Below are 115,343 nucleotides of genomic sequence, written 5' to 3'. Positions count from 1 at the left end.
AAGACTAGCGAAGGCAAGTACATCCGTCTGAACGCCAAGAAGGGCGTCATTCTGGCGGCGGGCGACTACTCGAACAACGATGACATGGTGAAGAAGTACAACCCCGACTGCGTGAAGTTCAGCAGAAAGCAGGTAGGCGCCACAGGCGACGGTATCCTCATGGGGATGTGGGCGGATGCGGTACTCGAGCCGATTCCTCACTCCAAGATGATCCACGACATGGACAGCGGTCCAATGTGGGACGAGCCCTTCCTGCGCGTGAACGACAACGCCGAGCGCTTCGCCAACGAAGAGATCAAGATGGGCTACGTGAACAACACTCTTCGTAACCAGCCTCACACGAAGGAGGACACAGGCTGGTACTGCCAGATCTTCGATGGCAACTACACAGCACAGGTCACTGCTTGGGGCGGTCGACCGACAGCCGTCGCCTCCCTCAACAACTACATGCCTGAGTACACCGGCGAAAAGACCGGTGTATACAAGGAGCTGACCGCGACCTACTCGGCGAACACTCTTGCTGACCTTGCCAAGAAGCTCGGGCTTCCGGCGGACGCTCTTCAGAAGACCGTCGATGAGTACAACAAGGTCTGTGCGCTGGGGTACGACGCGAAGTACGGCAAGACGGCCAAGTACCTGCAGCCGATAACCACAGCGCCGTTCTATGGCATCAGGAAGCACTACAGGGTCTCGGCGATCGTGGCCGGCCTCATCATCAATGAGAACTGCCAGTGCCTTGATCCGTCCGGCAAGGTCATCCCCGGTCTGTATGCCGCGGGCATGAATGCAGGCGGAATTGCAGGCGGAATCGACTGGGCCATGACGGTCGGCGGAATGCACTTGGGTCGTTGTCACACCCAGGGACGCATCGCCGGTCAGCACGCAGCCAAGTCGTAGACTGCGACTTCAACGCGCGACACTGGGGCGGCCGGGGCATCATGCTCCGGCCGCTTCTGCGTGACGACGTGATCAGATGTGATCGGATCTACCGCCCGAGTGTCTCGGCGCTCACGCCGAGCATCTCAAAGAGCTCGTTTCGCGTATGTATGTTTAGCTTGCCGTACACATGCCCGAGGTGCGCCTTGGCGGTGCCTCTCGCAATCACGAGTTCGCGTTCGATGTCGCCGATGCTCTTTCCGAGCGCCAGTAGCTGCAGCACCTCGGCCTCTCTGGGGGAGAGGTTGTGCTGGGCGGCCAACTTCACGCACAGGTTTGCCACGCGGTTCTTTTCCTCGAGTTGATCGTCACGCTTCTCTCCGCCGAGCAGCGTGATTCCCCAGCGTGACGAGAGCTCCTTCTCCGAGAGGAAGATCATCGTGCATGCGACGATGAGCAGAACGACCGCCACTGAGATGACGGCCGACTGGGTGTTCGCAGACAGACCGATCGCGTCGAACAGGTTGTTGGTCATCCGGCCGAACCACATCACAAGAGCCCGGAAGCCCCGCTCGATGCCGAAAAGCCATACGGCGCCGACCCCATAGCGGTACGTGATGTTGCTCAGGATGAGCATGATCAGGATTGAGAACGAAGTGTAGCTCGCGGCGACGCAGAAGTTGGAGACGTGTGTGCCCACGCCCGAGAACAACGGCACAAGCAGCAAGCCTCCCACCATGAGCGGAAGCCCGACTCGGTAGATGATGGCGAAGTCGAAACTCTCGTGCCGCGACAGGACACCGACTACGACGATGGCAGCAGCTACGACGACCCCCCATGATGAATGGGGCCCCGACTCCGAGTACAGAGCGCTTTCTCTCAGGCCGTGTGCGAACGCATACACCGCCATAAGAGCCACAGGCTTCCATGGAAATGAGAACTTGCCCCACGTGCGTTTGGGCCGATCCGCCGCCGGAATCGCTCCGAAACTCATTGCCACGCATATGAGCGAGAGGATCGGCAGCGCGGTGGTGAAGATGGCGAGGTAGCTAAACACGAGCCCCTTCATCACCAGTACGACAAACGCACCCCACAGAAGCGAGAGCGAGTAGTAGAGAGCTACGCGGGTCGGGTTGAGGCAACCGAAGAATTCGGACCACAGAAGGATCATGCCGGCGGTGCCCACTCCAGCGGCTATAGCTCCCGGGAAGGCCGCCCATGTGGCGATCGCCGGGTCGTATATCGACCAGAAGCTCAAGATCGTGCCTGCCACCATGAGGGCGCCGGTTGACCACAGCACCCAACGCTTCTCGGAAATGGGGACCAGCCTTCGCGATAGAGCCGCGCAGAGCAGCAGCACGACCACCATCGCGAGATCGAACACGTCATGACCGGCGACATCCCAAGTAGGGAAGTTCACCAGAGGGCGCACGTAGACGAGTTCGATCCAGGCCCGGTAAATGCCGATTCCGAGGAAGAACAGCGGCACCTTGGGTATTTGTGCGAACCAGCCCGACCCTCGTGCCGCGGACTCCTCAAGAGCCTCGCCGTGCGAGGAAAGCTTGTCTGGCGGGTAATCGGGCATTGCAGCCACTCCGATTCACGACTGCCGTCGACAACGCGGTGAACCCAAGGATCGAGATACCCGAGCATTGTAGCCCTTGTCGCAGATCGCGTGCTCTCGGAGGGGTTTATGTGGAGAGTTTATGAAGATAGACCATGCGATCGGGGAAAGGGCTGATGTCTGAAGCCTGAGAGGGTGGGACGCTATCGCTGCGCGCTGCACAGCTGCAACCGGAGGGAGAAACCGGGGAGTGACTCTGCAAAGGGTGCGCAGCTCTTGCCATCGGATCGGGAGATCCGATTACCGAAAGGGGAACTGCATTGGATAGTTACACCAAGCACGCGCTCGAGACAGGGATTTCGCGCCGCAGCTTCATCACCGGCGCAGCGGCAGTCGCCGCGACAGCCGGCGTGGTCGGCCTCGCCGGCTGCAGTTCGAAGTCGGGTACCGCCGCGACTACGCTCGCTACCAGCACCGACGGCGGCGCGACGCTGAAATTCCTTGCCAAGCCCGCAGCCATTGCTGACAGTCAGATCAAGGCCACCAAGGAGTTCGACGTCGTTGTCGTTGGCGCTGGGGCATCCGGCGTTCCTGCCGCTCTGTCGGCCCTCGAGGCTGGAGCCAAGGTTGCGGTTCTTCAGAAAGAGAGCAAAGTAATCAGCCAGGGCAACTCTGGTACCGGCATCGATCTTGCCAAGAGCGACCCGGCAGGCGTTGAGGCCCTTGTCGCGAGGTGCATCAAAGACAACGATCACCGCGCAAGCCGCAAGCTTCTCGAGGTCTGGGCGAAGAACTCCGGTGAGGCTGTCAAGTGGGTCATCGCCAAGTCTCTTGAGGGTGGCGCCACCGTCATCGATCAGGCCAACCTGCAGCAGGGCGCGATTCTCAAGGTCAACGGTTATTCAATGAACTACGTCACCTCGTTCTTCGGCCCCAAGCCGTACACTGCCGGCGACGGTATGCAGGCTCTTGCCAAGACGGCAGCCAAAGCGGGGGTTGAGTTCTTCTACTCGACCAAGGGTGTTCAGCTTGTCCTCGACGGCTCAGGGGCGGTTACGGGCGTAATCGGTCAAGCAAGCGACGGCACCTACACCAAGTTCAGTGCCAAGAAGGGCGTCATTCTCGCCTGCGGCGACTACGAGAATAACGAGGAGATGTCGAACTACTTCTTGCCTGACATCAAGAACTACGAGCGCAAGCAACTCAACAAGACCGGTGACGGCCACATCATGGGCTACTGGGCTGGCGCCGTGATCGAGAACATCGGCCACACCAAGATGCTCCATGACTTCGATGCCGGTCCCTCAACCATGTGCGATATGCCCTTCTTGGCTGTCGACCAGAACGGCGAGCGCTTCGTCAACGAGACTGCCGAGATGTCGATCCTGAACAACTATCTCAAGCAGAAGGAAAACGCAGGCTGGTACTCGCAGATCTTTGACTCGACCTACATGACCCAGGCTGCCACGTGGCCGGGCAGGCTGGTCGATCCCGAGGGCATGAAGGTCTACATGCCGGAGGAGAAGGTCGAGCGCAAAGGCGTCTTCGAAGGCTTCATCGGCACGTACAAGGCTGATACGCTAGAGGCCTTGGCCACGAAGCTCAAGATCGATCCAACGAAGTTCGCGGCTTCGGTCAAGCGCTACAACGATCTCGTTGCGGGCGGGAAGGATCTCGACTTCGGCAAGCAGGCCGAGTATCTCAAGCCGATCAAGACCCCTCCGTTCTACGGAATCCATCGTCACCTGCGCGTCTCGGCGATTTGCTCGGGCCTCGTGGTCGATGAGCACAGCCAGTGCCTCAACGCCGATGGCAAGCCGATTAAGGGCCTGTTCTCGGTGGGCAACCAGGGCGGCGGCTTCTACGGCGGCGTCGACTATCCGCTGACTGTGTTCGGCCTCTCGCTGGGCCGCTGCTACACCTTCGGCTATGTCACGGGCAAGTACGTCGCGAAACTCTAAGTTCGCGGCATTCACTGACGCAAAGAGCCCCGATCCGGTCATTCCGGGTCGGGGCTCTTCCTTACAGCCTGAGGAGCCGCGCTGCGTTCCCGCCGAGAATCCCCTCGATCTCCTCGGGTGCGAGCGGGAGGCGTCGCAGGTGAGCGATCTCGGCGGCGGGGTCGGTCCACGGGCCGTCGGAGCCGAAGAGCACCTTCTCGGCGCCGTGCTTGCGGATGAGCGCGACGAAGTCGTCGTCGGGGAGATAACCCGGCGTGTATGCGGTGTCGATCCAGACGTTGCGGCCCGCGAGTACATGTGAGACGCCATCCCACACGCGGTAGCCGCCCATGTGCGCTAGAACGACGCGCATGTTGGGATGGCGGTCGAGCATCGTCGCGAACGCCTCGGGCGTGCCGTGGATGCCGGGATGGATCTCGTCGGCACCGGCGTGGAAGAACACGACGAGGTCGTGCTCGGTGGCAGCGCGGTAGATGGGGTCCAGGCGCGGTTCGTCCGGCGTAAACGACTGGTGCTCGGGATGCAGCTTGATGCCCTTCAGGCCGAGGGTCGCGATGCGGGCGATCTCGGCGGAGGGATCCTCGAAGTCGGGGTGCATGGCGCCGAACATCACGAGGCGGGGGTTGTCGATCTCGGCTGCCCACGTGTTGATCGAGCACACCTGACCGGGCTTCGTGGCCACCGGCTGCACCACTGAGATGTCGACGCCGGTGCGGTCCATCTCCGCGATGAGGCCGGCGAGCGTGCCGTTGTAGCGTGCGCGCAGCTGGCCCGCCGCTTCGATGGAGGGCACGGCGCTGCCGGCGATCTTGTCGGGCCAGACATGAACATGAACATCGATGATGGACAACGAAAACCGCTCCTTGTTGACGTCAAAAGGGAATCCTTAAGTGAAGCGTAACGCTTTGGGGCCGCCCATGGGTGGGAAGGGATCTCACATGTCGCAAGTACGGCAATTTTCTCCGACCATTCTCGTTGTATTCGGGCCGACGGGTGACCTGATGGCCCGCAAGGTAGTGCCGTCGCTGTTCCACCTGCGCAACCGGGGGCTTCTGCCCGAGCGCCTGTGCGTGGTGGGCTTCGGGCGCCGAGAGTGGGGCGATGCCGAACTGCAGTCCCACGTCCGCGCGATCCTGGCCGAGCGCGCGCCCGACGCGCAGAGCACCGACGTCGATGATTTCCTCGCGCTCTTCCGCTATCAGCGCGGTGCATTCGACGATGAGGCGTCGTACCGCGCGACCAAGGAACGCATCGGGAGCATCCAGGACGAGTGGGGCGTGTGCGCGAACAAGCTCTTCTACCTCGCCGTGCCGCCGGGCAACTACGAGACGATCTTTCGCCGCATCGCGGGAAGCGGGTTGGCAGACGAATGCAGCGATCTTCTCGGCTGGTCGAGGGTGCTGGTGGAAAAGCCGTTCGGGGACGACCTGGCTACGGCGCGGGAGCTCGACACGCTGCTTGGCAGCCTGTTTCGCGAGGAGCAGATCTACCGGATCGACCACTACCTCGCCAAGGAGATGCTGCAGGGCATCATGAACTTCCGCTTCGGCAACAACCTCTTCGAGAGCGAATGGAGCCGGCAGGCAATCGAGGCGATCGACATCACGCTGCTCGAAGCGATCGGCGCCGAGAAGCGCGGGGCGTTCTACGACACGGTGGGTGCCTTGCGCGATGTGGGGCAGAACCACCTGTTGCAGATGCTCGCGCTGGTGACGATGGAGCAGCCCGGGTCGGGCGATGCCGAGGCGATCCGTCAGGCGCGGGCGACGCTCATCGAAAGCCTGCGTCCGATGACGCCGGGCGAGGTCGCCGAGCACACGTTCCGCGCGCAGCACGGCGGCTTCCGCGAGATCACGGGCGTGGCGCCGTGCTCGGACACCGAGACGTACTTTCAGGTTCGCACGCACCTCGCCGGGCCGAGATGGGCCGGTGTGCCGGTGGCCATAGAGTCCGGCAAGAGCATGGGCGAGGCCTGCAAGCGCATCGTCGTGACGTTCAAGCACCCCGCCGAGTGCATGTGCGACCCGGATCAGCCGCGCACCAACCGCGTGACCTTCACACTCGAGCCGGAGGATCGCATCGAGATCACGTTCTTCGCGAAGAAGCCGGGATTCGAAGACGAAGTCGAGGAGCGGACGTTCTCGTTCTTCCTCTACGAGAAGGAGGAGAAGGCCCAGTACGTCGAGGAGTACGCGAAGCTTCTGTTCGACGCCATGCGCGGCGACCAGACACTGTTCGTCTCGACGCGCGAAGTCGACGCGGGCTGGAGATTCATCGACCCGATCATCGAAGGCTGGAAGGCTGGGCTGGTGCCGCTCGAGCATTACGAGGCCGGCACCGCCGACATCGTAATGCGGGCGGACGCGAAGCTGTCCCTGCATACTCGGCGAGGGCAGGCGGGAGTGGTGGGACTGGGCAAGATGGGCTCGGCGCTCGCGCTGAACCTGATCGGGCACGGCTGGGAGGTCGTGGGTTGGAACCGCCACCATGATGTCGCCGAGGAGCTCGCAGCCGACGGGCTGCTGCCGGCAGCGTCGTTACGCGACCTTGTGACCGCACTGGCGCCGCCGAGGACGGTGTGGATCATGCTGCCGGACGGCGCGCCGGTCGATGCGGTGCTGTTTGGCGAGGCCGCCCTCGCGGGCTTGCTCGCTCCGGGCGACACCGTGATCGACGGCGGCAACAGCCGCTACAGCGACGCCGCGCTTCGGGCGGAGCGTCTCGCCGAGACGGGCGTCCACTTTCTCGACTGCGGCACGAGCGGTGGACCCGACGGGGCCCGGCGGGGGGCGTCGCTCATGATCGGCGGCGACCGCGAGGTCTTCGAGGCGCACGAGGCGATGTTCGCCGACGTCTCCGTCGTGGGCGGCTACCTGTTCTTCCCGGGCCATGGCGCGGGACACTTCGTGAAGATGGTCCACAACGGCATCGAATACGGCATGATGCAGTCGATCGCCGAGGGCTTCCAGGTGCTGCATGCCTCGCCGTTCGGCCTCGATCTCGAAGACGTCGCCGACATCTACCAGCACGGCAGCGTTGTGGAGTCTCGGCTGGTCGGCTGGCTGAAGGAGGCGTACTCGGAGCTGGGTGACGAGCTGGAGGGCGTGAGCGGGGTCGTGGGCCACACCGGCGAGGGTGCATGGACGGTGGAGGCCGCCGAGGAGCTGGGAGTGCCGGTTCCCGCGATCGCCGACGCGCTCAAGTTCCGCGAGACTTCAGCCGAGGCTCCGAGCTACGCCGGACGAGTGCTGACCGCGCTCAGAAACGCCTTCGGCGGACACGGGCTGGGGCCGGGGGGCGGGCCGAGGCGGTAGGCGACGCAACGAAGACCCTCGAGCGTCAGGTCGGAAGTCTCGAATCTCGTGCCGGGTCGGTCCGATGCGGTCCCTCTGTGCTGCTGTACTTCCTGACGAGATCCAGCAGCTCCTCCTGCTTGTGGATACCGAGTTTCTGATGGATGTGGTTGATATGCGTTCTCGCTGTGCCGCTGGAGATCATGAGGGTTCGTTCGATATAGGGTCTAGTGCGGCCGCTGGCCAGGAGAACGAGCACTTCTTCTTCTCGCCGTGTGAGGCGGAACTGCGCGGCGATTCTCTGGGCGGCGAGAGAGATGAGCGTATGAAGGTCCTCAGCTGTCGAAGTCGTCAACAGAGGCGCGTTTTCTATGAAGTACTTGCCTAGAACGAAGGTCGCGACGAGTACGACGGCGTAGGCGAAGATGATGGAGGTCGTGCTGTGCAACACGGCATAGTCAAGATCTGGCGCAAGCCATCGACCGGCGGTCGAACTGGCGAAGAATCCCAAGAGCCACGAAACCACGACTGTCGATTTTTCGGAGAACGAGAGTGTCGTTACGGGCATGCCAAGTTTGAGCTTGAGGCCCGACAGTTGTATTGAAGACAAGATTATCCATGAAAGCCAAGCTGTCGCAGCGGCCACCCGAGATACCAAGTTGAAATTGGTCCCTGCAAAGGTAATCAGCAGTAGCCCCGCAGTCAGCAAAGGCAGGGCAGGAAGATATCGGTTGTCGAGTCGAAAGCGACTTGGAAAGGAGATCAGACCGACAAGGGTCAGGAGAAGAAGACACCCTATGCCAAGCGCCAGAGGCCGCAGTGATGTCTGATCCAGAGTCTCATATCCGCGCAAGGAATTGAGACCGGCCACCAGTCCGATAACCGAGCCGAACAGGGCTCGCGTACCGTAGAAGCTTAGGCGAGGTGCGTACCGCAGAGGTCGGGGCTGCTGCGCGGCAAGTACCGGGCGAACTGAGAGATAGAACACGGCCGACAAGAGGGGTAGGCCTGCGAATAAGACAGACGCCATGTAGGGCAAGCCGCTGACTCCTAAGGCGAAGATGGCTACCGCTAGCAGGCTCGACAATGAGACGGCACGAATGACCCGGTCGGTGTCCATCAGGGCAAACTGAAGTCCCCATAACACTAATAGGCCACTCCCTCCGACAGTCCTTGCTAGGTTGGCCGTCACGAGTAGTGCCTGGGCGGACCAGCCGAGTCCTTGAGCAAGTATCGGCATGAGGGCCCCGACCAAGCACAGGGCGATCACTGCCAATGCCAAACGTCTCCTAGCGGGAGTTCTTTGAAACAAGCCTGATATCAACGAGAGGGCGACGACTGTGGCAGCACTTGCCCCTATATAAGAGCCCACTCCAAGAGAGCCCTCTGTGGCGAGATGTAGCGAACCGCCCTGTCCTATGAGATTCCAAGCCCAATAACAGCTGGCTCCAAGAACCAAGGCCGTATCCGCCGGGAGCTGCGCCAAAACGTTAGGTCTTGCGTCATCGGGCATGTGGTCTCCTGGCAGGACGTACACCACGGTGTGTTCCGGTTCTTGAGACTCGCAGTCTTGTAGCGGTTCCGAGCGGGTCATCTGATGCCTCAGCTCCTACGAATATGACAGAGTCCGTCGATCTGTCAACGACGCCGTATGTCGGGCTCAGAGCTTTTCCAGACTCTCCTGAAGCTCTCGCTGGCCGACATGCGCCTCATTCCCTCGGCCGGCTCATCACATTGTGATTACTCGGAATATCGTTGCGAACCGAAAGATCAAATCCTTTGTTCGATGTTCTCTGATGCTCTTCGCCCTAGCCTCATGCCAGAGGCCGAGACTGCCGTCGGGGTTGGCAAGACGGTTCAGACTCCGGTTCGGAGGAGTTCAGAGGAGAGGAGGCTGTTCTGCGGAAAAGTAACGCAACGCTAGGGGGGCGACCGAGTGAGGGAGACCCCCAAGGAAGCACAAGGAGGTGAACAACTGAAGATGAACAACACAACTAAGTGGGCCATTCGTTTGTTGCCAGTACTGATCTTCGCGTTGATGCTCGGCCTCTTGGTTGGCTGCGGGAGCAGCAAGAGCTCGACAGACCAAGGATCTGATCAGACTGTCGTTTGGAGTCCGGATTCGGATTGTGGATTCTGCCATGCAGCTGAATTGAAGTCGTCCAAGGACGCCATCATGCTCGGCGCAACGCACGCGACTGCGGGTGTGAAATGCATGAGTTGTCACGTCGACGCCGAGGGACTCAAGAGCGCGCATGCTGGTGTGACATCAGAGAGCGTGATGCCGACGAAGCTCACCAAGACGGTGGTGGACCAGACGACCTGCCTATCCTCCGCCTGTCACAACACTACTCTTGCCGAGTTGGCAAAGAAGACCGCAGGCGTCACCGTACTGACGGATTCGAAGGGGACAACGGTCAACCCGCACTTGGCTCCCACACTGACCAAGGCGCACGTAGACGCAGAAATGACATGCACAAGTTGTCACACGATGCACAAGGCCACGAATCAGAAGATGTACTGCTTGTCTTGCCACCACGCCGAGGTCTTCGAGTGTGGGACATGCCACAACTAAGTACTTGCCGATCTACCGAGAAGAGGATGAAGAAGTGAAGGACTCAGAGAATCTGAACGAGAAGAGCACGATGCTTTCGAGGAGGAGCTTTCTCACGGGCGCCGCAGCCGTAACGGCGGTCGCTGCAACTGCGGGCCTCGTTGGATGCTCTACGAAGAATCCATCATGGATCCCGGCGAAGTGGGATGCCGAGGCCGATTTCGTCGTGGTTGGCTACGGAGCCGCAGGTGCGGCGGCGGCAATTACTGCAAAGAAGGAGAACCTAGGTTCAGTCATCGTGCTTGATGCTGCGCCTGAGGGTCAGGAAGGCGGAAACACTCGCGTCTGCGCCCAATTGATGTTCATTCCGGATAACGCCAAGGACGCGGCCACGTATCAGACAGCCTTGAATGGCCGGTATGTCGTCGAACCGGAACTCGTCACGGCATGGTCCGAGGCAATCGTGGAGAACCTGCCTTGGATGAAGGGTCTTGGGGCGGACATGAAGACCATTGCCGCATTCAGCCCGGAGTTCCAAAATATAGCCGGAGGCACCTCGGTGAAGGTCTACGATGTCGGCGGCGTGATGGGGATGTCGTCCCTCTGGAATTTCCTCAAGTCCCAGGAGAAGACGCTCGGCTTCCAAGTCATGTACTCCACTCGCGGCACGGACCTCGTGCGAGATCCCGACACAAATGAAGCACTCGGCGTCATAGCGGACCAGAATGGCACGAAGGTGTATATCAAGGCCAAGAAGGGCGTCGTGCTTTCGTGCGGCGGCTTTGAGAACAATCCCAAGATGTTGGCGGACAACATCATGTCGGGTTATCCCGAAATACATCCGTTCGGCACTCCGTACAACAAGGGTGACGGATTCCAGATGGTCGGGCCATTTGGGGCCAAGCTATGGCATATGAACAATATCTCCGGCAACGGTCTCGGTGGACTTGCGGCCGGCAAGGACAACAACAGTATCTCATTTCAGTCGTTTGGCCAGGTTCCTCTGAAGGACAACATCTTCGTGGGCCCCAACGGGAAGCGCTTCATGTACGAAGAGGCCTACACCGTGAACCGGCACGGCAAGATCGACTTCGGCGGAACGTACATCAACTTGCCTCTCCCAACCCCGGCCTATGTCATTTTCGGGTCGATGTCATTCGCCAACATACCGGTTCTTCCGCCAGTTGCGACTGGCATTGGCTGGATGTCGACCATTGGCGGATTCCTCGCTGATACGAAGGCAACAGCTGCGGTCGCGAACAAGACGTATCTGGATGCAGGCGTCTTCCAGACAGCCGCCACGGTTGAGGAGCTCGCGAAGAAGATCGGAATCGATCCGACGGCCCTTGCTGCTACGGTCAAGACCTACAACGGGTATGTCGCAAACCAGAAGGACCCCGATTTCCACCGGGGCGAGGCTGTCTACGACACGTTCAGCGGCATGAATGCGACTGGATCGGTGGCTACGACGACTCCGACCGCTGTCATCAAGCCGTTCGCCCTTCAGCCGATCACCGGTCCGTTCTATGCCATGGAGCTGAAGTACGGCATCCTGAACACCCAAGGTGGCCCCAAGCGGAGTGCGAAAGGTGAGATTGTCGACACCAGTGGCAATCCCATCAAGCGTCTCTACGGAGCCGGTGAATTTGGGTGCATCTATCCCTTCCTGTACAACGGCGGAGGAAACGTCAGCGAGGCCCTTGCGTCAGGTCGTCTCGCGGTCCGGAGCGCTTCTGCACTGGCCGCGTGGGATGCCAAGAAGTAGACCTCGGTGACGACAACATGTCGTCAAGATTCAAGCGATTCGAAAGCAGGGCCCCGGCATCTGAGGGGCCCTGCTCTGCGGGATGGACGGGCGACAGCGTCTATCGCGCCAGCTTCCCGGTCATCCCCCAGTACGCCATCTTCGCGCCGCCCGTGATCATCTGCCTCGCCGAGAGCATCGTGAAGATCCTGCCGGTCGCGGCCCCCGGTTCCTCGGCGATGAGTGCGACCGCTCGGCGGCCGACCTCGGCCACTGGCGTGCCGAAGGCGTCGAGCGCGAGTCGGATGTTGCCGACAGTGCTTGCCAGGCGCGGACTCGTCTTCACGTCGGCGTAGAAGTCCGTGTCCACCATCCCCGGGACCAGCGCATTGACGGAGACGCGGGGGCAGTCCTTGTTCTCGGCGGCAAGGGAGCGTGTGATCGAAGCGATCGCAGCCTTGGAGGCGGCGTAGCCTGCGGTGAACGGGGTCGCCTCGCCCTTCCGGCCGCGCCCGCACAGGTTCATGAGGTAGCCGCCGTGCGCGCGGAAGTAGGGGATCATCGCCCGCGCGCCGTAGAGCGTGCCGGTCACGTTCGTGGCGATGAGGTTGCGGATTTCCTCCGGGCTCTCTTCGTCGAGCGGCCGGTAGCCATTCGAGACGCCCGCGTTGCTGATCCAGACGTCGATGCGGCCGTGGGCCGCGAGCGCGCTGTCTCTGAGAGCCTCGACGTCTTCCCAGCGAGAAACGTCGGCGGGAAAGCCTGAGACGGTTGCGCCGGAGCCGGCAGCCGCCGAGATCTCGGCAACGGCTCTCGCCACAGCTTCCGACGTTCTCGAAGAGACGACTACCGTCGCACCGCCGCGCACGGCCTCCTCGGCGATTGCGCGGCCGATTCCCCGAGTCGAGCCGGTGATCACGACGACTTTGCCCTGCAGGCCCATGGCGCCTCTTCTCGCTTCAGATGCGATCCCAAAGTGCTGCGACTATCGTACTCCACGGGTCAGGGCACGGCGTTCCGGCTGGAGAGGGATTGTCTCTGGAAATGAAAAACCGGAGGGGTTCGCCCTCCGGTCCGCGATCTTTGTGGTGCGCCGTGCAGGATTCGAACCTGCGACCTTATGATTCGTAGTCATACGCTCTATCCAGCTGAGCTAACGGCGCAAACGCCCCTCGGGGCTAAAGTATCCTGCCATCAGTGAACCGCTCTGTCAATGGCGGTCCGCAGGACGCAACATGTCAATGGCGGAGAGCGAGGGATTCGAACCCTCGAAGGGGGCTTTACCCCCTTACTCGCTTAGCAGGCGAGCGCCTTCGACCGACTCGGCCAGCTCTCCGAAAAACCGCAGCAGTAACCGCGCGAATGGTAATGGTACCTGCGTGCGGGCATGGCGTAAAGGCGTCAGATTCACTCGGGGCCGTGTTGTAGCCGGATCGCCATCAGGGCCATGTCGTCATTGAGTGCTCCGCCGCTGAAAGCCTGGGCGTCAGCGCATACGAGCCTGACAAGCCGAGCCAAGTCGCCGGACGCGGCATGGTTCGCGGTGAGGGCAGCCGCAACGCGTCTGATCCCGTACTGCTCGGCGCCGCAGCGCACCTCCGCGAGGCCATCGGTGTACAGAAGGAGGGTGTCGGCCCACCGGAGTGTGGCGGCGTGCTCCTCAAAGGCGATCCCCTCGAACGCACCAACTATGGGGGATCCCCCGGCGAGTTCGTCCACGTCACCGCTGCCGTGCATGACGAGCGGCGCCGGGTGCCCTGCGACAACGTAAGACAGGGCGCCGGTCCGTGTGTCGAGGATGCCAAAGAACAACGTCACAAATACCTCGATGGGAGTGAAACGGATCAGGAGATCGTTCGTCTTGCGAACCACGGTTGAGGGCGCGAGGCCTTCAAGCGCGTGCACGCGGAGCGTGTTGCGGACCGTTGCCGTCAACGACGCGGCGTCCAGTCCCTTTCCGGACACATCGCCGATAGCGACGCCGATACGCCCGCGATCGATCTCGAAGAGGTCGTAGAAGTCGCCGCCCACATGGGCAGTCTCGGTCGCCGACCGGTAGAGCTCTCCGTGCTCAAGGCCAAGGATGTGCTCGGGTACCTCAAGCAACGCATGTTGCAGTGTCTCGGCTATGTGGTGCTCGGTCTGGTACAGCAAGGCGTTCTGGATTGAGACGGCGGCCTGCGATGCGAAAGCCGATGCGATTTCGAGATCACGTTCGGAGAAGTCGTAGCGCTGCCCGGGTTCGTCTGTGACCACGAAACCCAGATGCTTGTCCGAGGTCCGGATCGGCACCCACGCGCCGCGGAGGATGCTGTCTTGCGGTGTGACGACGTGCTCGATCTCAGGCAGACACGCGTTCTCGCAGTCGATCAGGACGGGTGCCTTAGGCTCTCGTAGCGCAGAATCCCGAAGAGTCGCGGGGAGTTCGTCCCATCTGAGCGTTGGGGTGTCGATCGGATCTCCCGAAGAGCAGGAGGCTGCGACGCGGAACACACCGTGCTCGGCGTCGAACAGCAGAACACGGGCGCGGCCAATCCGAAGAGTCCTGCACGTTACGTCGCAGAGCGCCTCAGTGATTCTGCTCAGATCGATTGAGGACGACAGCGTATTTGTGGCCTGTAGGAGCAGGTTCGAGAGGTCGAGCTCCTCCTTGGCTATGAACTGAGCCCGGACTTCTGCCGAGAAGAGGCTCGCATTCTCGAGCGCCAGCGCGAGAGAGGATGCGACGTTGGTAACGAAATCGCATTCTGCCGACGTGAAGGAATGCGTCTTGGTACTGAAGCTGAAGTTGAGCAGAGCTGACCCCGCTGATTGCGTGATGAGCGGAGCCGAGATGATCGATCGTGGACAACGCTCTCGCGCTACGGCATCGCTGACGCGGGGGTCTCCGGCGACATCGTCGATCGCAACTGTCTTCTTGAGGCGCAACGCGAGTGAGTAGGAGTTGTTTGGAGTGTCGGCGACGAAGCTGCCCGCACTGGCTTGGGGATGGCCGTAGGCGTGAGAAAGCAGGAAGCCAGCCTCGCTGCGCATCGCGATTGTTGCATTCTCGGCGCCAAGGGTTCGGGCGCCCTCGGTCAACGCCCGGTCAGCGATTTCGTCGAAGTCGAGAGTCGAGTGCACCGCGCTGTTGATCTCCGCGAAGGCGGCCGCGAGCCGGGCGGCCTCGCGCTCGCGCTCGTGAAGCCGCGCGTTCTCAAGACCGACAGCGAATTCATTGGCCACGGAGCCGAGGAACGCGACTCTCTCATCGGGCCATGCGCGCGGCCCCCGCCAAGACATCGTAAGCATGCCGATCGTTTGCGATGGCCCCACGAGCGGCAGGACGGCGAACGCGCGGGTACCATCCCGGGGAGCGTCGGGGGTCTGCGATGCGTATCCGGAAACCACCTCGCTTCCGGTGCTCTGGATGATGGGTTCCCCGGTCCGGAATGCGTCGCATATCACGCAATCGCCGGAAAGGTCGATCGGCTCGGCAACCTCCTCTGGGGAGATTCCGTCGCACGCCAACAAGACCAGAGAGCCGCCCCCGGGGGAAAGCACTCGCACGGTCGCCGAGGAGAAGCCGATGCGCCCCTTGATCAACGGGAGGAGTTCTCCTGCGAGTTCCATGGAACTGAGAGACGTCAGACACGCGGCGGCGATAGCGTTGAGCGTGTCAAGGTGCGAGGCGCGAACCTCCTCGCGAGCGCGTGCTCTGCGCTCGGCCTCGAACAGCTGGGCGTTGGAGACTGCGCTTCCCAAGGTGGCGGCCACGCCTCGAAAGAGATCGATCTCCTGCTCCCGGAACGAACTCCTCTTCGGGAAGACGAGGCTGACCGCACCGAGCAGGTCGTTTCCGTGTTTGATAGGCAAGGCGATCCAGCGTGAGGCCTCAAGGCCGAGACGCCGGATCCTTTCAAGTGCGCCCGGGGGATCGGAGCCGTGCTCGTGGGTCAGGAACGCGAGTTGGTGGACGACCAGACGTCCGATGTTGGAGTCATCGGAGACGGGGAGTCGCCGAATCGACTGTTTGACTTCTTCCGGATAGCCGATGGAGGCCGTCAGAATGAGGTGCTCCGCTTGCGCATCGAGCAGGAAGATCGAAGCAAGCTGGAGATCGAGATGCTCGTGCAACTCCTCAAGCACTCGGTTACAGACGTCCCCAATCCTCAATGCTTCGGCTCCGGCAACTGCGACGTCTTGCAGCAGCCGTGTGTTCGCAAGCTCGTCGCGCTGGCGCTGAAAGAGCCCGGCGTTCGTGATTGCCGCCGCAGCCTGTGCGGCGATACCCTCGGCGATCTTGATTTCGCGTTCGGTGAACGGCCGATGCGTCCCGACGTTGTCGATGCCGATCATCCCCACGAGCCGGTCGACGAAGACCAGTGGAACCGCCAGAACGTCGCAATAACCCCAAGCTTCCCCTATGGGCCGCTGCTCCGGCGGAACCTTCGTGAGATCGACGAACGCCGTCCTTTGTGCCGAGAGGGCTGCACGCGTGCCGGGAGCGAAGTCGTCGAAGTCGACCTCCATGCCGAGAGGAAGGGGCGAGGAGCCCGCAACTGCGTCAACGCGCATCTTCAGGGTTTCCTCGTGCCATGTGTACACCGTCACGCGAGAGTGTCGAGTTGCCTTCAGCATGATGTCGGCGAGCGCTTGGAGCGTGCGAGCGGGTTCGGTCCACATCGCGAGAGCCCGGGATGCTTCAAGAAGCAGGGCGCTGGTTGCGAGCTCTGCTGCTCCGGGGTTCTCGGCGTCGGGAGTCCCGTTCTTCACGATCACGTCTCCACCGCCGTATCAGGGTGTTGGCTCACGCAGGGGGTGCAGTCTGATTGTGAACCAAATACGCCGAGAAGGCGACGGGAAAATGGCGGAGGGGGTGGGATTCGAACCCACGTTGGCTTGCGCCAAGACGGTTTTCAAGACCGTTGCATTCAACCACTCTGCCACCCCTCCACAAGGGCGTTTGAGCAGGAAACAGTCTAGCATGAGTGGCGAAGGCAAGAGTCGGTGGGAGGGCGCTGGACTGCGAAGTCGACTTCATTGTGCGACCGCTCAAGCAAGATGTGCCGCAGGCGGGGTGAGCGACACTCGCGTCTTCTCGGCCGAGCTGCGCTAGACTCTACGTTGACGCGCAGGCGTCGGGGTTCGGATGCGAGGAGCGGCATGCACGACGATGAGATGTTCATGGCGATGGCGCTCGATCAGGCGCGTCAGGCGGCGCAGTTCGGCGAAGTGCCGATTGGCGCGGTCGTCGTATGCGACGGCGCTGTGGTCTCGAGCGCCTCGAACCGCCGCGAACTCGACTTCGACCCGACCGCGCACGCCGAGCTCATTGCGATCCGCGAGGCCGCGCGAAGCCTGCAGCGCTGGCGGCTCTCGGACTGCACGGTCTACGTGACGCTCGAGCCCTGCCCGATGTGCGCGGGGGCTATGCACCAGGCGCGCATTGCCCGCTGCGTGTACGGTGCAACCGATCCCAAAGCCGGAGCGCTCGGCACGCTGTACGATCTCTCAGACGACGAGCGGCTCAACCACCGGTTCGACGTGACTTCGGGAATACTAGCCAAGGAGTCCGCTGCGTTGCTGCGCGACTTTTTCCGCCGACTCAGGAAGGACGCACCGTGAACCGGGTCTTCCGCAAAGCTGCCAGCCGCTCGTCCGCAAGGGCGCTGCTCATCTCGGCGGCGCTGCTCATCGCGTTGTTCTCGGGCGCGACCACAGCACTCGCCAAGAGTTACACAACCGGACCGGTCGATATCCAGGCGCAGGTGAAGCCTGACGGATCGATGTCGGTGGTCGAGAATCGCAGCTTCAACTTCACCGGTGACTACAGCTTCGTGTACTGGGAGTTGTCGAAGAAGTCCGCGACGGGCATCAAGGTTCTCGAGGTCGCGGAAGTGTCTGCCGGGGCGTCGAAGCCCTACACACTCGCAAAAGTCCAGGGCACTCCCGGCACCTACTATCTCCAGGACTCCGGCACCAGCGTGCGGGTGTACGCATACTTCAGCAAGTCGAACCAGGCCGCCGCGTTCCGGTTGACCTACGACGTTGCCGGCGCCGCGCAGCGCTGGTCGGATACCGGCGAGCTGTACTGGCAGTTCATCGGCAAGGAGTGGGCGGTGCCGGTGACAGACGTGAGCATCACCATCAAGCCGCCGGCGACGCTTTCCAAGGACCAAGTCCAGGCATGGGCCCACGGGCCTCTGACCGGCAACGTGGCGATTCAGTCCGACGGCACCGTGACTCTCAAGGTGGCCGACGTGCCTGCTTCGACCTTCGTCGAGGCACGGATTCTCTACCCGGCCGCGGCACTCTCGGCGACGACTGCGAACTCCTCTGCACGGCGTGATGCCGTGCTGGCCGAGGAGGCCAAGCTCGCTAACGACGCGAATGCGAAGCGCACGCAGGCGCAGGCCGTCATGTGGTTTGCCGTGGGCGGCGCATGGCTGCTCGGCATTCTGGGTGTGGCGCTCGCGATCTGGGCGTACCTGCGTTATGGGCGCGACTACAAGCCCGAGTTCCAAGGCGAATACTTCCGAGAGGACCCGCGCCCGGACCTTCCACCCGCGGTGGTAGGCGCACTTTGGCGCTACGGTCAGGTCACGGACGCAGATCTTGCGGCCACGCTGATGGACTTGGCGGACCGCAAGATGATCACGATGCAGCCCGAGACCGTCACCGAGCGCAAACTCTTCGGCAGCAAAGACCGTCAGACCTACCGGCTGGCGCTCATCGAAGGCCGCAGCGGGAACCTTACCGGCCTTGACGCCCAGATTGCCGACATTCTGTTCAACCGGATCGGCACGGGCGGCTCGGTCACGCTGGACGACATCAAGGCGTACGCGAAGGATCACGCACAGACCTTCGCTGAGGAGATGAAGGACTGGAAGACGGCGGCGTCCGCGCAGGCCGATTCACTCGGGCTGATCGAGCCGGCCGGCACATCGTGGCGCGTCGGGCTTTTCGTGCTCGCGGTTGCGGTCGGGGCGATCACCATCTGGGCGGCGGTAGCCAGCGGCAGCGGGCTGCCGCTCATTGTGGGCCTTCCCGCGGCGATTATCATCGGTGCGATCGCGCCGTTCATGACGCGCCGTTCGCCGGAGGGCACCGAACTCTATGCGAAGTACCGCGGCGTTCGCAACTACTTGAAGGATTTTTCGCGCCTCAAGGAAGCTCCGCCCGCGTCTGTGATCCTGTGGAACCGCTTCCTCATCCTCGCGGTCGTCTTCGGTATCGCCGAGGAGGTCATCGAGCAGTTGCGCGTGGCGATCCCGGAGGTCGTGGCGGATCCAGGCTTCCAACTTACCTATTGGTGGGTCTACGCCGGAGCGTATGGTCATTCGCCCGTGTCGGACCTGCAGGGCGGGTTCGCCTCTGCCTCGCAGATCGCCTCCAGTGCGATGTCGTCGGCCTCGGGCGGCGGCGGTGGCTTCTCGGGCGGCGGTGGCGGTGGCGGTGGCGGTGGCGGTGGCGGCGCAGGGTAGCCGCGGACCGTTCAGCTAGCCGAGGCCGAGCGCCTTCTCGGCGGCGCGAAGCACACGCTCGCTCGCGGGGTTCTCGGCGATGGTGCGCCAGGGATCGGTCCCAGCTGCCACGCGCGCAAGGACGCGGGCGGGCGTGAAGAGGCCGGTGTCGAGTTCGTCGGTGAGTTCGTCCCACGCCAGCGGCACGGAGCAGGTCGGGCCCGGGCGATTGCGCGTCGAGTACGGCGCGACGGCGCTGGCACCCTCGGCGTTGCGCAGGTAGTCGAGAAAGACGCGGCCACCGCGCAGGTCCTTCGCCATGCGGCTCGTGATCGTGTTCGGGTGAAGCGCCGCCAAGCGTTCCGCGAGCGCTTTGGTCAGCACGCGGACTCGCGTGAAGTCCCAGACCGGCTCGATCGGCATGACCACGTGCAGACCCTTGCCGCCGGTTGACTTGAGGTATGGCGTGAAGCCGAGAGAGGCGCACTCATCGCGCACAAGCAGCGCCACCGCGCGGATCTGTGGCCGAGTGAGATCGGGGCCGGGATCCAGATCGAAGACCAGCAGGTCCGGGCGTGCGGGCGCATCCGCGCGCGAGAGCCACGCGTGCACCTCGACTGCGCCCATCTGCGCGAGTGCGATGAGCCCTTCGGCCGTGTCCACGGTCAGCCACTCCAGCATCTCGCGCGTGCTGCCGAGCGCGTGGGGGAGCACGTGGATCGCGTGCGGCAGGCCGGCGTCCGGGTGGCGCTGGTAGAAGCACCCCGCTCCTCCGCCGTGGGGGCATCGGACGAGCGTGAGCGGACGGTTCGCGACGAGCGGAAGCATGAGCGGCGCGACGGCGGCGTAGTACTCGGCTAGGGCGAACTTGGGGAAGTCGGAGGCGGGGAAGAGGAGCTTGTCGGGGTTTGAGATGGGGACGCCGAGGACCGCGCGTCGCCCGCGGTCAGGTGGAGGGCTCGGCAAAGGGGATGGTTCTCGACCGAGCGGGTCGCGCCCATCCATTGCGTCACTGTCTGCGAAGCCCTTTGCCGAGCCCTCCACCTGACCGCTCTCAGCGGCTGGGCCGCCTTCGGCGGCCGACGCCTTTGGGGGCGCTTCTGTGGATGAAGCCTCTCGCGCTACTTCGCTTGCAGCTTTGTCCTCGCGCAGGCCGAGGTAGACGGGTTGGCGTAGGACGTTGTCGGCGGTCCACTCGCGGAAGGCAACTTGGACGACAAGGGTGGGACGGACCCAGTGGAGGGTGTGGCCGGTGATGTGGGGCGGCGGCTCAAACGGCGGTGCGGGAGTCTCGAGGGCGTCGAGCCGGTCGCGCAGCGCTGCGAGGGTGGCGTCGTCGAAGCCGGTGCCGACGCGGCCAGCGTACGCAAAGCGGGCGCCATCATAGACGCCGAGCAGGAGCGATCCCAGCCCGACGCGCGAGCCGGCGCCTTCCGTGAACCCGCCGACGACGAACTCCTGCACCTGACGGCACTTCACCTTGAGCCAGTCGCGGCCTCGGCCGGGGACGTATCGGCTGGCTGCGCGCTTGCAGACGGTACCCTCAAGGTCTGCTCGGCAGGCTTCGCGGAAGAACTCGGGCGCGCCACCGATCACGTGGTCGGCGTAACGGAGCGGGGAGCCGGCAGGCCGGTCGCACAGCAGCGCGCAGAGCAGCTCCTTGCGATCGATCAGCGGCAGGTTGCGCAGGTCGTGGCCGTTCAGGTGCAGCAGGTCGAAGGCGGCGAAGCCGATCTTCTCGGGGTGCTCGCCGAGGGCGTGCTGGAGGAGGTCGAAACGCGAGATCCCGCGCTCGTCGAAGACGACGGCCTCGCCGTCGATGACCGCCGAGGTCGCAGGCAGCCCCTCGACGGCGAGCGCGAGTGGGGCGAAGCGGTCGGTCCAGTCGGCATGGCTGCGGGTGAAGACCCGGGCGCGTCCTCCGTCGAGCACAATAGCGACCCGGTAGCCGTCGTACTTGACCTCGGCCAGCCACTCGTTGCCTTCGGGAGGGCGCTCGACGAGCGTGGCGAGCTCGAGGTCGACCACTGCGGGAGGCGGGGTCGCCGCCTCCCGCCCTACGGTGGCCGTCGCCGGGGGGTCTCGGCGGCCCACCTCGTCCACTCCCAGACCGCTCACCACGCTCTCGGGGCGCTCGGCGAGAATGTCACCGGTCTCGCGGGGGCGCGCGAAATCGTCGCGCTCTTTGATGAGCAGCCAGCTTTCCTGCCGTTCGTTGGGCCGGGGCTTGAGCCGCACGAGCACCCACACGCCCCGCAGCTTTTCGCCCGAGAGTGTGAACTTGAAGTCGCCCTTCGCAAGCCCCGCGTGCGGATCGCCGAGAGGTTCCCACGTCCCGCGGTCCCACACGATCACGCTGCCCCCGCCGTACTCGCCCTCGGGGATCGTGCCTTCGAAGCTGCCATAGCTTAGGGGATGGTCCTCCACGCGGATGGCGAGCCGCTTGTCGCGTGTGTCGAGCGATGGCCCCTTGGGCACCGCCCAGGAGAGCAGCACGCCGTCGAGTTCGAGACGGAAGTCGTAATGGAGCGAGGACGCGTGATGTTTCTGCACCACAAAGCTGAGTTTCGCCCCGCCGCTTTCGTTCGCACCCCCGCCTGCCGGCTCCGGCGTGTGCGTGAAGTCGCGCTTCGCGTTGTACTCCTCAAGCGGCATCGTATGAGCCCTAAGCCCCGGTGCTTGCTCGTGCGTCCTCGATGCTGCGCTTGAGGAGATCCATGATGTCGATGACCTCGGCGGTCTTGACGGGTGCCGGCTCGGCGATTTCGATCGTCTCGCCCTCGGCCTTGCGTGCGATGAGCGCGAGGAGGTCGTCATGATATGAGTCGCGGTAACGCGAGGGATCCCAATCGCCCTTGATAGTGGCGACAAGTTGAGCGGCAAGCATGGTTTCGGCGTCGGTGACGCCCACGGCCGCCAGATCGCCGGAGGGCAGGTCGAGGTCGTCTGCCGAGCGCAACTCGTAGGCGTAGCGCATCACGACGAGCATGAGCACATCCCCGTGCGGGATGAGCGCACACAGGCGTTGCCGCGATCGGATGACGATCTGGCCGATCGCGATCCGGCCCGCCGTCCGCAGCGCTTCGCGCAAGAGTGCGTAGGCTTTGCGCCCCTGCTGTTCCGGGGCGAGGAAGTACGGCGTTTCGAAGTACTCGTCCGGCACGTCGTCTTCGCACACCGCGCTCAGAACGTCGATCGTCCGGGTTGCCTTCACGTTCGCCGCCGAGAAGTCCTCGTCGGTCATCGTGATCCAGCGTCCGTCAGGCAACTGGTACCCCTTGGCGATCGAATCCCACGCCACTTCTTCACCTGTGGTGGCGTTTACCCGCTCGTTGCGTACCGGCGCCATGTCTCGGCTGTCGAGTAGATGGAACGCGATCTCGTTCTTGGTCACCGCCGAGAACAACTCGACGGGGATCGTCACCAGACCGAAAGAGATGGCGCCTTTCCAGATCGCGTGCGCCATGAATATCACCTCACGTTAGTCGTCGGAGTCTTTAACGAATATGGAGAGCAGGAAGCTGACCACGCTGATGATGATCGCGCCCCAGAACGCCGGCCAGAATCCGTTCACCGAGAAGTCCACGAACAGCCAGTTCTGCGCAATCCACGAGGAGAGCAGAAGCGTGCCGGCGTTGATTACCAGCGTGAAGAGTCCCAATGTCGCCACGATCAGTCCGCACGACAAGAGGCTCAGGATCGGCCGGAGGAACGCGTTCACCAACCCTAGGATCGCAGCCATTGCGATTACAGCGAAAGCTGCGTTCGAGCCGACGGCAATACCAGGCACCAGCAGCACGGCCACCGCGACGGCGATCGAGGTGATGACCCAACGGATGATGACTCTTCCGAGCATGTTTCTGTCCTTTCTGAGGGTTCTCTTCTGCCAATGGCTGAATGGCGTTGAGGGGAATACTTCTGTAGAGCGTTTCAACTCGCCTGCAGAACAATCACGTATTTTGGAGATCATACCCGAGCAGAGGGGCGGAAATGACGGGGCCGAGCAAGTCGACCGACCAGAAACGACGCAGAGCAGCCGTGGTGAGCCTTGTGGTCTTGGCGGCGATCTGCTTCTCTTTGTCCGTTGTCGCGATCTGGTTCAACAGAAGCGTCATGGATCGGACCACCTTCGTCGACGAAGTCTCTTCGCTCTCATCCGATCCTGCCATCCAGGCCTACGTTGCCGACACGGCCACGAATGCCATCGTCAAGGCAGTCGACCTGAAGTCCCTTGCGGCTCAAGCTCTCAGCGATCGGGGACAGTCCTTGGCAATTCCGCTTGCCAGCGCCGCCGAGAATTACATCCGCGCCCAGGCGCTTGCGTTCACGCAGTCGCCGGACTTCTACGCGTACTGGCAACAGACGGCGATCGAAGTCCACCCAACCCTGGTGAGCGCGTTGACAGCAGCTTCGTCCTCGAACGCTGGGCAGCCCACCGTCGTGTCCATCGACATGAAGGTGAGTTCGCAGTATGTGGCTTACCTGCTGTCGGGGCAGGGACTGACTTTCACGGGTGCGATTCTCGTGCCCTCGCAGGCGAGCTTGGCTACGGTCGTCAGTTCGTGGAAACTGGGGAAGTATCAGCGTGCGTTCCAACTGCTGAACCGTTCGGCGGCGATCCTTCCGGTCTTAGCGCTGCTGCTGATGGGAGCCGCCTTCATACTGGCTGCCGATCGCCGGTTTGCCGCCGAGGCGGCAGGATTCGCGATCGCGTTGGCGATGGTGTTGTCACTGGGTGTGGCGGCGATCGGCCGCTTCATATTCGTGAGCGGCGTGGCCAGCTTGAACGAAGTCCCGACGGATGTCGCGAGGGCACTCTACGGCGCGGTTGCGGGTCCTCTCATGACCACCGAGTGGATATTTTTCTTCGTCGGAATAGCCATCTGGTTTGCCGCCGTTGCTGCGGGACAGTCCATCTTCGCTCGTGTGCTGCGCGATGAGGCTCAGCGCTTCGTGTATGGTGCCGCCGGCGGACGCGACTTTGGGTCCTTCGGCGCATGGGTGTACGTACACAAAGATCGGCTGCGCAATACCACGCTGACGATCTTCACGATCTTGGTCGTGATGCTGCTTGTAGTGCCCATCCCTGCGACGGTCTCCATCTTGATCTGGATGGGCGCGATCCTGATCGTGTGGATCTTCTTCGTCGAATTCTTCGGGCAGCCCGTGCCGGCCCTGAGGGAGTCCGGTTCGCAGTCCTAGTCGTTGTACGGTTCGCGTCTCACGCCCCAGAAGTAGACAGAGAGCACTCCGGGTCCCGTGTGTGCGCCTATGACACAGCCGATGCGCGCGTCGATGACGCCGCCGACGGTGATTCGCTCAAGGATCATGCGCTTGAGTTCCTCGGCGTATTCGGGCCATTGACCGTGCGCGATCACGATGGTTTGCGATGCAGGATCTTCGATTCGCTCGGCGGTCAGATCTGCGATTGCCTCGAGGGCCTTGTGGCGTCCGCGCGGCTTCTTGAGCGGAACCAGGCGCCCGCGATCGTCGACGCGCATGACAGGCTTGATGTTGAGGATCGTTCCGGCCGCCCCCATGGCGGCGGAAACGCGCCCACCGCGGACGAGGTGCTCGAAGGAGTCGATCGTGAACAGGTGATTCACCCGGCCGCGGTTGTCCTCGACCCATTGCGCGATTTCATCGGCGCGCATTCCCTCGGCAGCCCGCTCGGCCGCAGCCAAGACGAGCAGTCCCTCGCCGGTCGAGGCGCACTTAGAATCGACGACATAGATCGAGGCGTCTGGATGCGCTTCGAGGAACTGGTCACGCGCGAGCACCGCCGTTTGGTAGGTGCCGGAAAGCTCGGCGGACAGGCTGATGAACACCGCTGCCGAACCGGCCGCGTAGGCGCGCTCGAAGGCCTCATATGAGCTGCCGAACGGAACCTGGGACGTGGTCGCGTTTTCTCCGGCGCGTAGCGTGTCGTAGAACTCGTCGATATCGGTCGTCTTGCCCAGATCATCGAGATGTTCTTCGCCCTTGAGCACAAACGGCATGGACAGAACATCGATATCGTTCTTCTCGGCGAGGGCAAGAGGCAGATCGCAGGCCGAATCGGTGATTATGCGGACGCTCATTGGCAGATCCCCCAGGTCGTCACGTGACGGACATGTGCTTCGCAACTCTATTGTGTGCCAACAGCCAACCATACTCCAGTCCCCACATTGCCTCGTTGCCGCGAAGCCCCTCGCTCGTTATACTCGCGGTTGCGCCGTTTCGAGATTTGCCGGCGCACACGGAGAGCTGGCCGAGTGGCTTAAGGCGCACGACTGGAAATCGTGTATGCGGCGTCAAACCGTATCTAGGGTTCAAATCCCTAGCTCTCCGCCACAGAGACGCTGACGAGGGTGGTTCGCCGACGGGCGACCACCCTCATTTCTCCAAATGGGGACAACTTCGAACGCGCCTCTACTCGCCGAGAACCCCGAAGCCGTAACCCTGTGTGCGCAGTCCCGCGATCGCTCGGTCAAGCGCCGCCGTGTCGCTTGATGAGACGCCGTGGAGTAGATAAATTGCGCCGGGGTGGCTGCCGGTCAGGATGCGGTCGACTGTGACGTCAACCGAGGGCTGGTCATCCACGACCCAGTCGCGGTGCGCGAAACTCCAGAACACCGTCTCGTAGCCGAGAGACTGAGTGATCCAGAGTGACAGCGGGCTGTACTCGCCCATCGGCGGCCTGAAGACATTTGCCATCTGCCCACCCGTGACCTCGGTGAATGCCGCCTCAGTCTTGGTGAACTGCGCCTTGAACGCCGCCGTGTCGCCTGCAAGTGTCGGCATCGAGGGGTGGGTTGAACTGTGATTCCCTACCACGTGGCCCTCGGCAACCATTCGTCGCACCAGATCGGGGTTCGCGCGAATGAAGGATTCGGTGACGAAGAAGGTGGCCTTCACATTGTTGCGTGCTAGCGCGTCGAGGATCTTGGGCGTGAGCCCGTTTTCATATCCCTCGTCAAACGTCAGGTAGACCGATTGCGCGTTGGGGCCAACGTAGATGCCCCCGTACGCCGGGAGCAGGGTAGCGGCTTCCGAAGCGACTGCGGGCACCTTGTGTGTGGTGACCGGCATGAAGTACCACGCGCGCGTCTTGTTGTCGGTGGGAGCGGGGGTGACGGGTGGAGTGGGGACGGGCGCCGGAACTGGTGCAGGCTGTGGTGCGGGCTCCGGAGCGGGCTCAGGGGTCTTGGTCGGTTCGGGGATGGGGGAGACAGTGGGCTCGACCGAGGTGGAGGGGAGAGGCTGCTTCTGTGCGGTTGGCTGCGACCGCGCACAGCCGAGTGTCACTGTCGCGACCAGGCAAGCTGCCACTGTTAGAATCGCGATGGGGCGGATGAGCACAAGCCCTCCAATCGACGTTTCGCGACATCAGCATATCCAACGTGAGTGGAGCGAGAGAGTGCTTCGCTCGTATCGTTCCCCACTGGTTACAGAGGCTTCAGTCGCTGATGTTCTCGCTTGCGTCCGAAAGGGAATCAACATCCATGAAGTGGGTGGGGCGGTCCACAAGAAGAAGTCGATTCCATGATTCTTGCCAGCCTAATCGAGAACACCGGCCTGATCGTGCTGCTCGTCGTAGCCGAGCAGTGGATCATGAGGTCTTGGCCCGACAGGGGCGTACTCAGAAACGCACTCTGTGGCGTGGTCTACGGCAGCATCGGGATGGTTGCCATGTCGGATCCGTTGGTGCTTGCACCCGGCTTCATCTTCGACGGCCGATCGGTGATCCTTGCGGCAGCCGGCATGTTCGGGGGACCCTGGGTCGCACTGATCGCGGTCATCATGTGCGGTGCGTTTCGAATTTGGCTTGGCGGCGTCGGCGTGGCGGTAGGAATCTTCGTCATTGTTGAGTCGGCCGCTCTCGGTACGCTCTTCTACTTCCTGCGCCGCCGAGGCCACGACGTAATGCGGCCTGCTCACATCCTTGTCTTGGGTCTCACAGTGCATGTGATCATGCTTGGCGCACTGGCGGTGGGACTAGGAGAGGCTGGAATCGAAGCGGTCGCCCGCCTCTGGTTGCCCCTGATCACCCTGTTCCCTCTCGCACTGCTGTTGATCGCACGACTGGTGCTCGACCAGGAAGATCGCGATCGGATGCAAGAGTCGCTCAGGAAGCGTGCGCAGGAACTCGCTAGGTCGTCCGAAGCGCTCATGACCGTCGTAGACGGCATGGTCGAGATCCGCGATCCCTACACTGCGGGGCACCAGCGCAACGTCGCGCACCTGGCCGAGGCGATCGCCCAAGAGCTGGGTTTGCCTGCCGAAGAGGTGCGCGAGATCAGAACCGCCGCCCTTCTTCACGACATCGGGAAGATCGCCGTTCCGGCGGAACTGCTGTCGCGGCCGCGTAACCTGATTGCTGTCGAACGCAAGATGATCGAGGAGCACTCGGAGATAGGATACCGCCTCGTTACGTCGGCCGGAATGGGCGAAAGTATCGCGCAGATGGTGTATCAACACCAGGAGCGCTGCAATGGTTCCGGCTACCCGCGGGGTCTCACCAGCGACGAGATCCTCCTCGGCGCGAAAGTGCTCATGGTCGCCGACGTTGTTGAGGCGATGTCGTCCCACCGCCCGTACCGTGCGGCGCTCGGGGTCGATGCCGCGCTACAGGAGATTTCTGAGGGTGCCGGGGTACTCTACGACCAAGCGGTATGCGATGCATGCTTGAAGGTGTTCCTTGCAAGCGGTAGTTTGTTTGAGTAGTGGTGAAAGCCGTCCGATTGCGGGCGGATCACCTGTAAAGAGTCGAGGCTGGCCGTGAGCTCAGAGCGCGTGGCGCGGGCACCGGGGCGCGACAATACAGTACCAAGGGACTTCTATCTCACGCTCCTGCAAGAGTTCCCCGCGCTTATCTGGCGCGCGAACACCGATGGTCAGTGCGACTGGTTCAACACCGCATGGCTGGAGTTCACCGGCCGCACCCTTGAACAGGAGTACGGCGATGGCTGGGCCGAGAGCGTCTATTCAGAAGACCTCGGCCAGTGCGTCTCGATCTGGCGAGAGAGCTTCGCACAGCACGCGGCGTTCGTCATGGAGTACCGCATGCGGCGCCACGATGGCGTCTTTCGATGGATCCGCGATTTCGGTCGGCCGTTCTACGGGCCCGAGGCGGAGTTTCTCGGCTACATCGGGGCGTGCTACGACATCACCGACATGCGCGTCCTTGCCGAGCAACTCGATCATCTCGCGAACCACGATGTGCTCACCGGCTTGCCCAACCGTCGGGCGTTTTCCGCCGAAATCGAACGCGCGATAGCGTTAGCGCGGCGAGGCGCGGATTCGACCGTCCTGTTTGCCGATGTCGACCGATTCAAGGCCTGTAACGACCAATTTGGCCACGAGTTCGGTGATGAGATGCTGTGCAATATAGGACAGGCTATGAAGTCGGCGGTGCGGGAAGTGGACATGGTCGCGCGGGTGGGCGGCGACGAATTCGGTGTCGTGCTTCACGACCAGGCGCCGCCGGCCGTCGAAGAAGTCGTGAAGCGCCTCAGGGCTGCTGTGGTGGCCACAGGGAATGCCAACGGATGCGTCGTCGATTTGAGCATCGGCGCGGCCAGAGTGACCGCTTCTGCCGACGTGAGCACGATCCTGAGCGAGGCCGACTGCAACATGTACGCCGAGAAACGCTCTCACCTGAATGATGTGGTGTAGCGCAAGAGGGCGATTCCGTAGACAATCCCTAGTACTGCAATCGAGATAGGAGACACCATGGCTACTGCGTGCGCCCGCCACATCCTTGTGGCAACCGAGGAACAAGCACTCGATCTCAAGCGCCAGATCGAAGAAGGCGCGGATTTCGCCGAGCTGGCCCGCCAATTCTCAAGCTGTCCGTCAGGCAGGAAAGGCGGCGATCTTGGCACATTTCGTCCGGGTCAGATGGTGAGCGAGTTTGATCAGGTCTGTTTCAACGATGAAGTCGGCGTTGTTCACGGTCCGGTCAAGACGCAGTTCGGTTACCACCTGATCGAGGTTACCGACCGCAGCTAGAAGACGTTGACGAAACAGACGGTCAAGAGAGGCACGATGCGCGAGCCGAGGGTCGTCATCGTCGGTGGCGGAGCAGCCGGGCTGGCAGCCGCTCTAGCTGCGGCGCGCGCAGGCGTTGCCGTCACGCTTCTTGAGGGAGGCGCCCGTGTCGGGAGGAAGATCCTCGCCAGCGGCAATGGGCGCTGCAACCTCACGAACGTCTCGGCGGCGCCTGTGGCGTACAACCATCCCGATTTCGTCGGGCCGATTCTCGCCATGCTTCCCTGCGAGGGCGTGCGCTCCTTCTTCGGCGGCATGGGCCTTCTCACCTACGCCGACGAGGAAGGGCGCGTCTACCCCACGACAAACAGCGCCAACTCCGTCCTTGACGTGATGCGGCTCGAATGCGCGCGTCTCGGCGTGGAGGAGCGCTGCGGCTTCGAGGTTGCGTCCGTCTCGGCGACGGATGATCCGGCGGGCTTCGAGGTGTCCGGCCGAGACGGCGAGACGGTTCACGCAGACGCGGTGGTTGTCGCCACCGGCGGCGGCTGTGACTCGCTTCTTGCCGGTGTGGGCCACGAGCTCGTGACATGCGCACCGGTTCTCGGGCCGATCAAAACGGACGCGGAGCCCATCCGCGGACTCTCCGGCATTCGCGTGAGGTGTGCGGCGAGCCTCCTCTCGGGCGCCGGCGAGCCCCTCGCGGCCGAGCGAGGTGAGCTACTGTTCCGCGAGTACGGCGTGAGCGGCATCATGATCTTCGACCTCTCCCGCTATCTGGAGAAGGGATGCGTTCTCTCGATCGACTTGTTCCCGGACGTCGCATCCGATGAGTTTCAGACACTGATCGCCGAGCGGTGTTGCGTCCTTCCGTGGCGGACCGCCGAGACATTCTTCGACGGCATGCTTCACAGCCCAGTGGCGCGCGCCGTCTTGCGTGCTGCGCGAATCGACCCGAGGATACCGGTCGTGGAGTTACCTCAGGCGCGACTTGCCGAGCTGCTCAAAGACTTCCGTCTTGCGGTCATCGGCACGGGAGATGCCAAGCAGGCGCAAGTCACCCGAGGAGGCGCGTCGGTCGCGCAGTTCGATCCGGCCACGATGGAATCGCGCCTCGTGAGCGGACTCTTCGCCGCAGGCGAGGTGCTCGACATCGACGGCAGTTGTGGCGGCTTCAACCTGCACTGGGCCTGGGCGTCCGGCATCGCCGCAGGGGAGGGCGCCGCGCGCTTCGCTACGGGAGGCTCGGCGTGATCGAGATACGCAACCTCGAACTCCCGCTTTCGGCGGGAGGCCCGTCGGGTGAAGGCGGGCTGAGGTGCGCGGCCGCGAAGCGCCTGGGCGTCGACGTGGGGCAGATAGAGTCGATGCGCTTGCTGAAGCGATCCGTTGATGCCCGACGCCGGAGCAACGTTCACTTCGTGATGACGCTCGGAGTGACGCTCGGCGCCGACGAGGCGGCCGTTGTGCGTCGCGTGGACGACGCGGATGTTTTCGTCGCCGCGCCGGAATCGCCGTCAGTCGTCGTGCGACTCGAGGTTGCCCCCAAGGTGCGGCCCGTCGTCGTGGGCACAGGCCCCGCGGGGCTGTTCGCGGCGCTCCTTCTCGCGCGCTCCGGCGCGCGGCCGCTTGTGCTCGAGCGCGGCGCGGCCGTCGACGGGCGCATTCGCGCGGTGAGCGCTTTCGTCCGCGACGGCGTGCTCGACCCGGAGTCGAACATCCAGTTTGGCGAAGGCGGCGCCGGGACCTTCTCGGACGGAAAGCTCACCACCAACACCCATAACCCCCGCTGCCGCAGCGTTCTCGAAGCTTTCGTTCAGGCGGGTGCCGCCGAGGAGATACTCTGGCAGGCCAAGCCGCACATCGGCACGGACCATCTCACCGGTGCGATCCGGCGGGTGCGGGAGGAGATCGAGTCGCTCGGCGGCGAAGTGCGCTTTGGGACGCGCCTGTGCGACCTGGTCCTCGACGGTGACAGCGCGCTTCGCGCCGTGGTGACCGAGAGTGAGCGAGGCCGAGAGGAGATCGCAGCCGAGGTGCTCATCCTGGCGACAGGCCACAGCGCGCGCGACACCTTTGAGATGCTCCACAGCCGCGGCGCGAACCTTGCGCAGAAGCCGTTCTCCATCGGCGTCCGGATCGAGCACGACCAGCAGATGGTCAATCGCGCGCAATACGGTTCGGCGGCCGAGAACCCCGAGCTCGGTGCGGCGGACTACAAGCTCTCGTGCCACCTGCCGTCCGGACGCTCGGTCTACACGTTCTGCATGTGTCCCGGCGGCGAGGTTGTCGCGGCGGCAAGCGAGCCCGGAGGCGTGGTCACGAACGGCATGAGCCGGTTCGCCCGCGATGGGGTGAACTCGAACGCGGCCTTTCTGGTGAACGTGACGCCTCCGGATTTCCGAGACGATCACCCATTGGCGGGGATACGGTTTCAGCGGCAGTGGGAGCAAGCCGCGTTCGAGCTCGGCGGGCGCGACTACCGCGCGCCGGCGCAGCTTCTCGGCGACTTCCTACCGGGCACGATCTCCTCCGCGGCGGGCGGTGTGCAGCCGACGTATCCTCTGGGCGTGCGCTACGCGGATCTCTCGCAGTGCCTGCCGGAGTTCGTCGTCTCCGCGCTGCGTGAGGCAGCGCCACTGTTCGATCGGCGTCTGCGAGGTTTCGCGACGGCCGACGCGGTGCTTACGGGAGTGGAGACGCGCTCGTCCTCACCGGTGCGCGTGCTACGAGATGACTCGCTGCAGTCGAATCTGCGCGGCGTCTATCCCTGCGGGGAAGGCGCCGGTTACGCGGGCGGGATCATGTCAGCCGCAGTGGACGGCCTGCGTTGCGCCGAAGCCGTCCTCGCAGGCTACGAGATCGGGTAATGTTGCACTATTTGAACTCCCTCGTTTGCTATGATTGTGGCGTCTCGACATCGTTATGAATGAACCGTGAAGGGGGCACCGTGAAGACTCGCTGGGCACTGGTGTTGATGCTGCTCGTAGGCACCTTACTCGTGGGATGCTCGTCGTCGTCGGGCTCCAACTCCAAGGGTGCCGCCGATTCCGGTTCCGCTCAGCAGGTCACGAGCCACAAGTACGACGTCATGAAGCTTGACGCGAATGCCGAGAAGGCCAAAGCACTGATGCCGGCATTGATTGAGAGTCACATCGCAGGCAAGATCAAGAACAGCGCCGTCGCGGGCACAGAGTATGTGGACGTCCGTGGCGTCGAGCCAACCTTCGTGGGGTACGAGGTAGTCGCATGGGAGGCGAAGGGAGATGCGGACGTCGAGTACGTTGAAGTTCCGTATCTCAATGGGCACATCGCGGTTGGGCTTGCGTCCCCGGAGACTGAACTGAGCAAGGCGCCCTCGGTATCCACGTACAACAAGGCAAACGTGCGTCCGATGCCCGCCTCACCCAGTGAGGGAGAACAGGCAGCCGTGAAGGCGGCCAGAGAGAAGCTCGACAAGCTCTTTCCTGATCGGAAATGGACGTATGGTGTGAAGCAGTACCTGTTCCTGTACGACAAGGGCGGGACCGGCATGGTGATGGGCACAACGCTCGAGGGCAAACTGGGTATCTATAGCCAAGCGGTCACACTGGCCAAGTAGGAGTATCCACGGCTACGGACTCGGTCGGCGTGCGGCCGTGCGCAGCTGGTTCGTGACTCCGAGGCTTGAGGCGCTGAGAATCCCACGTATCTCAGGGTGGTGCCATCTTCCAGAGTCCCTGGCCCAAACCACGCACGGGCTTCGGACACAGTCAGCCGAACAGGTATTCTTTGGGGGCATCGCCGTAGGATGACAGGCACACGAAGCACACGAAACGCATCTCTCATCCGCGCAGTGCTTCCGGCGGCAACTCTTGTGGCCGGCTTTGCCATCTTGTATCCCATCAGCCGTGGAAACTACCTGCTCTTTCACGCGCTGGTCGAGTCATTCTCTGTGGTTGTTGCTGCCGGCATCTTCATCGTCGCCTGGAATACGCGCTTTGTGTCTGCCAATCGCTATCTGCTGGCTATCGGCATGACGTACTTGTTTGTGGCGAGCATCGCGATGCTGCATGCCTTCGCATACAAAGGCATGGGCATCTTCCCGCAGGGCGGATCGAATCTGCCGACACAGCTGTGGATAATCGAGCGCGTGCTGGCGGCGTTGGGGTTTCTAACCGCGGGCATATCCCTGCGAAGAGCGATATCCGTGCAGGGCGTATTCATCTTGTTTGGCGGGCTGACGTCCCTTGCGCTAGCAAGCATCTGGATCGTGCCGGTCTTCCCCACGATGTACGTGGACGGTGCGGGACTCACGACTGCGAAGGTAGTCTCGGAGTACGTGATCATGGTGATGTTTGCCGGTGCCTTCGCACTGCTGTGGCGAGACAGATCTCGTTTTGAGCCTCGCGTTGCCCGCATGCTCCTTCTGGCCATCGCCCTCATGATTGCCGCAGATGCTGCTTTTACGCTCTACGTTGACGTCTTTGGGCTGCTGAACTTCGTCGGACATTACCTGGTGCTCATCTCGTTCGTGGTTATCTACCGCGTGCTCATCTACACGGTGCTTCGTGAGCCGTACGCTCTCCTGTTCCGAGAGATTAAGCGCCGGGAGGAGGCGGAGCACGGGATAGCGGAACAGCTCCAAAACGCCATCTTGTCCGTGCCTGATCGTGTCGGCGGCATCGAGATCGAGCACGCGCATGTCTCGGCGACAGAAGGGGTTCGCGTGGGCGGGGACTTCTGGGACGTGTTCTCTCCGGCGCCGGGACTCGTCGCTTTCATCTTGGGCGATATCTGCGGTAAAGGGATCGAAGCCGTGGCTTCCAACGTTGTGGTCCGAGCCACGCTGCGAAACCTCGCCTATCAAGACTCCAGTCCGTGTGTTGTGTTGGCTCGGGCCAATGACGCGGTGGGCCGACAGCTAACGGATGACAAGTTCGCAACCGTCATATATGGCGTGATCGATGTTGAGACGGGGGCGATCACCATTGCCAGCGCAGGCCATCCCGTCCCAGTTCTGTGCATCGGAGGCGTGCCGACGGTGCTCGAAATGCCGATAAACCCGCCACTCGGCGTAATACGGGACTATGAATTCAGTGCGGCCGTATGCGCACTTGGAGACACGAGTGATCTCGTATTCTTCAGCGATGGATTGATAGAGGCGGGCTGCAAGACTGAGATGTTCGGAATCGACCGAGTATTAAGCCACCTTGAGTCCGCCGAATGCCGCATGCGGGGAAAGACCGCGCAGATGCTCCTCGAGAGTTGTCTTGCGCATGCAGGTGGCAGAGTCGATGACGATGTCGCGATAGTGGTGCTGCGTCTCGAAGCAGCTGGTGTCTGACCGCGTGAACGCGCGGTCGGATCTGTGCGCGATAGGGTTCCCATGCGTGGTATGAGTCGGGTGAAGACCTCATGGAACTGCTGTCCGGCATAACGATCATAATCATCATCGCGGTGGTGGCTGCCCTTGTCTGCCACAAGCTCGGCATCCCATCGATCGTCGGGTTTCTCCTAACGGGTGTCGTTGCAGGTCCCCATGTTCTTGGGGTGGTTCGCGCAGCAGAACAGATCAAGGACCTCTCCGAAATTGGCGTGGTGTTGCTGCTCTTCGTAATCGGCCTTGAGCTCTCTGTGAGCGGGCTGATGGCAACACGGCGCCAGTTCTTGGTGGGCGGGTCGATCCAACTGTTCGGAACTGCTGTCGTCGTAGGGGTCGCGACGTATTTGATTCTCGATGCAACCCTGGCGCAGAGCGGGTTCCTCGGCGCAGTTGTGGCGTTGAGTTCGACAGCGATTGTGCTTCGGCTCCTGCAGGAACGCGCCGAGTTGGAAAGCCCGCACGGACGCATGGTGCTGGGCACGCTCATCTATCAGGACATCGCGGTTGTGCCGCTGATGCTGGTGGCACCACTGCTCGCGGGTGCGGCTGGGACGGCATCATCGTCTAGCGTGGCTGTGCTGTTGATTCGCATCGTAGCCGTCGGTCTCGGCGCGTGGATAGCGTATCGCTGGGTTGTGCCATGGCTGCTGTTTCAGATCGCGCGTACACACAGTCGGGAAGCGTTTCTGCTCGGCGTGCTTGCCATCTGTGCCACGATCGCACTACTGACTCAGGAAGCGGGGTTGTCGCTCGCGTTGGGAGCGTTTCTCGCAGGGCTGATCATTTCCGAGTCGGAATACTCGCACCAGGCAGTTGGAGTTATTCTGCCTTTTCGTGATGTGTTCATGTGCCTGTTCTTCGTCTCAGTTGGAATGCAGCTCGATGTGGCCTACCTGTTGCAGCACCCGGGGCTCATCGTGGCGCTGACGCTCGGTGTTCTGGTCATCAAGCCGCTTATCGGAGCCGTGGCGGCGATTGCATCCGGGCTGCCATTGAGGAATGCTGTTCTTGCGGGCATGGCGCTGGGGCAGATAGGGGAGTTCTCTCTTGTGGCGACGCAGGCGGGGGTTGCGTCAGGGCTTCTCGGCGGCGAGCTTTTTCAGATCGTGCTCGATACGGTTGTGCTAAGTATGCTTGCCGCGCCGCTACTCTTCGCGCTGGCTCCGCGCACTGCCGAGACGCTGCAGCGCATGCCGTGGACGAGCAGGTTGCGGTCGGGGTTCGGAGCATCACTAGCCGCCTCTGCACACAACTACGCTCGGCACATCGTGATCGTTGGTTTCGGCGTGACCGGGAAGAACGTCGCCCGTGCAGCGATCGAGGCAGGGGTCGACTACGCTGCGATCGACATCAGTGCCGAGACGGTTCGTTCCGAACGCCGAGCCGGCATGCACCTCCACTATGGAGACGCGACCACGGATGCGATTCTCCATTATGTCAACGCCGAGAAGGCCCTGGTTGTGGTCGTGGCGGTCAATGACCCGGCGGCCGCGCGACGTATCACGGAGCTATCGCGCCGCATCGCCCCAAACGCCTTCATACTTGTCCGCAGCCGCTACCTCACGGAAATCGAGGCTCTGCACATCTTGGGGGCAGACGAAGTCATAGCGGACGAGCTTGAAGTCTCCATCGAGATATTCTCTCGCGTGCTGGCTCGTTGCCTGGTACCGCGCGAAGAGATCGAAAGCTTCGTCGATGATGTGCGCGCCGAATGGCGCGACATGGCCCGCAGCCTGTCGCCGGCGGCGACCGCCGTACACGACTTGCGTGTCGAGATCCCTGACCTCGCGACGTACTCGTTCCGACTGACTGTGACTTCGCCGCTTGCGGGTTTGACTATCGCCGAGAGTGGGCTTCGCGTTGGCCACGGTGTCACTGTGCTTGCCGTCAAGCGCGGTAACGAGTCGATAGGTAACCCGGTGGGCGCCACCAACCTTGAGATCGGTGACGTGCTCTTCGTCATCGGTCCGCGGGAATGGGATCCGGGAAGCGTGTCATGAGGTGCCGAGGCACTTCATAGTGCACCGGGATCGAAGGTGAGATCCAGTGGGATTCCCGATTCTTCTACTTTGTCTTCTTGGGATACGGCAACTCGAATGCATCTGCGGGGATCTTCGCGTCTAGCTCAAACTCATTTATGGTGAACTGGCTTTCGACCAACTCACTCACGGGCACCTTCTTGCTGTTGGTCCGCATGACGATCTTCGCTATCTGATTGTTCTTTGTGTATACCTTCATATCGTAGAGATAGAACTGTTGCGAAGCGCCCTCGATGTCCCAGAGTTTATCTGCGGTGTACGTGAACACCGTGTAGCCGTCTTCCTCGACACCCGACCCAGGCGTCCAACCTGGGGGTCCGTTGAAAGTCCACTGCTGCTTCTCGGCCCGTGTGTAGGCGAGCTCTGAGAGTTTGTCCTCTGGCCGACAGTAGTAGACGACAGAGCCGTCCGGGCTGATCATATGGATTCGGACTGCACCGTACTTTGCTATGCTGTCCGCCTTCTCTGCTGGGTAGTACCACGTCAAACGATAGCGACCGTTCTCGTCGAACCAGAATTCCACCTTCTCGTCAGGCTGACTCCCGCTGTGGAAGGTCGCAAATCCGTGTTTGGTCTTAGCTGAGTAGAAATTCTCGATCGCCTTCGTGGGAGAATCTGCGGAGGGAAGCTGTCCGCCGGCATCCGATTTGGTGCCGCTCTCCTTCTCCCCCGAATCGCAGGAGACGAGTGCGCCGAGCAGGGCAAGCACTGCCAGTATGGCAAGCCCCACTATCACGTACCGGCGTGTCATCTGCTGTCGAGTGGTCATGGAGGCTCTCCCTTAGATGCGTCCGGCTTCCCAGGATGGTCGGCTACGGCGTTGATTTGGCGAGATCCTCCCGCTCAGATTCCAAAGTACCAGCCCACTGCCAGTGCGGCAATGCGGCAATGCGCAAGGCTAGCGATCCCCGATCGGCACGTAGGGCTGTGCCGGGAGCACACTCTGGTACGCGGGGCGGATGATCTTGCCGCCGTTGCCCAGTTCCTCGAGCCGGTGTGCGCTCCATCCCACAATGCGCGAGATCGCGAACAGTGGCGTATAGAGTTCAGTCGGGATATCGAGCATTCGGTAGACGAAGCCGGAATAGAAGTCGACGTTGATGCAAACCCCTTTGTGCGACGCATGCTTCTCAGCGACAACGAGTGGGGCGATTCGCGCAACCCGCGAGTGCAATTCAAAGTCCTCGGTGTAGCCCTTCGCCAGGGCAAGCTGTTCCGCATAGCCCTCAAGAATGGTGGCTCGGGGATCGGAGACAGTGTACACAGGGTGGCCCAGTCCATAGATCAAGCCACTCTTGTCGAACGCCTCCTTGTCCAGCACGCGGCGCAGGTAGTCGGTGATCTGCCGGTCGTCCTTCCAGTCGGAGACCACCGTCTTGAGGTCGTCAAACATCTGCACCACTTTGAGGTTCGCACCGCCGTGCCGAGGACCCTTGAGCGATCCGAGAGAGGCGGCGATTGCCGAATATGTGTCTGTTCCTGTGGATGAGACGACGTGGGTGGTAAACGACGAGTTGTTACCGCCCCCATGCTCGGCATGCAGCACCAGCATCCGGTCCAGAACCGTCGCCTCGAGTTGGGTGAAAGTGCTGTCGGGGCGGAGCATATGCAGGAAGTTCTCCGCAGTCGAGTAGTGGGACTCAGGCCGATGAATTACAAGGCTCTTGCCGGAGAACTCCTCGAGGTAAGCCTGATAGGCATAGACCGCAATCATGGGGAGCTTCGCGATCAAGTGCAGACTCTGTCGCAGAACGTTCTGGATCGAGGCGTCGTCGGCCTTTGCGTCGAGCGTGTACAGGCCGAGCACGCTTCGCATCATGGCGTTCATGATGTCTCGGCTCGGCATGCGCAGGATGTCATCGTGAATGAACGACCGCGGGATCTTGCGCATACCGGACAAGTACGTGTCGAACGCATTCAATTCCGCCCGGTTGGGGAGTTTGCCGAACAGAATGAGGTAGGCGGTTTCCTCAAAACCCGGTCGGTCGTCCTTGGCGAGACCGTCAACGAGCTCAGTGATCATGATTCCGCGGTAGAGAAGCCGTCCGGGTACCGGAACTGACGCATCGCCGCTGGCGGGAGTGTTGACAACATCGCCTATGCACGTGAGTCCAGCAAGGACTCCCTTACCATTCTGATCGCGCAGTCCGCGTTTGACGTCGTATTTCTCGTACAGAGCAGGATCGAGGAAGCTGCTTCTCTCCGCCTTCTCTGTCCAGACGGCGAGAAGTGCGTCTCGATCCTGCGGGATCTCGTCCTCCAGTTCGTGCTCGGTAGTCCTTGCAGTCTTGGGGGTCGCACCGAGGACCTTGGCGAGCTGCTCGCCGAGTAGCCTGAGACGTCCATGTGGTCGTCCTACGGTCATAGAGTCTGCCTCCGTATGGCCACTGATGGTTCTGGTGATTACCAGAAAGCGCTGAAGATGACGGCGCCGATTCAAGAGAAACACTAGCACAAGATTCGACGAATCCAGTTTGTGCCTGATCGCGGAAGGGGCAGCGAGCCGCATGTGAATTTCGCTGCAATACTCGTGACGACTGTGAGTGTGCAGCGAAGACCGGGGGAGCGGCGTGGCTGAACGATCCATTCGGCGGGATGCTCGGCGAGTTCGGGTGACAACGTGATCTGCCAGAATCCGGCCGGAGCAAAGATCACGGTGGCGGATGTCTTCACCGCTGGCAGTGACAGCATGAAAGCGGACGACAAGCTGACGTTCGACAGCGAGCTCCGGCTTGTGAGGACATCATGGTAGCGACTGCGGCCGAACGCGATATGATGCTCGCATGAATACACCCCCCAACTCGACTGGGCCTGAGGTAGGCAAGCCTCCAGCTCGCATGGGATGCGGCGGCTGCTTCTCGGTCGTAGCCGGGGTCGGACTCGTGGTGGTGGGCATTCCGCTGCTGATACTCCCCGGGCCGGGCATTGGGGCAATAGCGGCCGGGCTGGGCCTGATTGCTGTAGGACTAGGCGTGAGTCCCAAGACGAAGCGGTAAGGGGACCTCGTCGGCCGGAATGCTGCCGATGACCTGGTCCACGTCGGCGGACATGGGAGTCACCGCAATGCCTTCCGGAGGGTCGCCCGAGAACCCGGCGTTCGGCAGGCACCCAGACTAGGTGTCTTGTGACCATCCATATTCATATCCCACAGGCCTTGGGCCACTGGGTCTTCAGCCAATCGCTGGTATCATAGACTGAGGCGGTAGGACACCGCCTGTCTTGCCGAGAAGGAATCCGCATGAACCAAGTAGCAGCTGTCACTGAGTCTAGCCGACCTCAACCCAAAGTGCCGCCGGGGGCATGGTGGATCCTCGCGTCGGTTGCCGCCGGGAATTTCATGTCCGCGCTCGATTGCAGCGTTGTGAACGTGGTCTGGCCGGTCATTGGAGAGGCGTTCCACGCCAGCGTTGCGTCCATCGAGTGGGTCGTCATCATCTACCTGCTCGTGGTCAGCGGCACACTGCTCATGTTCGGTCGTATCGGCGACATGTTCGGTCACAAGAAGATGTACATGACAGGTTTTTGCCTGTTCGTGCTCGGCTCGGTCTTGTGCGGTCTGTCTCCCAACGCATATGTGTTGGTTGGCTTTCGCGGGTTCCAGGCGCTCGGTGCCGCCATGCTCTTCGCTTCTTCGCCGGCTATCACGACGTCGAACTTCCCGCCGAGCATGCGCGGCAGGGTGCTGGGGACGCAGGGGACGTTCACGTACTTGGGGCTCACTATGGGACCACCGATCGGCGCCTTCCTGGCCGCTCGCTTCGGGTGGCAGGCGATCTTCTACGTTAACGTACCTGTGGGTATCACGGCATTGCTGCTTGCGTGGCGTTTCATCCCTGCGGGTGGGGGATCCGGAGCTCGCGAACGCTTCGATGTACCTGGTGCTGCTACGTTCTTCGTCGGTCTGGTCGCGCTTGTTCTCGCGCTCAACATGGGATCTCAGTGGGGATGGACCTCGACGGGGGTGCTCGTGCTCCTCGCGGTCGCTGTGGGGCTTCTTGCAGCGTTCATCTTGCTGGAGCGGCGCCGGACCCACCCTCTTGTGGATCTGTCGCTGTTTCGCAACCGGACCTTCTCGGCATCGACGCTCACAGCGGTGCTCAACTACGTGTGTGTCTACACGGTGATCTTTCTCATGCCGTCCTATCTGCAGCATGCACGTGCTCTGTCGCTCTCTCAAGCGGGTGCATTGCTGATGGTGATGCCGCTCGTGATGGCGATCATGACGCGGTTTGCGGGTTCACTGTCAGACCGCATCGGCACGCGAACGCCTTCAGTCGCCGGCATGGTTGTGCTGGCCGTCAGCCTTCTCGCGTTCGGCTTGCTCGGCCCGACGGTGCCGATACCCCTTTTGGTGCTGGTTCTGGCGCTGATGGGGTTTGGGATCGGCATCTTCGTCTCGCCGAACAATAGCGCGCTTCTGGGCTCCTCGCCGTTGAATCGGCGAGGTATCGCGTCCGGCATCCTCGCCGAGGCGCGAAACGTGGGCATGGTGCTGGGAGTTGCGCTTGCGGGCAGCGTGTTCACGAGCGTGTTGCACGGAACCAGTCCAGGGGCCAACACAGCGACCTTCCATGCGGTGTCGGCTGGCTTCTTCGTCGCGGCAGGTGTTGCCGTGGCAGGTGCAGTGACCGCGGGCATGACGCAGCGGTATCCGCGGCCGGTGAAGTAGGCAAGCCCCGATTGCCCCACCCGCACCTCCTCGCTAAACGGCGAAGTCGCCGCTCTCGCACGCGCGAGGGTGTGTCACCGCGGAGGGGTGGCAGAGTGGTTGAATGCGGCGGTCTTGAGAACCATCGATCGGGCCTCTGAGCTGGGGTTTGGCTCGTTTCGCGCAGACGCGACATTTCCACTTTTCGGCCGGTCGTGAGGCCTCTTCCGGCCTATCGGCCTGATAGCGATCACCAGAGCTCATGCTGGCGGATCGCATCCCAAACCCGCAGCGAGAAACTGCGCTGGCACGGTTCCAATGGCGCCGCGTTGTCATTCCGCCCGGGACCGCAGCGTGCTCTTGCGAGGCTCTCGGTCGACTGCTATAGTGTATATAGCGTATATATACACTATTGATTTGGCGATACATGGATATCATCATCAGTGGGTCGAGTGGCAAGCCCATCTACGAGCAGATCAGTTCGCAGATCAAGGGCCTGATCCTGAGTGGCGTCCTCGAGGAGGGCGAGGCGCTGCCGTCCATGCGCCTATTGGCGAAGGAGTTGCGCATAAGCGTCATCACCACCAAACGCGCCTACGAGGACCTGGAGCGTGATGGCTTCATCGAGACCGTGACGGGCAAAGGGAGCTTCGTTGCCGGCGGCAATCTCGAGCTGATGCGGGAGGAGCGTTTGCGTGCCGCAGAGAGTCATCTGCAGCAGGCGGTGGACGTTGCGGTTTCGAGTGGAATCAGTCGCGAAGAACTTCGCGAGATGTTCGATGCGTTGTGCGGAGAGGAAGACCGGTGGAACTGAGTCTGCAGGTGGATCATCTGACCAAGAATTACGATGGGTTCAAGCTCGAGGACGTGAGCTTTCAGCTGCCAAAGGGCAGCATCATGGGGTTTGTCGGCGAGAATGGCGCAGGCAAGACGACGACCATCAAACTCATCCTGAACCTGATCGGGAGGGATGCCGGCAGTGTTCGCATCCTCGGGCTCGACAACATCGAGGGCGAGCGGCAGGCCAAGTCCCAGCTTGGCGTCGTTCTCGACGAGAGCGGGTTCCATGACACGTTAAGGCCGTCCGACATCTCGCGGATCCTTGCCGGCGTGTTCGGCAACTGGGATGAGGTCGAGTTCGGCCGTTTGCTGGACCAGTTCCGGTTACCGAAGGGGAAGACCGTCAAGGAGTATTCCAGGGGCATGAAGATGAAACTCTCCATCGCGGCGGCACTCGCACATGATCCGCGGCTGCTCATTCTCGACGAGCCCACGAGTGGCTTGGACCCAGTCGCACGCAGCGAGATACTCGACATCTTCCTCGAATTCATCCAGAACGAGGAGAACTCGATCCTCTTCTCTTCGCACATCACGACAGACCTCGAGAAGATCGCCGACTACGTCACCTTCATCAGCAACGGTCGTGTGGTGCTGAGTTCGTCGAAGGACGATCTTACGGAAGGCTACGGTGTGCTGCACTGTGGCCTCGCCGATTTCGAGCGGGTAGACGCCTCCGATATCATCGGGTACCGGAAGAACCGTTTCGGATACGATGTGCTTCTCGCCGGAGGAGGCCTTTCCCGCAGCAAGTACGCGGACTTCGCGATCGATGATGCGAGTATCGAAGACGTCATGGTGTTCTACGCGAGGGGAGCGGAGCGGTGAAAGGACTCATTTTCAAGGACTTGTTCGCCTCACGCCGCATGCTGCGCACGGCGCTGTACATGACAGCATTCTTTCTCATCTATGCGCTCATGATGCACAGCGCGACCTACATATCGGCGATGGCAATGATGTTCCTCGCGATGCTTCCGATCTCCTCGTTTGCTCAGGACGACCTGGCGAGATGGAACGCCTACGCAGTCTCGCTGCCCGTGACGAGGACACAGATCGTGCTCGCAAAGTACGTGCTTGCGATTCTGCTCGCACTGCTCGGCGGGGTGATCGGGCTTGCAATGATGTTTGCGGCCCCAATGCTGGGGGACCAGACGGGACTTCAGGAGCGTCTCATGACCGTATGGGCCATCCTACTGGTGGCGCTGCTGTTCATGAGCGTGATGATCCCGCTCATCTACCGGTTCAGCGTCGAGAAGAGCCGCGTGATGCTGATCGCTGTTCTTGCGGTCCCGACGCTGGCAGTCTATCTTCTCAACTCCGCAGGCGTGCCCATGCCGACGGAGGCGACGATCGTCACGCTCCTGCGTTTCTCGCCGTTCATCCTCGCCCTGATCCTTGCCGGCTCAGCTGCGATTTCCTGCCGGATATTCGCCGCGAAAGAGCTGTAGCGCGTCAGCTCGATAGCGGGGCGTCACCGAATCGCGGTCCGTTTGAGAATCCTGTCTTGCTTCGGAAGGTTAGTTGGATACGGGTTCGGCCAGCACTTGGACGCAAGGATCGCCTGGTAGCTATTCGCCCGGCATGCAGTCCAAGCCTCGGAACTGGTGTTCGCGTATCCCTTGGCCTTCCTGACGCACCTGTCTGACAACGCGGGATGACGTCGAAATAGAATCTAGAGTGTGAATCCGTACCGGGTAGGGATCCCGCCTAGTGTTTCGATTGCCCCACCCGCACCTCCTCGCTATACTGCGAAGTCGCCGCTCTCGCACGCGCGAGGGTGTGTCACCGCGGAGAGGTGGCAGAGTGGTTGAATGCGGCGGTCTCGAAAACCATCGATCGGGCCTCTGAGCTGGGGTTTCGATTCAGCCAAGCGCCCCCATGCGGGCGAAGAGGCCCTAATCGTCCCAAAGTCAGTTTGAGTGTGGACTCATTTCCATCGGTGGGACAAAATATGCAACATCTAGCGCCAGTTGTTGTACTATATGTCCCATGAGAGAGCCGACTGACACCGCAATCAAAGTAGCCGAGGGCATCTTCGCGAGCCACGGTGGAGTCATGCGCACAGGTGAGGCATTCGAAGCGGGGATACATCGGCGGACGTTCTACTGGATGCGCGAGCACGGCAAGCTGGAAGCGCTCAGCAGGGGTGTTTATGTTCTCGCATCCGCCTCACTCCCAGAGAGCCCAGATGTGGCAGCCATCATGCGACGTGTCCCCAAGGCGGTGCTATGCCTGGTAAGCGCGCTCGATTTCCATGATATCGGGACTCAGATACCGAGTGCTGTGCAGATAGCGCTATCGAGGAATGTCAGGCCTCCCAAGATCGATCATCCGCGAGTGCAGGTATTCAACATGAACGCGCAGGCTCTGCAAGCGGGCGTTGAGACGCACTCGGTGGCAGGCACGGAGGTCCACGTGTTCAGTGTTGCCAAGACAGTTGCGGATTGCTTCAAGTACCGCAACAGGATTGGCCTAGACGTTGCGCTGGAAGCGCTTCAGGAAGTGGTGAGGAAGAAGATGGCTACCCCGGCCGAGATCATGGGGTTCGCACGAGTGGATAAGGTGCAAACCGTGGTCGAACCCTATCTGCAGGCACTCCTGTGACCGCGCGACATCCTTCAGACCTGTCCACCTCGATTCGAGCGCGTCTAAAGAACAAGGCTGACGAAATCGGGCTCGATTTCAACCAGGCCCTTCAGTACTACGCGATGGAACGCTTCCTCTATCGCCTATCGAAGACCCAGTGGGCTGACCGCCTGATTGTGAAAGGGGCGGCCATGCTGCGAGTGTGGGACGGCGCCGTCGCTCGGCCCACTCGAGACATAGACTTCTTGGGACGCATCGACAACTCGCCAGAAGCTGTCACGGAAGTGATTCGCGAGTGCCTCGCCATTGAGGTAGCCGATGGCATGGAGTTCTCATCGGCTGTCGACGCTATGCCGATTACCGTGGAGGACAGATACCCAGGGGTGCGCGCGACAATTGAGGGAACTCTATCTGGTGCGCGCATTCGTCTCCAGCTTGACATCGGAATCGATGACTTGGCTGTGCCAGAACCCGGATGGGTGAACTACCCGACGCTGCTCGATATGGACGCCCCGCGCATCCTCGCATACCAGCCGTCCACGGCAGTGGCCGAGAAGTTCGAGACGATGATCAGCAAAGGCCTGCTCAATAGCCGAGTGAAGGACTATTACGACATCTGGATGCTGGCGAACTCCGTTCCATTCAAGGGCGAGGATCTGCACGCGAGCCTTGTGGCGACATTCGGGCAACGTGGGACCGCGTTGCCTACGACTCGGCCGGAGGAGCTGGGGATTGAATGCACCGGTCGGTCGGAGGTGCAGGCCCAGTGGGCGGTGTTCGTGAAGAAGGTCGGTCTCACAGCTGATGCTACGCCGCCTAGTCTTGCAGAGGCCGTCGATCTCATCGCGGCGTTTGTCATGCCAGTTGCTGCTGCCGCTGCGGCCGAGAAGCCCTTCGACGGTGTGTGGGTGCGAACTGAAGGGTGGTCGGCGTCGTGATGGAGACGAGTCTCGGTGTCCGGCCCCAGAAGCGGTCTTCGCACGAAATCAATGATAGTAGGGAACCAAGGTGACTACCGGCGAGTGGGTACTTCTCTCAGTAGGGCCGCTGATCGCGATATCTTCTCCTTGGCTTGTGAGGGGACATTTTCCAAAGGCAGAAGGTCGTCGCAGAAGAGCAATCATTGCTGTATACGTCATTATCGGAATCTGCTGGACCGTGTTTCTGGGCTTGACTGTCTGGGGGCGGCACCGCTAGCTAACAGGCTGGGCACTTATGAAATGATCAGTTTCTGTCCCAGCCATCTCGCCGCGACTGGAGATGGTGGTGAGTCAGCAGCGGTTTTGATTGCCCCACCCGCACCTCCTCGCTATACTGCGAAGTCGCCGCTCTCGCACGCGCGAGGGTGTGTCACCGCGGAGAGGTGGCAGAGTGGTTGAATGCGGCGGTCTCGAAAACCATCGATCGGGCCTCTGAGCTGGGGTTTTGATTCATTTTGGCGCTCTCAATGATGACTTAAAGGAGCCCCGACCGCCCTCAAGTCAGTCGTTGCCAGGGCTGCTCCAGCGGCACGTCGACGTTGTCGCTGCAGGCCAATCACCGCATACTCGCATAGTCCAAACCACGAACCTTTCTGGTACTCTTGCCCTGAGCGCTGGTCGCTTCCCATTGACGCCGCAGATACAGCTGGGGGTGGATCATATGACGCCACTATGCACGATCGGATATGAGGGATTCACCGTTGAGCAATGGGTCGAACGGCTCAGGGTTCAGCGCATTCAAGTGGTGGTAGACGTGCGTGAGATGCCAATCAGTAGAAAGAGAGGCTTCTCAAAGTCCCGGCTCGCTGAGTTACTGCGGGCGAACGGAATTGAGTACGTACACCTTCGCGCCCTCGGCAATCCGAAACCGCAGAGGGAGAGGCTCAAATCTGGCTGGGCATTCGAGGAATTCGCCGTAGAGTTCAAACGGAGTCTCAAGGATCGGCCGGATGCACTGGAGCAACTGAGATCGCTGGCTGCCGACAGCCGAGTCTGTCTCGTATGCTTCGAAGAGGACCCTGCATCCTGTCACAGAAGCATCATCGCGGAATCGATCGTTCCTCTTCTGCCGGGCTATGAAGTTAGGCATCTTCGCTATGGGCGAGCGTAGACGCATCGTCGTCACCGTAAAGACGTATCCGAATCCAAGCACCAGGTACGAGGAGACCGTCTGTACTGCCGGAGTTGATGTTGATCGCCAACAGTTCGTGCGTCTCTACCCTGTGAGATTCAGGGACTTACCATACTCACAGTGGTTCAAGAAGTGGCATGTCATCGAGGCTGACGTGACACACAAAGCAGCGGACTGTCGTCGGGACACCTATACTCCTGTGTCCGAGAGCATCAAGACCGTGGATGCCTTCTACAAAGGAGGCAAGAAGGACAAGCCAGACTGGGTGCGGCGAGACCAGCTCATACTGCCCATGGCCAGCACGATGGAGCATCTGCAGGTGCGCGCGGACAAGTTCGAAGGGTCGATCGGGCTTGTGCGAGTTGCCGACGACGCAGAGTTCTACCTGCAATCTGATGCTGCGACATGGAGCGACAAACAGTTGGCCATTATGAACCAGGAGAGTCTGTTTGAGACGTCCAAGAAGCCGTTGCAGAAAGTGCCTTGGACGTTCAGATACAAGTTCAGATGCGCAGATAATCCTGACTGCACGGGGCATGATTTGCAGGTATTCGATTGGGAACCGTATGAGTTGTATCGAGGGCAGTTAGCTAAGTGGGGATCCGAAAAAGCGAAGAACGACGTGCTCGACAAGTACAACGAACAAATGGGGCCGAAGAAGAGGAATGTGCATCTCTTTGTGGGCACAACCATCACCCACCCGACGCAATTCTCGTGCATAGGGATCTACTCGCCGCCCTTCAAGTAGGGCGTTGCGTATTCGTACCGATTTGACGTGGAGTGGGTACGTATGCACAGGTCGAACGTTGGCAAGCCGGCGCCAGTAGGTGCAGTAGGCGCAATCGGAATCAGCCCACGTCCGCATCTCTCCGATTTCGCGTTAGGGGACCGCCCAATCCTTCGTATCGAGTCCCTTCTTGTGCTCACGGTTCCATGCAAGTCGCGGGCGAGGCTCATTTTGGCTGCACTTTGCGCCACCCAACCGATGGATCGTTTCACGAAGCTTAATGCGTTGCTCGAATGCTTGCCCTCTGCAATACTTCGAGGCAGAGGGCCGCACGGTGGCGGAGGTTCTACCGACGCTAGTCCAGGGGGACTTGCATGATCTCGGCGAACACAGTGAGCCGCTATTCGGGACTCGCTCCAAAGGGTGGACCGGCGTTTCGGCGATCCACTGTCGGACCAGAGTTGACACTCCTGGAGGAGTTCCTTGCAGACCCGTGTCTGAAATCCACTAAGCGATGTCATGTCAGTTGTTTCATCGAGCCGAGAATCGACGGAGGCTATCCTGACGCGGTAATTGCCTTCTGGGATCCTTCTATTTGTCGCTCTTGGCCTGAAGCGAGAGTCGGACTGGGTGAGGACGACTTTAGACTGTTGCAGCTGCTGTCGCTTGCAGGGCAATCAACCGCAGAATCATTGGCCGAAAGATTCGGTTCGCCAGTCAAACGCTCATTGGAGAGGTTGATTGCTGCGCAGACTGTAGAGTCAGACGGATCTACCTTCCGTGCGGCCGCATTGGAGCAGACTTTTGCAGTACGGAGGCTTGTAGCAATCGAAGCGAAGATGTCTGGAAGCACTTCGGGGTTGCACCAGGCCGTGAGAAACAGCTGGTTCGCATCGGAGTCGTTCTTCCTTACTGGGACGGAGCCAAGTGTTCGGCTACTGAACGAGGCTGAAAGGATGGGGGTTGGACTCCTGACGTCTCAGACAACAATCACCAAGCCAAAGTTGCCTGCAATTGAGCGACGTCTCCCTGTGTCATATGTCAGTTGGATGTTTAGTGACTGGGCGTGGCGCGCGACATTGTAGTCTCCGAGAGTATTCACGTGGGGGGATCGTGGCTTTCGACAGTGCATGGATCGAGCATACGTTTGGGAAATACCATGATTTCCGCGAATTACCAGGCGGGGGTCAGAAAGCTGTCTTTCGCTGCCTTGACGCGAATGGTGCACCCACCGTTCTGAAGCTCTTCCATCCGGGGCGCGCGGACCGGGAGCGGGTGCTGCGTGAGGTTCGTGCTCCAGATGCCCTGGGCGTCGATGCACGCGTCCCCAGGATCATTGAAGCAGCGTCCGTCCCCTCTCCGACTGGCGATGTGATCTACATTGTGGAGCAACAAATCGCTGGGAAGAACCTCAGAGAGTGTCTTGCTGGGGGGCCACTGTCGGGTCTTCAAACGATGGCGATGACCCGCGATATTCTCGATGTGCTCGTCAAGGCAGAGCGAATTCCTGTTGTGCATCGGGACATCAAGCCCGAGAACATCATCATCGACCCTGAGGGGCAGGCGTGGCTTCTCGATTTCGGGATCGCCCGTTTCTTGGATATGGGTTCGCTCACCGCAACTTCTAGCCGCTTTGGTTTGTTCACCCCAGGCTACGCGCCTGTAGAACAATTCAATAATGTGAAGAGCGAAATCGACACTAGGGCGGATCTATTCGCGCTCGGGACTACCGTGTTCGAATGCATTACAGGTATGAACCCGTATACCCACGGCGCTTCGTCGATGGATGAGATCCTTAGAAGGGTGGAGAACCAGCAGTTGGATCGTCTGCCGGCGAGTGCGGCAGTTCCATCTCTATTCGTAGATCTTGTTGAGGCGCTTACTCGAACGAGAGCCAACCACAGACCCCCGTCGGCTAGGGACGCGCTAGAGTGGGTTAATGAAGCGCTAGGGGAAATAGGAGAGACAGACTAGTGGACTTGTATGTCCATGCGAGTCTTCAGATCTTCAGGAACACGACGCGGAACCGGTTGAGACTGGCGGAGATGACAATGGAACTGGCGCTTCAGTTCGGATACGGGATGATGGCGCATACTCGGTCGCTTATTGAGGCTTGGGGCGGGGGAACCGTTGTGCTGAGCCCGCGCGACATGACTGATGCGCAGCTGACTCAGCTTGCCTCGGATGTGTGCAGCATAGGCGGACAGCCGCTTCTAGACCCTCAGTTCTATTTGCCACACGCCGACCACGCCCGCCTGCAGTCGCACGACTACTGGCCAAGCGAGTTCGAGGAGTCTCATGTTCTGAACCCTGCCGAGTGGCGGACACTGCTAGGTCGGCTCGCATCGCTGCAGAATCGTATTGGCTGTGGTCGTGTCATTCTACCGGGGATCCTCGCGGACTCTCCTTCTGAGATTGACCGTTGGATCGGCCAGCAGGAGATCCTTGTCCAAGAAGCAGACTCGCTTGGCATCCTCGGCCAGAACACCATGCTTACCATCGCGCTCTCCGATTCTACTGTAATGAGCAACGAAGTCGTCGACGAGGTCTTGGCCCATATTCGGGCTATTGATGTCGGCTGGATCTACCTAGTGGTACAGCATCCGGGCGGGCAGTACCTCGTTGACGACCCGGTGTGGCTTGGAAATGTACTCGACCTTACGGCTGGCATCCGATTGCTCGGAAAGCATGTGTTGGTGGGCTACTGCCAACACCAGATGCTTGCCCTCGCGAGCGCAGGTGCCGATGCAATCGCGTCCGGGACTTGGATGAATGTACGTTCGTTCCCACCCGAGAAGTTCCAGGCGGCCTACGAAGAGGAAATCCGTAAACGGAAGACTTGGTTCTACAGTCCAGAGGCTCTTTCTGAGTATGGTCTCCCGTATCTAGACGTTGCGTCCAAAGGGAGCGTACTTGAGCTCCTCCGTCCAGGGGGAGACTACCCTAAGGAAGGCGTGGATCGTCTCTTCACTGCACCTCAGCCTAGCGCAGTCAAATTCAGCGAAAGCGAAGCGTTCCGTCATTACCTCAGTTGCTTGAGGCTGCAGGTGGCGGCTAGTTCGAAAGATACATTTGATGCCACGTTCGAGAATCTCGAATCTTGGATTGCCGAAAGTGAACGGCGTGTCGCTTTGCTGGCGGCGGCTGGGGTCCGCGGGCAAGGACGCGAGTTCAACCAAGACGTGTCGCAGGCTACGATTGCTGCGCTGCGAGGATTGCGAGCTGATCGTGGCGCGATTCTCCGCCGTAGCTGGAGCTCAATCACTGGCGCGGAAGGAAGCTGAGCCGGTTAGCCAGTACTTGGCTCATGGGTGACTTGAGCGGAGCTCGATACCAGCGTTCCTGCTTCAACCCCCAGAGCCTCTGCCAACTTGCAGATCGTCTTGAGCGACACGTTTCTGCGCCCAGCCTCAGCGCTCGATATGTAGGTCCTATCGAGCCCGGAGAGCTCACCGAGCTGCTCCTGTGAGAGCCCGCGCTCGAGCCTGAGCTCACGCAGCCTCTTGCCGAATTCAGTGCATGGATTCCGCTCTTCTGCCATGTGTCGAGTAAACGGTGCTGATGACTATAGGTCTACGGACTATGAGTCACATTCAGTGATTGAGTTCTCCTCTAGGTGTGACGTATAGTCAGCACCGCGACTCAAAAGGAAGTCGCTTCCAGTTACTTGCGGGGAAGGGGAATCCGACGTGACCGACTCGACCAAAACAGGCATGCCGACCTGGCTCAAGTGGGGGCTTGGCATTGCGCTTCTGCCGATTACCATCATCTGGGCTCTCTACAAAATGTGGCGTCAAGGCAAGTTCAACGTGCCGGTGAGACTGGTACTGAGCGCGGCAGGCATCGTCGCAGCGCTCTTTCTGGGTGTGTTTGGGGCCGAACTGCTCGGAGGTTCAGCGAACTACGATCCCAATACGCAGACGGTTCAGGCGAGCGAGACCACACAAGCGGCGAACGTAGCAGCGAAGGTCACATTCGACCGTGCCGAAGTGACCGAGGCCACCGTCAAAGACGCAGTTGGTTCTTCACTCGGCAGCGGAGCGACTCTTGTGACCGTTGAGGTCAAAGACAACTTGGGGACCGACGCGGCCAACGACAAGATTGTCCATGTGAGCTATGCGCCAAGCGGGGGAGCCGGTCTTGCACCAAGACCTATGCTCATGGATCTTGCGAAGACGAGTAGCAGTATGTTCAAGGCTCTCTTTGCCAACACAAATGTGACCGCAGTCGATGTAACGGCGATCGTCACGATGGTGTCGTCTGGCGGGGCTGAATCCAAGACGGCTGGCGCTCGAATCTACTGGGATCGCAAGAAGGCCGACGCAACAGACTGGAAGGCATACGAGACAAACGTCGCAAACGGTTACTACTGGGATGCGTTCACAGGAGCACCGGACTTCTACGTTCACCCTGGCGTAGTCGGCGGTCTGAGCACTGAGGACCAGGCGAAGCTAAAGAAGTAGCCGGCACGAACTTGGAAGCGAGGTACGTGATCGTGGGGGCAGCTCGGTCTCGGTTTTGAGGTCATCGCTGCTTGGGCTGATCCAGAGCCTCGCGAATCTGACGATACGAAGGCTATTGGCTGAAACAGAAGCTGAAGACCCGGCAATACTTCGAGACTCACTCAGGGCCGGGCCAATAGCTCGTCCGCCACACCCGCGTAGTGCGAATCCGAGTGGTAGCACAGGGGCAGGAATAGGCGAAAGAGGGGGTGGAGGGGGTTCCTGTCCCTGTGGGGGCAACCCCGTTTCGGTTCCCCCGCATGCCCGCCAGATCCGCAACCGCAACTATCGACACGCGACCTCAGCCCCGGGGCTTCTCGACTGCCTGCCTATCGTCGAGTACCTTCAGTCTTGCATGCAGAAGAATCGCCGCCGCTTCCCGTTGAGCCGCCAACAACACATCGCTCGCTTGCCTCTGTGATTCCAGCAGGACTTCAGTCGCAGCCTCGTGCGCTGCTATCAGGTTCGCGCTGTGTGCCTCGGGCCGCGCGTCGAGTGCCCGCCGCCGATTTGCGAGCAGAGTCTCCGCCGCTCTTCGCTGCGACGCTAGCAGGGTTTCCGCCGCTTCTCGCTGCGACGACAACAATACCGCCGCTTCTTTGTCGGCTTCGGCGTTCAGGCGAAGGATTTCGTCTAACTCGGCTTGCGACAGGTCGTCCTGCTTATCAACGGGTGCGACCATTGGCTCTCCAAAGTAGTAGCGTGAAGTTGGGATAATGATAACCCCCCCCCCGGCAACGGCCAGCAAATCATCGTGATTGGGTTTGATTGACAACGTCGGCTCTCGCTAGTCTCTGGGTTCGTCGTCGGTGTTGTTGTTCACGCTGAAACCATTGCCGTCGACTGTGATGCGAACTCGGCCCTCAGAGCCAGTCGCGAAGAGAGCGAGCCGGGGGATACGGACGAGCCCGGGCCGATGCTCAGTCTCTTGGTACGCCCACACTCGATCGGTATTCTCTGGGCGACTCGATAGCCTGGCGTACTCATCAGGGAAGTCGCGCGCTGCTTCCTGCTCGGTCATTCTTCGCTCGTCCATTTAGTGTCCCCTCAGCTGGCATTCCTGAGCACATCATCCATCATCAGGTCCACTTTAGCAGCCGCTTCCTCCTGCATGCCGGGAAGCACGTGCGAGTACACATTCAGGGTGATCGAGGGTTCTGAGTGACCGAGCCGTCGCGAAACCACGTTGATTGGCACACCGTCACGCAGCAGGTTTGAGGCGTGTGTATGGCGCAGGTCGTGAAAGCGGATGGTAAAGCCATTTCTGCGTACTATTCTGTGGAATTCCGCTGAGAGTTGGTCAGGGGGCCAGTACGTGCCGTCAGGCCGGCACACGATCAAGCCTTCGGGCCCCGTGTCGTGGTTGGCGCGATGCGTTCTCAGTGCATCTACCGTTGCCTGGGCCAGTGAGATCGTCCGCTTGCTATAGCGGCTTTTCGGCTCCTTCAGCGCGAGCCCGTTACCCGTCTGCTCAAGAGAGCGACTCACTCGCAGGGTGCCGGCATCGAAGTTAACATCCGACCAGCGCAGCGCCATGATCTCGCCCCTGCGCATACCGGTCGTGGCAGCGATGATGACAGGCATGTAGAACTTGGTACCGCGTAGCAGGTTCAGAAGCCGGGTAAGGCCCTCACGATCCAGCGCGTTCATCTCCTTGCGCTGCACCCGGGGAGCATCCACACCGTCGACGGGGTTCCTCCCGATCAACTCCCATCGGACTGCCTGGTAGAGGGCTTTGTGCAGGAGCCGATGGATGTGGCGGACGGTCAAGGGTGCAAGCCCTCCGCCCTTCTTGCGGCCTGAGCGAAGCAACTCTGAGTAGAACGACTGGATCTGTAGGGGCTTTAGGTCAGCGAGCTTCACGTGCCCGAGGTGGGGCACGACGTCGAGCCGGACGATGCGTTCGTAGCGCTCATAGGTCTTGCCGGCTACGTTGGGCATTGCGTAGTCCTCAAGCCAGCACTTCAGGTACTCGGCGAGCGTTTGTTCGGGGTGCATGGATACCTCCTGTATCGGTTGTGACGTGATCATTGAGCTCGCGGTGCGAGGAATAAAGCGGTCCGTGGGAGAGATTCACAGCGGCGCACCCATGGGCGTTGCGGATGAGCGCTGTTTTAGGTCCGATCGACGTGTCCTGACGTGTCCGATGTGCCCGTGTGAACGCGCACAAGTAGAGGCGAGCGGTCACATCGGACACATCGGGCACGTCGGTCAGGTCACGTTCGGGGCTAGCTCGCGCGTTTCACACGCAGGGCAAGCATATCGTCGTCAAGCCCGATCTCGGGAACGAATGGATCAACGTTGAGCACGATGATGCGGCGGCGGTTATGGTCATTGTCGCGCCGACGCTCAGGCGTGACGCCCGCCGTAGACAAGGAGCTAGCCAGGCGGTCGAGGCGGTTGCCGAGCGCGCGCGCAGTTCTGGGCCACCACTGACCGCTCTGGTAGCTGGGGTTTATCGCGCTATTGAGCTCGGACAGAAGCTTACCCATCGTGCCGGTCCACCCTGGCTCACGATATGCAAGATCAAGGATGCCAACCGCCACCGGGTCACTCTCGAGACCCGCAAGTACGGTCTCGGCCTGGCTTGCCTCATAGGCCGCTAGAAACGAGCCAGGCGCGATCGGGAGTGCCGGCTCGGAGGCCACGACCCACGCCGCGAAATCAGCCATACGCGGGTGTCCGATGAGCTTGACCGAACCCACGTTGGAAAGCGCGCAGGAAACAGCATCCAGAAGCGCGCCTAGAAGCCGAGGGCGCATGGCCTCGAAGACGCTCACGATGTCGGTCTCAAGACGGCGCTTCTCGGGCGTGATATGCGGCATGCGCAGGATCAGGGCGCGGGAGGCCAGGTCAGCGCGTGAGGCAAGGTCAGTGATGCCGTTGATGAGGATAGGGCGCTTGAGGTCGAATAGAACCTCATCGTCATCCCGGTAGAGCTTGCGCTTGGCATACCCGCCGCCGGTGGCAAGCTGGCAAAACGCGTCCGAGAAGCTGGCGCTGACACTGGAGAGATTGTCAAAAGCTAGCACCCACGAGTTGGATGAGGCGATCATCAGGTCGTCGATGGTGGAAGGCGTACCGCGAAGCGCGGGCTTGGCGGGGTCTATCAGGGCGCGCAGAATGCGGGCGGTCGTGGACTTGGCCGAACCCTGTTCACCATGCAGGATGCCTACCGGATAGGGGCCAGTCGGGTGCAGGAAGCCTACGAGCAGCCCGAGGACAAGCGCCCAGGTCTCATCATCAGCCACGTTTAGACATGGACGAAGCTCGGCAAGCGACCCCCCAGCCTCAGGAGCAGGAAGGGAAAGCATGCCGGAGCGGCGCCTAAACCGCACAGGGCTTGCGTTCAGGATGCGCCAGCCGGAAGCATCGATTTCGGCAACCCTCCAGGCGTCATCGGCAAGGTCCAGGTATACCTTGCCTGCCGCATGCCCAACGCGGAGAAAGACGTTCTCGGTCCGACCCTCATAGCGGGCACGTGCCACCAGTGTCGCGATTGCCGACTTCATGACCTCAGTCCCGGGGGCACGGCCACACTTACGAAAGAACAGCATGGTGAGCAGCCTCTCGAATGAGGAGGACTCTATGCCATGGATTTCGGTATGCCCGTTGATACTTGACGAGGCGAAGGCCGCATCGCTTTGGTCACAGAAGAGCTCAAGATCCTGAGGCAGGGACAGTAGCTCTTCGACTTGGGTGGTCGAGGCATGCTCGTGAGAGGCAGCCGACTCGAGCGCGATGGCTATCGTGCGGCTACCATAGGTCTCACCCGTCTCATAGTGGACCTCGTCCCACTTGGGGCGCATGAGCCCCGAGTGTCGGAACAGCCGGTCGATCTGTGCCGGGCTCTCAGTCTTGTCGGCAATGAGGCAGGCGAGCGCGAGATCGGCCTCGGACTGTGAAGAGTAGCTATCAGCGCGCTGCCAGTCTCCGGCCCAGAGCGCCTCGAACTTCGCGCGGGCCTTCTTGCCGCGCTGCAGGATGCCGAGCAGATCTTTGTCAGCACTCTTGAGTTCGGTGTCGGCCACGCAGACAAGGGACTTGGGCTTTGCCGCGGGCTCGGCGCGCTCAGGAAGGAACTCCGCGAGCAGCCCAAGCACATCACCGACCTCACGGATTGATGCAGGCGTACCCTCGAGGTGGTTGCCGGTCGTTACGAAGTAGCGCCCCGAGCCATAGATCTCAATCCCGCCGGTCTTGACGGGATGAGGGACCCTCCCGCGGAAGAACAAGTGCAGCCCCGTGCCCGAAGTCGAGATCTCGGTGTAGGTGGCCGCCAAGGCGATGATCTCAACGGCTCGGTGGTCAAGCACCCCAGTATCACTATCGAGGCAGTGATCCAGGTCGAGCCCGACGAAGGGGTCGTCGGCAGTAAAGACAAAGCCGACGTGGTCCGCCGCCCCTGTGTCTACTTTTGCTTGCGCCAGCGTGAAGCTCGCCCAGGTGGTCGGGTCGCTCACGCTCGCATTCCGTGATGGATCTGCCGGACGGACCGGCACCTTGCTTTTCGCGCACACCCATTGATCGAGCGCGCGCAGTTCCCCTGGGATAGAGGAGTCCAGCTTTTTTCCAACGGTACCCATAAGGCCTCCTAGAGTCTCGAGCTCCGGTATTGGAACTCATTGCTTGTATGAGACCGCTAACGGGGGTACGCTAACTGTCGAGAAAGCGTAAGTGGAGGCGTGATGATCAACGCGGAACCTGCATCGATAGCCCCGTTCACCTGGGAAAAGGCTCCTGCATGCGCCACATGGATTAGCGTGGACTCTAATGATCACCTGACGGAGAAGACCTGGCTTTGTGGTTGGCCTGTGGTCGACGAGGTCGGCGAGATGCCATGGGCCGAGCGATACGACGAAGCTCTCGGGCGCCCTGCGATAGAGCGACTGGCCGAGATGCAAGGTGCAGCACGCTATGACCCGTTTGACGGAGAGCACACAGCACTCTTCTTGGACTTCGCTGAAATAGCAGAAGTGCAAGGTGAGGCGTTTCAGGCTCGCTGCCTTGAGTTCGCACGCGACTCTGGTTTGCTGGGAGTCCGAGAGGACTTGCCTTCCCTCATTCTTGATTCCGAGCGTGGACTCTACCATCGGTCCGGGGAGTCACTTGCCACTTGGAAGACGGCAGCAGAACTACTGCATCTGGCTGCTCGCCTGTGGCAGGCTGACAACGACGCCGATTTGGGCGACAAGGCTCGTGCTCGCTCCTGGGTAACATCGTGGCTCAGAGGGAAGTCCGACATGGGCCCGCGAAGGGCTTTCGGTCACATCACGATTTCCACGATGCTCACAGGGGGCGCAGAAGACAGCCGCGTTCCTGTGCCGCGACGAGGGCAAGAAGAGGTGTACGACCGAGAATATCGAGAGGCCCTCCTTGCAGACCTCACTAATGCGTTTCTCTCGACCGGTTTGGCTTTTGGTGTCGTTCGGGGCTCTCGGGGTGCTCATCAACTCCAGATCGTCCCCGATAGCCTGTGGCGCTTCATGTGGTATCAGATCGGGCAGGCTCAAGGGACTTCTTCGACTTTCCTGAAATGCCGTAGCTGCGGAAAATGGCGCATCCATCACCCAGACGTGGCGAGAGGCAACCGACGTTACTGTGATCAGGTGTGCAAGCAGCTTGCATACGAGAAGCGAAAAGCGCGCGCAGTTCAGTTGCACGGTGAGGATTCCTCGCGGACCCCGGAACAGATCGTCAAGATCCTCGAGCAAGAAGAGGGCTACCGCGCCACCAAGTCTGTGACCGTGCTCAAGTGGGTCACTGGGGGCTAGGTCTGAGTATTTGGGATACATGGGGAAGTTGCTCGCGATGACATGCCCGATGTGCCCGACGTATCCGCATGTGCCCAGGCGTTCGCATCCAGTCCGTCCATGGCCGGACACGTCAGGACACATCAGGACACGTCGGGCACATCACTCGTCCCAGTGATTTCATAGGGAACGGATACGAATGCCATAGCTGATCGATAGTGCCCTGTGGTCGAAATGAGCTGCGTGCCGCCGGCTGACCAGTTAGCGGCCTCCGCGTTGATTGATACCGTTTCTACCTATGTCTTCCAGGTGGTCCTAACGAGTATGTGTATGCGTACCGACTCCGGTGGGACTCGGTACGACGCACCCTTTACTATTTTGGGAGGCCACCGATGGCACGACCGAAAAAACTGCCCAAGGTTCTGACACCCGAGGAACAGCGCCGCCTGGTCTCGCAGCCGAATCCCCGATATGCATCAGGTCTGCGCAATCGCTGCATTCTGCGCGTCGCTCTTGAAGCCGGCTTGTGAGCAGGGGAGCTCGTCGCCTTGCGGCCAGAACACCTCGATATGATGACTTGCCGGTTGATGGTCCGAGAGGGCAAAGGCGCTAAGGATCGCGTGCTCTGGATTTCAGACGACTTGCGTGACCTCATCGGGCTCTGGCTTGGAAGAAGGCCGGCATCACCGTGGCTGTTTCCGACTCGGGACGGGGAGCAGCTCAACACTCGCTACCTGCGAACGATGGTAAAGCACTACGCCGTTAAGGCCGGAGTCGCGGAGGCGGAGCGCGTCACGCCCCACATCTTGCGGCATACCTTCGCAACCGACTTGCTGCGGAAGACCAAGAACATCCGGCTTGTGCAGAAGGCGTTGGGGCATTCCGACGTGAGTACGACGATGATCTATACGCATGTCTTCGACGAAGAACTGGAAGGTGCGCTGAGAAGGAAAGGCTAGGTCGGCTCGTTGGGACGGATCTCTTTCCTTCGGCGTCCGCTTCTTTGTCTCTTGGTCTCTGCGCGGGCATGAGTGCGAGGGCTCGCCATAGCGGAGTGACTGGAGAATTGACCTCGCCATGTCTTCTGCTGGATCACACTTCGGCTTGGTGGCCACTCACGTGAAGCCGATCGATAATCTTCAGAAGTTCTTGTTGTGAGCTAATGTTGAGTTTTTCATAGATGTGCTGGATGTGCGTTCTTACCGTGTTCCTGGAAATTGAGAGATGTTCAGCAATACCTCTGGCGTTGAGCCCTCTGGCTAAGAGCAAGAGGACATCAGCCTCCCGATTAGACAGAGCGTATGCCTCGGTGAGCACGCCGACGTCGCCGGAAAATGGTGGTACACCTGTGGTCGAGCTTGCCAGCGTTTGTGTGGCATTGGTTGGCAAGATCGAATCCGTTATGCCTACCCGAACGGGGTTTTTTAGAGAGCCGCCGCCGGAGAAGAGTAGATACACGCTTGTCGCCAGCAGGTAGACGAGCGAAAGGGCGGCCAGTGTCAGCACCGTGGGAGCCAGGCCAAAACGTTGTTCAAATGCTGTTCCCACAAGAGTCCCTATGAGCATTGGTGCGTTTACGGCGACCTGTCCCCAAGCAAAGAAGCGGACGCTCGACTTGATATCACTTGAAGTTCTCTCGGATAGAAAGACCCAGACCACGAGCAGGACGTACATCCACGCAATTGATATCAGGACCATCGGGGGAGAAGTTTTGCTGGAGCCGAGCAACGGCAGCAGGGCGAGGCCGCTGATCATCAAGATAGGAACGGGGTAGTGAAGGCGCGGCAACGTCAGCTTGTCTCCGAGGCCTAGAGCGCAGGCGAGAAGTAGCAAACCCGCAAAGAGGTCTGCCACCACTATGAACGCGGGATTTATGGGGCCGTAGTTGGGGGCGAACCTGGTGATGCCGTAGAAGGCGCCGAAAACGAAGGAATAGACACTGACTCCAATGATGAGCCTTGGGAGGGGAATCGGCGCGAACGGTCCAACAGCCTTCTTTCGATTACTTGTCCTGTGTGCGAGTTGCTCATGGAGCGCGGCTACGAGCAATGCAAGAGAAAGGAAGGGTAGAACGGCTACGGCGAGTCCGACAGTGGACTCGTTGGCCGGGAGGAGGAGCAGGCGTATGGCCGGTCTGAGGATCATGGACAGAGCTACGCAAACGGCGGCGCGAAACAGGCCTATTGAAGCGTAGTACTTACCCCAGGAGATTATGAGGACTGGAGCGGCGATGCCAGCCATGGTCGCCCCAATGAGAACAAACTCAGGATTATGTATACCGTAGTGGCAAAACAAGCCGCCGGTACTCATGGCGAATGTGGCCACCGCGCATGACCGCACGGTAGTCAGGGCGGCAGAAACTCGACTCGGGAGAATCGCGAACACTGCGCATGAAACAACAGAGACAAATAGGAATACAAAATAATGTCCCCTGCCCCCTGGATCCAAGGCAGGCAGTGGGTTGACCTCGCTGTCCGAACGAAAGACGATTACCAGCCAAGTCAAGTACAGGCCAAGTCCTAGGTGGCGGGGCCGTACCCAATCCAAGCTTGTCAAGAATGCCTGCAGCCTGAGTTTGCGGCTAGTCTTACCCATGCTCGCCAACGGGACCTCCTTGTGTCGTGGTCCTGCTTCGCCAAATAGTACACCTCGTCTCCCAGGAGGTGCATTACGAAGGGTGCATGATTTCCATGCGGGTGCCCTCATCTCCAGGAGATGATTCTCGGTTTCCAACTCGTGAATCGTCTTCTCAGCACGATTACGACCATCTCCATACGGGCTAGCGTGACTACGACGGGCGTGTGGTGTGGCCCGTTCAGGTTTGATCCTAGTCGGGGAGCCCGGCTGGGGGGTGCCGTCGGAGGAAGGGGTTCGGATGAGCAAGGAGAGAGTTGGCGAGGCGCAAGGTATTAACCGCAGGAGTTTTCTGAAGGGGGCGGCCGCAGTCAGCGCCGCCGCCGCGATAACTGCCGTTCTGCCTGGCTGTTCAAAGAAGGCTGATGCTGCTTTCGTGGACACGGTGACGTGGGACCGCGAGACAGAGGTGCTGGTTGTTGGGTTTGGAGGATCTGGCACCGTAAGCGCGGTGGAAGCACATGAAGCTGGAGCTCAGGTGCTCATAATCGAGAAGGCTCCGATCGAAGGAGGAGGAACCTCGCGTACGTCCGGAGGTTTCATAACCATCGTCAATGACGAGAAAAGCATTGATGGCGCAGTCCAGTACATGAATACTGCCGCCCGCGGCTTGACGCCCGAGGCAGTGTACAAGGCGTGGGCGACCGAGGGAACAAAGACCAAAGATTGGCTCACAAAGCATGGGATCATCTTTGTTCCTATGACGGGTCGGGGTGCAGACTTCGCGAACTGGCCCGGTGCTTCATCTCTGGGGTGTGTTTGTATTACGGACAAGGAGGGTGGAGCGTCAAACCTTGGTGGAGGCGTATTCAGCAAGTGGGCCAGGCAATACGTGGCTGATCAGAAGATCGATGTCTTGTACGATACCCGCGCGACAGACTTGATCCAAGATCCCACCACCAAAGAAGTCGTGGGAGTTTATGCAACGAGTGCGGGAAAGCAGATCGCCATCAAGGCCAAGAAGGCCGTCATCCTCGCCAGCGGAGGGTTTGAGTTCAACGACGATATGTTGGGGAATTACATGCGGCCTTACCCGTTGGCGTGCGTGGGCTGGCCTTACAACACGGGCGATGGCCAAAAGATGGCCGAGAAGATCGGTGCAGATCTATGGCACATGAATCTTCCATGCGCGCATGGATTCACATTCGTCGAACCCAAGAGCAATCTCGGCCGTTGGGGCGCAGGCGTCAAAGGTGCCAGCTACATATTCATAGAGAGGTCCGGCAAGCGCTTTGCCTCCGAGAATCCGAACGTCTTCTTTGGCCACAGGTCGTTCATGGCATTCGACATGTGGGACCAATCAAGCACGTGGATTGACTCGGCCTACGAGTACATCCCCTTCTATATCATCTTCGATGAGAAGGCGAGAACAGCGGGTCCTCTCTTCGCCAAGACCACCATCGGGAGTACTACAATTCCCACCCAACTGGGCGGCCAGGCGGAGTGGAGTGCCGACAACAGCACCGAGATCGCAAACGGCTGGATTCTCAAGGCGAACACCATAAAGGAACTCGCGGCACTGATTCCGGAAAACTGGAAGCTTTCCGGCGATACGCTTGCTGCAACTGTTGCTGAGTACAACGCAACCTGCGCAGCAGGAGTCGACACGAAATGGGGTCGTCCGGCCGTAGCGTCGAGCAAGCCAAACTTGGTCGCCCTCGACACGCCCCCGTACTATGCCATCAAGATGCAGCCCTCCCTCTACAGTACTTGTGGTGGTCCCCGTAAGAACGAGAAAGCCCAAGTGCTCGACATCGCCGGGAATGTGATTCCTCGTTTCTATGTCTCCGGCGTGTGTGGCCACAGTGCCGCGCATGTCTACAGCTGTTTTGGCCAGAACTGGGCCGAGATCATGAACTTCGGCCGCATCTCTGGAAGGAATGCCGCTGCCGAGACGGTTCTGGCGCCGGCCTCTGCCTAGAGGGATCGCAGTGCGCCGTGCACGGCCTGGCCTAGTGACATTCAGCACCATGGAAAGCTCCAGGGTGAGGCTCGCGTCTGCGGGCCTCACCTATCGGAAAGGATCTCGTGTGATAGACAACCTGAAGGGTGAGAAGAAGATACTCTCAAAGAGACTACTGATTGTGTTGATTTCTGTCTTTGTAGTCGCAGCAACGCTTCTCGCTGGGTGTGGAACGTCGAAGTCGACAGATAATTCGAAGTCGACCGAAGAGAGCACACAAACTACGGAAACACAAAGGCTCACTTGGACTGCCACGTCCGACTGTACGGGCTGCCACGCAGTGGAATCGAAGTCGGCCAAAGACACCACGATGTTGGCTGCAACGCACGCGAGTGCGGGCGTGAAATGCATGAGCTGTCACACCGACGAAGCCGCGCTCAAGAGCGCACATGAAGGTGCGACGGGAACGAGCCCGATGCCCATGGCCCTCAAGAACACGACTGTTGATCAGAAGACCTGTCTGTCCTCTGCTTGTCACAACACTACCCTTGCGGAGTTGGCAGTGAAGACTACCACCTCCACCGTGTTGAAAGATACGAACGGAACAGTTGTCAACCCGCATTTGGCTCCTACACTCAACCAGGCACACATCGACGCGAAAATGACGTGCACGGACTGCCACAGCGTGCACGCAGTGAAGGACCCGAACCAATACTGCATCTCTTGCCACCACAAAAATGTCTTTGAGTGTGGTACCTGTCACGCAATTCCCTAGCACAAACCGGCATAGCAGTAGAGCAGGGTAGGGAAGACTGGGCAGTAGGTGGATCAGCTAATCGTCAGATGAACGGCAGAGGTCCCTCTGCTCCGATGAAGCGTGCCCAGACTATTCGCGGTGAAATTGTGAATCCATGCCTCGCACTAGGGGCGGGGCATGGATTCTGTTGCCGAAAATTGAATCGGGAGCTTGTGGTGCGACTCATCGCCATCGGCGAAATACTCGAGTGAAGAAGAGGAGAGAGTAGGTGTTGGCCACTCCGGTGTTCTTGGTCTTGTTTCCGATCGCCGTGGCAGGGGTTCTCCTTGTTGTCAGGAACAGCCGTGCACGACGGGTGATCGTGGGTGTCTCCACGGTCACGATCGCAGCGGGGTCGATCGTCTTGGCGGTCCAGCATCTAGACGGAGTCAACGTCTATGCTTTCAGCGGCAGGTCTGTCGACTTCGCCATTCTGTCGATTGATGCGACGATCGCACTTTCCATCATCTTGACTGGCATCAGAAACAAGAAGTACATGGTTGGCTGTCTTGCATTTGTCTGGATGGCGATCATCTGCTGGCTCAATCTTGGACCTGCGCGCGCGATTCGGATCGCCAACCCACTCTACGTTGACCGCTTTTCCGTAATCATGGCGCTCATTATCGGCATTGTCGGTGGAGCGGTCTGCGTCTATTCGATCGGCTATATGCGCACTTTCGCGGCCCAGAGCAGTGATGTTCTGGACAGGAGTCGCATCTTCTTCGCGACAGGGTTTGTCTTTCTGGCTGCCATGTTCGGCGTCGTCTTCTCCAACGACCTGAACTGGCTCTGCTGCAGTTGGCAAGTCGCGACGATGTGCACATTCCTTCTGATCAGCTACACCCAAACCCCGGGAGCGATCACGAATGCATTTCGGCAGCTCACCGTGAGCCTTCTGGGAGGTGTCGCACTCGTGATCGCGGTCGTATACATAGGCATCAATCTCCACACGCTTGAGCTGTCGAAGTTCCTCTTGACCTACCTGCCTGGCACAACGGTTGCCCTTCCTGCACTGCTCCTAGCCTTCGCAGGTATGACGCAAACAGCACAGATGCCCTTTCATGGGTGGCTGCTCCACTCAACAGAAGCGCCAACACCGATTTCAGCGCTGCTCCAGTCTTCAACGATTGTCATGGCAGGCGCCTTCCTTCTCATCAGGATTTCGCCAGTTTTGGGAGGATCGCCGTCGATCGGATGGAATATCGCGGGGCTCACTGTGCAACTCGTCGGGGGGTTGACGTTCCTCGTGTGTTCCGTCATGGCCATCGGGCAGAGCAACATCAGCCGCATGTTGACTTGCTCTACAATCGCGACCATGGGCCTAATCACAGTGTGCGCTGCGATCGGGAAAGCAGAGATCCTCTGGTCCGCCATCTTCCTCGTCATCTTCCACGCAGTCGCCAAGCCATTGCTGTTCCTGTGTGTGGGGGCGGTCGAACGCCATATGGTCTTGTGCGGCATCGATGGAATGGACGTGTTGTTTGCCGCCACACCCAGTCTGAACCGCTTCATGTCTCTTGGGATGGGGGCGATGCTCTTGGCGCCTTTTCTGCTGTTTACCAAATGGGTCGCACTCAGCCGCTTGGCAGCCACATACGATGCCCTTCTTGTGCTCATTCTTTTGGCCGGGGGCGCGGCGGCGTCTCTTCTTTGGATCAAGCTGCTTGCAAGAACCACTGCAGTCTCTCGGAACCCTACTACCCTCGATGTTTCTGTCAGTCGCGTGGAGCTGTTTGCGATTGCGTTCTTCAGCACACTGACATTGGGCGTGGTGGTGTCTCTCCCGTTTGTGTCAATTGAGGTGGTCGTACCGTATCTCGCCCAAGTGTATGGGATTGTTTGGCGGGCCCTCCCTACGGACAACCTTCTGATCGCGGCTGCGATGACAGTGCCGCTCGTCGTCATATTTGTGGGCAATCTTCAGAGCCGGGGAGCCCTCAAATGCGACCTTCTGTTCGGAGCAGAAAGCGTTGCTCTGATCACAGAATCCCGCGGGGACGATGAGAAACAAGTCGAGCGGCCCGATTTGGGCCTGGTGCCCTATCTCCCGCAAGCAAGGCTGTCTGCAATCGGAACGACGGTCTCTGTCATCATGCTCGTCTGTGGGCTTGATGCTGCCGTGCGCCTCGCTGTCGGAGTGATATAGCGGTGGCCACGATCGCCGGATTCCTGATGTTCGCTGTTATTGCTCCAGTAGCCGGTTGTCTGCTTTCAGGTTTGGGTGGGTGGGCTACGAGCGGCATTCAGGGAAGAGCCAGAACGCCCATCCTGCGGCCTTATCGCGAGGTGTGCCATCTCATCGCAACGGACGACCGGAACGAGGGCTCCGTTCCGGGTCTCTACTTCTGGATGTACCTTGTCTTCGCGGCCGTGGCCGGAGGCATAATCTTCACGAGCGGGAACTTGCTCCTGTGTTGCTTCGTGTCCTTTATGAGTTCCCTATTTCTCATCATGGCGGGAGCATCTACGACCACTCCGCGTCCCGACGCAGGGGCTACGGGCGGAATGCTCCAAGTCGTCGCCCTTGAGTCAATGACAGTGCTCATTGCCATTGAGTTCTTCATGTTGTCGAACACCTTCAGAGTCTCCGGCATCATGGCGGCCATATCCCCCGCGATCACGAGTTTGCCTTTCACTTTTGTGGGATTCGTCTACTTCCTTACGGTCCGACTGCGAAGGTCGCCTTTCAATCTGACTGAACTGAGCGGCCGAACGCTGGCACTGGTCGAAGTAGCGCATTGGTACGAAGGCATCATGTTGCTGGCTTGGACTGGACTCTTCTTCATCAACGGAAGTTGGGCGTCCTTCCTTGTCGCGGGCTCGATAGTGCTGATTGTCGGCGCATCAGTGTTCGTGACCCACAAGACTCTCGCACGTTTCGAGGAACGGGTTTCGAAGTGTGCATGGCTCGTTGCCCTTGCGCTCGGCTTCACAAACCTGCTCTTCCTTTCCCTGGGATGGACAAACCTCCTTCCTCCAATATTGAAATGAGTGCTTGACCCCGGAAGCGCTAGGAGTTGAACCGAGCTGTGAAGATTCTCAGAGCGACCGTCGCCTTGCTTGTCGTCACATTGGTGGTGGGAGGGGGCATCTACCTGTTGGGCCAGAGGAAGAATGCCGAATTTTTGTTCCCGGGAGCGCACGTGTCACTGCCGACCAAGGTCACTGCTTCCTCATTGTGCCCTGTGGAAGGATGCACTTCATCGAGCTGCCATGGTGCGGCCCCGCCGCCCGCTCTCGCGGTCGGGCAGACGATGGCCTGTCCCAAGGAGGACTGCAGTAGTCGCACTTGCCATGCGCAGGAAGAGATCGACTCCCATTATGTGTCTTCCGGCAGTTCGAACGTGAGATGGTGGTTCATTGGATTGTCCGCACTGGCGATCATGACCGTCTATGTTGCGCTCTCCTCAAAATAGGGATGCAGGTATGAAGATCAAACGAGACCTTGTCATCGACGTTATCGCCTTTGTCCTCTACGTGGTCGCGATATACCCACGTATCTCGGGACTCTTAGTCCATGAGTGGTTGTGCCTTGGCTTGCTACTCGTTGTACTTCTGCACACCGTTCTTCACTGGGACTGGGCCATTGACACCCTCAAGAGGTTTCTCGGCAAGATTTCTGTGGCCTCTCGGTGGAATCTACTCATCGACATCGCGCTTTTCGTGGCGTTTATAGTCGAGATGGTTTCAGGGCTACTAATCTCGCGGCATGTGCTCTTATCGTTTGGCAGTTTCGCGCCGGGCTATTTCGTCTGGAAACCGGTCCATATCAGCGCGGCCACGGTATTGCTCGCGCTCGTGCTTGCGCATCTGGCGATGCACCAGAAGTGGATCTTTGCGACGGTCAGAAACAAGTTGATCCAACCTATCATGCTCGGCAAAGCAGAATAGAGAGAAGCGGGCATTTCCTGCTGCAGGCCCGATCGAGGAAGTGAGCAGGTGTTTTCGGAGAAGGACAGGGAGCGCCTGTGAGCGTGGCGAACGGGCAGCAGAGTACAGGGCGTGTTTCACCGGCACTTGAATCAGCCACCCTAGACAAAACAGTAACAGTGCGGGGACTTCATCTATGCCGCGAGCGCTGAGGCAATGCCCGTTCGTCGGAATGCTCTATGTGGGCCAGTGCGGCAAGGGGGAAATTGCGGCGGAGGAAACAGCCGCTGCCGCTGAGATCGTCCAAAGAGATCAGGATCAGACTGGCAATCGATGAGCTTGCCGTTGCAACTGCGCGCGTGCTTGGTTTCGAGCGTACGAGGTTTGAAGTGCGCGAGGCCGTCCTGAGCGGGATACGACTACTCATCAAGAGTAGCGCGGCTGTCCAGGGCACAGGCATCGGTCCGCGCAAGTAGGCCGCATCCACAGGTTGATTGACAGACGAAGCGCCAAAAGGAACGTGCGGTAACTTCTGCAATCAAGGATGGTGGTAGCTCGGGAGTGTTTCGATTGCCCCCCTCGCACCTCCTCGCTATACTGCGAAGTCGCCGCTCTCGCACACGCGAGGGTGTGTCACCGCGGAGAGGTGGCAGAGTGGTTGAATGCGGCGGTCTCGAAAACCGTTTAGCGCGCGAGCGTTACGGGGGTTCGAATCCCCCCCTCTCCGCCATGTAGCTGGGCATATGCGATCCCGGACGCTTTCCGAAGCGCCGGGCTCGCGTCTCTTTTTGCCCTTTCGCCCCGAATTCGCCCCGAATGCTTGTCTTACGCTCGTGTCTATGCGCTAGAGCTGCTTCTCATTTACAGACTTACAGAGCCAGATCTGTGGAGGGTGTGATATACCGACCGTACAAACAAGAGTAGGCGTACGAGCCGAGATCCGTGAGGAGGGTTCACTTTGGACGATCAAGAAGGCGCTACCCCGCAGGCGCAAATCCCCGCGCCAGAAATCGATTCGCCGTCGGACTGCCCCGACTCCACTCGCGACATGGCGACGTGTCCCGAATGCGACATCTGTCCGTACTCGGGCTTCGAGAATGGCTGACGAGGCACATTGGGGCGGCAAGCGCTGTGTCGAGATCAACTGAGAAGAGGTGCGTAATGCCAGTGGCTGGAGCAATCCGTGAGGCTGTGCCGCTTGCGAGAATCAAAGGGTCTCACGAGTCATCCTGCGGCGATTCTTGCGTTGTGATCGTCCAAGCCTTAGCCATGGACGGAAGGTTCTCGATTCTGGTGCGTGAGGGTCGAAGCGCATATCGGCAAGCGACGCCACGCGAGGTGGGGGACGCAGGCTTTACGTATGAGGGAACCGTTGCAGTGCATGTCGGCGATACGCTGATTAGCGCCGCGATGACCGCCATGAGATGAGCAACGTCTGGGGCCTAACAAAGGCATCGAGCGGATGGCCGATGCGGTACGCTAATGTTGGGCATGACCACCGCTCATGCCTCAGACGTTAGGCGTACAGGGGGGACTGGATGACGAACGACATGCGGGTTGACCCGTGGGTGCGCGTTGCGATCATGTTGGTGGCAACCGCAGCAATTGCTGGAATGTCGCTGTATTTCACCGGGAGTCTACTTCCGCACAACCCTCGTGAGGCGCTGGTCTTCCAAAACGCCCTTCTCTTGATCGTGCTGGGATCTGCGCTCCTCGAGCATCAGTACACGAAGCCCGCAGACTCAATAGTCAATTCGCTCATGGGCTTCATCACGCTCCTCAGCGTCTACGCGATTGCTCCGATCTGGCCGTGGATCGCAGTATCCTCGTATTGCGTGGCTGTATTTGTCTTGGGTACTGCCTGCGTTGCGGCTAGCTCAAAACCTGGCCTCACAGGCTGGAGGGATTGGGTCGCGAGTCACACATATCGTCCGTCAATCGTGCTTGGAAGCGCACGCGTCTTGTTTTCCGTTGTCTTCATCTTCGGATTGTGGTTCTTCTTCTCAGTTCAAGAACCCATCACGCTTGCGCTCGTTCTCTTCTGGGGAATCTTCGTCGCGATATGGCCACTGCAACTTCCGGAGCTCATCACAGCTTGGTTCGACCGGAGTACGCCGTCAGCGAAGGCGTTGGGACAGATTGTCCGTATTGACAGTCCCAATATCCTGCGGGTTGCACTTGATGGCGGAGCGAGCTGGAAGCCAGACGAGCCATGCGTATGCGTCCTTCCAAGCGGGCAATCGCAGTGGGTGCAGCCGCTCTACTCGCAGTTTCAAGACGACCACCTTCTGGCAACCGGTCTTGTCACGAGCCTAGACGCTCCCTCGACTGAAGGAGCAAAGAACTGTGTTCTGCGGCCCGGTGAAGGCGTTATTCCCCCGAGTTTGGATGCAATCACGCAGTCGCTTGGTGGCGGGGTCAATGCGTCGCTCGTCGGGTTCGTGGTCGAGGGCTCCACCATCGGGGGCATACGGTTCGAGACCCTCTCACCAGAATCATGTCACGACGGAATGCTTGTGTGGTCGCAAGTTGCAGGCGAACGCGTCTTCTATCAAGTTGTTGCCGGCGAGACGCGGGAGGAGTCGTTCGCGACGGACAAGCACGGGTTCCAAGTCGCTGCAGCCGCTCAGCTCGGCATGCTTCTCGAGCACACGGGATTTCGCAAGTTCGAATGGCTTCCTACAATGAACACTCCGGTGTTCTCGGCGTCGAAGGGCTGTGCAATTGAAACTGCCGCTACGCGCGATGGGGACTTCATCCTTGGAACGATTCCCAACTCGTGCATCCAGATTGGCGGCGATTTCTCGGCTGACTACAACTATCACACTGCACTTCTCGGGGTTACGGGCTCGGGAAAGACCGAGCTTGCCTTCGACCTAATTCGACATGCATTAGACAACGACATTCGCGTCGTCTGCATTGATCTTACGGCCCAGTATCAAGAGCGGCTCTCGGACTTGAATCCGGTCGACCTCTCGATAGACGAGAAGACCGCCAAGGAGCTTGGGGACAAGCTATTCGATGTCGAGACTGGAACTTACGGCGCTCCAGGGGAAAAGAAGGCGCTGAACGAGTTTGCGGAGGCCCTACGATCTGATGTGACTACCTCGGTCGCCGGATTCCTGAGCGACGATGCGACATCTCACCTGGGGCTCATTCGGCTCGAGGAAATCTCCAACACCAAGGCCACGCTCTGGATTACTGAGCTCTATATGACGTGTCTGCTCAAATATGCCCGCGAGAATCATGGAACCTGTCCGCGCACCCTCATCGTAGTTGAGGAAGCTCACACCGTAATGCCTGAGCCGAACACAATGGGACTCGGCGATTTCGATTCCAAGGGTCTCGTTGGAAAGATTGGACAGATTGCTCTTCAGGGCAGGAAATATGGGGTTGGACTGCTCGTCCTCGCCCAGAGAACCGCCACCGTTAGCAAGACCGTGTTGACGCAATGCAACACGATCATCAGTTTCACCTGCTACGACGACACCAGCCTTGGCTTCCTTCGTAACATCTTCGGCCCGGAGCATGTCGCGTTGATCCCCAATCTTCCGCCGCTGCATGCCGTTGCATTTGGCAAGTGGGTGCGTTCTGAGAAGCCAATTGTCTTTGAGATTCCGTTTGACGCAAGCAAGGCGGAGACGCCTAACAAAGGCATCGAGCAGAACGCCAAGAGGTAGACTGACCTGTGAGGTTGCGCGCGCGTCTGCTCATTCGCTGGACGTTGGTGAATCGAGTTTCTGCCACAGGGCGTCTGTGGCCATGTTCCGCGCATGTAGAGCATTTCTGCGGCGTTTGCGACGCTTGCGACGAGTGCGCTATGCGGGGGCGTCGAACGCGTCGCAAACGTCGGTGCGGGATGCAACCTTCCTTATCTCGACCAATCGTGATCGTCTGCCTGACCCGCGATGCTTGCGAATCTCCACGCCTACTGCCCGAAGAGTAGGGGATGCACGGTCGAGCCTGATTGAGAGGTCCTTCGCGGTGCGTGGCAAATCGCGCGGATGCCGCATCTGCCCCGGCGGATTCTCCAAGCTTTCCAGCAGCTCGCTCATGGTGCCATTCCAAGTTTCGCTCTCAGCTACCTCGAGGAGTTCACGCACGGCTGTTGCGACAGGATCGGTCTCGAGTGCGACATCAATCGCATTACGCCGGTTTCTTGAGTACACAGCAACGAAGGACTTGGGTGCCCAGCCAAATGAGGGCTCTGCAGCCGTGGTCCACCGAGCAAAATCTATCATTCGTGGTGCTGAGGGAAGGATGACGCTGTCGATGTTCGCAAGTGCGCATGAAACTGCATTGAGCAGCCCGCCGAGGATTCCCGCTCGCACAGCTTCGAATTCTGCCCAGAACCCTGCCTCATCCCGTCGACTTTCGTCAGTGATTGGCGGGAGTGTGACGAGAAGACACCTATCAGTAAGGTCCTGACGGCCGACCAAGTCTCCGATGCCGTTGAGAACGATCGGTCTCTTGGCGTCGAACAGAATCTCGTCGCAGTCCGTGTAGAGTTCTCGGGTGGCGAAACCGCCTCCAGTCGAGAGACGGCAGAAGGTATCGCTGAGCCACGGAGACAGTCCTGAGACGTTGTCGAATACGAGCATCCATGTGTTCTTGGCCGCGATCATTGTGTCGCGTTCGCTCTGAGGTGTGGTTCGCAGCGGAGGCGTAGCAGGGTCGACAAGGGCCCGCAGGACGCGCGCCGTTGTCGACTTCGCTGATCCTTGCTCCCCCATGAGGACTAGGACTGGGTACGGGCCGTCTGGCCGCAGGGCGGCAAGGAGGAAGGCGACAAGTATCCGGAAGTCGTCGTCACTGCCTGCGTTTACGAACGGTCGGAGAAGCTCAACGCTCCCCGGCATCATGGGACGCGGTAACGCAAGGAGCCCGCTCGGACGGAGGAAGCGCACAGGGCCATCACACACGGTCTTCCAGCGATGAGCGGTGATCTCTACGATCTCGCGTTCCTCGTTGGCGAGATCAAGGTAGATTGAGTCCTCATAGGTGGCGAGTCGAACGAACACGTCACGGCAGCACCCATCGAACTGTGCTTTCGCTTCAAGGACATCAAGCGCATCTTGAAGTGCCTGCCCTCCTGCAGCCTTGCCGTTGTGCTCATAGAAGTGTCCCGAGAGCCAGCGGCGAAATGCCTTGGAACGAACTGGCCATGTCTCGCGGCGATCATTGACGACAACAGAGGCAAAGGGTGACCCATCGGGCGAATGAAAGAGTTCGACGCCATCTGCAAGCTTGAGAAGGATCTCTGTCTTTGTTGAGTCCTTCCCCTTATTCTGTTCGAGAGACAGTGGGGGCAGTGGGTCAGCACCAATCAGCAGCGAGCGCCATCGTGTTGCGAATGCACTCGAATCTTGGACGTGCAGTTCGCTGGGGTCCTTGGCATACGCTGTGCGAATGACTCGGATGCGGGGCGCGAGCGCAGACTTCGAGAGAGCATTGATGAGCGTTTCGCCACCCTTGTCGCATTCTTCAAAGACGTAGATCACCTGAATATCGTCTAGCGAAGACGCCCACTCCTCTTTCCATGTGCTGGCTCCCGGAAGCCCCAGCGCCGGTTCCCCGTGATGCCACAAGGTTTGGGCGTCCGATTCCCCCTCGACAAGAATAATGTAGCCCGCCTTGCGCGCATCAGACAGACGGTCCAGTCCGTACGGGGCCACGCGGGCACCTTTGCGCCAAACGAAGCGCTGTCCCTCCATGCTCAGCCGGTAGCGTATTGCTATGTCCTGACCATCCTCGTCGCGATATGGAATGAGAATGGCTGGTCTTCCACTGTGGGTCGTATCCTGCAGCTGCAATCCATGGAGGAATTCGACCGGGAGTTTCTTGGAGGACGCGTATTCTGCCAAGCAACATCCGATCGCGGAGCTTTGCGGGCCTAGTGATTGCCTAGATGCCATGATGCCGCCGCCAATCCTGATCGTTCGAACGGGGAAACAGGTCGCGCATTTCGAGCCCAAGGGCGTAGACCACATCTTCGATCGAGCAACCCGCGAAGCAGTGCATAAGTACGCGTCCGTCAGCGCCTTCACTGATGCTCAAGCTTGGGTTTGTATCCCCGTGCGCCGGACAGCATGCTCGCCACCCGGTGCCGCAAGGCCGTGCCTCATCGAGACGCTCCAAAACGATATCGATTGGGCCGCTCATCATGAGCCTCCCTGCAGGAATCGCTCGAGAGCTGCCTTAGGCACTCGGAGCGACCTGCCGAGTGTCACCGATGGCAGAGCGCCTGTTCTGACGAGGGTGTAAGCCTTACCACGTCCGATACGTAGTAGGGCCGCTACTTCGTTCACAGTCAGCAGGTCGGGCAGTTCGCGTAGTTGCAGTGGCGGGCATTTCGGGCTCATGGTCAATCGTCTCCTTATCCCATTTCGCTACGTCGCGGTGAACTCTGACCGGGCAACTGGCAGGGACCACTTGGCCAGAGGCGGTTGGTACCTGATGCGAGCACGTTCATGTTGACCTCCAAGACTTATGCGAATAAACTATCGACTATAGAGACTCTCATTGCAATTAAGGGGTAAGATAAATGACTAAGGTAGAGCAGTTTTGGGAGGCTATTGACGATGTGCCACCGAGCGTGCGCCATTTCCTCGAGATCACGGGCTTCGTGAGCAGATACCTGAACAGCGAAGACGACAAGACCCGATCCGAAGTGATTCGACGTGCCCGACGGATCATCGAGTGTCTGTCTGCGTGTCAGCTGCTCCCGGGAAACGGTGCAAACTCAATCGAGGAACATGCACCTACGGACGGGCAAGGCGAACCCGACGGTCGCTGGCCTCTGTTGGCGGAATTGGGGAATCGCATTATTGCCGAGACAAGCGAAGGAGTGGTCGTGGCTCCATTGACCTTTGCGTCTAGGACCTTGGATCTCGGCATCGTGCCGAGTTGCTCGGAACGGATCGAAGTGAGTTTCGACAATCGCCTGTCGCTTGATGCTCTCATCCGGCAACTGCGTTCGGTTTGGCCTGAGTTGAACAAACGGGGATGGCTCAGAAGGACGCGTCCATGGGGCGCGAGGAAGCTCGCGCTCGTGCGGTTCGTTTGCCTGGAGTCGCCCCGCTCTGACACATGGAGAAAGCGTCTTGAGACGTGGAACATGCGGTATCCGGACTGGGCGTACCTATCACCACAAGCCATTGCCAGCGACTTCCACAAGGCCGAGCAATCACTCACCGGACAGTCGGACGGGCTGGGCTGGTTCTATGACGAGGCGCGCCAATCGGTCTATGGGAGGACGCTTGGGGAATTGTTGGACGCTTTGGCGGCAGATGAGCTCTCAGCCGGGGAGCGCAAAGCTGTTGATGACATGTTGCGCAACATAGGGACGACCATTTCCAAGGCGGCGAGCAAGAGGATGGGGACGAGCGAAGATGGGTAAACGGGACGGAATCCGTAAACGCGACAATGCGTGGGAGGTCAGAGTCAGTCGCGGATGGGATGAGAAGACCCAGCGCTACCGGCGTATGCAGGTCCGGGTGCATGGGACTCGGGCTGACGCTGAGCGCAAGAGCCGGGAGCTTCGCCATGACATTGACGAGGGCACACACATTGATCCCACGAAACAGACGGTCGCTGCCTATCTTGACGACTACGTGAGGCATTGCGAGCAGAAGCACCTCGCCGCCACAACCACCGAAGGGTACCAAGGGGTGTGCAACAGGTACGTGATTCCTCGAATCGGTGCAGTCCAGCTACAGAAACTCACGCCAGCTCATCTTGAGCGGTTGTATTCCGATGCACTGCAGAACGGCTCGGGACGAGGCCCAGTCAGCGAGCGGACGGTCCAGGGCATTCATCGCGTCTTGCATGCTGCGCTGAAACGCGCGGTGCGCTTGGGGCTGCTCCACTCAAATCCCTGCGATGCCGTCGAATCACCTAGGCCACGGCGCAAGGAGATGCACGCCCTAGACGAGCAGGAGGTCGCGCGGATGCTAGGACTTCTGCGAGAAGGCGACCGCACGCTCTATATGGCTTCCCACGTGGCGCTGACCACGGGCATGCGTCGAGGCGAGATACTCGCTCTCCGATGGTCCGATCTTGATTTCGAAGCGCGCACTGCCACGGTGAGACGATCGCTGCAGACCACACAACGGACAGGCTTGTCCTTCAAGGATCCAAAGACGGCAAAGAGTCGGCGCACGATTGCTTTGCCGGGACAGACGATCTCCGAGCTGACGTCGTACAAACGCCGCCAAGCCGAGGAGCGACTGCTCATTGGGCCCGGATATCACAAGCAGGACCTCATCTTCGCTGAACCTGATGGTTCACCCTATCCGCCGGACAGGCTCACCAGTCGTTTCGCAAAGTTCTGCGGCACCAACGGTTTCTGTGTGCGCTTCCACGATCTTCGCCACACGCACGCAACACTTCTGCTCAAGGCTGGTGAGTCGGTGAAAGTTGTCTCGGATCGTCTAGGACATTCCACGGCGACGCTTACCCTCGATACCTACACGCACGTGCTGCCGGGGATGGATGCGGCGGCGGCGGACCGCTTCGACAGAATGCTTGGAGAAGCGCAAGCGCGGACCGGAAGCTAGGCTGTTTCAAGCCAGATTCGTAGCCCATTCGGGGCGAATTCGGGGCGATCTCATACCCCGGGGGAGTTCGCAACCGCAGTTCTCGAGGAGGGATAAGCGTTTCCCAAGGTAGTGGGTTTCATCATCGCGGTCCAGAGTCAACGAATTGTCCTGTCCGGACGGTTTCCGGGTCCGTTCGGACATAGGAAGTATGGGCGCGGAGAGCCTGAGCGCGTCTGCGTCCCAGAACCCGACATAGGTCCGGCTGACCTAGTCCCCTGAAAAGCAGGAGCAGAGTTTTCCTAGCCATCTTTGACTGATTCGGGCGGCAGGGCGACGATGTATCCAGTAACGCCTACCGTCGTCGAAGGGAATCCGCTGTGCTTCCGCAATACTGGCTCGCGATAACGCGAAGAAAGGATCTTCTGGACACGGAAACGCGAGATTCTTGGTGGTGCCTGCCACAACGCGCGAATGTAGGAGACAGGGTCCTCCTGTACTGTCCAAGATCTGTCAGTCCCAAGTTTCAAGGGGTGTTCGCCGAAGCCGAAGTAGATGTGGATACTCGATCTCAGAAGCCGGGCGGTTCTCCCTGCTCCGGCTACGTCTCAGATCTCAACGAGGGTCTCGCCTACATGGAAATCAGAGTCATTCGTCGCTTCGACTCGGCATTGACGGCGCAAAGGATGAAGAACGACCCCCTACTAGCTGAGATGAGGGCTGTCCGTAGGAATTTTCAGGGCACGATCTTCACCCTTGACGTCAATACCTACGAGCGAATGCAATTCCTATTGAGCCAACCCGGTGAATGACAAGGCTCCCAAGATCCACGGAGCCTGGGAGGGTCACCTCTTCCGAAGCAGCAGGACATGGGTCTTCTTGCGATGCCCCGAACCAAAACCTCTTTGGAAAGCCGAGTTGAAGCTCGCGTGGTCAAATGTCCAACTTGTCTCAAGGCTCAATCCGCTATTGTTGGCTGCCACGGTGTACTCGCGTCCCATGTCGTGAAGCTCTCCGTGTACCACCGCATCTCCCACTACCACAGCAAAGAACCCACCCGGGATCAGCACCCGTTGACATTCGCCTAGTATTTCTTGCATCTCGTCCATGTAGACCGACACGGGCTCCTTCTTGTCGTTGTGTCGATACCTTGAACCGATCTCAGCCTGTTGCACCGAACGGATGTCCGAGCCCAGCCAGAACATGCGCAACTTGTTGTAGAGATAGTAGTCATGCGCGCTGGCGTATGGTGGACTTGTGATCGCGAAGCCGATGCACTCGTCGTCGAGGGGTATCTTCCGCGCGTCCGCCTCATACACACAGGCCTCGCAGGGACTTGCGTCTGCATAGAGGGTGAGCCTCGAAACGCAATCTCTCAGTTTCATAGCGAACTTGTTGAGTACTTGACCTGGGTTCAGTTCGTTAGTCTTCGCGCACCAACGCGTCTCGCTTTCTTGGTTTGATACTGCGACGACAATCGCAGAGAACGCCGTCTGAGCCACGGTAACAAGCAGATCGTCATCCAAGGCGCTTATTAGCCTTTTGCAGTACTGCAACTCGTAGAGACACTGTTGAGTGAACCATTTGTCGCGATTCAGAAAGACAGGCAGTTCTTCCCTTGCGATTTCCCTTTCCAGAAGCGTAGGCATTGTCGAAACACACAGCGCCATCTGAGCCGCGTCGTCGGCTATTCTTCCAATTCGCCGCAACCCGCTAGGATGGATAACCGATGTCTTTGCCCGACTGATCAAAGTCGCGATCGGATTGATATCAATGCCGATCGCAGGGTGTCCCAGCAGCGTGGCCTCAACGAGTGATGTGCCTGATCCGCACATTGGATCAAGAACAACCGAAGACGCAGGGGCAAACGACTCGATCAGGATTCGTGGAATATGTGGAATGAACTTCGCTGGATACGGATGCATCCCATGGGTCAATGAGTTCTTGTCTTGGCATCGGTTGAGGTCCGCCAAGAACTCCTGGATGCGAACGATAGCAGACGCCGTTGGCTGACGTGTCGTCACGGTTTGCGAAGTACCACGATGTACGAATGCCCTATGTTGAGGTAGAAGTTGCTAGAGGGATAGCCCATGCAGACGAGCGGTCGGAACTTGGTTTGATCATAGATTCGCAGGTCCCACAAGTCGAAGCCTACTCTCTGGGCACGTTCTATGAGGTCCCCGTGGAAGTTAACATAGGGGACTCCTCGTTTCAGCGCCCTGAAGTCCTTGACCACCCAAGCTGCATACCCGCGAGACTTCAGAGCGCCGAGAGTGCCTGCAAGGACTTCCTCCAAGGCACCTAGGAAATCCTCATAGTCCAGATTGCCTAGATCACGATCATCGTTCGAATATGGAAGCGGGTTGGGCATTTCCTTGATGCGCGAGTGCTCTCGCCATTTGTAGGCGAAGGCCTGCTTGGACTGTTGAAGCAGTGGACCGTAAGGCGGACTGGTTAGTACGAAATCGATAGTGTCGGGTTCCACGTAGGTCAGAAGGTTCCTCGCGTCGGCCTCAATGACGGATTGCTTATCACCGCCGTTTCGATTTGAGAGATCGTTCTTGGCCGCAGTTATGAAATCCGGGTTGATGTCGAGTCCCACGCCGAGCCGACCAAGAGCGGCACACGCATCCAGGGTGGTTCCGATGCCAACGAAGGGGTCCAAGACTCGTCCGCCTGTCTTGGTATAGATGCCGATTTGGTGCAGGGCCAGAGCCTCAGGGAAGCAGGCACCATGATGTTTCTGTTTCGGTGAACGGGTATCGGGGTACTGCTCAACGCTCTTGCTTGCCTGTGCCCACTCTTTCCCAGTGAGGTCATTTAGATCCTTCGGGCGACGATCCTCTCGCTTCGGGAAACACTCCCGACAGAGTCGTCTCTCAAGGCGTACTGTTCCCTCGGGAGCGTCTGTGGCTCGCGCGCAGACCGCGCATTCATAGGCAATTACTTTGCTTCGCTCAACCAGTCGTTTTTCCATGCCGTCATCTTAGACCCTGCGTGCGACATTTACCAGACCTGAATCAAGCCTCTACAGGGCAGTGGGCCCGAATCGGCCTTGAAGACCGTGGGCGGACCCCTGCTCAGCTGTGAAACGGGTAACGACAACCCCCTGGTTGGCACGCTCGAAGAGCAAGTAGTCCCCTCGGCTGAGTCGTTCGAGTACCGCGCGGTCTCTGAACGTGAATCTCAACTCTTCGTTAGGCCGCGGATGACCCGGTGCAGGGACGTAGAGAATTGCTCGGGCATCGCTAACAGTGATGACATCCTCCCCATCCACGAACGTCAGTGGCATGTGTCGCTCGTATTGAGTTCCGGCAAGAGTGCCGCTCTGCAGAGTCAGCGGCTCGAAGAATGAACGAAACCGGATGGGCACGATCATCTGGCCCGGGGAACTCGTTAGACTAACGTCGTTCTGTGAAAGCTCCTTCCAGAATCCAACGACTCCGGAAACGGGGAGGCCATCTTCGTGAGCCTCCAGCTCGCCCACTACCGGGTCAGTCATAGAACGGTCGGAGTCAGCGCTGTCATCTGGCGCGCCACTGGGCAGCGTTGGTGCTCCCAGCAGATTCTTCACTGAAGAACCGAAAAGATCACGGCCCGAACCCTGCCCTGCATTGCCGTCGCGGCGTGACCTCTCGGACTTCACACCATAGTTTCCTGCAATGAGCGCCGCGAGGAGGGCATCGTCCAGCACCCTGCAACTATCACCGATGTTCGCCAAGTGATGGATGAACCCTTGGACGGAGGTCACGAATAGACCATCGTCTTCCGAAGCGCCGTCACATTCGACCAATACCGAAGCTTCATAGTTGGAATAGAGTCCACCCCGCGTCAAATTACTAGACCCGACGATGACGGCTTGACAGGCCTCTTCCTCGAACAGATAGATCTTCGGATGAAACGTGCGTGAGCCCGGGTCGTGGAAGACGTGGACTTCGTCAAACAAGCTAACGGCCAGTTGTAGACCTTCGACGGACGCACCGCCTTCGTCGACGCCCAAGAAACAACTTGCGTAACCACCTGCACGGCGATACTCGCTTAGCGGCTCCGAAATACGTCGGAGTCCAGAGGCCTTAGCCCACGCAACCACTGCCGTGAAACTCGAATACCGCCCCGACAGTAGCAGGTCACACAGAACCGACCCCGCCTGCTCTCCAGCGACGAACGGTTGGGAAAGAAACGTTACCTGCATTCGGGCCTCCCCGTGGCTGAGTTTGCTCAGCCACTACTTTGACAGAGCCAAGGTAAAAGCAGAACTGCCATGACCAATACGCTGGGTATTCGAGACAGAGCGGAACCAAATGTCAGTGTCGAGGATTAAGCTGTATCGACAGGGTTAATCCGGAGGGGTTGAGAGGAGTTCGGACATGGCCGTATACATCACGCACCGTCATATGGAAGGCGGGAGCAGACACGAGCACATCGCGAGCGTGCAGTGGAGGAGCATGGTAGATAGCTCCACGGGAACGAGCAGTCGAGCGGACATGGTTGACTGGATCAAGAACAAGGGCGGGAAGGCGTATGTCCAAGGCAATTGGCAGAATGTTGACGTTGGAGTTGTGGATGCGACGCCGCCCTACCTTCGCACCTACGCGAATGGAATTTGGACAGATAATCTCCTGGCATTGCCTGAGTTCTGAGTCGACCGTATCACTGGCACCGCCAAGAAGAGAGAGTGGATGAACAGGGAGACTGTTTCGCCACGAATCACGCCCCGCATCGTGTGGTCACTAGTCTCGAGCAATTCCGGGCTCGCTCGGTAGATGGGGCGATGAGTCAGGACATCGATCCGAAATGAGATTAGCAGGGTCGATACCCAGCGCACCTGCCAGCCGAACAATGGTTCTGATGGTTGCATTGCGACGGCCAGCCTCACAGCTGCTTATATAGGTCCTGTCCAATCCTGCGAGATTCGCCAATTGCTCTTGTGATAGCTCACGCGCCAAACGAGCCCGGCGAAGGCGGATTCCGAATTCAACGCAAGGATCTGAAGCTGGATTCTCCATGCCTCAAGTGAATGCGTATGTTGACTATCAGTCCACGGACTATACGTCACGCCCATCTCTCTAGTAGGATTAACTATGGGTTGATTCATAGTCGACATATTCCACATTTGGAAAATGCGACGTCCCTCCATCTTGTTCCGAGGACCAAGAAGGAGCGCATTGCGCTGAAGGCAGGCTGGGGGACGGCTATCGCTTCCCCAATTCGAAATAGGGGAGGCAACGTGTCAACATTTCGTCCGGGCGGCATTCTCTCAGGTCAGACATTCAAATTGGATCAATCAGAATTCACGTACAAGAATGCGTATGGCAAGTGGGCGAACGTGCCACGTTTGGCGATCCAGACCGCGACGGTCACCCCTCTGAAGGGGGGCAAGGCTAACCTGCTGATCGTCGGTTCGGGTACTACGCTTGCTACGATCGAACTTCCGGCGCATTGGGCGAAGAAGACACAGAAGTGGCTCCTGAAGGAACTTGGCAAGTAAGCTGCCGTTACATTTCCTTGGTCGTGAATGTTGTTCTCTTGTGAGAGAGGGAACGCGAACGGCTATTTCGCCCCGAATTACGCCCCGAATCAGGCGGGTATGCGCGAGCCCCACTAGATACACCTGGGTCTTGAACTGGTACTTTTACCAGCGCGAATAGGTCCAGCTGCCTACGGGCAGATACGGACAGAAACGCTAGAGGCGGGACTCGAAAACCGTTTAGCGCGCGAGCGTTACGGGGGTTCGAATCCCCCCCTCTCCGCCATTTAGCTGGGCATATGCGATCCCGGGTCTCGAGAGAGGCGCCGGGATCGTGTTCTATCGGGGCAAAGTGCAAACAAGACTCGCATGGTCAGGATGCTGTTGTAGGTTTTGGACCTTCGCGGACAAGACAACGCAACGAGTCTGCCCCTAGCGACTGTGCTTCTAGAGGGACGTCAATGGTCCGCGCTTGAAGTCCGCCATATCCGGAAGAACTGCATCGGCTTTCGGACACGGTGGGTATGCGGGACGTTTCTCAAGCGCGTTCTCGCCCGAGGGATTGAACCTTTCGACGGTCTCCGACCCCCTCCATGGTGCTCGGTGGTTGACCGCCATGTAGGCGTAGTTGTGCTCGACTGCCTTGTTCATCTCCTCAATCGTCAGCACGTGCACGTGGTCGCCGCACCTCAAGCACTCGTAGAACCAGTCTTTGTCGTCGTGGGCAAGGACCCATGCGTGTCCTGCGTTCTCGATCACGTCGTGGTAGCGCACGATCTCTCTGGTCGTTTCGTCGAAGTCTTCTGCTGTGCTCATGTATAATCCTCCGCCTTTCGATTGGGCGGTGCGGCACAAGACTGCAGAGGGTTGGCCCAGAAAGGGGCGAATCATCTGGTCCGCGCTTTAGCTGCACTTGTACCGCGCCCGCGAGCTGTAGCTCAAATCGGCGCACTCTCTGTCGTTCCATCGTGCAGCGCAAGACTAACGCAACGGTCTGACACGAAGGCAGTCTCGGGTGGCAGCGCATCTGCTGATTGCTGCAACCACCGGAGGGTCTGTACCAACAGAAAGGATCTCCAATCAGGGCATCGACTGCAAACGAAACCGCAAACGAGCCACGCGCGACTGCGCGAGAGGGGGCACGATCTGACGTAATGGGCTTGGGCCGTAAACAGTGTCTGACGTGGCAAACGCGGCTGAGCGTAACACGAGGCGACGTCACTGCTCGCACTCGAAGACCGTAGCGCGAGCGTTACGGGGGTTCGAATCCCCCCTCTCCGCTATTGTCATGTCTCACGACATCGTGGACAGATGTGTCAGGACAACGTGGACACTTCTGATCTTCCGATGGGCTGATAGTTTCGAGTCGGATCGAGGGTGAGGTGCCTTAGCACCTCACCCTCTTCCGTTATGACTCGGATATCGAGATCGGCCACGAGCTTCTCGTCGAGAGGGCGATTGACAAGAGATCGGCGGTAAAAAGGGTGGAAGGCACCTGTCGAGCGGCGTGATCGTGGCGACGGAACCGATCAGCCTTGCGGCGAGTCACACTGCGGACTACTCTTTCCATATGGAGGAAACGCGCAGCGTCATCGTTGTGGGGGCCGGACTCTCGGGTCTGACTGCCGCCGCCCTTCTGGCACGTCGTGGTCTTGCCGTAACGGTGATCGAGGGCGGCGACAGGCCGGGTGGTTCCTGCTCTGCGTTCAGGCGCAATGGTGTGACGTACGATCTCGGCGCTGCAATGTTGTTCGGTTTTGGGGAGCGCGGCTTCAACCCTCACCGCTGGCTCATGACGGAGATCGACGAGCCTATCGAGATGTATCGGCATGAGGCGCTCTACCGTCTTCGGTATGGCGACAAGGGCGTCATCTTCTGGCCTGACATGGATCGGTTCCTCGACGAGTTGTGCGCCCTTTTCCCCAACTCGCGCGACGAGCTCAGGCGTTTCTACGCCGAGATCACCCGCCTCTACGACAACGTCATTGCAAAGGTCCCGGTCTTCGAGGCGCCGACGGAGCTCCCCGCCGAGGAGTCGAGACGGCGGTTCATGGCCGATCCCATGTCGCAGTTGCGCGCCATCAGCCTGATGTTCCGCAGCGCGGAATCGCTCATGCGCCCGTATGTGCGCAACGCTGAGGTTCGGCAGTTCTTCAACAAGCTCACCTCGACGTACTGCTACACCACGATGAAAGAGACGCCCGCGATTCTGGTCGCCACCATGTTCGTGGACAACCACGTCGGCGGGTCCTACTATCCGGCATCCTCACCGATGGCTCTCGTGGCACGCATGGAGAAGGCGATCGAGAAGAACGGCGGGGTCATGCGCTATCGGGATCGCGTCGTCGGACTGGAACCGCCGACCACGTCCGGGGGAGGAGCGCCCGGAGTTAGGCTTGCCTCGGGGGAGCTTCTGGAGGCCGATGTGGTCGTGTTCGCCGGTGCCGTCAAGGAACTCGCCGCCGATCTGGACACGGCGGGTATCCTCCCGCAGCGCTGGAAGTCGAAGATCCTCGGCATGGAGGACTCTTGGCCGAGCTTCGTCGTCCACGGGACGGTTGAGCGCTCAGCATTGCCGGAAAGCGCGATGCCCCTCGAGATGTTCATTGACAACACCGAGTCCATAGACGAAAGCGACGTCACGCTCTATCTCTCCGGGCTTGAGGATCCAAGCCTCGCCCCAAGCGATCTGTGCACGTTCTTCCTGATCGGCCCGAGCCTGAAGACATGGCCCAGACCTTCGGACCCGGGATATCAATCGGCTGCCTACCGCGAAGCAAAGCGCCTGGAAGCCGACCGCATGTTCGGGCTGATCGAGAACCGGATTCCGGGCTTCACGGCGGCGGTGCGGACCCGCATCGAGGGCAGCCCGACCACGATCGAGCGCTACCTCCAGAAGCCGAGAGGTTCGGTTGCGGGCCCGAAGCAACGCATGGGCCAGCATCTCCTGCTCCGTCCACGCGCCCGCACACCGCTTGCCGGCCTCTACCTCGCAGGTGAAGGCACCGTGATGGGCACGGGAACTCCGGCAGTCACCGTGTCGGGCATCTCGGCGGCCAATGCGGTCCTGCGCGATCTCGGTCTTCCCGACTACCAGTCTGGGATTGCCGAGCCGAGCGCAGTGCGGATCATCCCGAGGGGGCAGCCGGGTAACCTGCCTTCAACGGCGCTGGGGGTTGCGGCGAGTGCCTGCCAGTGGTGTGAACACGCTCCCTGCCGATCGGCGTGTCCAGCAGGTTTCGACATCCCCGGTGTGATGCGGCGCGTGGAAGCCGGTAACTGGCGTGGCGCGCGGGATGCGATCGCGCGCACGGCCGATGCCGCCGGACCGGTAGCCGATCTCGGGGAGTGCTGCCGCGCTTGTGTGGCGCGCGAGGGGCAGGGCGCCGAAGACAGTCGCCCGCCATGTGAAGCGGTTTGCACGCGCAGGAGCTTTGCGGAAGAGCCCGTGGCCATTCTCAAGATCCTGCTCGAACTTGCAGCGGAAGACTAGGCGTCTGGGGTCGACCAACGACAGATTGGCTGCGATTTGCCTACGTGCTCGACTGTCGAACTTGCTCTCATGGCCTTCGTCGCATTCTTGAGCGGCTCGCTTCCCTTCTCCGTCTGGCTCGGAAGGCTGATCGCGAGGAGAGACGTGCGTCAGTTCGGCGATGGCAACCCGGGAGCGATGAACGTCTTGCGCATGGGCAACCCGACCGTGGGCATCGTGGTACTGCTTCTCGATGTGACGAAAGGCGTCCTTCCCGTCGTCTTCGCCAGGCAGGCGCTCGGCTACGGAGGCTGGATGCTGGCGCTGATCGCAGTGCTCCCCGTCGCGGGACATGCGTTTTCGCCGTTCCTCAGGTTCAGGGGCGGCAAGGCACTTGCGGTCACGCTGGGCACGTGGATCGGACTGACCTACTGGAGGATTCCGCTGATCGCAGTGGTCGTGGTAGTGGTGGCCACATGGTTGATCCGACGCGACGCTTGGGCAGTGGTGGTGGCACTCGCGGCCATGGCGCTGGGCATCGTGTTCTGGCTGCCCGATTGGTCGCTCGGACTGGTCTTGCTGTCCCAAGCCGCGATCATACTCTGGAAGCATCGTGCCGAACTTGTGCGGCGACCGGAGTTGCGACAGAGCGGAACGCAGCCGAGATGACCGACGAGATCCTGCGCTATCTGACCAGCGATTGCATCAAGGGCTTCATCGTGTTCCAGGCCGCCGTCTTGCTGATTGTGTTGAGCAACAGCTACGTACTGCGGCGCGTTGGGAGGCACAGTCCTGTCGCCGAGAAGCCGCACGTCTCCCTGCTCGTGCCCTGCCGAAACGAGGAGGCCAACATCCGGGCCTGCGTGCGATCGCTGCTCGCGCAGACCTACTCGCACATGGAGCTGATCGTCCTCGACGACCAGTCGAACGACGACACCCGCACGATTCTGGAGGAGGAGCAGGCGCGAGATCCGCGGCTGCTGGTTCTCTCCGGGGCAGCGCTGCCATCCAGCTGGACGGGCAAGAACTGGGCCTGTCATCAGCTCTCGATCGCCGCTCGCGGCGACATCCTCTTTTTCGCCGACGCCGATACGGTCTTCGTGGCCCCGGATGCCGTTGAGAAGATCGTCTCTACGTTTGAGGGGGAGAGGGCGGATCTGTTGTCCGGTCTTCCTCGGCAGGTGATGCGAACGTTCGGCGAGAAAGTGCTCGTGCCGATGTTCTACTGGGCGTTCTTCTCATTCACGCCGCTGGTTGCCGGTCTCGTGTCGCGCAGGGCCGCTGTGGCGCGTGTCGTTGGCCAGATCATGGTCTTTCGGCGAGACGCCTATCTTGCGGTAGGAGGGCACGCCGCCATCCGGCACAGCATCGTTGACGATATCGACCTAGCGAAACGCGTGCGAAAGGCGGGACTCGTCTGTCGCGTGATGGACGCCACAGCCATCGTCAGTTGCCGCATGTATCGGAGCGGTAGGGAAGCCTGCGATGGATTCAGTAAGAACCTCTTCGCGGCCTTTGGATATGCAGTGCTTCCCTACGCCTTTGTCTGGCTGTGGCTGGGCTTCGTGTTCTGCGAGCCCGTGGTGATGCTGGCTTTGCACATGGCTCATCCTGATCGCGTGCCGGTTCGGCCGATGCTGCTGGTGACTACCGTCGTGCTGGCGCTGGTCCACTGGATCTTCACCCATATTCGTCTGCACTTGCCGGTGTGGCCGGCTTGCCTTTGCCCGCTCACGATGGTCGCCTACGAACTGGTAGCCCTTCGTTCTCTCGTGGATGGTCTCGGCGGCAAGACAACCTGGAGAGGTAGGAGCATCTCCAAGCCGCCTGTCAGACTGATCTAGCAAGGCTCCCCCGGACCGCGGGATCCGGAATAGGCGGTCCGGTGGCTGTTCTTCCGGTTCTCTCGTACATCCCTCGCGGTATACAAGAACACTCCCCTCAGGGGACGCGGCAGTCGTGAGCCGACGCTAGCATGAACGTACCGGGATTTGGCGTGGGCTTCTTTGCTCTCGGCGCAAATACTGTTCACAGACTCGGGGGCCTGCAATGGAACGCTTTTTTCCTTTCGTTTTGGATCTACTGGCGATTGTCATCATGACGTTCGCCCTGTATTTCCCCAGGCATCGCCGCAAGGACATGGTGGTCTCCTACCTTGGCGCCAACATAGGCGTTGCGGCGGTAGCCGCGATTCTTTCGTCGTCCACGGTCGCCGTCGGCTTGGGACTCGGTCTGTTCGGTATTCTGTCGATCATCCGGCTTCGATCGGACGAGTTGAACCAGCCGGAGGTAGCCTACTATTTCGCGTCACTTGCACTCGGTCTGCTCGCCGGAGTTTCGGTCACTCCGCTCTGGCTGAGTCCCGTGTTGACGGGAGCCATACTCCTGGCGCTCTTCATCGGCGATCATCCGCGGTTGTTCGCCCGTCACCGGAACCAGATCATCACGCTTGACGCCGCTTTCACCAACGAAGCGGCGCTGATCCGACATCTGGAGGAACTTCTCGGCGCCACGGTGCACGTCGCCATCGTGCGGAAACTGAACCTGGTGAACGAGACAACGGTGGCCGAAGTGCACTATGAGTTGCCTAGGCAGGTAGACGAGTATGTCGCAGAGCAGCACGGTATCCGAGCGACTGAAGGCAGGTCATGACCTCGCACTCGCTGACGGAGAGCATCTGGGAACTGGACGCCGTCGACCTGTCGGCACTTGACCGTGCGGCCGCTCTCCAGACTCGCAAGGACCGAAAGTACATCGTGCCCTCCAGCGTGCTCGAGGAGGCGATCAGAGAGATGGGCCACGAGATCAGTGCTTTGACGATTGATGGCAAGCGCATGTTCCGTTACGAATCCGCCTACTTCGACACGCCGGATCTCCACTCGTATCTCGCAGCGGCATACGGCCGTCCCAGCCGTTTCAAGGTGCGCACCCGAACGTATATGGACAGCGGGAAGTGTCTCCTTGAGGTCAAAGCTCGTGAGCGCACGGACTTGACCGTCAAACATCGGTGCCCGTATCCGTTGGAGGATCGTTCCCGTCTTACGGCTGAGGGACGCCTCTTCATTGAACAGTTCAATCCCGTGGCCATGATCAGCCGAGATCTCCGGCACACCCTCACCGTGCGGTATCTCCGCACTACGTTGTTCGAAGCTGCCTCGGCAAGTCGCGTGACCGTCGATACAGAGATCGAAGCAATCACGCACGACGGCAGGCATCTTAGGCTGCCGAGTCTGGTGATCGTTGAGACGAAGACCTGCGGTGCACCGAGCAGGTTTGACCGCAGGCTGTGGTCGGCGCACTGCCGACCAGTGAAGGTCAGCAAGTACTGCACGACACTTGCGGCTATCGATCCCTCTCTCCCCGCGAACAAGTGGAGCCGGGTGTTGCGCTCACACTTTGACTCGCTGGGAGATGACGAGGCCTGCCGTGAGCGGGTGTCGGCACGCTCGTTGACTGCATGAACGGAGGAATACGAGAATGAGACTGCGACGGCTTCTATCGCTTCTGATCGGCATCCTGATGGTGCTTGCGCTTGCCGGGTGCGGCTCGCAGGCTAGTCAATCGGCCTCCTCGGCTGCCGAGGCAACGGCGACCGTGAGCGCCGAGAATGCCGCGACTCATGACGACCCGGCCGACTACACGTGGAACGAAGCGAGCGTTGTCGATATCGTCCTCAAGGGCACCTCGATCTCAACGAATGCCGCAGGCGCGGCCGTCAATGGCAGCACAGTAACACTGACCGCCGCCGGGACCTACCGGTTCACCGGTTCACTTTCCGACGGACAGATCGTCGTTGACACGAAGGACAACGCGGTCGTTCGCCTGATCCTGAACGGCGTCGAAATCACGAATGCGGACGGTCCCGCCATCCTGGTCTCCAAGGCCGAGAAGGTCGTTGTTGCCTTGGCCAAGGGAACCATGAACCGCCTTGCCGATAGCGCGTCATACAAGACCACCACCGCCAACTCGGATGAGCCCAACGCGACGCTCTACAGCACGTCGAATCTGACGATCTTCGGCGACGGGTCGCTGACGGTCGATGCCAACTACAATGACGGCATAGCCAGCAAGGACGGGCTCATCATCGCCAGCGGCACGATCACGGTCGATGCGGTTGACGACGGTATCCGCGGCAAAGACTACCTCGTCGTCAAGGACGGGAATCTCAGCGTCACTGCCGGCGGTGACGGCCTCAAAGCCGACAATGCCGAGGACGCGACCAAGGGGTATGTCTCGGTAGCCGCCGGCAGTATCACCGTCAAGGCAGGAACTGACGCGATCGACGCCGAGACGGACGCGATCGTCAGTGGCGGAAAGCTCACGCTCAATTCCGGCGGCGGGAGTGGCGCCAAGCTCGGCCAGGATGTCTCGGCCAAGGGCATCAAGGGAACCGTCAGCGTCGCGATCAGCGGCGGAACGATCGGAATCGACTCGGCCGATGACGCCATTCACTCCAACAACGCTGTCGTTATCGGTGGCGGTACGGTTACGATCGCTACGGGGGACGACGCCGTCCACGCGGATTCCGCGCTGCAGATCGACAACGGTGTAGTCAACGTCACACGCTCCTACGAGGGCCTCGAGAGCGCGAACATCACCATTAACGGCGGGGAGATCCACATTGTCGCGACGGATGACGGCATCAACGTCGCGGGAGGCAACGACGGTTCCGGGACGGCGATGACCGGCGGCGCTCCCGGAAACGACCGCTTCGCCCAACGCGGTGCAGCTGGTGCTGGCGCCGGTACCGGTGGTGCCGGCGGCGGCGAAGCGGTCGGCAACTACTACCTCACCATCAACGGCGGCACGATCACCATCGACGCAGAGGGTGACGGGCTGGACTCTAACGGCTCTATCACCATGACCGGCGGCGTCGTAGTCGTGCACGGTCCAACCCGGGGCGGCAACGGCGCCCTCGATGCGAACGGCACATTCAACATGACGGGCGGCACGCTGGTCGCTGCGTGCTCCGACGCTGGGATGGCCGAGAGTATCACTCAGCCGTCATCACAAGCGGCGGTCTACCTGAAGACGAGCATCAAAGCCGAGACCCTGATACACCTCGAGACGGCTGACGGGAAAGATGTGCTGACGTTTCTCCCCACCAAGAACGTTGCAGTCTTAGTCTTCTCTTCACCGGATCTCGTGTCGGGCACGGCGTACAACGTGTACCTCGGTGGCAACGCCAGCGGAGCGAGCCTCGCGGGCCTGTATCAGAGCGACGCATACACTCCGGGCACCAAGACGCTGTCCGTCACAGCGAAGACGCCGTAGCCTCGCCGCCGACACCCCTCAGGCCGCTTCGAGGGAAGGGTGTGCGTCAGGATCGACAAGAGGTTCAGCAGCATCAACCAGGGCCCCGGACGTATTCACAAAGTCTGAGGGATCAATCACAATGACCAAATGAAACCGCTGTCATCAGACGATGAAACGCGCAACACCATTCATTCTGGAAGTCAGGAACCCAGTCAGACTACTAGAACGGTTACCACTGTCCAAGACCTCGTGGGGGTCGCCGGATTCTCCCTGTATCTGACATGGCTGTTCCTCATTCTCGTCAATACACTGCTGATGAACTCCGGCATTCCCAGAGACTCGGCGGTCGGTGTGATCGCCTTCTTCTTCGCGGGAGAAGTCGTGGCGAGCGGCTTTGCGTGGGCGCTGTCCAAGCGTCTGATGTCGGTGTCGGGGATCAGGATCGTAGTCGTCGTTGCGGCAGTTCTCACGCCGATGTGCGGCGTCAGTATGTTTCTATGGAGCGCCGACGAGACCCTCTTGAGAGGTATATGGTTTCTTGCGGGGTTCGGAGCCGTATGTCTCCTTTGTCTTTGGGGGATCTTCCTCTCGCAGCTGAACCACAGGCGGGCTGTCACCTATCCGGCAGTAGCCATGTTTGCCGAGGTCTTCCTCCTGCTAGTCGTGCTGCATTTCTTCAAGGTAGAGACCCTCAAAGTGACGATGATTGTGCTTCCGTTGCTTTCGAGCGCTCTGTTCGCGAGATGGATCTATCGTTCGAACCTGGAATACATAGTCTCCTGCTACTGCATCACAAGACCCCCTGCATGGAAGTCGTTGCTGCATTCTTCGTCGGCAATGGTCGCCAACGGGTTTCTACTCGGATTCGTCATATTCGCCATCTCCGTTACAGCTCTGCCCTCAGTCAGCGTGATCGTACTGGTTGCCATGCTCGCAGCGGCGCTGTTCAAGATATATGACGCGTCACACCAGGAATGGTTTGAAGTCAGCGAATTGATCAAGGAAATAGCGCCGACCGCTGCGATAGGGCTTCTGCTGCTTCCGATTGTTGATCAACAGTATCGGGTGATTCTTCTCGCTATCATGATTCTGGTCGCCACTCTGAACGAAATCGTATGCTGGTCGGCCGTTGCCCAGTACATGCATGTCTATCAATTGGTCCCGTTTGCAAATATGGCATTTGGACGAATTGGTGACATAGTTGGACTTGCATTGGGGTACTTCTGCGCATACACCGTTCTCGGCACGTCCTTTGAAGGCGCTATCAGGTTGCCGATTCTGCTAGATATTGCTGTGATAGCGCTGATCTTCATGCAGGCGTTCTTCTTCAGAAACAGCTACACACCATTTACCGAGCACCCCGTTATGGATCACGATTTCCCAAGTCCAAAGAATGATTCGCAGCATGCTGGATATTGGAAGATGAAGTGCGTCGGCTTCGCGAACTACTATCAGTTGAGCCGACGTCAACAAGAAGTCTTGGTCTGGCTGGCGAAAGGGCACTCAAGGGCGTCTATCGAAAAGACGATGTTCATCTCAGGTCACACGGTCAAGGCTCACATCTACAGCATCTATCGCAAGACCGACGTGCACACGAGGCAGGAACTCATAGATGCGATAGAGAAGTTCCAGCTCGATGATGAAGAGGAATAGGGGACCTCGGACGTATTCACAAAGTCTGGGGGATGAATCACAATGACCGAATGAAACCGTTGTCATCAGACGATGAAACGCGCAACGTCATTCTCCCTGGGAGTCAAGAACCCAGCCAGAACACCGGAACCATCGCCACAGTCGAAGACCTCGTGGGGGTCGCCGGATTCTCCCTGTATCTGACATGGCTGTTCCTCATTCTCGTCAATACACTGCTGATGAACTCCGGCATTCCCAGAGACTCGGCGGTCGGTGTGATCGCCTTCTTCTTCGCGGGAGAAGTCGTGGCGAGCGGCTTTGCGTGGGCGCTGTCCAAGCGTCTGATGTCGGTGTCGGGGATCAGGATCGTAGTCGTCGTTGCGGCAGTTCTCACGCCGATGTGCGGCGTCAGTATGTTTCTATGGAGCGCCGACGAGACCCTCTTGAGAGGTATATGGTTTCTTGCGGGGTTCGGAGCCGTATGTCTCCTTTGTCTTTGGGGGATCTTCCTCTCGCAGCTGAACCACAGGCGGGCTGTCACCTATCCGGCAGTAGCCATGTTTGCCGAGGTCTTCCTCCTGCTAGTCGTGCTGTACTTCTTCAAAATTGAGACCCTCAAAGTGACGATGATTGTGCTTCCTTTGCTTTCGAGCGCTCTGTTCGCAAGATGGATCTATCGTTCGAACTTGGAATACATTGTCTCCTATTACTACTTCACAAGACCTCCTGCTTGGAAGTCGTTGCTGCATTCTTCGTCAGCAATGGTCGCCAACGGGTTCCTTCTTGGATTCGTCATATTCGCCATCTCTGTTACAGCTCTACCTTCAGTCAGCGTAATCGTGCTAGGAGCCATGCTCGCGGCGGCGTTGTTCAAGATCTATGACGCTTCACACCAGGAATGGTTTGAAGTCAGCGAATTGATCAAGGAAATAGCGCCGACCGCTGCGATAGGGCTTCTGCTGCTTCCGATTGTTGATCAACAGTACCGGGTGATTCTTCTCGCTATCATGATTCTGGTTGCTACTGTGAACGAAATAATATGCTGGTCGGCCGTCGCCCAGTACATGCATGTCTATCAATTGGCTCCGTTTGCAAATATGGCATTTGGACGAATTGGTGACATAGTAGGACTTGCATTTGGATACTTCTGCGCATACACCGTTCTCGGCACGTCCTTTGAAGGCGCTATCAGGTTACCGATTCTGCTAGATATTGCCGTGATAATACTGATATTCATGCAGGCGTTCTTCTTCAGAAACAGCTACACACCGTTCACCGAGCATCCCGTTATGGATCACGATTTCCCGAGCCCAAAGAATGATTCGCAGCATGCTGGCTATTGGAAGATGAAGTGCGTCGGCTTCGCGAACTACTACCAGTTGAGCCAGCGCCAACAAGAGGTCTTGATCTGGTTGGCGAAAGGACACTCAAGGGCGTCTATCGAAAAGACGATGTTCATCTCAGGTCACACGGTCAAGGCTCACATTTACGGCATCTATCGCAAGACCGACGTGCACTCGAGGCAGGAACTCATAGATGCGATAGAGAAGTTCCAACTCGATGATGAACAAGAGTACGACGTAGAAGCTTGGTAGCCTAGCTGCGACATAGGTGACAGTTCGCCGTAAGGGAGCGAATGGACGTTTTCGTCCGGCAGCCTGAGTCTGGTCAGCACCGTGGGGAGGTGCCAGCTCAACGTAGGGCACTCTCCAATCCAGTGTGGGCGGCCATCGACTGTCGCTGACAACGGAACCCGCGGGGGAACGTCGACTATGGTAGCCCCGATGACCTCGCGCACTCTAGCCAACCTAGTCAGTTGGTGCTTACGTTAGGCTTATAGAACGTAAGGAGTACCCGAAATGGGGCTAGGCCGATTGGGCTAATGGCTGTTTTGTCCGTTTCTTCGCCCCATTCTCGTGAACGTTTGGCTGCTGCGCCTGATGCGCATGCCTCATCGCGCGCCGTACCGTTCCCACTGCAACCACTTCGACCAGTTTGAGCATCCGCGAAGGTACGCGAGTTCGTTCTAGAGAAACGCAGGACGAAGGCGGGAAAGGGATGTGTACGACGGATGTGGGATGGCCGAGTCGCGTTGGATGAGTGAGCCAGCAAAGAAGAGAATCGTGTAAGCGAAAGGAGTTGAGAATGGGCAATCTTAATCTACCGGTTTCGTGGCAAGAAGACGGCTATACGGTAACTAGGACGACCCACTGGTCGGCACCTGGGTGCCACGCAGGTTGCGGCATCCTGTGCTATGTCAACAACGAGAATGGCGTACTGGAGAAGGTCGAGGGCGACAAGGAGAATCCGTTCAACCAGGGGCGCCTCTGCCCAAGGTGTGTAGTCCTCCCCGATATCGTGAACAGCCCCGATCGCCTGCTCTACCCGATGAAGCGCGACCCTTCCCAGCGCGGTAACCCCGATGCGTGGGAGCGGGTCACTTGGGACGAGGCACTGGATCTCATCTACGACGAGATGACCAGGCTTTCAAACGAATATGGCGCCCACACCCTCCAGACCTTCTGCGGAACCGGTCGCGATATCCTGTGGCAGGTTCAGCGTCTGGCCTATGCCATGGGCACGCCGCACGTCGAAAGCTATTCGTCCGGCCTGGCTTGCTGGATGCCGCGTCTGGTCTCCTACAACGTCAGCACCGGCGCCTATATGATGCCCGACTGCTCGGAGATGCATGAAGACCGCTACGATAACCCCGAGTTCAAGATCCCCGAGGTCATGGTCGTTTGGGGCTGCAACCCCGTGGCCTCGAACTCAGACGGATTCTTCGGCGACTGGATTGTCGAGGTCTTGCGCAGGGGCACCAAGCTCATCGTCATCGACCCGCGCCTGACATGGATGGCCGCTCGCGCGGACATCTGGATTCAGCCTCGTCCGGCAGTCGATTCGGCCATCGCCATGGCGATGCTCAAGGTCATCATCGAGGAGGACCTGTACGACCATGAGTTCGTCGATTTGTGGACGTATGGTTTCGAAGCGCTCGTCGAGCGCTGCGCGGAATACGACTTCGACGACCTCTGCGAGAAGGCTTGGGTGCCGGCAGATAAGGTCCGCGAGGCCGCCAGAGTCTTCGCAGCCGGCCGCTACTCGTCAGTTCAGCTGGGTCTCTCCTTGGACATGCAGCGAAACGGCATAGGCGCCGTGCGCTCCATCATCTCCATGCTCACAATCTGCGGCGACATCGACCAGCCGGGCGGACAGGTCTTCGCAGGGGCTCCCTTTGACTTCCACTACTTCAGCTGGGGCTACAAAGAGCTGCCCGAGGATGTTCAGAAGATGGTCGTTGGATACGATGAGTACCCGTTCATCAGAATGGGCATGGTGCTCGACCAGCCTGACCTTGCGGTCGTTCAAGCCGAGACCGAGGAGCCTTATGGCTTCACGGGCGCCATCATGATGGGCACCAACCCTCTGGCCTGCATGAGTAACGCGGACTTGAACCGTGTGTACCCTGTGCTTCAGAAGCTGAAGTTCATTGCGGTGGCGGACTACAGGCTCACCCCCACCATCCAGATGCTCGCAGACGTTGCTCTTCCGTGCGCCATGAGCGTCGAAAAGTTGGGTATGATCGCCAAGCGCACCGGCGCGTTCGCCATATCTCCCATCGCCGGTATGACTCCAATAGGCGAGCCGAAGAGCGATGCCGAGATCGTATGGCGTCTGGGCAAGCGCTTCAACGAGAAGATGTTCGATTTCGACAGCGTCGAGGAGATATTCGACTTCCTCGTTCAGAAATCCGGTCTGACGTGGGCTGAGATTCGCAAGCAGCACTGGGCGTACGCCGGACAGCCCTACCAGCGTTACGAAAAAGGACTGTTGCGCGAAGATGGCCAGCCGGGCTTCAACACTCGAACCGGGCGTATCGAGCTCTACTCGTCCTTGGCCGAGGATATCGGAGACAACGCGCTGCCATACTACGACGAGCCCTACTACAGCCCCTACACCACTCCGGAGCTGTACAAGGAGTACCCGGTCATAACCATGACCGGCACGCGCAACATTTACTACTTCCACTCTGAGCATCGTGATGTCGCGAAGCTACGCGAGATGCAGCCCGACCCGCTGGTCGAGATGAACGACGAATGGGGCAAGGAGCAGGGCTTCCGCGACGGAGACTGGGTGTGGGTGGAGAACAAGATCGGCCGTATCAAGCATCGTGCGAAGCTGACCCCCATCGTCCTGTCGGGCATGGCAAACGTCAACAGCGGTTGGTGGTTCCCCGAGATGGATCCGCACGAGGATCCGATGTACGGCGTCTGGGACGTGAACCCGAACCTGCTCAGTGAGCTCGGTCAGCAAGGGCCGACCGGTTTTGGCGCCGACGTCAAAGCTCTGCTCTGCAAGATCTACAAGTGCGAAGAGGGGGAGTTTTAGATGTCACGCAACGGAATCCTGATCGATTATGAATGGTGCTCCAACTGCCACACCTGCGAGGTGTCTTGCAAGGAGGAGCACAGCATCCCCGAGGGCAAGTGGGGGATCAAGGTCTTCGAGGTCGGTCCTTGGAAGATAGACGACGAGAAATGGCAGCTCAAGTACGTGCCGATTCCCACCGACCTTTGTGATCTTTGCGAGGATCGGACCTCCAAGGGCAAACTGCCCTCCTGCGTGCACAACTGCTACACCGGTGTCATGGAATACGGCACCGTGGAGGAACTCTCCAAGAAGCTCGAGAAGAAGCCGTCACAGGTTCTCTTCGCTCTCTGAAAGGCTCGGCAGCTTCTCGTTTTGCCCGAAGCGAGAAGCTGCCGTAGACCCAACAAGAACTTCTCAACTAAGGAGATGTGAGCAAGTGACAGAACAGGTACAGCAAAAAGGGATTCACTTTGCTATGTGGATCTTTGCTGGCTGCTGCTGCCTCGGCGCCTCTGGCATGGCGCTCGTCAGTAGCATTAAGGGCATCTACATGCTTCCAGGGTCGCAACACATGGGGATCACTGCCACTCAATGGTCGCTCTGGGTAGTGGCCCTCGGTCTCACGCAGATAGTCAGCTTCCCCGTGTGGGGACAGCTCATGAAGAAGCACTTGAGACTATCACTCACCGTGGCGGCAATCCTCGAGATCGCTGCTATTCTGCTGTTCACGGTCGTGCACAGCGTCGCAGGAGTTATCGTCATCGGTATCCTTCTCGGTATCGCGATACCCATGACGTTCCTCTTGTCAATACCGGCGCTCATCACGAACTGGTTTGCTCCAAAACAACGCGGCAGGTTCCTCGGAATTGCCATGGCATTCTCGGGAGTCGGTACCTTCGTATGGGCACCCCTGTTCACGAGCTTCTTGAAGACCTACGGCTACAACACCACGTACTACATCAACGCACTCATCTTCGCGGTGCTCGTTCTTCCGTGGTGCTTCGTCATGAAGTTCAGCCCCTCCGAGATTGGTTTGAAGCCGTTTGGCTACGATCCAAACTACAGCCCCAAAACGCGCAGTGAATATGGCATGAATGCGGTAAGCGCGATGAAGACGCCGGCATTCATCCTGATGTTCTTGGTCATCGGTCTCACCGCAATCGGCATGGGGTTCATGAGCATTTTGCCAGCCATGTCGAAAGAGATGTTCAAGGGCACGGCTATGGCCACTAGCGCTGCAGCAATCGGCGCGTGGATGATCTCCATGGCAGCCATCGGCAACATGGTTGGGAAGGTATTCTTCGGCTTCCTTGGTTCGCTGTTGGGTCTCAGGAAGACCATGTATTTCTTCTTCTTCTTGTTCATCATGTCGTTCGTGACTTGGCTTTGGCTTCCGGGCAGCGTCATCCCCATGTACGTTGGTGGATTCCTGCTCGGCACCCACAACGGGATTACCGGAGTCGGCAACCCAGAGATCACTCGCGAACTCTTCGGCGGGATGGCTTACGAGAAGATCTACTCACGCCTGTCGATTGCGAGTGCGATTGTTGGCGGGTTCTCGACGACAATCATCACCGCTCTTGCGGCGAAGCTTGGAAGCTACACCCAGGCCATGTACGGAGGCATCGTTCTCGTTCTGATTCTCGCCTTCTTGGCAACTCTCGCTATGCGCCACATGGGCAAGCTGGAGTGGGATAGCGTGCCAGAGGAAGATGCCGCTGTTCCCGCAGCTCGGGCGTAACGGTTCTAACACGGCAGCCTCTTCGCACCTCTCCGCGTCGGGCGGTGGAGAGGTGTGAGGGGGCACCGAAGTTTCAGCTGCCGAATCATCAAAGTCAGTGGCGAAAGCCGAAGACGAGGATGCATCTTCAAGAATGGCATTGGGATGGAAAGAATAGCCGGTCGTGTTGTCGCACGGGGGCCAACTCCCGATCTGAGGATGAGGGCTGCTGCAGCGCTTGAGAGCCGACCTATCACCTGATGTTCTCTGCAACTGCCCTGGCTTCGACGGGCGCGCAATACCACTCACTTCACAACACAACGAGAGTGCCGAGAGTGCAGGTAGATTAATGTGATTAATGCTGCGATGCGACGTCAAAGGATGCACTACGGTTGGTGGATAGCCGGCGGAGGGTTTCTTACTCAGATCATCTTAGTCATCGCACTGCAAGCTCTTCCTATCAATCTCAGTGTGGTAATTCCGGCTTTGCAGATCACTACCGGTCAAGCCGGAATGATCGTGTCGGTCTATGGACTCTTCTACGCCGGTACATCCTTCGTGTGGGGTTCTCTGGCCGACAAGGTCGGTCCGCGTCTGACAGTGACTATCGCTAGCGCAGTCGCCTCACTGGGACTGATCTTGTTCGGCGCCGTGGCAAATAGCCTGACTACTGCGATGTTGTGCTATGCAGTTGCCGGTTTCGGTGTAGCCGGTATCTACACGGCTACCATGCCTAAGCTCATTGGTGCCTGGTTCGTCGCGAGCAAGCGTGGCAAAGCCATGACCGTTGTTACCGTTGGCGGCTCTATTGCCGGTATGTCAATCGGTATTGTGATTCCGCTAATGACCGGAAGGTACGGATGGCGTACTTGCTTCTTGATTCTCGGTTGTGTTGCCCTAGCGTTCTCACTATGTCTCTATGCGATAGTCAGAAACAAACCATCAGACAAAGGCCTTCTTCGGGTGGGGGCTACTGATGAAGACCGTGTAATAGAAGAAGCGAAAGTTGCTAAAGGAAAGAGCGATAAAAGAAACAAGTATGTCGTAGTAATGAAGCAAATGATTACTTGGAAACTGATCATCGCTTTCGACCTGTATCAACTTGCATTCATGATAGATACCACGTTCACTGCCCTGACGGTAGTCAGGGGCGGATTCACTGCTCTCGAAGGTGGTATTGCGGTCACCGTAGGCTCCATCGCAACCACCATCGGCATGTTCTTCTGGGGGCCATTGTGTGACAGGATGGAAAGAAAGAACGCTATGGCCCTGGCATGTCTGTGGTGGGCGGTATTTGCGCTCGTGTATCCTTTTGTCTGGGCAACGCATTCATTGCCGGCAATCCTTGCCATTGTGTTCGTCATGAACCTTGGCCAAGGCACCATGCCGGTTGTGCTGAGTCTGTTCTCAGACTACTACCCTCAAGACATCAGGGGGACAGCCAACGGGTTCATATCAAGCGTGGGGTTGTTTGGACGCTTCTTGGGCCCAGTGATCGCAGGCCTGCTAGTTGATGCCACCGGCGTGTTCTCTTCAGTCTATGTGTTTGAAGGAGTGGCTATTGCCCTCGCCGCGGTTGCCGCGTTCGCACTTCCAAACTTGAGGAAAACGAACATGCCGAGGGAGTGTCCGCCAACAGACGAAGCCATATTCCCCATGGACTGAACAATACGGAGATGCATCACTTCTGGACTGCGGTGAAGGGACGAGATGGATGAGCCAGGACATTGGCAGTGACCTTGTGAAAGACGCCCTTCGAACTGCCGAGGCTGCTGCAACTGGATTGACGATCGATTCGGCCGGCTGTGCGCAATCCGCCACTCCCGCCGCGGAGACCGTCACGTATCCGAAGGGTTTCACTGCCGAGGACTACGCGAACTCCCCCGTGATACTCAAGCCAATCACGACGTTCGCCGAAGAGAAGACGTATGACATCGTTGTGGTGGGAGCCGGGACCTCCGGCATGCCGGCGGTCCTGACCGCGCTGGAGGAAGGCGCGAAGGTTGCCTGCCTTCAGAGGGAGTCCGTGGCGGGTGCGCAAGGCAACGCTGGCGCGGGGCTCATTCTGGAAGAGAGCACGGAGCTGGGAATCCTGAGGTGGATCCAAGGATACCGGGAGGCGTGTTCATATCGGTGCAACCTTGGCTTGGCGGAGTTCTGGGCACGGCACTCGGGTGAGACCTTGGCTTGGATGGACTTGCAGAGCGCGGCTGCGGGGTATCCTCCGGTCAAGGGGAGCACGGTTCTCGCAAAGAAAGAAACCGCGGACGGCAGCTATGTGACAACGGCCATGCACACCTGGGGAACCAAGCCGGAGAGCGTCTGGCACCTTGTTCTTGCGATGGCGGAATACGCCAAGAAACTGGGCGCTGAGATGTTCTACAGCACTCCGGCAGTGCAACTGGTCAAGACAGGCGACAGAGTCAGCGCCGTCATCGGCAAGAACGCGAGCGGCGCCTACATCAAGTTCAACGCGAAGAAGGCCGTGATTCTGGCCACCGGTGACTACCAGAACAACAAGAGCCTGGTCGAGCGCTACTCACCCGATCTCGCATTGTTCGCACCCAAGCAGTTCAACAAGACGGGAGACGGCATCCTGTTGGCGGCCGGGGTCGGTGGGGGAATTGTCCCCGTCCCCCACACCAAGCAGATGCACGACATGGATGCGGCCCCGATGACGATGACGTCTCTTCCCTTCATGGCGGTGAACCAAGACGGCGTGCGCTTCATGAATGAAGAGATCCCGATGATCAACTGGAACCTCCCGCTTCGCTATGGGCCGGGCGAGGACAAGGGAAGGTTCTGCCGCATCTTTGACAATGACTACACCAAGACCGCCGTCGGGTGGGGCCCTCCGCCAACGAGCATCGCGGCCATGCAGAACTACATCCCGGGTGCTGTTGCCAGCCCCGTCGGCGTGAAACCCAAACTCATCGACACGCATGTGGCCAACACCCTCGACGAACTGGCAACGAAACTCAAGATCCCCGCGGAAGCTCTCAAGGCCAGCGTGCAGCGCTACAACGAACTCTGTGAGACCGGATTCGACGAGGACTTCGGCAAGCAGAAGAAGTACTTGGTCCCCATCAAGACGCCTCCGTTCTGGGGCATCCGTCAGTGGGTGAGGATCACCGCGACGTGCGGCGGCACTGTTGTCGACAAGAACTACCAAGTGGTCGATATTGCCACCAAGAAGGCCATCCCCGGTCTGTACTCTGTCGGCTGGGGTGCCGGAGATCTCACCGGAGGGATTGACTGGCCCCTCTATCAGGGCGGGATGTCTATTGGCTCATGCCAGACATCGGGCCGATATGCCACGATCCATGCGATGAAGGGGAATTTCACCCCCGCAAAGCCCGCAAAGTGGAGTGACGTGAAGGCCTCCTACGGCAAGTAACTGACTTGAAGGACACTTGGCCGACCAGCGCCTGTGGGGAGGTCTGGAACCCTCAGTTAACATGTCTGCGTTCGTCACCTCCACCTGTCCGGCCGCAGGAAATGGCATACTGCATCACATGATCAGCAGTCGGTCCAGGATCCGTGGAGGCGGCATGAAGAAGAAGCTCCGTTTTCGGAGTATCGCACTCATCATCGTGGCGGTGCTGATCGTGGCCGGAGTGGGATACACGGCCATATCCAGCTATCTTGATAGCAGGCCAAAACTTCAGTACACGTTCAATACAGCTCCGGTCAAAGATCTGGTCTCCTACCCGGATTCGAAGTTCGCAGTGATCAGCGACCTCCACTACTACGACGACTCCCTTGGCACAACGGGATCAGCCTTCGAGGAGGTTCTCGGCTCGGACAGGAAGCTTCTTAGGGAGACGGCCTCTCTTCTGAGTCTCGCAATCGACGACATCCTCACGAAAGACGTCGAGTTCGTGCTCATAACGGGTGACCTGACCAAGGATGGCGAGCTCGTTAACCACACGGCGGTTTCTTGGCAGCTTTCTCGGCTCACCGAGAAGGGCATAGCCGTCTACGTGGTACCGGGCAATCACGACATCAACAATCCGGATGCCTTCAAATTCGAAGGCGATAAGAGCATCTCGGTGGCGAGTGTATCGCGCGGGGAATTCGCAGAGATCTACAAGGACTATGGCTATGGAGATGCGCTGTACAAGGACCCGAGTTCGCTTAGCTACGTTGCGGAGCCGGTTGAAGGATTGTGGCTGCTGGCGATTGACGCAACGCGGTCGAATGAGAACAAGCCGGGCGAAGAGCCGGTTGTCGGCGGGAAGCTCACGCAGGCGCAGGAGAAGTGGATAGAGGATGTCCTCGGCAAGGCGCAGGCGAGCGGCAAGACAGTCGTGTGCATGATGCATCACGGGGTCGTTGAGCACTGGAAGGGCCAGGGCAAGCTCCATCCGGATTATCTGGTGGAGGATTACCCCTATGTCGGCAAGCTGCTCGCGTCGTATGGTGTGCGACTTGTGTTCACCGGGCACTACCACGCCCAAGACATCGCGCGAGCCGACTATGGCGACAGCGGTTTCATCTATGATGTCGAAACGGGCTCGTTGGCGACGGCGCCTTGCCCTGTCAGGTACTGCGCCATCAGCAAAGGCACGGTTGAGATCGTATCGACGGACATGGTTGCTCGCCTCAAGCCCGGGACCGACTTCACCGCCGAGGCCGCGGCCTTTGTTCGCAAGACCATCATGACGGAGGCAGTGAGCGTGCTTCGGGGGTATCGTGTTTCGGAGGCGGACTCGAGCTACATCGCCGACTACGTTGCGTCCGCGTTCATGGCTCACTACAACGGCGACGAGAAGACCGAAGCCATGCCGGCGTTCGACTCGGGCAAGCTCAGTTTGTGGGGTAAGATCATCTACTCTCAGGAGCGCTACGTCATTGAAGGGCTGTGGCACGATCTGTCTCCGGCAGACAACACTGTGACCTTGAGCTTGGGTGCACGGTAGAAGCCGCAGGCTTAAGGCGTGTCAGTGCAAGCAATACCCATTTCTCGGAGAAGAGGCTTCCTGCAGTGATACGCACCAAGTCCGCACTTGACCCAAAGCGACCGGATGACGGCTATCGGATCCTGATTGAACCCGAGTGGCCTCGCGGCCTGCCGAAAGGCAAGGCGGGAGGGGCCGACTGGATGAAATCGCTCTATCCGAGCCGCAATCTCCAAGGCTGGATGCAGCGCAATCCTCGGAAGCCGGAAGGCTTTCGGGAAAGGTACCTTCTTGAGCTTGCGCACAACGAATCGGCGGTGGCGAAGGTCCGCAAACTCCACAGAGAGTATGGCGACGTGACGATTCTAAGGGTCCCGGTCGAGGGGCTCTGGGACATCCATGAGACCCTTGCACAATACCTTCGTGCAGCTTGCGACTAATCATGGCCGATTCACACCAGAACGATCCGCTCCATGGCATCACTCTTGAGATCATGCTTACGAAGCTGGTCAACAAATATGGCTGGGACGGCTTGGCAAAACGCATCCGGATCAACTGCCTGAAGAGCGACCCGACTATCGGCTCCGTGTTGAACTTCCTGCGCAAGACCCCTTGGGCTCGCAAGAAGGTCGAGGAGTTGTACCTGAACTCGAGGTTCTGGACGCGGGATTGACCTCCAGTGGTGCGTCCGGCACTACTTGAGTTCGAAGACGACCGTCACACTTGCGGTCACATTGAGCTGACCAGGCTCTATCGGCACAGTGGCCCCAGCCAAGTCTGCGCTGGCGCTCTTGGTGTAGATGGGCACTGAAACGCCGGACTCGCTCACGCTGATGGTCTCGCCCAGGCTCTTACCAACGGCTTTTGCCATCGCATCGGCGCGTTTGCGGGCATCGGCAATGGCCAGAGTGAGCGCCTCGTTGCGAACGTTCGAGTCATCGGCGAGCGTGAAACTCGGACCGCCGATCTCATTGGCGCCAGCCTTGTTCGCCGCAGTGATCACGGTGCCTACGGTCTTGATGTCGCGGATCTTGGCGCGCACCTGCACGCTCGCCTGATACCCGGTGATCGTGATGTTTCCACCGAGGCTCGTCTGCAGCGGATAGACGCTCACGTTCACGGTTTGGATGTCTTGAGCGGAGACGCCTGCACCTTTCACGGCTGAGGCGATCTTCTCGGCGTTGGCCGAGGCCTGGCTGAGTGCCGTGGCGGCATCGTCCGCACGCACGCTGACGCCGAAATACATCTCGGCCATGTCCGGCGCGGCTACTGTTTTGCCGGCGCCGGCCGCAGTAACCGTGTTGAGCGGCACTGTGCCCCCCGAGGTGATCACCTTGGTGGTGCAGCCCATCAGTAGCGCAGCCGCGGCAACCATTGCGAACCCGCCTGTCACAACACGCGATATCTTCATAGCCGATCCCTTCGTTGGTGTATTCGAGTTGTCGCTGGCGCCGAGGAACAAATTGACTGCTTCTCGCATTACTCAGTGCATTCCACATTTACGGCGACTTAGAAGGTAAGACGACAGAAACAGGCGAAGAGTTCAGGTACAATACCCTCTCGCCTGCGCTGGTTGTGGCACCGCGAATGTCTATGGGCCGCTATAGCGAATGAGACGTGCGCCAAGGGAAGGGTAAGATATGGATGTTCAAGAGTTCTGGTCTGCATGGTGGTGGCCGGCAGCCACTGCGCTGCTCGGCTTTGTGTTCTCGGCACTTGTGTTCTCGCAGTGGCTGCGCCGACGCAGGGCACATCAGCTTTCTTGGTCGATCGGTTTGCTGATGTACGCGGTCGCTGCGATCATGGAAGCGAGCTCGGAACTGAGCGGGCACTGGGATCCGAGCGTCTACCGCATCTACATCGTACTGGCGGCATCGCTCGTCGGATTCCTTGGGCTGGGCACGTATCAGCTGATGGCCAAGAAGCCCACCGGCCCGCGCATCTACCTCGGTCTGCTCCTGGCATGTTTCGCCATATTCCTGATCGGTGCCCAGACGGCGGAGCTCGACTACTCGAAGCTCGTTCCGGGCATCACGGTGGGCGGTCAGGCCCTCGGCGCATCCATGTCGTTTCCGCGCGTGATGTCACTGCCGTTCAACATCTTCGGATCGCTCTTCCTTCTTGGTGGCGCGGTCGTGTCCGTGTGGCGATTCGCCCGAACGCGGCGGTTCGCCAACCGCATGTGGGCAAACGTACTCATCGCCATCGGAACCATCGTGATGGCAGGCGCCGGTGGGGCGGCACGAGCGGGAGCGACGGCGGGGCTGTATCCCGGCGAGATGCTTGCCTCGGCGATCCTGCTCGCGGGATTCCTGCTTGCCGGAACGCTGGAACGGGGCGCCGGAAACGCGCCTGCCGACGGCGCGTCGGCCCCCTGATCCGGCGCGACTATCGGCGCGGTGGTCTCGGCTGCGACGGCCGCAGTCGGAACGCCGACCAGGTCTCATCGATGCCGACAAGTCCCAGTGGGCGCATGTCCAGTTTCTCGGCGATCTCCCAGATCGAATCGCGATTCATGTCGAGACCGGCGCCCTTCGAGCCCTTGCGGTAGAAGACCCAGAGCGCGGCACCGGGCGCGAGCCCGGTGACCGCGGGCGGCATCTCGGCCTCCAGTTCGGCGCGTGTGCTCACGAAGAGGAAGACGAGCTGAGCCGAGGTTGGCTCGGCGAATGTGGCCCCAAGAGGGAGGCCCAGAGACTCTACGACGCCCGGAACCCGGTTCAGGACGGCGATGGTGGTATCGGGTCTGATGCCGCCTTTCTCGGCGACGGTCTTCTCGGTCATGAGGCCCTCTCTTCTGTCCAAGAACTCATGGACAAGAAGATACCCAGTGGGCGCGGCCAGTGTCTGAGTTGTTGCGTCAAAGGTCATCGACAACCTTTCGCTGCGGTTACCTCCCGTTGACGGAACCTCGTTTCTGCACTTCAGGGGCGTAATCGGTGCTACCTTCAGGGAGTCGTCTACTCTCGTTGAAGGGACTGAACTTACCAAACGCATGGTTGCACAGGTCGCGTCTTTCGGGCGAAAAGCCCTCTCATCACTCAAGAGGCGGAATTTCCGCCTCTATTTCATCGGACAGGGAATCTCTCAGACCGGCGGTTGGATGCAGGTCATCGCACAGTCCTGGCTCGTGCTGCATCTCACCGGTTCGGCGATGGCGCTTGGACTACTCTCTGCACTCCAGTTCGCACCGACGCTCCTTCTCGGTCCGTACGCGGGCGTGCTCGCCGATCGCTTCCCCAAACGCCGCCTGCTCTACATCACCCAAACGGCCGCCGCCGTCCTTGCCGTCGCGCTCGGCACGGCTGTGGCGACCGACACCGTGCAGGTCTGGATGGTGTTCGCCATGGCGGGCTGTCACGGCATGGTGAACGCGCTGGACTACCCCACGAGGCAGGCGTTTCTGTACGAACTTGCCGGTCCAAGGGAGCTGGTAAGCGCTGTAGGGCTCACCGGAACCGCCGCCAATCTGGCGCGTGTCGCCGGCCCGGCGATCGCCGGCGTCCTGATTGCGAGCGCGGGACTCGCAGTCTGCTTCTTCCTTAATGCGATGTCGTTCGTGGCCGTGCTCGTCTGCCTTGCGCTCATGCGGTCATCGGAGTTTCACAGAGCTGAGGCAACACACGCCGAGACCGAAAAGGGCGTCAGGCGCGGTTTCGCGTACGCGGCTCGAGTGCCCGTCGTGCGTGCGGCGTTGGTGATCACGGCGATCGTGGGCGTGTTCACGTATGAGTTCAGCGTGACGCTGCCTTCTTTCGTGAAGTTCTCGCTTGACGCAAGCGCGCTCGGGCTTGCGTACCTGATGGCCGCCATGGGAGTGGGCGCCGCTGTTGGCGGGCTCATCACCGCGGGGCGTCGAGGCGACGGCTTGGGACGACTCTCCGTTGCGTCCTTGCTCTTTGGAGTCAGCACCGCGTTGGTGGGACTGGCGCCAAACCTCGTGACTGCAACGGTGCTCATGTTCTTCGTAGGCATCTTTGCCGCGCGATTCACGGGCCTGTCGAACGGAATTCTCCAGATGTTGAGCGCCGCCTCGATGCGCAACCGGGTCATGGCCCTTTGGAGCACCGCGTTTGTGGGTTCGGCCTTTCTCGGCGGACCGCTGCTGGGCTGGCTCGCCCAGGCGGCCGGCCCCCGATGGTCGCTGGGCGCCGGAGCGATCGGCGGGCTGGTGGCGGCCGCCATTGGTTGGCATGCGGTGCGTCGCGGCTCTGCCGTTCAACCGGCTGAGCTTACCCGGGCAAGCGCTGCCAAAGAGAGCGCGGCGTAGGTCGCGCTCGGCTGATCCAGACGCGGGGTTGCCGAGAGTGCCCTTCGCAGGATGTGGTGGTGGGTGCCGATGGGTATCTACCAAGACATGGATACAGACATCGCAACTCAGGTAGTGCTTTCCCCGTACGATTCGTCCATGATCACGGATCAGTTGATCATTGCCGCCCGACCGCACGCCCGGCACGCCGGCAACCTGCGGAGTCTGGGGGTCAACCTGGTTCTGAGCACGACGTGGTTCAGCCCGCCCAGAGATCTCATGCTGCCGCCTTCCAAGTTCATTCGCTTGCCGATGATCGACTTTCCTTTGTTTCCGATCCCCATCGCGTTGCTGAGAGAGGGAGTGGAAGCCGCCCTGCCCGTGCTTGATGCGGGAGGACGAGTCCTCGTCCATTGTCGGGCCGGACGCCATCGAAGCGTCGCTATGGCCTGCTGCATCCTAATTGCGACGGGAATGTCCGCCGATGACGCGATGGCTCTCGTAGTCGCCCGGCGGCCGATCGCCGATCCGCATGCCCGGCACATCGAGCCGCGCATCCGCGCGTTCGAGCGGGATTGGCACAGCGGTTAAAGAGACGCGCCGGGTACCGAGAGCAACCCGGCGTCCGTACGAAGGAGGCACGTGTGCGCATCAAGGTCATAGCAAATCCCGGGGCTGGTCAGCCGCAACCTATCTTGAGCGTGCTCAACGACACACTCGGTGCCGCAGGAATCGACTGGGACGTCGCTATCACTCACGGTCCGGGCGATGGATATGCAGCCGTCCGTAAGGCCGCCGAGGAGGGTTACGATCTCATCGGCGCCTACGGTGGCGACGGCACGATTTCTGAAGTGGCATTCGCGCTGGCGCTTGGCGGGCCGCCGATGGCTATCTTTCCCGGGGGGACAGGCAACGCGCTGGCCGAGGACCTAGGCATTCCGAAGACTCTGGCTGAAGCCGCAACGCTTGTTGCGGGCGGCGCATATGACCTCCGTGCCGTGGATATGGGCCGTGTCGGCGACAGCAGGTTCATCCTGCGAGTGACGATGGGTTTCGAGGCCTCGATCGTCGAGGCCGCCACACGGGAACTCAAGGATCGCTACGGGTGGCTGGCATACGTGTTCGCGGGCTTGCAGATGCTCTCGAATCCGCCGAGAGCCAGCTACGTGATTGACGTTGATGGCGAGACAATCAAAGCCGAGGGGCTCGCGTGCATCATTGCCAACTCTGCGACCACGGGTGTCTTAGGTATGAGGATCGCCGATGACGTTGATGTCTCGGACGGGCTCTTGGATGTCATTGTGGTGGAGAGCGCCGATATGTTGTCGACGGCGGGCAACGCGTTGGACGCTGTGTCCGGTCAGCAGTTGAGAGGCATGACCCGGTGGCGCGGCGAGCGGATTCGCGTCAAGTCGCGTCCCAAGCAATCGGTTCTTGCCGATGGGGAAGACGCAGGATCAACCCCCGTCGAGGTTTCAGTAACCCCCGGCGCCATACGGGTCGTCGTTCCGAAGGAAGCGTCTGCGGCATTCGAGTAGTGCAGCGGAGTCTGGAACGGTTCACGCTTGGGAATCTTCCTCGAAATAGAGAGCCCCGTCGGTCGCCACTCAGCGAAGCAGGGGGGTCGGCCTCGGGGTTCTTCGGTTCTATAGGAATCAGTCTGACAAGGGAGTGACAGCATGGGCATCTTCACTTGGATCGTCGTTGGCCTCATCGCGGGTGTCATAGCGAAGCTGGTAATGGGAGACAGCCTTGGATGGATCATGACCATCATCCTAGGGATTGTCGGCGCGTTTGTCGGCGGATGGGTTTCCGGTCTCTTTGGAGGCCCGGGGGTCACTGGTTTTGACCTCGTATCCATTTTGGTCGCGGCGCTTGGAGCCGTCATCGTGCTGTTCGTCTACGGGTTGGTCGCAAGGCGTCGCTAGATAGGATGGCCATCATGCTGGGCGGTTCGCTCCTTCGCCTGTTGCGTGTGGTGGTGCTCGTAGTCTTCATCTACAGCCTTCTGATGAATCGCCGCTCCGAATAGCCTGAGCAGAAGATATCCAGCCCCGGTGGCCGAGCAGGCACCGGGGCTGGGTCGTTCTCGGCGAGGGGCTCAAACATAGCTAGCTGCCCTCGAAACGAGCGTTGTCATCCGTGACACCGTCGTATATGATCAGCGAACTCGAAGGGGAGTAGCCGGTCCGCGATCTCTGCGGGCGACGCGTTTCGTCAGTACGGGTCGATAGACCCCGGACGCGTCCATCAACGGCGAGACCTTCGGCATGCATTCTGTTGCCGGAGGAAGGACCCCTGTCGCCTCCACACCAGGCAACCGATGAAGGAGGCGTTCTCATGCAGTGCCCCAAGTGCGGCATCGAGATGGACGAAGTCCGCAAGCTCGACGTCGTGATTGACGTGTGCGGTCGTTGCGGCGGTACATGGCTTGACCGTGGAGAGCTCGACAAGTTGCGCGCTTCGACGAGCGAGGTTCAACAGGATCGGTACAGGTCTGCCGAGTCCGGTCATGGGCATTCGGATGATCGCGGTTACTCCCATGACGACGGGAAGAAGCAGCAGAAGAAGAGCGGATTTGACCTTCTCGACCTCTTTGGCTAGGTGCGCGGACGTGCAGCGCATGTACTCTGTGCAGAGGTGTTTCGCAGTCAATCTATGGAAGGAACATTAGTTGTCGGACATTCTCGCATCCTTTTCAAGCCCGACGGCTTGGGTCGCGGTTCTTACCCTTTCGCTGTTGGAGATTGTGCTGGGTATCGACAATCTGGTTTTCATCGCGATTCTTTCTGAACGGCTTGAAGGGGCCAAGCGCAAGGCCGCCCGACAGCTTGGTCTTGCCGCGGCTCTCGTTACCCGGCTTGCGCTTCTGTTCTCGCTCTCATGGATTGCGCGGCTGACGAAGCCGCTGTTCGAGATCGCGTGGATTCCGGGTTTGGCCGAGCCGTTGGAGGTGACGGGCAGGACACTTGTTCTGCTCGGCGGCGGGCTGTTTCTGATGTACAAGGCTGTCAGTGAGATCTACCACAAGGTCGAGCTCAAAGACGAAGGTGTGCGCAAGTCCCCGATGACGAGGTCGTTGGGGCTGGTGGTTCTGAACATCGCTCTAATGGACGTGATCTTCTCGCTGGATTCGGTCATCACGGCTGTGGGCATGGTGAACGACATTCCTATCATGGTCGCGGGTATTATCATCGCGATGATCGTCATGATCGCATTCGCCGATCCAGTGGCGAACTTCATCTGCGACCATGCCGCGATCAAGATACTTGCGCTCGCATTTCTTCTGATGGTCGGGATGCTGCTCACTGCGGAAGGCCTGCATTTCTCGATACCGAAAGGATTCGTCTACTTCGCGATGTTCTTCTCGCTCGGCGTGCAGGCGATTCAGATGCGCTATGACGCCAACCTGACGCGTGCCCGCGCATGTACGACTGGCGTGTCCGGTACTCGAGTGGATAAAGAGTAGACAACGCCGAGTGGGCGCTCGTCACGTGGAGCCCGACGAGGAGAACGGCGGGCCAAAGCCCTTCTTGGCCGGGGTTCGTATCGCCGAATAGGAAGTGCGGCACCCGCTCCTCGATTGCCCACGGGCGTAGTGTGGTCCCGCGGAGCGGTGAACCCCCGGGACCGTGGCCGACTCCTGGCGAGAGGCGTCGACACAAGAGAGAGTACCATACCGGGCGAAATGACCCCGCAGTCGTCGGGTGAAGTCTCGGGCAAGGCGTTCGGACGCCTTATCCCTGCAGTTGCAGGTCGTCCGCCAGGGCGATACCGCTGTCATCGCGTTGGCGCTTTCATCAACGAGATGAAAGACAAGCCGAGCGGCGCAACCGGGCGGGCGACTAACGGCATCCTACGGACGATGATCGGTGACTCTTCCGCCGTGTAGCGGATTCCTCTGCAATCAGAAATCGAGCCATATTGGAGAGACCCCAATATGGGTATCCATCCCCAATGCGCGCAGTCGTCGTTATGTGCGGCAGGTTTGCTAGGAGCGACTACACGAGGAGGAACTCGAGATGGCAAAGGAAGTCAGTCGCAGGAAGTTTATCGGTGTGACGGCCGGTACTGGACTTGCAGTCGGTGCTGGCATGGTCGTGCCATGGGCGTTTGACGTATCCCCTGGGTTGGCGTTCGTGCAGAGTCTCGACACGTCGAAGCTGCCCTACCGCATCACTCAGGCTCAGCGGGAAGCGGCTGCCGAGCGTGCGAAGGCCATGAGAAAGTCCGTGGAACTGCTGCAGCCAAAGAATTCGAATCCGGGAGTCTTGGCGGCCGAAATAACAACTCCTCAGGGACCCGGCGGCATTCCGGACTACTTCGGCACGACGCCAAACTGGGCTTATAGTCCGCTCGTTCGCAAGTTTGTCGACAGACTGCCGGGAGTGGGCGCGGCAAACGCGAATCTTCTTGGCAACTACATCGGGGTGGCGCATCCGGATACGGTGACGTATCAGGGTTGTGATTACTACGAGATCGAACTCCGAGAGTATCAGCAGAAGCTGCACTCGGATCTGCCGCCAACGCGTCTGCGCGGCTATGTGCAGGTGAACAATGGTACCGATGCTGGTGGAGCCAACACCGTCACACCGGACCCCATTGGTTACCTTGGTCCGTTCATCCAAGCAACCAAGGACCGGCCGGTTCGCATCAAGTTCACAAACAAGTTGCCGGTCCGCACGAATCCCGATGCAGCGGTACGCAGCGAAGGTGATCTCTTCATTCCGGTTGATGTAAGTGTGATGGGTGCAGGTATGGGACCCGACGGCATGGAGGGCTACACCCAGAACCGCGCCGAGCTTCACCTACACGGTGGCGTCACACCTTGGATCAGTGACGGAACGCCGCATCAATGGATCACACCGGCGGGCGAAGACACGTCGCTCCCTCGAGGGGCGAGTGCAAGAAATGTCCCCGACATGTCGGATCCCGGGGATGGATCGGTGACGCTCTATTACACCAACCAGCAGAACGCGCGTTTGATGTGGATCCACGACCATTCCTACGGTATCACCCGCCTGAACGTCTACGCCGGCGAGGTCATGGCGTATCTGCTCACAGACGCCATTGAGCAGGCGCTTATCACGGCCGGCACGATTCCTTCGGATCAGATCCCACTTGTGATCCAGGACAAGACATTTGTGGATGCGACTACCATCCCATTGACCGACCCGACTTGGAACTGGGGTACTACCGCACCTGTTCCACACACGGGCGATCTGTGGATGCCGCACGTTTACGTTCCGGCCCAGAACCCCGCCGATCCGGGAGGTATGAACGCCACCGGCCGTTGGCACTACGGGCCATGGTTCTGGCCGCCAGCGACGAATGTCAATTTCCCACCGATCCCGAATCCGTACTGGGACCCGCTCGGCACCACCCCATGGGAGAACCCGACCATGCCTGCGACTCCCAATCCCTCTATGGGCATGGAAGCCTTCCACGACACACCACTCATCAACGGCGTGCCGTATCCGGTGCTGAATGTGAATCCCAAGGCGTACCGGTTCCGCATCCTGAATGGGGCATCCGACAGGTTCTTCAACCTTCAGATGTACGTGGCGGATCCTGCGGTCACCAGCATAGATGGCCGAGCCAACACTGAAGTGAAGATGGTTCCGGCCCTGGCAACAGCGGGCTTTCCGGAGTTGTGGCCTACAGACGGGCGCGAAGGTGGCGTGCCGGATCCGGCAACAGCCGGCCCGGAGTGGATCCAAATCGGAACCGAGAGCGGTTTCTTGCCGACCCCGGCGATCGTTCCCCAGCAGCCAATCAGTTGGAACCTCGACCAGACGACGTTCAATTTCGGAAACATACAGAACCATAGCCTGATGCTCGCTCCGGCAGAGCGTGCCGATGTCATCGTGGACTTCTCCGCATACGCGGGCAGGACACTCATCCTCTACAACGATGCCCCGACGGCATTCCCTGCCCTCGACCCTCGCACCGACTACTACACCGGTGCGCCTGACATGACATCGACAGGAGGCACGACAACACCGCAGGCCGGATTCGGTCCAAACACGCGTACGGTCATGCAGATCAATGTCGCGGCCGTAGCTCCGGCTCCTGCCTACAATCGCGCCCCACTGATGGCTGCTTTCGCGACGACTGGCACACAGGATGGCGTCTTTAAGGCCGGACAGCATCCCATCATCGTTCCGGATGCGCGCTATAACTCGGCATACAACGGTAATTTTGTAGCGGATCCGTACGTTCGGATTTCCCAGACGACCATGAGCATCACTCCCCTTGATGGAAGCGCGGTGATCCCCGCAAAGCCGTTGGAGCCAAAGGCCATTCAGGACGAGATGGGCGAGACTTACGACCCGGACTATGGGCGGATGAGTGGCAAGTTCGGCCTCGAAAGGACGTCGACAAACTCGACCAACCAAAACTTCGTGCTCTGCGGATACATCGATCCGCCTACAGAGATCCTCACAGACAATGTCACGCCGGCCGCGCTAGTGTCCGGGGCAGCGACGCAGGTTTGGAAGATCACGCACAACGGCGTGGATACGCACCCCGTGCACTTCCACCTCAACGATGTCCAGCTCATCAACCGGGTAGGATGGGACGGAGCTGTCAGGGCACCCGAGGACAACGAACTTGGATGGAAAGAGACCGTGCGCGTCAGCCCGCTCGAGGATACTATCGTAGCTATGAGGCCTGTAGCGCCGAAGCTGCCGTTTGGTGTGCCGGATAGCATCAGGCTTCTGGATCCGACTATGCCTGCCGGAGTAGCGGGCAACTTCTCGCTCATTGACCCTCACACGGGGCAGCCCTTCGTCACCCCGGTAACGAACGTGGAGTACAACTTCGGTTGGGAGTATGTCTTCCACTGCCACATTCTGAGCCATGAAGAGATGGACATGATGCGGCCGCTGCAAGTCATGGTTGCAAGCGCTATCCCGCGCACGCCGACGTCGCTTGCAGCTGCCGGTACACCCGGATCGGGCGGAGGCATCGCTCTGACTTGGACGGATACCAAGCCAGCGCCAGTCTTGCCGCTGACGCTCACCAGTACACCGGATCCACAGCTAGAGGTTGGATTCCGCATTGAGCGCGCACCGCTGACAGGCGGGACTCCGGGCGCCTACACTGCAATTGCGACCGCACCGGCCAATTCGGCCGCTTATACCGACCTGACCACTATTGCCGGTGCTGATTACCGGTACCGCATAGTCGCGTTCAACGCGGCGGGAGACTCCGCTGCTTCGAACACGAGCGACGCAGTCAGCGCCGTTGACTTTGCCAGCTACATCGTCACACCGACGGCCGGGCCAAATGGCACGATTGCGCCTAATACGCCACAAGGCGTTCCGGTGGGTTCGCCGAGCAACGTGACCTTCACCTTCACTCCAAGCACGGGTCACCACATTGCGGCCGTCGTCGTAGATGGGACTCCCGTTGCATCTCCGACGGCGACGTACACGTTTACGGCGGTCGCAGCTAATCACACTATTGATGTGACCTTCGCTGTCAATCAGTTCGCCATCACCCCAACTGCCGGGGCGAACGGCACCATCTGGTGGGACACACCGCAACTTGTGCAGTATGGTGCCATGAAGACATTCGCCTTCTTGCCAGCGACCGGGTACAGAGTGGCCAATGTCCTCGTCGATGGTGTGTCGGTGGGACAGCCGACGTACTACACCTTCAGCAACGTGGTGGCCACCCACACGATTTCCGTGACGTTCGAGGTAATGACATACACGATCACGCCGACTGCCAGCGCGGGAGGAACGATCACTCCGTCCACGCCGCAGACCCTAGCCCATGGCGCGAGCAGCCCGGCGTTCACGATGACGGCGAGCGCGGGCTTCCACCTCTCGGCGGTGGCGGTTGACGGGGTGCTGGTCGTTCCGACTCCGACCACCTACACATTCACCAATGTCACCGCAAATCACACGATCGATGCCACCTTCGTGAGCGATCGTATGATGCCGGTGTTCCGCTTCTACAATGTGAAGAACGGCGACCACTTCTACACAGCTTCCGTGGCCGAACGCGATGCGATAGTAGTGAACTGGCCGACCGTCTTCACGTACGAGGGCATCGCCTATTCGGTGAACCTCGACAACCCGGCCAACAACACACCGCTCTATCGCTTCTACAACCACGTGCGAGACACGCACTTCTTCACGGCTTCAGCTGCCGAAAAGGATATGGTCATTGCAACATGGCCGACGATATTCACGTTCGAGGGAGTTGCTTACAACGTGTCGGCAACCGCTGCCGCGAACACGACAGCAGTCTACCGTTTCTACAACGTGCAGAACGGTGGGCACTTCTACACCATTTCAGTCGCTGAGCGTGACACAGTTATCGCGACGTGGCCGAACATCTACACCTATGAGGGAGTCGTGTTCTACATCGGCTACTGATATAGCAGCAGCCGCATCAACAGAAGAGGAGCCGGGCAACTGGACCGCGCCCCTAAAGTTGGACCCGGAATGAAAGTTCCGGGTCCAACTCTCTTTTTGGGGGTGATGTCATGAAATGGGATGATGCAACAAAGACGGAGGCAGCGGAGCTCTTCTACGCAGGCTAC

94 protein-coding genes, 5 tRNA genes and 2 pseudogenes (1 of these 101 running past the window's edge) are annotated in these 115,343 nt (G+C 59.7%); 69 read left to right on the top strand and 32 right to left on the bottom strand.

Features of this window, described 5'->3' with window-relative positions; all coding sequences use genetic code 11:
- Positions 1-897 carry the 3' portion of an FAD-dependent oxidoreductase gene (locus tag HGA39_06230; GenBank protein NTW28941.1) on the top strand. Its footprint begins 732 nt before the window's first position, so the window shows 897 of its 1,629 coding nt (coding positions 733-1,629); the start codon falls outside the window, past its left edge; it ends in the stop codon at positions 895-897.
- Between the two features lie 88 nt (positions 898-985).
- Here the strand turns inward: HGA39_06230 and HGA39_06225 are convergent, their stop codons facing one another.
- Positions 986-2,461, bottom strand: coding sequence for a helix-turn-helix transcriptional regulator (locus HGA39_06225; GenBank protein NTW28940.1), 1,476 nt, complete (start codon positions 2,459-2,461; stop codon positions 986-988).
- Positions 2,462-2,796: 335 nt separating this feature from the next.
- Between HGA39_06225 and HGA39_06220 the strand changes: the two genes are divergently transcribed.
- A complete protein-coding gene (locus HGA39_06220; protein ID NTW28939.1) occupies positions 2,797-4,401 on the top strand; it encodes an FAD-binding protein in 1,605 nt (534 codons plus the stop codon).
- Between the two features lie 61 nt (positions 4,402-4,462).
- Here the strand turns inward: HGA39_06220 and HGA39_06215 are convergent, their stop codons facing one another.
- Positions 4,463-5,251, bottom strand: a complete 789-nt coding sequence (locus HGA39_06215) for an amidohydrolase (GenBank protein ID NTW28938.1) — start codon at positions 5,249-5,251, stop codon at positions 4,463-4,465.
- A gap of 88 nt (positions 5,252-5,339) precedes the next feature.
- On the opposite strand from HGA39_06215, the gene zwf reads away from it, so the two are divergent.
- A complete protein-coding gene (zwf, locus tag HGA39_06210) occupies positions 5,340-7,715 on the top strand; it encodes a glucose-6-phosphate dehydrogenase (GenBank protein ID NTW28937.1) in 2,376 nt (791 codons plus the stop codon).
- A 25-nt stretch (positions 7,716-7,740) separates the two neighbouring features.
- Here zwf and HGA39_06205 read toward each other — a convergent pair whose 3' ends face one another.
- Positions 7,741-8,970: a response regulator transcription factor gene (locus tag HGA39_06205; GenBank protein ID NTW28936.1), complete on the bottom strand. Its 1,230-nt coding sequence runs from the start codon at positions 8,968-8,970 to the stop codon at positions 7,741-7,743.
- Positions 8,971-9,675: 705 nt separating this feature from the next.
- Between HGA39_06205 and HGA39_06200 the strand changes: the two genes are divergently transcribed.
- Positions 9,676-10,269: a hypothetical protein gene (locus HGA39_06200; protein NTW28935.1), complete on the top strand. Its 594-nt coding sequence runs from the start codon at positions 9,676-9,678 to the stop codon at positions 10,267-10,269.
- A gap of 34 nt (positions 10,270-10,303) precedes the next feature.
- Positions 10,304-12,013, top strand: coding sequence for an FAD-binding protein (locus HGA39_06195; GenBank protein NTW28934.1), 1,710 nt, complete (start codon positions 10,304-10,306; stop codon positions 12,011-12,013).
- Positions 12,014-12,113: 100 nt separating this feature from the next.
- On the opposite strand, the gene HGA39_06190 is transcribed toward HGA39_06195, so the two are convergent.
- The 5 genes from HGA39_06190 to HGA39_06170 form a co-directional block, all read right to left on the bottom strand.
- Positions 12,114-12,935: an SDR family oxidoreductase gene (locus tag HGA39_06190; protein ID NTW28933.1), complete on the bottom strand. Its 822-nt coding sequence runs from the start codon at positions 12,933-12,935 to the stop codon at positions 12,114-12,116.
- 143 nt (positions 12,936-13,078) lie between these two features.
- A tRNA-Arg gene (locus tag HGA39_06185) sits at positions 13,079-13,155 on the bottom strand.
- 79 nt (positions 13,156-13,234) lie between these two features.
- Positions 13,235-13,328 (bottom strand) — tRNA-Ser (locus HGA39_06180).
- Positions 13,329-13,399: 71 nt separating this feature from the next.
- Positions 13,400-16,747, bottom strand: a complete 3,348-nt coding sequence (locus HGA39_06175; GenBank protein ID NTW28932.1) for a GAF domain-containing protein — start codon at positions 16,745-16,747, stop codon at positions 13,400-13,402.
- Positions 16,748-16,839: 92 nt separating this feature from the next.
- Positions 16,840-16,927 (bottom strand) — tRNA-Ser (locus tag HGA39_06170).
- 210 nt (positions 16,928-17,137) lie between these two features.
- On the opposite strand from HGA39_06170, the gene HGA39_06165 reads away from it, so the two are divergent.
- Entirely contained in the window at positions 17,138-17,599 is a 462-nt protein-coding gene (locus HGA39_06165) for a nucleoside deaminase (GenBank protein NTW28931.1), read from the top strand.
- Between the two features lie 1,786 nt (positions 17,600-19,385).
- On the opposite strand, the pseudogene HGA39_06160 reads toward HGA39_06165, so the two are convergent.
- The 5 genes and pseudogenes from HGA39_06160 to HGA39_06140 form a co-directional block, all read right to left on the bottom strand.
- Positions 19,386-19,451: pseudogene (locus tag HGA39_06160) on the bottom strand (DUF2497 domain-containing protein).
- A gap of 22 nt (positions 19,452-19,473) precedes the next feature.
- Positions 19,474-22,092 (bottom strand): DNA ligase D, encoded by a 2,619-nt coding sequence (ligD, locus tag HGA39_06155; protein NTW28930.1) that lies wholly within the window; start codon positions 22,090-22,092, stop codon positions 19,474-19,476.
- Positions 22,093-22,102: 10 nt separating this feature from the next.
- Positions 22,103-22,903, bottom strand: coding sequence for a Ku protein (locus tag HGA39_06150; GenBank protein NTW28929.1), 801 nt, complete (start codon positions 22,901-22,903; stop codon positions 22,103-22,105).
- A gap of 15 nt (positions 22,904-22,918) precedes the next feature.
- On the bottom strand, positions 22,919-23,293 hold the full coding sequence (locus HGA39_06145; protein NTW28928.1) for a phage holin family protein: 375 nt from the start codon (positions 23,291-23,293) through the stop codon (positions 22,919-22,921).
- A 94-nt stretch (positions 23,294-23,387) separates the two neighbouring features.
- Positions 23,388-23,552 (bottom strand): hypothetical protein, encoded by a 165-nt coding sequence (locus HGA39_06140; GenBank protein ID NTW28927.1) that lies wholly within the window; start codon positions 23,550-23,552, stop codon positions 23,388-23,390.
- Between HGA39_06140 and HGA39_06135 the strand changes: the two genes are divergently transcribed.
- Positions 23,551-24,639: a hypothetical protein gene (locus HGA39_06135; GenBank protein ID NTW28926.1), complete on the top strand. Its 1,089-nt coding sequence runs from the start codon at positions 23,551-23,553 to the stop codon at positions 24,637-24,639. The genes HGA39_06140 and HGA39_06135 overlap by 2 nt on opposite strands.
- Here the strand turns inward: HGA39_06135 and HGA39_06130 are convergent.
- On the bottom strand, positions 24,636-25,517 hold the full coding sequence (locus HGA39_06130) for a DegV family protein (GenBank protein ID NTW28925.1): 882 nt from the start codon (positions 25,515-25,517) through the stop codon (positions 24,636-24,638). The genes HGA39_06135 and HGA39_06130 overlap by 4 nt on opposite strands.
- A gap of 160 nt (positions 25,518-25,677) precedes the next feature.
- On the opposite strand from HGA39_06130, the gene HGA39_06125 reads away from it, so the two are divergent.
- A tRNA-Ser gene (locus HGA39_06125) sits at positions 25,678-25,770 on the top strand.
- A 78-nt stretch (positions 25,771-25,848) separates the two neighbouring features.
- Here HGA39_06125 and HGA39_06120 read toward each other — a convergent pair.
- A complete protein-coding gene (locus HGA39_06120; GenBank protein NTW28924.1) occupies positions 25,849-26,778 on the bottom strand; it encodes a polysaccharide deacetylase family protein in 930 nt (309 codons plus the stop codon).
- 183 nt (positions 26,779-26,961) lie between these two features.
- Here HGA39_06120 and HGA39_06115 point away from each other — a divergent pair, with 183 nt between their 5' ends.
- The 8 genes and pseudogenes from HGA39_06115 (at position 26,962) to HGA39_06080 (ending at position 36,774) form a co-directional block, all read left to right on the top strand.
- Positions 26,962-28,143, top strand: a complete 1,182-nt coding sequence (locus tag HGA39_06115) for an HD domain-containing protein (GenBank protein NTW28923.1) — start codon at positions 26,962-26,964, stop codon at positions 28,141-28,143.
- A gap of 27 nt (positions 28,144-28,170) precedes the next feature.
- Positions 28,171-28,593, top strand: a pseudogene (locus HGA39_06110) (PAS domain-containing protein).
- A gap of 558 nt (positions 28,594-29,151) precedes the next feature.
- Complete coding sequence (locus HGA39_06105; GenBank protein NTW28922.1) at positions 29,152-29,430, top strand: peptidylprolyl isomerase; 279 nt, start codon at positions 29,152-29,154, stop codon at positions 29,428-29,430.
- A 36-nt stretch (positions 29,431-29,466) separates the two neighbouring features.
- Complete coding sequence (locus HGA39_06100; protein NTW28921.1) at positions 29,467-30,663, top strand: aminoacetone oxidase family FAD-binding enzyme; 1,197 nt, start codon at positions 29,467-29,469, stop codon at positions 30,661-30,663.
- Positions 30,660-32,279: an FAD-dependent oxidoreductase gene (locus HGA39_06095; protein NTW28920.1), complete on the top strand. Its 1,620-nt coding sequence runs from the start codon at positions 30,660-30,662 to the stop codon at positions 32,277-32,279. Before HGA39_06100 ends, HGA39_06095 begins: the two co-directional genes overlap by 4 nt.
- Positions 32,280-32,359: 80 nt before the next feature.
- Positions 32,360-33,010: a hypothetical protein gene (locus HGA39_06090; GenBank protein NTW28919.1), complete on the top strand. Its 651-nt coding sequence runs from the start codon at positions 32,360-32,362 to the stop codon at positions 33,008-33,010.
- Between the two features lie 189 nt (positions 33,011-33,199).
- Positions 33,200-34,735 carry a SpoIIE family protein phosphatase gene (locus tag HGA39_06085; protein ID NTW28918.1) on the top strand — a complete coding sequence of 512 codons (1,536 nt, stop codon included), beginning with the start codon at positions 33,200-33,202 and terminating at the stop codon, positions 34,733-34,735.
- A 71-nt stretch (positions 34,736-34,806) separates the two neighbouring features.
- Positions 34,807-36,774 carry a potassium transporter KefB gene (locus tag HGA39_06080; protein ID NTW28917.1) on the top strand — a complete coding sequence of 656 codons (1,968 nt, stop codon included), beginning with the start codon at positions 34,807-34,809 and terminating at the stop codon, positions 36,772-36,774.
- A 64-nt stretch (positions 36,775-36,838) separates the two neighbouring features.
- On the opposite strand, the gene HGA39_06075 is transcribed toward HGA39_06080, so the two are convergent.
- On the bottom strand, positions 36,839-37,582 hold the full coding sequence (locus HGA39_06075) for a hypothetical protein (GenBank protein ID NTW28916.1): 744 nt from the start codon (positions 37,580-37,582) through the stop codon (positions 36,839-36,841).
- 129 nt (positions 37,583-37,711) lie between these two features.
- Positions 37,712-39,178 (bottom strand): citrate/2-methylcitrate synthase, encoded by a 1,467-nt coding sequence (locus tag HGA39_06070; protein NTW28915.1) that lies wholly within the window; start codon positions 39,176-39,178, stop codon positions 37,712-37,714.
- Between the two features lie 418 nt (positions 39,179-39,596).
- Between HGA39_06070 and HGA39_06065 the strand changes: the two genes are divergently transcribed.
- From HGA39_06065 to HGA39_06015, 11 genes are all read left to right on the top strand, one after another.
- Positions 39,597-39,809, top strand: coding sequence for a hypothetical protein (locus HGA39_06065; protein ID NTW28914.1), 213 nt, complete (start codon positions 39,597-39,599; stop codon positions 39,807-39,809).
- Positions 39,810-40,051: 242 nt separating this feature from the next.
- On the top strand, positions 40,052-41,482 hold the full coding sequence (locus tag HGA39_06060) for an MFS transporter (GenBank protein NTW28913.1): 1,431 nt from the start codon (positions 40,052-40,054) through the stop codon (positions 41,480-41,482).
- A 406-nt stretch (positions 41,483-41,888) separates the two neighbouring features.
- Positions 41,889-42,275 (top strand): GntR family transcriptional regulator, encoded by a 387-nt coding sequence (locus HGA39_06055; protein ID NTW28912.1) that lies wholly within the window; start codon positions 41,889-41,891, stop codon positions 42,273-42,275.
- Positions 42,266-43,126, top strand: coding sequence for an ABC transporter ATP-binding protein (locus HGA39_06050; protein ID NTW28911.1), 861 nt, complete (start codon positions 42,266-42,268; stop codon positions 43,124-43,126). The genes HGA39_06055 and HGA39_06050 overlap by 10 nt, the downstream gene beginning before the upstream one ends.
- On the top strand, positions 43,123-43,746 hold the full coding sequence (locus HGA39_06045; GenBank protein ID NTW28910.1) for an ABC-2 transporter permease: 624 nt from the start codon (positions 43,123-43,125) through the stop codon (positions 43,744-43,746). Before HGA39_06050 ends, HGA39_06045 begins: the two co-directional genes overlap by 4 nt.
- A 541-nt stretch (positions 43,747-44,287) precedes the next feature.
- The gene (locus HGA39_06040) at positions 44,288-44,902 is read left to right on the top strand and encodes a transcriptional regulator (protein ID NTW28909.1); all 615 of its coding nucleotides are present in this window, start codon (positions 44,288-44,290) and stop codon (positions 44,900-44,902) included.
- Positions 44,899-45,822 (top strand): nucleotidyl transferase AbiEii/AbiGii toxin family protein, encoded by a 924-nt coding sequence (locus HGA39_06035; protein NTW28908.1) that lies wholly within the window; start codon positions 44,899-44,901, stop codon positions 45,820-45,822. The genes HGA39_06040 and HGA39_06035 overlap by 4 nt, the downstream gene beginning before the upstream one ends.
- Before the next feature lie 703 nt (positions 45,823-46,525).
- Positions 46,526-46,975 carry a DUF488 domain-containing protein gene (locus HGA39_06030; GenBank protein NTW28907.1) on the top strand — a complete coding sequence of 150 codons (450 nt, stop codon included), beginning with the start codon at positions 46,526-46,528 and terminating at the stop codon, positions 46,973-46,975.
- Positions 46,976-47,216: 241 nt separating this feature from the next.
- Entirely contained in the window at positions 47,217-47,744 is a 528-nt protein-coding gene (locus tag HGA39_06025) for a hypothetical protein (GenBank protein NTW28906.1), read from the top strand.
- A 1,092-nt stretch (positions 47,745-48,836) separates the two neighbouring features.
- Positions 48,837-49,697: a serine/threonine protein kinase gene (locus tag HGA39_06020; protein ID NTW28905.1), complete on the top strand. Its 861-nt coding sequence runs from the start codon at positions 48,837-48,839 to the stop codon at positions 49,695-49,697.
- Positions 49,698-49,774: 77 nt separating this feature from the next.
- Positions 49,775-51,007, top strand: a complete 1,233-nt coding sequence (locus HGA39_06015; protein ID NTW28904.1) for a hypothetical protein — start codon at positions 49,775-49,777, stop codon at positions 51,005-51,007.
- 5 nt (positions 51,008-51,012) lie between these two features.
- Here HGA39_06015 and HGA39_06010 read toward each other — a convergent pair whose 3' ends face one another.
- On the bottom strand, positions 51,013-51,264 hold the full coding sequence (locus tag HGA39_06010; GenBank protein NTW28903.1) for a helix-turn-helix transcriptional regulator: 252 nt from the start codon (positions 51,262-51,264) through the stop codon (positions 51,013-51,015).
- A gap of 148 nt (positions 51,265-51,412) precedes the next feature.
- On the opposite strand from HGA39_06010, the gene HGA39_06005 reads away from it, so the two are divergent.
- The gene (locus HGA39_06005; protein ID NTW28902.1) at positions 51,413-52,186 is read left to right on the top strand and encodes a hypothetical protein; all 774 of its coding nucleotides are present in this window, start codon (positions 51,413-51,415) and stop codon (positions 52,184-52,186) included.
- A 340-nt stretch (positions 52,187-52,526) separates the two neighbouring features.
- Here the strand turns inward: HGA39_06005 and HGA39_06000 are convergent, their stop codons facing one another.
- The 4 genes from HGA39_06000 to HGA39_05985 all read right to left on the bottom strand — a co-directional run bounded on the left by HGA39_06000 (position 52,527) and on the right by HGA39_05985 (position 56,811).
- Entirely contained in the window at positions 52,527-52,907 is a 381-nt protein-coding gene (locus tag HGA39_06000) for a hypothetical protein (GenBank protein ID NTW28901.1), read from the bottom strand.
- A gap of 105 nt (positions 52,908-53,012) precedes the next feature.
- Entirely contained in the window at positions 53,013-53,261 is a 249-nt protein-coding gene (locus HGA39_05995; GenBank protein ID NTW28900.1) for a hypothetical protein, read from the bottom strand.
- An 11-nt stretch (positions 53,262-53,272) separates the two neighbouring features.
- A complete protein-coding gene (locus HGA39_05990; protein NTW28899.1) occupies positions 53,273-54,223 on the bottom strand; it encodes a site-specific integrase in 951 nt (316 codons plus the stop codon).
- Positions 54,224-54,453: 230 nt separating this feature from the next.
- Positions 54,454-56,811, bottom strand: coding sequence for a hypothetical protein (locus HGA39_05985; protein NTW28898.1), 2,358 nt, complete (start codon positions 56,809-56,811; stop codon positions 54,454-54,456).
- A 177-nt stretch (positions 56,812-56,988) separates the two neighbouring features.
- Between HGA39_05985 and HGA39_05980 the strand changes: the two genes are divergently transcribed.
- The 3 genes from HGA39_05980 (at position 56,989) to HGA39_05970 (ending at position 58,937) form a co-directional block, all read left to right on the top strand.
- Positions 56,989-57,999: a hypothetical protein gene (locus HGA39_05980; protein ID NTW28897.1), complete on the top strand. Its 1,011-nt coding sequence runs from the start codon at positions 56,989-56,991 to the stop codon at positions 57,997-57,999.
- 371 nt (positions 58,000-58,370) lie between these two features.
- On the top strand, positions 58,371-58,508 hold the full coding sequence (locus HGA39_05975; protein ID NTW28896.1) for a hypothetical protein: 138 nt from the start codon (positions 58,371-58,373) through the stop codon (positions 58,506-58,508).
- A gap of 39 nt (positions 58,509-58,547) precedes the next feature.
- Positions 58,548-58,937 carry a tyrosine-type recombinase/integrase gene (locus tag HGA39_05970; GenBank protein ID NTW28895.1) on the top strand — a complete coding sequence of 130 codons (390 nt, stop codon included), beginning with the start codon at positions 58,548-58,550 and terminating at the stop codon, positions 58,935-58,937.
- Between the two features lie 133 nt (positions 58,938-59,070).
- Here HGA39_05970 and HGA39_05965 read toward each other — a convergent pair whose 3' ends face one another.
- Positions 59,071-60,288: a helix-turn-helix transcriptional regulator gene (locus tag HGA39_05965; GenBank protein ID NTW28894.1), complete on the bottom strand. Its 1,218-nt coding sequence runs from the start codon at positions 60,286-60,288 to the stop codon at positions 59,071-59,073.
- A gap of 565 nt (positions 60,289-60,853) precedes the next feature.
- On the opposite strand from HGA39_05965, the gene HGA39_05960 reads away from it, so the two are divergent.
- The 9 genes from HGA39_05960 to HGA39_05920 all read left to right on the top strand — a co-directional run bounded on the left by HGA39_05960 (position 60,854) and on the right by HGA39_05920 (position 70,861).
- Positions 60,854-62,533, top strand: coding sequence for an FAD-binding protein (locus HGA39_05960; GenBank protein ID NTW28893.1), 1,680 nt, complete (start codon positions 60,854-60,856; stop codon positions 62,531-62,533).
- Positions 62,534-62,855: 322 nt separating this feature from the next.
- A complete protein-coding gene (locus tag HGA39_05955) occupies positions 62,856-63,290 on the top strand; it encodes a hypothetical protein (protein NTW28892.1) in 435 nt (144 codons plus the stop codon).
- 250 nt (positions 63,291-63,540) lie between these two features.
- On the top strand, positions 63,541-65,457 hold the full coding sequence (locus HGA39_05950) for an NADH-quinone oxidoreductase subunit L (protein NTW28891.1): 1,917 nt from the start codon (positions 63,541-63,543) through the stop codon (positions 65,455-65,457).
- Positions 65,458-65,459: 2 nt separating this feature from the next.
- Positions 65,460-66,302, top strand: a complete 843-nt coding sequence (locus HGA39_05945; protein NTW28890.1) for an NADH-quinone oxidoreductase subunit H — start codon at positions 65,460-65,462, stop codon at positions 66,300-66,302.
- A gap of 435 nt (positions 66,303-66,737) precedes the next feature.
- Complete coding sequence (locus tag HGA39_05940) at positions 66,738-67,202, top strand: DUF4405 domain-containing protein (protein ID NTW28889.1); 465 nt, start codon at positions 66,738-66,740, stop codon at positions 67,200-67,202.
- 245 nt (positions 67,203-67,447) lie between these two features.
- Positions 67,448-67,657 (top strand): hypothetical protein, encoded by a 210-nt coding sequence (locus tag HGA39_05935; protein NTW28888.1) that lies wholly within the window; start codon positions 67,448-67,450, stop codon positions 67,655-67,657.
- Positions 67,658-67,821: 164 nt separating this feature from the next.
- Positions 67,822-67,911: transfer RNA gene (locus HGA39_05930), tRNA-Ser, on the top strand.
- 228 nt (positions 67,912-68,139) lie between these two features.
- On the top strand, positions 68,140-68,286 hold the full coding sequence (locus HGA39_05925) for a hypothetical protein (protein NTW28887.1): 147 nt from the start codon (positions 68,140-68,142) through the stop codon (positions 68,284-68,286).
- A 433-nt stretch (positions 68,287-68,719) separates the two neighbouring features.
- The gene (locus HGA39_05920) at positions 68,720-70,861 is read left to right on the top strand and encodes a DUF87 domain-containing protein (protein NTW28886.1); all 2,142 of its coding nucleotides are present in this window, start codon (positions 68,720-68,722) and stop codon (positions 70,859-70,861) included.
- 138 nt (positions 70,862-70,999) lie between these two features.
- Here HGA39_05920 and HGA39_05915 read toward each other — a convergent pair whose 3' ends face one another.
- Both HGA39_05915 and HGA39_05910 read right to left on the bottom strand, forming a co-directional pair.
- Positions 71,000-73,045, bottom strand: a complete 2,046-nt coding sequence (locus HGA39_05915; GenBank protein ID NTW28885.1) for a hypothetical protein — start codon at positions 73,043-73,045, stop codon at positions 71,000-71,002.
- Between the two features lie 297 nt (positions 73,046-73,342).
- A complete protein-coding gene (locus HGA39_05910; protein NTW28884.1) occupies positions 73,343-73,543 on the bottom strand; it encodes a helix-turn-helix domain-containing protein in 201 nt (66 codons plus the stop codon).
- A gap of 182 nt (positions 73,544-73,725) precedes the next feature.
- Here HGA39_05910 and HGA39_05905 point away from each other — a divergent pair, with 182 nt between their 5' ends.
- The 3 genes from HGA39_05905 to HGA39_05895 all read left to right on the top strand — a co-directional run bounded on the left by HGA39_05905 (position 73,726) and on the right by HGA39_05895 (position 76,530).
- Entirely contained in the window at positions 73,726-74,580 is an 855-nt protein-coding gene (locus tag HGA39_05905) for a hypothetical protein (protein NTW28883.1), read from the top strand.
- The gene (locus HGA39_05900) at positions 74,573-75,739 is read left to right on the top strand and encodes a site-specific integrase (GenBank protein NTW28882.1); all 1,167 of its coding nucleotides are present in this window, start codon (positions 74,573-74,575) and stop codon (positions 75,737-75,739) included. Before HGA39_05905 ends, HGA39_05900 begins: the two co-directional genes overlap by 8 nt.
- 359 nt (positions 75,740-76,098) lie before the next feature.
- A complete protein-coding gene (locus HGA39_05895; GenBank protein NTW28881.1) occupies positions 76,099-76,530 on the top strand; it encodes an EVE domain-containing protein in 432 nt (143 codons plus the stop codon).
- A gap of 33 nt (positions 76,531-76,563) precedes the next feature.
- Here the strand turns inward: HGA39_05895 and HGA39_05890 are convergent, their stop codons facing one another.
- From HGA39_05890 to HGA39_05880, 3 genes are all read right to left on the bottom strand, one after another.
- Positions 76,564-77,655 (bottom strand): site-specific DNA-methyltransferase, encoded by a 1,092-nt coding sequence (locus tag HGA39_05890; GenBank protein NTW28880.1) that lies wholly within the window; start codon positions 77,653-77,655, stop codon positions 76,564-76,566.
- Positions 77,656-77,738: 83 nt separating this feature from the next.
- Complete coding sequence (locus HGA39_05885; protein NTW28879.1) at positions 77,739-78,695, bottom strand: site-specific DNA-methyltransferase; 957 nt, start codon at positions 78,693-78,695, stop codon at positions 77,739-77,741.
- A 51-nt stretch (positions 78,696-78,746) separates the two neighbouring features.
- Positions 78,747-79,910, bottom strand: coding sequence for a hypothetical protein (locus HGA39_05880; GenBank protein ID NTW28878.1), 1,164 nt, complete (start codon positions 79,908-79,910; stop codon positions 78,747-78,749).
- Between the two features lie 202 nt (positions 79,911-80,112).
- On the opposite strand from HGA39_05880, the gene HGA39_05875 reads away from it, so the two are divergent.
- The gene (locus tag HGA39_05875) at positions 80,113-80,358 is read left to right on the top strand and encodes a DUF3892 domain-containing protein (GenBank protein NTW28877.1); all 246 of its coding nucleotides are present in this window, start codon (positions 80,113-80,115) and stop codon (positions 80,356-80,358) included.
- Between the two features lie 90 nt (positions 80,359-80,448).
- Here HGA39_05875 and HGA39_05870 read toward each other — a convergent pair whose 3' ends face one another.
- On the bottom strand, positions 80,449-80,724 hold the full coding sequence (locus tag HGA39_05870) for a helix-turn-helix transcriptional regulator (GenBank protein ID NTW28876.1): 276 nt from the start codon (positions 80,722-80,724) through the stop codon (positions 80,449-80,451).
- A gap of 221 nt (positions 80,725-80,945) precedes the next feature.
- Between HGA39_05870 and HGA39_05865 the strand changes: the two genes are divergently transcribed.
- Positions 80,946-81,206 carry a hypothetical protein gene (locus HGA39_05865; GenBank protein NTW28875.1) on the top strand — a complete coding sequence of 87 codons (261 nt, stop codon included), beginning with the start codon at positions 80,946-80,948 and terminating at the stop codon, positions 81,204-81,206.
- Between the two features lie 426 nt (positions 81,207-81,632).
- On the opposite strand, the gene HGA39_05860 is transcribed toward HGA39_05865, so the two are convergent.
- On the bottom strand, positions 81,633-82,001 hold the full coding sequence (locus HGA39_05860) for a hypothetical protein (protein ID NTW28874.1): 369 nt from the start codon (positions 81,999-82,001) through the stop codon (positions 81,633-81,635).
- Between the two features lie 697 nt (positions 82,002-82,698).
- On the opposite strand from HGA39_05860, the gene HGA39_05855 reads away from it, so the two are divergent.
- From HGA39_05855 to HGA39_05780, 16 genes are all read left to right on the top strand, one after another.
- On the top strand, positions 82,699-84,678 hold the full coding sequence (locus HGA39_05855; protein NTW28873.1) for an FAD-dependent oxidoreductase: 1,980 nt from the start codon (positions 82,699-82,701) through the stop codon (positions 84,676-84,678).
- A 69-nt stretch (positions 84,679-84,747) separates the two neighbouring features.
- Positions 84,748-85,326 carry a glycerol-3-phosphate acyltransferase gene (locus tag HGA39_05850; protein ID NTW28872.1) on the top strand — a complete coding sequence of 193 codons (579 nt, stop codon included), beginning with the start codon at positions 84,748-84,750 and terminating at the stop codon, positions 85,324-85,326.
- A complete protein-coding gene (locus HGA39_05845; GenBank protein NTW28871.1) occupies positions 85,323-86,501 on the top strand; it encodes a glycosyltransferase in 1,179 nt (392 codons plus the stop codon). The genes HGA39_05850 and HGA39_05845 overlap by 4 nt, the downstream gene beginning before the upstream one ends.
- A 205-nt stretch (positions 86,502-86,706) precedes the next feature.
- Positions 86,707-87,309: a DUF4956 domain-containing protein gene (locus tag HGA39_05840; GenBank protein ID NTW28870.1), complete on the top strand. Its 603-nt coding sequence runs from the start codon at positions 86,707-86,709 to the stop codon at positions 87,307-87,309.
- A complete protein-coding gene (locus HGA39_05835; protein NTW28869.1) occupies positions 87,306-88,118 on the top strand; it encodes a polyphosphate polymerase domain-containing protein in 813 nt (270 codons plus the stop codon). The genes HGA39_05840 and HGA39_05835 overlap by 4 nt, the downstream gene beginning before the upstream one ends.
- A gap of 16 nt (positions 88,119-88,134) precedes the next feature.
- Entirely contained in the window at positions 88,135-89,931 is a 1,797-nt protein-coding gene (locus tag HGA39_05830) for a carbohydrate-binding domain-containing protein (GenBank protein ID NTW28868.1), read from the top strand.
- Positions 89,932-90,162: 231 nt separating this feature from the next.
- Positions 90,163-91,566, top strand: a complete 1,404-nt coding sequence (locus HGA39_05825) for a helix-turn-helix transcriptional regulator (GenBank protein ID NTW28867.1) — start codon at positions 90,163-90,165, stop codon at positions 91,564-91,566.
- A gap of 50 nt (positions 91,567-91,616) precedes the next feature.
- Positions 91,617-93,140, top strand: coding sequence for a helix-turn-helix transcriptional regulator (locus tag HGA39_05820; protein NTW28866.1), 1,524 nt, complete (start codon positions 91,617-91,619; stop codon positions 93,138-93,140).
- Positions 93,141-93,690: 550 nt separating this feature from the next.
- Positions 93,691-95,934, top strand: coding sequence for a molybdopterin-dependent oxidoreductase (locus HGA39_05815; protein ID NTW28865.1), 2,244 nt, complete (start codon positions 93,691-93,693; stop codon positions 95,932-95,934).
- The gene (locus tag HGA39_05810; protein ID NTW28864.1) at positions 95,935-96,267 is read left to right on the top strand and encodes an oxidoreductase; all 333 of its coding nucleotides are present in this window, start codon (positions 95,935-95,937) and stop codon (positions 96,265-96,267) included.
- A gap of 85 nt (positions 96,268-96,352) precedes the next feature.
- Positions 96,353-97,657, top strand: a complete 1,305-nt coding sequence (locus tag HGA39_05805) for an MFS transporter (protein ID NTW28863.1) — start codon at positions 96,353-96,355, stop codon at positions 97,655-97,657.
- Between the two features lie 360 nt (positions 97,658-98,017).
- Positions 98,018-99,301 carry an MFS transporter gene (locus HGA39_05800; protein NTW28862.1) on the top strand — a complete coding sequence of 428 codons (1,284 nt, stop codon included), beginning with the start codon at positions 98,018-98,020 and terminating at the stop codon, positions 99,299-99,301.
- A 49-nt stretch (positions 99,302-99,350) separates the two neighbouring features.
- Positions 99,351-101,033 (top strand): FAD-dependent oxidoreductase, encoded by a 1,683-nt coding sequence (locus tag HGA39_05795; GenBank protein ID NTW28861.1) that lies wholly within the window; start codon positions 99,351-99,353, stop codon positions 101,031-101,033.
- A gap of 154 nt (positions 101,034-101,187) precedes the next feature.
- The gene (locus HGA39_05790) at positions 101,188-102,558 is read left to right on the top strand and encodes a metallophosphoesterase (GenBank protein NTW28860.1); all 1,371 of its coding nucleotides are present in this window, start codon (positions 101,188-101,190) and stop codon (positions 102,556-102,558) included.
- A 65-nt stretch (positions 102,559-102,623) separates the two neighbouring features.
- The gene (locus HGA39_05785; GenBank protein ID NTW28859.1) at positions 102,624-102,977 is read left to right on the top strand and encodes a DUF488 family protein; all 354 of its coding nucleotides are present in this window, start codon (positions 102,624-102,626) and stop codon (positions 102,975-102,977) included.
- 2 nt (positions 102,978-102,979) lie between these two features.
- Positions 102,980-103,210: a DUF2132 domain-containing protein gene (locus HGA39_05780; GenBank protein NTW28858.1), complete on the top strand. Its 231-nt coding sequence runs from the start codon at positions 102,980-102,982 to the stop codon at positions 103,208-103,210.
- A 21-nt stretch (positions 103,211-103,231) separates the two neighbouring features.
- Here the strand turns inward: HGA39_05780 and HGA39_05775 are convergent, their stop codons facing one another.
- Complete coding sequence (locus HGA39_05775; GenBank protein NTW28857.1) at positions 103,232-103,948, bottom strand: SIMPL domain-containing protein; 717 nt, start codon at positions 103,946-103,948, stop codon at positions 103,232-103,234.
- 229 nt (positions 103,949-104,177) lie between these two features.
- Here HGA39_05775 and HGA39_05770 point away from each other — a divergent pair, with 229 nt between their 5' ends.
- Positions 104,178-104,915, top strand: coding sequence for a hypothetical protein (locus HGA39_05770; protein NTW28856.1), 738 nt, complete (start codon positions 104,178-104,180; stop codon positions 104,913-104,915).
- Positions 104,916-104,925: 10 nt separating this feature from the next.
- Here the strand turns inward: HGA39_05770 and HGA39_05765 are convergent, their stop codons facing one another.
- Positions 104,926-105,321, bottom strand: coding sequence for a hypothetical protein (locus tag HGA39_05765; protein ID NTW28855.1), 396 nt, complete (start codon positions 105,319-105,321; stop codon positions 104,926-104,928).
- 211 nt (positions 105,322-105,532) lie between these two features.
- Between HGA39_05765 and HGA39_05760 the strand changes: the two genes are divergently transcribed.
- The 7 genes from HGA39_05760 to HGA39_05730 all read left to right on the top strand — a co-directional run bounded on the left by HGA39_05760 (position 105,533) and on the right by HGA39_05730 (position 115,176).
- Positions 105,533-106,807: an MFS transporter gene (locus tag HGA39_05760; GenBank protein ID NTW28854.1), complete on the top strand. Its 1,275-nt coding sequence runs from the start codon at positions 105,533-105,535 to the stop codon at positions 106,805-106,807.
- 69 nt (positions 106,808-106,876) lie between these two features.
- Positions 106,877-107,377, top strand: a complete 501-nt coding sequence (locus HGA39_05755; protein ID NTW28853.1) for a dual specificity protein phosphatase family protein — start codon at positions 106,877-106,879, stop codon at positions 107,375-107,377.
- Positions 107,378-107,430: 53 nt separating this feature from the next.
- A complete protein-coding gene (locus HGA39_05750) occupies positions 107,431-108,324 on the top strand; it encodes a diacylglycerol kinase family lipid kinase (protein ID NTW28852.1) in 894 nt (297 codons plus the stop codon).
- A 141-nt stretch (positions 108,325-108,465) separates the two neighbouring features.
- Complete coding sequence (locus HGA39_05745) at positions 108,466-108,714, top strand: GlsB/YeaQ/YmgE family stress response membrane protein (protein ID NTW28851.1); 249 nt, start codon at positions 108,466-108,468, stop codon at positions 108,712-108,714.
- A gap of 412 nt (positions 108,715-109,126) precedes the next feature.
- Complete coding sequence (locus tag HGA39_05740; GenBank protein ID NTW28850.1) at positions 109,127-109,390, top strand: hypothetical protein; 264 nt, start codon at positions 109,127-109,129, stop codon at positions 109,388-109,390.
- A gap of 79 nt (positions 109,391-109,469) precedes the next feature.
- On the top strand, positions 109,470-110,255 hold the full coding sequence (locus HGA39_05735; GenBank protein ID NTW28849.1) for a TerC family protein: 786 nt from the start codon (positions 109,470-109,472) through the stop codon (positions 110,253-110,255).
- A gap of 553 nt (positions 110,256-110,808) precedes the next feature.
- Entirely contained in the window at positions 110,809-115,176 is a 4,368-nt protein-coding gene (locus HGA39_05730) for a multicopper oxidase domain-containing protein (GenBank protein ID NTW28848.1), read from the top strand.
- The last annotated feature ends 167 nt before the right edge of the window (positions 115,177-115,343 follow it).

The sequence above is a fragment of the Coriobacteriia bacterium genome (assembly GCA_013336165.1).
Classification (GTDB): domain Bacteria; phylum Actinomycetota; class Coriobacteriia; order Anaerosomatales; family JAAXUF01; genus JAAXUF01.
This window is presented reverse-complemented; position numbering and strand designations above follow the sequence as displayed.

Excerpts from the sequence above, each read along its gene's own strand:
- HGA39_06225 (NTW28940.1), bottom strand. The coding sequence starts at position 2,461 with ATGCCCGATTACCCGCCAGACAAGCTTTCCTCGCACGGCGAGGCTCTT.
- zwf (NTW28937.1), top strand. The coding sequence starts at position 5,340 with ATGTCGCAAGTACGGCAATTTTCTCCGACCATTCTCGTTGTATTCGGG.
- HGA39_06200 (NTW28935.1), top strand. The coding sequence starts at position 9,676 with ATGAACAACACAACTAAGTGGGCCATTCGTTTGTTGCCAGTACTGATC.
- HGA39_06190 (NTW28933.1), bottom strand. The coding sequence starts at position 12,935 with ATGGGCCTGCAGGGCAAAGTCGTCGTGATCACCGGCTCGACTCGGGGA.
- HGA39_06165 (NTW28931.1), top strand. The coding sequence starts at position 17,138 with ATGCACGACGATGAGATGTTCATGGCGATGGCGCTCGATCAGGCGCGT.
- ligD (NTW28930.1), bottom strand. The coding sequence starts at position 22,092 with ATGCCGCTTGAGGAGTACAACGCGAAGCGCGACTTCACGCACACGCCG.
- HGA39_06150 (NTW28929.1), bottom strand. The coding sequence starts at position 22,903 with ATGGCGCACGCGATCTGGAAAGGCGCCATCTCTTTCGGTCTGGTGACG.
- HGA39_06145 (NTW28928.1), bottom strand. The coding sequence starts at position 23,293 with ATGCTCGGAAGAGTCATCATCCGTTGGGTCATCACCTCGATCGCCGTC.
- HGA39_06135 (NTW28926.1), top strand. The coding sequence starts at position 23,551 with ATGGATCGGACCACCTTCGTCGACGAAGTCTCTTCGCTCTCATCCGAT.
- HGA39_06140 (NTW28927.1), bottom strand. The coding sequence starts at position 23,552 with ATGACGCTTCTGTTGAACCAGATCGCGACAACGGACAAAGAGAAGCAG.
- HGA39_06130 (NTW28925.1), bottom strand. The coding sequence starts at position 25,517 with ATGAGCGTCCGCATAATCACCGATTCGGCCTGCGATCTGCCTCTTGCC.
- HGA39_06115 (NTW28923.1), top strand. The coding sequence starts at position 26,962 with ATGATTCTTGCCAGCCTAATCGAGAACACCGGCCTGATCGTGCTGCTC.
- HGA39_06105 (NTW28922.1), top strand. The coding sequence starts at position 29,152 with ATGGCTACTGCGTGCGCCCGCCACATCCTTGTGGCAACCGAGGAACAA.
- HGA39_06100 (NTW28921.1), top strand. The coding sequence starts at position 29,467 with ATGCGCGAGCCGAGGGTCGTCATCGTCGGTGGCGGAGCAGCCGGGCTG.
- HGA39_06085 (NTW28918.1), top strand. The coding sequence starts at position 33,200 with ATGACAGGCACACGAAGCACACGAAACGCATCTCTCATCCGCGCAGTG.
- HGA39_06080 (NTW28917.1), top strand. The coding sequence starts at position 34,807 with ATGGAACTGCTGTCCGGCATAACGATCATAATCATCATCGCGGTGGTG.
- HGA39_06075 (NTW28916.1), bottom strand. The coding sequence starts at position 37,582 with ATGACCACTCGACAGCAGATGACACGCCGGTACGTGATAGTGGGGCTT.
- HGA39_06070 (NTW28915.1), bottom strand. The coding sequence starts at position 39,178 with ATGACCGTAGGACGACCACATGGACGTCTCAGGCTACTCGGCGAGCAG.
- HGA39_06065 (NTW28914.1), top strand. The coding sequence starts at position 39,597 with ATGAATACACCCCCCAACTCGACTGGGCCTGAGGTAGGCAAGCCTCCA.
- HGA39_06060 (NTW28913.1), top strand. The coding sequence starts at position 40,052 with ATGAACCAAGTAGCAGCTGTCACTGAGTCTAGCCGACCTCAACCCAAA.
- HGA39_06055 (NTW28912.1), top strand. The coding sequence starts at position 41,889 with ATGGATATCATCATCAGTGGGTCGAGTGGCAAGCCCATCTACGAGCAG.
- HGA39_06040 (NTW28909.1), top strand. The coding sequence starts at position 44,288 with ATGAGAGAGCCGACTGACACCGCAATCAAAGTAGCCGAGGGCATCTTC.
- HGA39_06030 (NTW28907.1), top strand. The coding sequence starts at position 46,526 with ATGACGCCACTATGCACGATCGGATATGAGGGATTCACCGTTGAGCAA.
- HGA39_06015 (NTW28904.1), top strand. The coding sequence starts at position 49,775 with ATGGAACTGGCGCTTCAGTTCGGATACGGGATGATGGCGCATACTCGG.
- HGA39_06010 (NTW28903.1), bottom strand. The coding sequence starts at position 51,264 with ATGGCAGAAGAGCGGAATCCATGCACTGAATTCGGCAAGAGGCTGCGT.
- HGA39_06000 (NTW28901.1), bottom strand. The coding sequence starts at position 52,907 with ATGGTCGCACCCGTTGATAAGCAGGACGACCTGTCGCAAGCCGAGTTA.
- HGA39_05995 (NTW28900.1), bottom strand. The coding sequence starts at position 53,261 with ATGGACGAGCGAAGAATGACCGAGCAGGAAGCAGCGCGCGACTTCCCT.
- HGA39_05990 (NTW28899.1), bottom strand. The coding sequence starts at position 54,223 with ATGCACCCCGAACAAACGCTCGCCGAGTACCTGAAGTGCTGGCTTGAG.
- HGA39_05985 (NTW28898.1), bottom strand. The coding sequence starts at position 56,811 with ATGGGTACCGTTGGAAAAAAGCTGGACTCCTCTATCCCAGGGGAACTG.
- HGA39_05975 (NTW28896.1), top strand. The coding sequence starts at position 58,371 with ATGGCACGACCGAAAAAACTGCCCAAGGTTCTGACACCCGAGGAACAG.
- HGA39_05970 (NTW28895.1), top strand. The coding sequence starts at position 58,548 with ATGATGACTTGCCGGTTGATGGTCCGAGAGGGCAAAGGCGCTAAGGAT.
- HGA39_05965 (NTW28894.1), bottom strand. The coding sequence starts at position 60,288 with ATGAGTACCGGCGGCTTGTTTTGCCACTACGGTATACATAATCCTGAG.
- HGA39_05960 (NTW28893.1), top strand. The coding sequence starts at position 60,854 with ATGAGCAAGGAGAGAGTTGGCGAGGCGCAAGGTATTAACCGCAGGAGT.
- HGA39_05940 (NTW28889.1), top strand. The coding sequence starts at position 66,738 with ATGAAGATCAAACGAGACCTTGTCATCGACGTTATCGCCTTTGTCCTC.
- HGA39_05920 (NTW28886.1), top strand. The coding sequence starts at position 68,720 with ATGACGAACGACATGCGGGTTGACCCGTGGGTGCGCGTTGCGATCATG.
- HGA39_05910 (NTW28884.1), bottom strand. The coding sequence starts at position 73,543 with ATGAGCCCGAAATGCCCGCCACTGCAACTACGCGAACTGCCCGACCTG.
- HGA39_05905 (NTW28883.1), top strand. The coding sequence starts at position 73,726 with ATGACTAAGGTAGAGCAGTTTTGGGAGGCTATTGACGATGTGCCACCG.
- HGA39_05900 (NTW28882.1), top strand. The coding sequence starts at position 74,573 with ATGGGTAAACGGGACGGAATCCGTAAACGCGACAATGCGTGGGAGGTC.
- HGA39_05885 (NTW28879.1), bottom strand. The coding sequence starts at position 78,695 with ATGGAAAAACGACTGGTTGAGCGAAGCAAAGTAATTGCCTATGAATGC.
- HGA39_05880 (NTW28878.1), bottom strand. The coding sequence starts at position 79,910 with ATGCAGGTAACGTTTCTTTCCCAACCGTTCGTCGCTGGAGAGCAGGCG.
- HGA39_05875 (NTW28877.1), top strand. The coding sequence starts at position 80,113 with ATGGAAGGCGGGAGCAGACACGAGCACATCGCGAGCGTGCAGTGGAGG.
- HGA39_05870 (NTW28876.1), bottom strand. The coding sequence starts at position 80,724 with ATGGAGAATCCAGCTTCAGATCCTTGCGTTGAATTCGGAATCCGCCTT.
- HGA39_05860 (NTW28874.1), bottom strand. The coding sequence starts at position 82,001 with ATGAGCACAGCAGAAGACTTCGACGAAACGACCAGAGAGATCGTGCGC.
- HGA39_05850 (NTW28872.1), top strand. The coding sequence starts at position 84,748 with ATGGCCTTCGTCGCATTCTTGAGCGGCTCGCTTCCCTTCTCCGTCTGG.
- HGA39_05845 (NTW28871.1), top strand. The coding sequence starts at position 85,323 with ATGACCGACGAGATCCTGCGCTATCTGACCAGCGATTGCATCAAGGGC.
- HGA39_05840 (NTW28870.1), top strand. The coding sequence starts at position 86,707 with ATGGAACGCTTTTTTCCTTTCGTTTTGGATCTACTGGCGATTGTCATC.
- HGA39_05835 (NTW28869.1), top strand. The coding sequence starts at position 87,306 with ATGACCTCGCACTCGCTGACGGAGAGCATCTGGGAACTGGACGCCGTC.
- HGA39_05830 (NTW28868.1), top strand. The coding sequence starts at position 88,135 with ATGAGACTGCGACGGCTTCTATCGCTTCTGATCGGCATCCTGATGGTG.
- HGA39_05820 (NTW28866.1), top strand. The coding sequence starts at position 91,617 with ATGAAACCGTTGTCATCAGACGATGAAACGCGCAACGTCATTCTCCCT.
- HGA39_05815 (NTW28865.1), top strand. The coding sequence starts at position 93,691 with ATGGGCAATCTTAATCTACCGGTTTCGTGGCAAGAAGACGGCTATACG.
- HGA39_05810 (NTW28864.1), top strand. The coding sequence starts at position 95,935 with ATGTCACGCAACGGAATCCTGATCGATTATGAATGGTGCTCCAACTGC.
- HGA39_05800 (NTW28862.1), top strand. The coding sequence starts at position 98,018 with ATGCACTACGGTTGGTGGATAGCCGGCGGAGGGTTTCTTACTCAGATC.
- HGA39_05795 (NTW28861.1), top strand. The coding sequence starts at position 99,351 with ATGAGCCAGGACATTGGCAGTGACCTTGTGAAAGACGCCCTTCGAACT.
- HGA39_05790 (NTW28860.1), top strand. The coding sequence starts at position 101,188 with ATGAAGAAGAAGCTCCGTTTTCGGAGTATCGCACTCATCATCGTGGCG.
- HGA39_05780 (NTW28858.1), top strand. The coding sequence starts at position 102,980 with ATGGCCGATTCACACCAGAACGATCCGCTCCATGGCATCACTCTTGAG.
- HGA39_05775 (NTW28857.1), bottom strand. The coding sequence starts at position 103,948 with ATGAAGATATCGCGTGTTGTGACAGGCGGGTTCGCAATGGTTGCCGCG.
- HGA39_05770 (NTW28856.1), top strand. The coding sequence starts at position 104,178 with ATGGATGTTCAAGAGTTCTGGTCTGCATGGTGGTGGCCGGCAGCCACT.
- HGA39_05765 (NTW28855.1), bottom strand. The coding sequence starts at position 105,321 with ATGACCGAGAAGACCGTCGCCGAGAAAGGCGGCATCAGACCCGATACC.
- HGA39_05760 (NTW28854.1), top strand. The coding sequence starts at position 105,533 with ATGGTTGCACAGGTCGCGTCTTTCGGGCGAAAAGCCCTCTCATCACTC.
- HGA39_05755 (NTW28853.1), top strand. The coding sequence starts at position 106,877 with ATGGGTATCTACCAAGACATGGATACAGACATCGCAACTCAGGTAGTG.
- HGA39_05745 (NTW28851.1), top strand. The coding sequence starts at position 108,466 with ATGGGCATCTTCACTTGGATCGTCGTTGGCCTCATCGCGGGTGTCATA.
- HGA39_05740 (NTW28850.1), top strand. The coding sequence starts at position 109,127 with ATGCAGTGCCCCAAGTGCGGCATCGAGATGGACGAAGTCCGCAAGCTC.
- HGA39_05730 (NTW28848.1), top strand. The coding sequence starts at position 110,809 with ATGGCAAAGGAAGTCAGTCGCAGGAAGTTTATCGGTGTGACGGCCGGT.